This window comes from Parapedobacter deserti, assembly GCF_042646065.1.
Lineage (GTDB): Bacteria > Bacteroidota > Bacteroidia > Sphingobacteriales > Sphingobacteriaceae > Parapedobacter > Parapedobacter deserti.
On record NZ_JBHRTA010000038.1, the window covers coordinates 1,094,343 to 1,192,595 of the forward strand.

Consider the following 98,253-nt stretch of genomic DNA (forward strand, 5'->3'; position numbering starts at 1 on the left):
AAGCCCCTGCTTACGGTAGCGGCAGATATATTAAGAGCTGCCGCAATATCGTATATCGTTACTTCTTTTTCGTCATCAGTTGCATTCATCTCGCTTGCAAAATACGGTTTAATCAAATGGTTCGGCTAAGGTAGTAAAAAAAATTATGCAATCGGTTGCATTAATAAATTTTTGTTTTTACCTTTACCGTCGGAAGATAACCAATAGTCCATAGACGATATAAACCCTTGTCCATGATTTCATGTAAACAATCAGGAGGAGTGAAGTGCAACGGGTCTAATGCCAACGTTGGAATCGATGTTTTAGCATTGACCGGGATAACTGACAATTAACTAAATTAATAACCAATAAGTCCTATAGTATGATAAGCGTATACAAACAGGGATTACTGCGGCAGTTACATTGCCCCATGGGCGTCGGCCTGCTGCCGCTTTTGATTTTTTACTCGTTGTTTGCCATGGCGCAAGCAGATGTGCAGGTTTACGGTACGGTAAGAAGTGACGACGGTGAGGTATTGAGTGGTGTCTCCGTAAGAACGGCCGACGGCACGGCGAGTACATCTACCGATGATGAGGGGCGGTTTTCCATCCGTGTGCCCGCAAACAGCGTATTGCTTTTCGGCTACATTGGGTATGCGGAGCAACGGATTACGGTGGGCCAGGCAAATCAGCAACTTACCGTGACGTTGCTGGCCGCGACGAGTGCGTTGGATGAAGTCGTTGTGGTCGGGTATGGTACGCAACGGCGGGAAGCGGTAACAGGCTCGGTTGCTTCGGTAAGCGGCAATGTATTACGCGAAGTGCAATCAGCCAATTTCTCGCAGGCGCTGCAAGGACGCTTGCCGGGGGTGGAGCTGACGCAGACGTCGTCCCAACCCGGCGGCACGATGCAGATCCGCATCCGTGGTTCACGGTCACTGACGGCCAGCAATGATCCACTTATCGTGCTCGATGGCATTCCCTTCGTGGGGTCTATCAATGATATAAATCCCAATGATATCAAAAGCCTCGACATTCTTAAAGATGCCTCAGCGACGGCTATTTACGGCTCGCGTGGCGCCAATGGGGTCATCTTGGTAACGACGAACCGGGGGCAAATGGGGCAGCAGGCGCGGGTAAGCTACAATAGTTTCACTGGCATGAAAGAGGTGTTCGGCAAGTTCCCCATGATGAGCGGGCCTGATATGGTGAAGCTCCGACAGTTGAATGTACCATACAACTCATATGGGCTGGACGAAGCGGAGGATATAGACACCGATTGGCAGGACCTGCTGTACCGGACGGCTACCATGACGAGTCATGACGTCAGCATTTCCAGCGGTACAGAACAGGGTAGTTACAACTTCGGCGGCGGCTACATGCTTGACCAGGCCGTAATTCCTACCCAGCAGTTCAGCCGCTATGCCCTGCGGGGCAGTGTTGACCAGGGGGTTGGCAAGTACTTCCGTTTCGGCATCACCACCAACAATAACTATAACTTTACTGAAGGCACACAGGTGAATGTAGGGAACCTGCTCAGGATATCGCCCCTCGCGAACCCGTTCAACGAAGATGGTTCGTGGAGGCGGACGGTCAGGGCGTCTATTGATGAACCGTGGGTGTATTCACGGGAAATTGTAGAAAACTTACGGGATCAGTGGCTAAGTGAAACAAGGGCATTTGCGAGCTTTAATTCGGCTTACGGTGAGGTGAGCATACCATGGGTTGAGGGATTGAAATACCGTGTTAATCTTGGTTTGGATTACCGCCAGAGCAACGGCGGCGCATATACAGGGCAGGGCATAACGAGCACCAATCCCACGACGATATCTTCTGCTTCGGTGAGCAACCAGCACACTTACCATTGGCTTGTGGAAAATTTGCTGACTTACGACCGCACATTTGCCGGTAAGCACGATATCAATGTGGTAGCCCTGTATTCGGCCGAGCAGAATAAGATGAACAGGTCGCGCATGGCCGCCACGGATATCCCTTCCGACCACTTCCGGTTTTACAACCTGGGACATGCGAACGGCGAAATAACAGTTCCTCCCGGTGACCAGTGGTATGAAGTATGGGGCTTGATGTCCTATATGGGGCGCGTGATGTACTCCTATGACAACCGGTATATGCTGACCGCTACGCTGCGTTCCGACGGTTCATCGAGGCTCGCTACGGGACACAAGTGGCATACCTATCCCGCTTTATCCGCAGGATGGAACATTGCGCAGGAATCGTTCATGCAGGGCATTCCGCAAATCAATATGCTGAAGCTTCGTGTGGGCTGGGGGCAGACCTCTAACCAGGCCGTCGCTACCTACTCAACACTTGGGGCCTTAAGTACCCGGCCATACAATTTCGGGAGTGACTTTGCAGTCGGGTACTTTGTAAACCAGCTTCCCAGCCCCCACTTGGGATGGGAATTCTCTAACACGGCTAACTTTGGCCTGGACTTTTCCCTGCTAAACCACCGCCTGTCGGGCACGGTCGAATACTACATCACCAAAACCAAGGATCTGCTGCTGAACAAGGGATTGCCGCCGTCATCGGGCGTAAATTCCATAACAGAGAATGTTGGTCGGACCCAAAACAAGGGTATTGAACTTGCACTCAACGGCACAATTCTGGACAACCGCAATGGTTGGACATGGGAAGCCGGTGTCAACCTGTACGCCAACCGCAACCTGCTGGTGTCGCTGGCGTCCGGGTTGGACCGGAATGAAAGCAACTGGTGGTTTGTAGGACATCCCATCGACGTGATCTATGACTTCAAGCGTATTGGGCTTTGGCAGGAGGGCGACCCGCATCGAAATATTCTCGAACCAGATGAGAATACGCTGGGTATGATCAAAGTGGAGTATTTTGGGGACTATGACGAGAACGGGGTACCCACGCGCGCCATCAATGGTGACTATGATCGGGTGCCGATTGACATGCAACCGAATTTCCAGGGTGGGTTTAATACCCGGGTGGCATACAAAGGGTTTGATCTCAGCGCCGTGGGCCTCTTCAAAAGCGGCGGTATCCTCAACAGCTCCATTTATGGATCAAACGGATACCTGAACTTGCTGAACGGGCGTAATGGTAACATTAAGGTGGACTATTGGACGCCGGATAATACAGGTGCAAAGTATCCCAACCCTGAGGGACCCAGAAGCGGTGACAACCTGAAATACATGAGCACCATGGGGTATTTCAACGCCTCGTTCCTCAAGATACGCACCCTTACACTGGGGTACGATTTCAGTCAACTCCGGCGCTCGGGTGTCAATCTGCGGTTGTATGTTACCGCCCAAAACCCGTTTGTGCTATTCTCGCCCTATCACAAGGAATCAGGCATGGATCCAGAGCCAAACTCTTTTGGAAACGAAAACGCTGCCGTCAATTTATCTGATAACTTAAGACGCATTACAACGCTGGGCACAAACACGCCTGCTACGCGTAACTACTTGATCGGTGTTAACCTTACATTTTAAATGATAAAACGATGAAACGGATACATATGAATTCTGGTCTCGCAATAACGGTATTGACGTTGCTCTTGGTATCGTGCTCCAAGATCTTGGAAGAGCAGCCGCGCCATATCTTTGAACCCGGGTTTTTCCAGACAGAACGGGGGGTTCAGGGCGGATTGACGTCCATGTATGCTCACCTGCGCTGGATTTATGGTCAACCCTACTACTATAACACCCTGGAAACCGGTACGGATGAATATACTTACGGGCAGTCGGCCGACGGTAACTTCCACGTGATGGATCACACTGGCAGGGGAGTGATTGACGCCGGTAATAGCCGTTCGGACGTTATTTGGGGAGTTTGTTTCAATAACATCAACACCGCCAGCGGTGTTATACAAAACGCAGAAGCCGCCGGAATTTCCGCTGCGCTGATTGCCGAAGCCCGGTTCTTCCGTGCCTTTGACTACTTCTTGCTGGTGCAGACATTTGGCGGGGTGCCGTTGGATTTGGGCGCGGGAGAGCTGGCGTTTAATACCAGTGCGACCACCACGTCTGTGCGCAACACCGTACCAGAAGTATACACCAAAGCGATATTCCCCGACCTGCTGATTGCGATAGATGATCTGCCTGTAGTGGGGCGCGTAACCGGCGGGGCCACCAAAACGCTCGCCCGTCTGTACCTGGCAAAAGCTTATCTTACCTATGCTTGGTGGCTGGAAAATCCCAACAACATTCCTACTTATCCGGAAACGCCCCGCATTGATCCCGATGGGCGTGACGCCCAATGGTATTTTCAGCAGGCTTATGATATTGCTACACGGGCTATTGACGACCCCGGCCCGTTTGCGTTGGAAGAAACATTTTATGACCTGCATGTAGGCGGCAATGACCGTAACCGGGAGATGCTACTGTATGCCGACCACACGCAGGAAAGCGAATTTTATAATGGTACCTGTATCAACTGCTTCGCCGGTACCGATCCTGGCGGCAATGCCGCCGCCTGGATGGTGACGTGGAACTACACCGAGATCCGGAGCGCAGCTAATCCTGACGGTACCGGAGCGGTAACCGCTGTTGATCGTGAGGCGGCACAGTCTTTGGGACGCCCTTGGACACGTATGGCTCCTACGATCGGGGCAATTGAAAACACCTTTGCCGACAAAACCCTTGATTCACGTTACGATGGTACTTTTGCCACTGTTTACCGTGGCAACTGGGATAAAGCGGGAAACACTAGCCCCGTTTTATACAACGCCAATGACTTGCCAGTTTCTCCAGGTGACCCGATACTGACGTTCCTTGACGACGAATCGGAAGCGGCGAACATTGTATACCCTGAAGGCGGAAGTTTCCCGGGCAAAGCCTATCCCAATGTGGGGGCGGGCGTATTGCCGGGCCGGTCAGATTTCGTGATAACACCCCGTGGCATAGGTCGGAGGGTTTATCCGAATCTCTGGAAAATAGGTACGTATCGTACAGATAATGGCAACGGACTCGGACAACCGAACGCCAACTTAACTCGTCCCTTTAAAATAGCTAAGTTTTCCGAACTCTACTTTGTAGCGGCTGAGGCCGCGGTAAAAGGGGCCGCCACGCAGGGGGGCAAAAGTGCACGCGACCTCATTAATGTGATTCGGGCACGCGCCGGCAAGTGGCGTTGGCACAATAACGGCAATGTAGAGAAAATTGAAGATAACAGCGCGGCAATGGTCGCTGCCACGCCGGCAACGATAGATATCAATTATATATTGGCCGAACGTTCACGTGAGTATTTCGGCGAAGGGTATCGCTGGTTTGATTTGATACGGACGCAGAAGTGGAACGAGCTTGCTGGCACGTACGAGATATGTGGTCCTAACTTCGGAGACCACACCCCGCAGACTTTCACTCGTTCTATTCAGCCGCATCTCTACCTGCGCCCCATACCGCGCGACCAGATTGATGCGCTGGAAATGAGCTTCTCAGAAAAGCAAGCTTATCAGAACCCGGGGTATAATAACTAACAGAACCGGCCGTGAGAACCGCAGTCGCTACATGTGGAAGGATAGCCGTTTTTCTGGCGGCTATCCTTGCCTTCCACACCTCGAACGCACAGAGGTCTGCTGTCGATGGGATAGCCGTTGCTGGCTCTGAAGCGTTTCAGGTGCTATGTCAGTTTTATGACTATGACGCTTCCCGGCGCTTAGCGATAAATGTCATAGAGCGCATCGAAAAAGCGGATTATGTCAGGGAAAAATTTAGCTTTGAAGGTCACAGCGGTCAGGTGCCCGGATATTTGGCATTGCCCCGAAACAGAAGCCATCCATACCCCATTGTGCTTTTACTGCATGGGCTCACGGGCTCGAAGGAAAATTGGTGGGAACCCAATACCACATTGGGAAAGCTTACCGAGCAACTTCTTGCGTCAGGTTACGCTGTGCTCACCCTGGATGCTGAATTTCATGGAGAACGTTCGGGAAACAATCCTTTTGAATCCCCCGTGGCTATTCTCGAAAACGAGTGGTTCGTGTGTTTCAGAGATATGATGATACAGTCGGTGATCGACTATCGGCGAGCGTTGGATTATCTGGCAACCCGTGAGGACGTGGATGCTTCAAAGGTAGGAATGATTGGCAATAGTATGGGCGGCGTAATGACGTTTATTCTCAGTGCTGTAGATGCTCGTATTGATGCTGCTGTTTCGTGTGTTTCCCCGATTGTTGACGTGCCGTACTTGCCAACCGGAGTACTCAATTTTGCACCCTATATTAGTGAAACCCCGCTTCTCATGTTGATGGGAGAAAAAGATGAAAGAAATTACTCCGTCCCATTGGCGCGACAGCTTCACAACCTGATCGCGTGTCCTAACAAAAAGCTAGTGTTTTTTGATAGCGGACACACATTACCACCGGAATGGATTTATATTGCGACGAATTGGTTAGCTAAGAACTTAGGAAGTAGTTATATCGAAAATAAATGACAATGAAACTGTTCATGTGCTTGTGGCTATCCGTGGCTTCGGGATTGCTTTTGTTTATTGGTTGCGGCGATGGCATACATCAGCGGAAACCCGCCAACACGCTCAGTCAGGTATACCGTGATGACTTTCTTATTGGAACAGCATTAAATGTTCAACAAATCAACGAAGCGGATGCGTCTACCGATTCCCTGATCAGGCAGCAGTTCAATGCGATCACAGCAGAGAACATCATGAAAGTCGAAGTCATTCACCCCGAATGGGATCGGTTTGACTTTGACGCTGCCGACAGGTTTGTGGAATATGGCCGGAAAAGTAACATGCACATGGTGGGCCATACCTTGATCTGGCACAGCCAGCTTCCACCGTTTGTCAAGCAGATCACCAGTGCAGACTCTCTTCGCCAATTTATGCAACACCACATCAGTACGGTTGCCGGACGGTATGCGGATAAGCTGGATGGCTGGGATGTCGTGAACGAAGCGCTGAATGAGGATGGTAGCCTCCGTCAATCAATTTTTTACAATCTCCTTGGCACGCAATACTTGGTAGATGCGTTTAAACTGGCGGAACGGGCCGCACCGAACGTCGAGTTGTACTACAACGACTACAACAACGAGCAGCCCGCAAAACGTGAAGGGTGCATTGCGCTTATTAAACAGCTTCAGGAAGCCGGCGCGCGCATTGATGGTGTGGGCATACAAGGTCATTGGCATGCTGGCCGCGTGCCGTTTGATGAAATCGAGGAGAGCATTGAGGCTTATGCTGCCCTGGGTGTAAAGGTGATGATCACTGAACTTGACCTCGAGGTGCTGCCGCGCAATTTTCGGGGTGCCGATGTTAACCGACGTATGGCAGTTGTCGATTCCACGCTGAATCCTTATGCGTGGGGGCTGCCAGACAGCGTTGAACAGCAGCTGGCCAGGGATTATGAAGCTCTTTTTGAGCTCTTTTTGAAACACAATGACAAGATCAGCAGGGTGACGTTCTGGGGCGTAAACGACGGACAGTCTTGGCTGAATTACTGGCCTATAGCCGGAAGGACGAATTATCCCCTGCTCTTTGACCGAAACAACCGGCCCAAAGAAGCATTTCACAAAATTATTGCGCTTAAGAACAACTCAGCTCAATAGCCATGTTAGAAGTAGAAGTGCAGCAACAGCAGGCCCGGCGCGAAAAGTTATCGGTAGCTGAAAAAGTTGGTTACAGCTTAGGGGATTTAGCCGCCAACTTGGTATTTCAGACATTGATTACTTACCTTGCTTATTTCTATACCGATATATACGGACTTAGCACAGATCACGCTTCCGCCGTTATGCTGACCGTGGGGTTGGTGGCGGCTTTTGCATTTAATCCTATCGTGGGTGCATTGGCTGACCGCACCGAGTCGCGGTGGGGCAAATTCCGGCCGTGGATTCTGTGGACGGCTGTTCCCCTCGGCGTGGTTGCGCTGCTGGCGTTCAGCACACCTGAATTTTCATACAAGGGTAAGCTGATTTATGCGGTGGTCACCTACACATTGTTGTTGCTGCTGTATGCGGCCAATAACCTGCCGTATTCGGCATTGAGCGGTGTCGTCACGGGCGACATGAAGGAACGGAACAGCCTGTCGGCTTACCGTTTTGTTGCGGTGATGTTCGCTCAGTTTTTCGTGCAGGTGTTTATGTTGCCCATCATCGAAACTACCGGTGATGGCGATAGAGCGGTCGGGATTGAGAAAGTGATGACTTGGCTGGCATTAATCGGCACGGGTATGCTGTTGATTACGTTTTTTGCCACCAGGGAACGGGTTGTGCCGAAACCGCAGCAGAAATCAAGCGTGAGAGAGGACTTGGGCGACCTGTTCCGGAGCAAGCCCTGGATTATCCTGTTAGTGCTGACAACATTGGTTTTTGTCACACTCGCCATGAAAGGCGGTGCATACGTGTATTACTTCAAGAACTATGTGGATGTAGGAAGCTTGGCCACCCTTGTCGGCCCCATTACCGACGGCCTTTCAAAGCTCGGTTTGAACTTTTTCGGAGAGGACCCTGCTTCAGCCGGATTCGGCTTATTTAATGCAGGGGGTATTATCTTTATTATTGTTGGCATCACCCTGTCTAAGGGCTTGGCTGATCGGTATGGCAAGCGGGACGTGTTTGGCATCGCGTTATTTGTCTCAACGCTGTTTTTACTTCTTTTTTATCTTTTTCCTCCGCAAGCGGTGGGGCTGATGTTTGGTTCGCAGATGCTGCATGGTTTTTTCTATGGGATCACCATACCGCTCCTCTGGGCCATGATAGCTGACGTGGCAGATTTCAGCGAATGGAAAAACGACCGCCGCGCCACTGCCATTATCTTTTCGGCAATGATGGTCGGACTGAAAGTGGGGCTTAGCCTTGGCAGCTCATTGCTGGCCTGGATACTGGGCCGCTATCATTACATACCGAACAGTGACCTGGCGCAACCCGCCTCGGCCATTCATGGTACCAAGCTGCTGGTAAGTGTTTTTCCTGCCATCCCTTTTCTAATAGGAGCCGGGCTGCTTTTTTTCTATGAAATTAACAAGAAAACGGAAGCGCGTATAGAAGCTGACCTTTACCAACGGAGACGCGTATAGCTTAACCAAGTACTAACTTTTAATTTGCCATGCCCGAAAAGCCGATTGATCACATTGATTTTAACGAATTAAACGCGAAGGCGGTCTCAAAGCCGCTGGTCACCCACCTTTTTACGGCTGATCCGTCTGCTCATGTATTCGAAGGGAGAATTTACATCTATCCCTCGCACGACATCGATGCGGGTGTACCGTTCGATGATCTGGGGAGCCATTTCGCGATGGAAGATTACCACGTGTTTTCGATGGAACACCCCGAGGCGGAAGTGGTGGATCATGGCCCGGTCCTGCACATACGGGACGTGCCCTGGGCAGAAAAGCAGCTTTGGGCTCCTGATGCGACCGAAAAAGATGGAAGCTACTATTTGTTTTTCCCTGCGAAAGATTTTAAAGGCATTTTTCGCATCGGCGTGGCGACAAGCGGCTCGCCTGCCGGCCCGTTTATCCCCCAGCCCCAGGCGATAAAAAACAGCTTTTCCATTGACCCGGCGGTGTTCAAAGACAATGAGGTGGATTACTACATGTACTTCGGTGGAATATGGGGTGGACAATTGCAGCGCTGGCGCACCGGTACATTCAATCGGGAAGGCGACGGCCCGTTTGTCCACCTGCCCGCAGCCGACGAACCGGCGTTGTGTGCTAAGGTGGCCAAACTAAGCGATGACTTACTCGGATTTGCCGAAGAACCGAAAGATGTCATCCTGCTGGATGAAAACGGCATACCTCTACGACAAGGCGACACCGAACGGCGGTTTTTTGAAGCGCCCTGGGTACATCGGTACAACGGCAAGTATTATTTCTCGTACTCCACGGGCGATACGCACTATATCTGCTATGCCGTTGGTGACAATGCTTATGGGCCATTTACGTATCGGGGCAGGATACTCAACCCCGTTGTGGGTTGGACCTCACACCATTCGATTGTGGAGTTCGCCGGAAAATGGTACCTCTTCTACCATGATTCGAGCCTTTCCGAAGGTATAACGCACCTGCGCTCGATGAAAGTGACTGAATTGACCTATGATGAGATCGGTGATATCCGGACCATTGATCCGTACCATCGGATGGACAGGCGTTAATGCCAGGTGCGCTTAACGTTTTCTAAAAAGAACGCCACGTCTTTTATTGTTTTCATTAACTTTGGCAGCAGACCAATGAATAGGGCCGTCTATGCAGCAACGAATAGCGATGATGCGAATACTTGCCATGTCTTTCTTATGCGCGGCATGTTTGCCGGGTTTAGCGGATGTGAAATTGCCCCGCTTGATCAGCGATGGGATGGTCTTGCAGCGGGGAGCGGACCTAAAGATCTGGGGGTGGGCGTCTCCTGGTGAGGCCATCAAGCTGGAATTTGCGGGCAAGACGTATCGTATGACTGCCGATGCCGGCGGGAATTGGCGTACTACGCTGCCGCCGATGGAAGCCGGAGGCCCGTACACCATGACCATAATTGGAGAAAACGAGATTGTTCTCCGTAATATTCTGCTCGGCGATGTGTGGTTTTGCAGTGGGCAAAGTAACATGGTGCACATGTTGAACCTTCATGATGTCACCTATGCATCAGTTATCGCTGAGGCTAATCATGCGCAGATTAGGCAATTCCTGGTTCCAGCGGCGGCCAAACTATCGGGCCCGGTAAGTAATTTTACCTCCGGATTGTGGGAGAGCGCCGTGGGCGAAAAAATACGGTCGTTTTCCGTTGTGGCTTATTTTTTTGCGAAGGATATTTACGAGAAGCAGGGCATACCCATCGGGATCATTAATGCCAGTGTGGGCGGTACGCCTATTGAAGCGTGGACGAGCGAAGGGGTGGTGGATACCGGTTACGTCAATGCGATTAATCGCGCGGCAGCGACGCCGGATAAACGTGCATCGTTTGTTCCGAAGGCCGGCCGCTGGCGCAGCATCAATATACCGGGCTACTGGGAAGACCAGGGCGTCAGGAACCTGGACGGCGTCGTCTGGTACCGCAGGGAAGTAGATATTCCGGCTTCGATGGCGGGTAAACCCGCCCGCGTGTTCCTGGGCCGTATTGTGGATGCCGATGTACTGCATATCAACGGTGCCGTGATAGACAGCACCACGTACATGTATCCGCAGCGCAGGTACCGTGTCCCGGCTGGAGTGCTGAATGCGGGCAAGAATACTTTTCTGGTGAAGGTTACCAACCATGGGGGCAAAGGCGGCTTTGTCCCTGATAAACCCTATTTTATCATTGCCGGTCGGGATACCATTGACCTCAAGGGTACCTGGCAATATAAGGTAGGCGAAGTGTTTGAGCCCGTTAGCGCAGACAACCCGGTGCGTCGCATCAATATCCAGCACCAGCCATCGGCGCTGTTCAACGCCATGGTAGCGCCTGCAACTGATTATGCCATAAGGGGGATATTGTGGTATCAAGGCGAAAGCAATACGGCACAACCGAATGCCTATGCGCATCAGTTGCCTGCTTTGATAAACGATTGGCGCAAGCATTGGCGTAACGAATCGTTGCCTTTCCTGTACGTGCAGCTGCCAGGATTCATGGAGTACGACTACCTGCCATCAGAAAGCGCCTGGGCGGAATTAAGGGAATCGCAGCGGCAGGCGTTGTCTGTGCCCAATACCGCCATGGCGGTAGCCATTGATTTGGGGGAATGGAATGATATCCACCCCGGAAGGAAGAGGGAAGTAGGCGAACGCCTGGCCCTGCTGGCACGGAAGCTGGTTTATAACGAAGAAATCGTTGCATCGGGACCGATGTACCGGTCGCACCGGAAAGAAGGGAACAAGATCATGATTTCATTCAGCGAGACCGGCGGTGGGTTAGTCACCAACGACGGAAAAGCGCTGGGTGAATTCGCGGTTGCAGGGGCGGACAAGAAATTTGTGTGGGCTGAAGCAGTGATATGCGGTGATCAGGTAGCGGTATGGAATGCTGCGATACCGGACCCCGTTTATCTCCGCTACGCATGGGCCGATAATCCCGTTAACCCCAATTTAGCTAACCAAGAAGGATTGCCGGCATCGCCGTTTGAAATAGAAATTAAGAACTAACATAAAAGCTACTGACCCATGGCCATCATCACCATCTTGCTGAGTATTGCATCCATTGTCCTGCTGATCACCAAGCTGAAAGTGCACCCTTTTCTCGCGTTGTTGCTGGTGAGCCTGGTCCTGGGCGTGGCCAGTGGTATGGACGCTGCAAATGTGATCAGTGCGACACAGGAAGGCTTCGGCGGTACCATTGGCCGGATCGGGCTGATTATCGTCCTCGGCGTAATGATCGGCGCATTCCTTGAAAAAACAGGTGGGGCATTGGTATTGGCCAACAAAATGCTTTCGCTTATCGGGACGAAAAGAGTGATTACGGCTATGGGCATAATTGGCTATGTGGTTTCCATTCCTGTTTTTTCCGACAGTGCATTTGTACTGCTATCGGCCTTAAACAAGGGGTTGACCAAAAAGGCGGGCCTGTCATTGGCGGGCACTTCGGTCGCGTTGGGATTGGGGCTGTCCTGTACCCATGCCTTGGTACCACCGACACCGGGTCCCGTGGCAGCTGCCGGCATATTGGAAGCAGACTTGGGCATCGTCATGGGTTTTGGTATGATTGCCGCAGGCGCGGCATTGGCTGCAGCGTTGCTCTTTGCCCATAAGGTGGCGGCGAAAGTGGATATTGCGGTGGACGAACCCGATGAGGAAGCAACCCCGACCCCAACGTACGTGCCCAGCCTGTTCGCATCATCCCTCCCGATTGTGGTTCCGATTTTGTTGATCGTGGGTAAGTCCTTGTCAGCTAACCTCGGAGGCGACGGGTGGCAAGGGCGAGTCAATGGGTTTTTCATTTTTTTTGGTGAACCAGTTATCGCCTTGATGGTGGGGTTCATGCTTTGTTTATTGCTTCCAAAAAAGCTGGATAAGAACATGCTGTCCACGGAGGGGTGGGTAGGGAAAGCCCTAACCGATTCGGCGACGATCATACTCGTCACCGGTGCGGGCGGCATATTTGGCAAAATATTGCAAAATTCCGGTGTTGCCGCTACGCTGGGTGAGGCGCTCACTTCCTCCAGCTTCGGTATTTTTCTCCCTTTTCTGCTGGCAGCGGCTTTAAAAAGCGCTCAGGGATCGTCTACCGTGGCATTAGTCACCACAGCATCGGTAATCGCCCCGTTGATGGGATCGCTGGGCTTTACCGGAGAATTGGACAAAGCACTGGTGGTTGTTGCCATAGGTGCCGGGTCATTGGTTGTGTCGCATGTAAACGACAGTTTCTTCTGGGTGTTTACGCAACTGACCGGCATGAATATTCAAACGGGGTATAAGTTGCATACAACAGGGACATTGGTTATCGGCGCAACCGCAATGGCAGTGGTGTATACGATGTTTTGCATCGTTCATTGAGCACCGGCCACCAATGCTGACATCGAAGGCACGGATTACGTCAGGCCGTTTGCCTTGGCGCTGATTTCTGCAATATCCAGTACTTGCACTTCTTGTTCTTTCTCTTTGATCTTGACACCGTCGCGCAGCATGGTCATGCAAAACGGACAGGCGGTGGCGATGACATGGGGTTGATTTTCCAGAGCCTCTTCGGTGCGTTCGACATTGATGTCTTTCTTACCTTTTTCCGGTTCCTTAAACATTTGTGCGCCTCCGGCGCCGCAGCACAGCCCGTTGCTGCGGCAGCGCTTCATTTCCACGAGCTGGGCATCGAGGATTTCAAGGGCTTTACGCGGTGCTTCATACACCCCGTTGCCCCGGCCGAGATAACAGGGGTCGTGATAGGTTATGCGCCGGCCCTTGAAGGATTCGCCTCCCTCCGCTTTCAGCTTGCCCTCATCAATCAATTGCTGGATCAGCTGCGTGTGATGGATGACCTCATAGTGGCCGCCTAAGTCAGGATACTCGTTTTTCAATGTGTTGAAGCAATGCGGACAGGCGGTAACAATTTTCTTTACTTCATAACCATCGAGTAGTTGGATATTTGCCATGGCTTGCATCTGAAAGAGAAACTCATTGCCTGCCCGTTTGGCGGGATCGCCGGTGCAGCTTTCCTCGGTGCCAAGAATGGCGTATTTAATACCCACATGTTGCAGGATTTTACAGATATCGCGGGTGATACGCTGGGCACGCTCGTCGAAGCTGCCCGCGCAGCCCACCCAGAACAACATGTCAGCGGTTTCCCCTCTAGCCAAGAGGTCAGCCATTGTTGGTATGTTGAGTTCAGTCATAGCTCTAAGTCTGTAAGTCGTCGGTTCCCGTTATTCTTAGCCATTTTCGGCCCAGTTCGCGCGATCGGCCTGTGCGTATTTCCATGGTGCTCCGTTATTTTCAACGTTACTAACCATGTTGTTGAGGCTTGTGGGCGCTCGGGATTCTTCCATGACCATGTACCGCCGCAATTCCATAATGATTTCCAAGGGGTTGATGTTTACAGGGCATGCTTCTACGCAGGCATTGCAGGTGGTACATGCCCAAATTTCCTCGCGGGTGATGTAATCATCAAGCAGCGATTTGCCGTCGCTGTCCGTCGCGTCCTTGCGTTTTCGAAAGTTATGGCCCACTTCCTCCATACGGTCACGGGTGTCCATCATTATTTTTCGGGGCGAGAGCAGTTTACCCGTGATATTGGCTGGGCAGGCCGAAGTGCATCGGCCGCACTCCGTACAGGAATAGGCGTCCAGCAAATTCTTCCAGGTAAGGTCCTGCACATCCCTTGCGCCGAACCGGAGGGGCGCATCCGTGGCTTGCGGAGTGAAAGACGGGTCGAGCATGGCCTTCACCTCGTTTGTTACGCTCGCCATATTCGTAAACCGGCCCTGAGGATATAAATTCGAATAGTAGGTGTTGGGAAATGCCAGTAAAATATGCAGGTGCTTTGAATACGGTAGGTAATTGAGGAAAGCCAGTATACCGATAATGTGGAACCACCAACTGAACCGTTCGACGAACATAAGCTGCCCGACATCACTGGGAAGCAGTGACATCAGCCATGAACTCACAGGAAACGAGCCGGCCTGCGTGTAATTGGCAGCTTCGGCCAGCTGCAACTTATAATCGGCCGCGTTCATGGTCAGAAACGCTGTCATAAGCAGGATCTCAGCAATGAGGATCAGGTTGGCATCTGTGCGCGGCCAGGGTCTCATCTCCGTGCCGAAGAAGCGCCTGAGGCGGATGATGTTACGCCGGGCGAGGAAGATAACGCAGCCGACGAGTACACTTAACGCGAGCCATTCAAAGGCGGCGATAAGCAGCCCGTAGGCCACGCCCAATCCCGAAAATACACGATGTGTACCGAACAGCCCGTCGATGATGATTTCAACGATCTCAATATTGATGATGAAGAATCCCAAGTACAGAAATAAGTGCAGAATGGCGGCTAACGGGCGCTTAAACATTTTGTTTTGTCCGAAAGCAACCAGCAGCATCGTCCGCAAACGCTTGGCGGGCTGGTCTTTCCGCCATTCTTTCCGGCCCAAATGGATGTTTTGGACAATTTTCCGGGCGTTGCGAAAAGCTAACGCGGTAGCGGCTAATAACAACATCCCAAAAATGACCTGGCTTATCATCATAATAAGGTTTATGTACGAAATTACGGAATAAAAATTACTATGCAAGCATAATAAAATTTTTACATATATTTTTAGGTCGGAATGGCATAAAAAAAGCGGAATGTTTGAAACATTCCGCTCAGCACGCCAAAGCGTATCCTAACAAGTTATCTGGCGTGGCTGACGGTGTTTTAGTTCGCAATACCGAGCTTAGTTTTCACATCAGCCGTCAGGTCGTCGCCACCTGCGAAGTAGGGGATGCCGGAAGAAGCAACGTCAAACACATAAGCGTATCCTTTTTCTTTAGCTACGCTTTGCACAGCGGTATTTGCTTTCTGGAAAATAGGTGCAAACAATTCTTCTTGTTTTTTTCCCATTTCTTCTTCGGCCAGCTGCTGCACTTCCTGCAGCCGTCTTTCGATATCCTGCAGCTCGATGCTCAGCGTTTGAAGTTTAGCGTCGATGGAATCTTTATTGGCTTCACTACGGTTGCGGTACATTTCCTGAGCGTCTGTTTGTTTCTTTTGAAATTCCGAAAACATCTGTTGCAGTTCAGATTGCTTGGTCTTTTGGAGCGTTTCCAGCTCCGTATTAGCGGTTTTGAACTCAGGCATAGACTGAATGATCTCATTCGAATTGACGTGACCGATCTTTTGCTGTGCACTTACGAATCCGGTTGATAAAAACAGCAGCCCTGCCACCACTACACCTTTAAACAAATTTTTCATGCTATTCATCTTGATTTTTACTTGTTGCTGGGGACTTGGTTCAATAGCCCCGAGTTTTGTTGATTATGTATTTTATTGTTAATTGTTTCCCTTGTTTTTTCAAACGGTGCGCAATAATACGAAACGGATTACTTATCCGCAAGTGACGGATCGGGTTTATAGCCCAGCCGGGTGATGACATCGTTGCTTTTGTCCAGCTTCGGGTTGGCGTAAAGGAAAGTGACCTCACTGCCTTTATCTAACACGATATCCAGGCTTTGATCCGTAGCGATGGTCTGAATGGCCTGTGCCACCCGGTCCTGTATAGGCTTTACAAGCTTCAGGCGCTCTTGGAACAGGTCGCCCTCGAAGCCGAATTTCTGCCGTTGGAATTCTCGTGCTTCACGCTCTTTCAGTACGATCTCATCTTCACGTTTCCGGCGCATCTCTTCACTGAGCAACACGTGGTCTTCTTGGTACTTCTGATAAAGCTTTTCAATTTCGGCAAACCGATTGTCTACTTCCTCCTGCCATTGGACTGAAAGGGCATCCATTTGTTTTTGCGCCGCTAGGTACTCAGGGATATGGTTCAGTATATATTCAGTATCTACATAGGCAAACCGCTGTGCGAAAGCCGCAGATGAAGCCACGATGGACAATACGACAATTCCTATTATTTTTTTCATACGCTTATTTTATGACGTTGTTGTTGGAACATAGCTACAAAAGTAATTCCATTTTTTTTATATCGTGTATATTAGTTGAACCCACCCATCTGTTGCATGATGCTGAAGGTGAAATTCTGACGCCATTGGGTACCTCGCATATTTGGAGGTAGCGGTATCGGGTCGAATGCATGGCCGTAATCGATGCCGAGCAATCCGAAGATCGGGAGGAATATCCGTGCGCCGACACCCACAGATCGGCGTACTTTGAAGGGATTGAAGTCCCGGAAGTTGTTCCACGTATTGCCGCCCTCGGCGAAAGCGAGCACGAATACGGTGGCTTGTTCATTGAGCATCACCGGATGCCGCAGTTCCAATTGGTATTTGTTATAAATAGGACTTCCCGAATTGCGCGCAACATTTACATCTGCGCCATCCGGAATGACCATGCCGTTGGCATAGCCGCGCATAGCAATAATTTCCGAGCCCTGCAAGAAATCGAAGCCCATCATGCCATCACCGCCGAGCTTAAACCGCTCGAACGCCGACTGGCCCGTTACGCTGCTGTAGGAGCCCAAGAAACCGAATTGGGCTTGAGCTTTAAGCACCAATTTACCGCTGATACGCGTGAACCACTGGGAGTCGAACTTCCATTTGTGATATTCCGTCCACCGGTACCGTTCCTGATCGGGAGCGGTAGGGTAATTTATGCTATTGAACAGTGAATAGGGCGGCGTCACCTGTACGGAGAATCGCAAATGCGAGCCCGATGTCGGATATATTGGCGCATCCACCGAGTTGCGGCTGATTTCCTGCGTCAGGTTGATGTTGTACGACGTTCCGTTTTCAAACAGGAACCCAGGATAGTTCTGCAATTTGTACTGCTGGGCGCCGAGGGAATAATTTAGCTGAAAATAGTTGTCTGGCCACTGTAGGCGCTTACCGATGCTAACAGTTACGCCGTTCATCCATATCCGGTTCAGCTCGCGGTCTCCCACTACCTGCCGTCCGGTCCAGGGGTCGAACCCGCCGAAAGAGGAGGACGATGTAAATGCACTTATGCCGAAGTAGATCGGCTTCTTTCCGCCAAGCCAGGGCTCGGAGAACGAGAAGCTATACGATTGATAGCGCTTGCCGCTGGTTTGGCCCCGGACGCTCAAGCGTTGACCGTCACCCCTTGGAAGGGGTTTCCAGGCGCTTTTGTCAAAGAGATTGCGCGTGGAAAAATTGTTGAACGAGAGTCCCAGCGTACCGATAACCTGCCCTGCACCGAAGCCGCCGGAAAGCTCCACCTGGTCGGATGGTTTTTCCACAACGGAGTATTCGATGTCAACTGTTCCCTCCGAATGGTTTAGGTTCGTGGGGACAGGGTTGGTTTTCTGCTCGTCGAAATTGCCCAGTTGGGAGATTTCGCGGACGCTCCGCATCAGTAATTCTTTTGAAAACTTCTGGCCGGGCTTGGTGTAGATGGATCGGAGCAATACGCGGTCATTGGTCACGTCATTACCTTTCAGGATGATGTTGTTGACGGTGAACTGGGCGCCTTCATAAATGCGGAGGTCCAGATCTATCGTGTCGTTATAAATCTTGGTTTGCACGGGATCGACTGTAAACGTAAGATACCCGTCGTTAAGGTAGAGCGAAGAGATGTCGTCACCGCTTCGCGTTGGACCCATCAATTTGGTCATCAGTTTTTCCTCACTGAACACTTCGCCCTTTTCTATGCCGAGGATGACGTTCAGTATGGAGTCTGAATATTTTGCGTTTCCTTGCCAGGCGATGTTGCCAAAGTAGTACTGTGGACCTTCATAAAGGTCGATATCGATGATAACGTTGCGGTCGTTGTGTTTATAAAACGTATCCCTAATGATTTCCGCATCGCGGTAACCCCGTGCATGCATTTTTGAAATGAGGTTTTCCTTGGCCTCTTTATACTTCTCTTCCTTGAATTTGCCCGGGCCGGTAATCCGCCACCACGTACGCTGGCGCACGCCCTTGAAAAATTTGCGGAGTTGGCTCTGCGTAAAATTTTCGTTGCCGGTAAAATTGATGCGGTGTGCGCGCACCTTGCTATTTCGATCGACATTGACCACCAGGATCTGGTTGTTTGCCTGGGTGGAATCTTTTACCGGTGCCATGGTGATCTCGGGGTAAAGGTACCCTTTTTCGCTCAAGTGCCTGGTGATGGTATTCCTGGTAGTATTCATCAGGTTTTGGTTGACGATCTTGCCCGTATTCTCGTTGAGCTTCTTGCGTATCTCTTCGGTCTGGCTCTTGTTCAGGCCCTCAATGTCGATGCGGGTAAGGCGAGGACGCTCCACCACGTGGATGTTGAAAAAAATTGAATCGCCTTTTATGGCATCAGCATAAAGTTCTACTTCGTCAAACAAGCCTTGTGCCATCAGGTTCTTTACCACGTTGGAGGTTGCATCACTCGGTACTTCGATTCGCGAGCCAACCACCAATTTGGATATGGTGATGAGCACATCGTTGTCGAGGTATTCGGTGCCGCTCACTGAGACCCCGCCGATAATGTAGTTTTGGGGGTTAAGGTAGCTGAACTCGTCTGAATCGCTCAGTGGAATCCCCCGTTGCTGGGCAACAGTGACCTGCGCTGTCAATGTGGTAACAAGTATAAAAAAGAGTATTCGCTTCATTTATCTAATTTATCGCCGCTAAAGTACGTCAAACGTTTGTTAATTTTTGTTAAAAGGGAATTTTTTGAAATCGAACTCCAGCATGCGGCGTCCAATGGCTATCGTTCGCGGGTTATCTCATCAATTGTTCACTCGTTAGTCCGAAGCGGCGCTCGCGTTTCTGGTAGTCTACAAGTGCTGCGAATAAATCGCCCCTTCTGAATGCCGGCCACATCTTGTCGGTAAAGCAAAGCTCGGCATAGGCCAATTGCCATAGCAGGTAGTTGCTGATGCGCTGTTCACCGCTGGTACGGATCAACAGTTCGGGGTCCGGCATATTGCCAGTGGTAAGGTGCCGAGCAAAAAGCTCTTCATCGATCTGTTGAGGATCAAGCTGGCCTGACCGGGCCTTTTCGGCCAATTGCCGTACGGCTTCGGTTATTTCCCACCGGGCACTGTAACTCAACGCAAGGGTCAGCGTGCAGTTGGTGTTGTTGGCCGTCCGGTCCATGGCTTCATGCAGGCGCTTGTAACACTTATTGGGCAATTGACTCAGGTTTCCAATGGCGTTTAGTTTTACCCCATTGTCCATCAGCGTCTTGGTTTCTTTATTGATGGTGTTGACCAGCAGCTCCATCAGGGCGGATACTTCGAACTTGGGCCGGTTCCAGTTTTCCGTGGAAAATGCATAGAGCGTGAGGTACTTGATGCCTATTTCCACTGCGCCTTCTACCGTATCCCGTACGGCAACTACGCCATTTTGGTGGCCAAACACACGCAACTTGCCCTGTTCCTTTGCCCAGCGTCCGTTGCCGTCCATGATGATGGCAACGTGTTGGGGCAGTTGCGTTTTGTCTATTGTCTCCTTGATATCCATCCGCTAATTTGGCGCAAAGTTACTATTTTTTTTTAGTCGGCAGTAAGAAGTCGGCAGCCAGGCAGTTGAAATCTGAATTATTGCCACTCGGGACATCCCCCTTTAAATATCGTGTAAGAGAAGGTGAGTCCGACGGTCATGTAGGAGTCGTAGGGGCGTCCATCGCCGCGTTGTGAGCCTGGAACGGCAGTTTGCGAATTTCGGTACGTCAGGTATTCCCATTCATTTGCGCTGATTGGCAAGTCGGTAGGTTGACCCAGGGGGTAGTTGCCGCGGGCATCATCGAGATAATCTGTCAATGCCAGGCGGTATCCCAGCTCGACACCTACCGACCATGGTCCGCGCAAGTTGTACCTGAAGCCGGCACCGAAGGGGATGGCGATCGCGTAGCGGGAATAGGGAGTCGGGTTGTCCGTAGGGTGGTATTCGGTCTGCGCATCCCGGAGGTTTATCTTGCGGGGTGTTTCACCCGTTGCATAAGGCAAATACCATTGGGGATTAAATGAAATGCCGCCTACACCAGCAAAGAGATATGGCGTGTACACGATTCTCCCGCGCTGTGGCAGCCATTTAAAGAAGTTGAAATCCACAAGGAGTGAGCCTTCCTTGATCGATCCGAAAAAACCAAGGTTACGATCACGGCGTTGCGCAACCCGGGAATAGCCATCGTATGCAAATGTATTGGCATATGCGAAGTTTGCGCGGATACCCCATGTCGGGTTGAGGTTATATTTCGCCGAAATGCCTGCCGCCCAATCATTGAATGCCAGCGGATTCTCGGGGTTAAGATCGCCCATATATCCTGAAAAGCCGCCCTGCACACCAAACTCCCATTCCTGTGCCTGGCACAATGTACAAGCGCAAATCAGCCATGTCATTGACAGCCGGCGGAGCATTCTATGTAAAATTCGATTCAAACGTTGGTAAAGATAGGTTTTAATAATTCCGTGCGTCTAGCCCCCATAGCAGCTTATTGCGCAGGTTGGAAAAATAACTATACTTTTTAAGCCGGATAAGATTTACCTGATAATGGGCGCGGCTGATATTAAGCCGGATATCGGTAGATAAAGCAGTTGTTTTTGAGTCACATGAGAGAAGGAATTTTCCGCTCCGGCTTTCGATTTCCAGATCCAGTTCCATATCATCAGAAACGACGACAGGCCTGACGTTTAGATTGTGCGGAGATATGGGGGTGATGACAAAGTTCCCGCTTCCGGGTATGATGATAGGGCCACCGCAGCTCAGTGAGTAGGCTGTGGAGCCCGTCGGGGTAGCGACAATGATGCCGTCTGCCCAGTACGAATTCAACAGTTCGCCGTTTAGGTAAGCACTGACCGTGATCATTGCCGAGCTGTCGGACTTGAAAAGCGTGATGTCATTGAGTGCGAAATGGTTACCTTCAAATAGCGTTGTCTCTTCGGACTGTACGGATAGCAACGTACGTTTCTGAATGTTGTATTCCTCAAGGAGAATAGCGGTTAACGAAGTTTCGATGTCGTTTTTGCTGATGTCGGCTAGAAAGCCCAGTCTACCGAAATTGATTCCCGCAACCGGGATGCCCGAATCGCCCACAATGGAAACCGCAGCGAGCATCGTGCCGTCGCCCCCTAAACTCAGCATGAAACCGATGTCATCTGGCAGTTGCCGGCGGGTAGCAAAGGTGTGTAGGCGTTGCGGAAAATTGACCTGTTGTCCGAGGAACCGATAGAACTCCTCATATATCCACAATGTCGTGTTTCTGGTAGCCAGCAAATCGAAAAGTTGCTGTACATAAGGTATGACTGATGGTTGGAATTCCCGTCCGTAGACCGCTATCTTCATCATTTACATATTGATATAGTTCATGAGCTGTTCAAAGCGGTCGCGGGAGTTGTCGCGGTTGTTTCCTTCGTTGTAGGTTGCTTTTACCACGTAGTCATGCCGGAAGAACGCCGCAACGATGGATGAAACATCCGATTTGTTAACCTTGATGGTGACTTCGAGCCGGGCGGAATCCGGATACGCCGTTACGTAAGAGTTCAGGATCTGCGCATTGTCGGATTCGACGATATGCGCAATATGGGATAGCGCGTTGTCACGGTTTCCCATTTCAAGCACGATGATGCCCCCCGGTTGGTGCAGAGACATGGATTGGCTCAGCGCGGTGATCAGATCAAGCGGCGTTACCGCGCCTATGTACTGGTGCTGATCGTTCAGCACCGGCAGGAGGTCCAGCTGATGAATCTGAAAGAAAAGCGTAGCATCGTACAGGTGCTGGGTATCGAAAATATGGATCTGGAGGTACGGGGCATCGGCGTCTTGGATATGTTCCTGCACATTGGGGATGCTGGCCAATGCCTCATAGGACACGAGCCCGAAGAAAAGGTCGTCTTTAACCACGGGCAATTGGGCCAATTGCAAATCGGCCATTTTGTCCAACGTATCTCGTATGCTAGCCGAAGGGCTTACTGCATATTCGTGCTCGGCTATTACTTGACCTATGTTCATCTTGTTTACCCTCCTTATTCATTAAACGAACAAAACCAGTAATCGTTTAATCTAAGTGCGCTTGCCTGCCAAAATTACTCGGTTTTGCTGACATCAACGACTATTTTACGTTTTTTTTTCGGCAACTGATCGGTTTTGATGGGTAATTAAACAAAGGAATGACAATACCGGAACTTTTGTTACTTTTGGCTGCTGATCGCCCGACGGTTCAACTGAACTTTTTTAAAGGCTATGTAACGAGCACCTGAAAGCTATTTTGGAAAAGAAAAGTAAATATATCATTATCAAAGAAGTCATCCGGAAAAAGAACCCCCGGTTGCTACAATGGATGCCCCGTTTTATTCTTCGTTATATTGAACGGGTAGTGCATGAAGACGACATTAACCGTGTAATGGCAAATATCGGGCATTTACACGGATTAGACTTTGTGGATGGTTTGATCGGAGAATTGGGCGTGATGGTCGAGCTCCGCGGGGCAGAAAACATCCCGGCAGCAGGCGGGGTGGTCTTTGCTTCGAACCACCCGCTGGGTGGATTGGACGGCATCGCCTTTATGCACGCTCTTGGTAAATACAGGCAGGATATCAAGTTTCTGGTAAACGACATTCTGCTGAACATAAAAAACCTGGAGCCGCTTTTCATCGGGGTAAATAAGCATGGGGCGCAGGGCAGGAAGGGAATTGAGCAGATCGAAGAGGCCTACGCACGTGACCAAGCGTTGCTGGTTTTTCCGGCCGGCTTGGTGTCACGCAAGCGGAACGGGAAAATCGAAGACCTGGAGTGGAAAAAAAGTTTTGTCAGTAAGGCAAAGAAATACCAAAGAGACATCGTGCCGGTGTACATTGATGGAAGAAATTCCAGTTTTTTTTATAATTTCGCCCGTTTCAGGGAACTCCTTGGTGTTAAGGCCAACATCGAAATGTTTTACCTCGCAGAAGAAATGTTTGCGCAGAAAAACAAAAAGGTCACCATATGTATAGGAAAACCGATTTCTTATACATATTTTGACAGTTCCAAAAGCGAGAAAGACTGGGCTGAGGATATAAAACGTATCGTTTACGGATTAGCTCCTGAAAACTAACTATATGCAAGAAATAATAGCACCTGTTGACCGGGATTTCATAAAAAAGGAGCTCACCGAGGAGGCGTTTGTCCGCTATACCAATAACGGAAACAATGAGATTTACTTGGTAAATCACCGAAAAGCACCTCACACCGTTAGGGAGATCGGAAGATTGAGGGAACTTACTTTTCGGGCAGCAGGAGGCGGAACAGGGTTGGCACTGGATTTGGATGACAATGACACGGGCGAGGATGCGTATGACCAGTTGATCGCATGGAACCCTGAAGATGAGGAAATCATTGCCGGATACCGGCTAATCAAATGCAGAGACGTCGGAGTCAACAGTCGCGGCGAAATTAACTTATCGACGGCTCATTATTTTCATTTCTCCCCGAAATTCATTGCGGAATACCTGCCACATACCATTGAGCTGGGGCGTTCCTTCGTACAGCCCAAATACCAACCTGGTAAGGACAACCGCAAAGGGTTGTTTTCGCTGGATAACTTGTGGGATGGGCTGGGGGCGGTAGTGAAGCTTAATCCGCAGGTTAAATACCTGTTTGGTAAGGTGACCATGTACCCGCACTACAACCGGGAAGCCCGTGACATGTTGATTTACTTCATGCACCATTATTTTCCCGATAACGAGCGGCTGGTTTGGCCCATTAAGCCGTTAAATTATTTCGGCGACGCCGATCCGTTCCGCGACCTGTTTTCGGGGCTGGAATACAAGGAGGGGTATAAGATACTCAATGCACGGGTAAGGGCGTTGGGTGAGAATATACCCCCGTTGATCAACACCTATATGAACCTTTCTTCTACGATGAAGACGTTCGGAACCGCAGTCAACGATGAGTTCGGCACAGTAGAAGAAACCGGGATCATGATAACCATCGATGATATCTTCGAAAGCAAAAAAGAACGCCATATCTCCACGTATGACAGGGATAAGGAAATAGGGAGCCGAAGGGCGGTTTAAAGCGGGACGGGGTTTCTACCCGCCGGTCAACAACGTCTTAGCAATCTCCGATATCGTCTTGCCATCAGCTTTGCCGGCAAGCCGTTTGTTAGCCAGTCCCATCACCTTGCCCATATCTTTGGGGCCTGTAGCGCCTGTTTCAGCGATAAGCTGCCTGACATTTGCTTCGATTTCCTCGCGGGAAAGCTGCTTCGGCAGGAACCGCTCGATGACCGCGAGCTCTTCCATTTCGATTTGATAAAGATCTTCCCGGTTTTGCTGCTGGTAGATTTCTGCAGACTCCCGGCGCTGTTTCGCCAGTTTTTGAAGGACGCTGATCTCGGTCTGTTCCGAAAGTTCTTCAGCGGGCCCCTTTTCCGTCTTGGCAAGTAAAATTGCTGCCTTGATTGCTCGTAAGCCGCGAAGCGTCGCATTGTCCTTGGCCAGCATTGCCGCTTTGATGTCTTGATCTATCTTATCTTGTAACGCCATGATGAGTGATGTTGTGGAGCGCCAAAGATACCAATAATCACGAGAAATCGTAATTGTTGGCTTTATGTCAATGAAGCTGCGGATTTTTTTGTATTTTTGGCGGCAAACAGGTATTTACATGGCAACGACATTAGAGAAGACTCCACCAAGGAGGACCGATAACGAGGCAAACCAGACGAGGCACTACGTCACCTTGGCCATCGCAGTAGCTTTCGGGCTTGCAGGCACATTTTTCCGGTTTGTTCAGGATTCATTTTTGGTTTCAACCATTTCGAACATACTACTGGCCGTCGGTTGGTTCATCGCTTTTCGCGTGGTTTTTCGAATCATGAAATAGAAGCGCTAACCCACCGCAGGGATAAAACGTTGGCCTGGCTTTGATGAAGCCGGGCTTTCTGTTTTTTAGCTATTTATGTAGTTTTCCAGTTCGCTTATTGTCCGCTGCTGGTCTTCGATGATGAATTTGACCAGATCACCAATGGAAAGCATGCCAACCACACGGTCATTTTCCATCACAGGCAAATGCCTGAAGTGGTTGTCGGTCATCAGCTGCATGCAGTGGTCTATGGATTCTTGCGGCGTAATGGTATGCGGGTTCCTTGTCATGACTTCATGCATCGGCGTATCCTTAGAGGATCTTCCCTGCAGGATGATCTTGCGGGCATAATCACGTTCCGTAAAAATACCTCGTAGGCTTTCGTTTTCTATCACCAGCAAAGCGCTGATGTTTTTTTCCATCATAATTTTCAGGGCTTCCAATACGGAGACATCCGCCGTTATCGAATAGACAACGGCTGGTTTGTTGTTGAGGATGTGCTTAACGGTTTTCATAATCGCTGCTTAGTTTATAATCGTCAGAGCTCCAAAATTAACCCTTGGATGGGGATAAATGTGCAGAGGGCAACTAAAGGTACAATCGGGTATGCGCAAATACACGATAAAGATAATGATCTTCCGCGAAAAACCGAGCAGGTGTGGAAAACTGTTAGGCCGTCGGCCAAGCATGCCACGGGATGCGGGAGAGGATCAGCACCAGCCCGATCAGGTAACATACCAAAACGGTCGCATTCTGCTTTTTGGGCTCGGCCAGTCGTTTTGCCTTGGAATAGCCGACAGTAATCAGTACGACGGCAATCAGCATGATCAGCGGGTGCTCAAGGAAGTATAGCCGTGCCGTACTGATTTTCATGGCCTCGCCCGAAGCACCCTTGATGCCCAGTGGAGATATGAAATAAAGGACCAATCCGACGACAAATTGCACATGTGCGCATATAAGTCCTAAAAGTGCCATCTTGCGGTTATAACCCTTGTTTCGCAGGTAAGCAAAAAGCACGAAGAGAATTGAGATAAGCAGCCCCGCCAATAATACATAAGCCAGTGTGGAATGTAGGTGTCTAAATCCGGTGTACATGTTGTTGTTGTTTAATGTTATAAGTCGTAAATCAATAATTTCAAGTCTGCAGATCAAAGTCGCTGTTCCCCGATCTTTTTAAATTCCGAGCCTGCCTTCCAGCGGGGGAAGGTCCTTTCCCGGCTGAGCGTGTATCCGACGTCAAAAATGAGGTTGATATCAGCCATCATGCCGCTGACATCCCACGTTTCATCGTATTCGTCGGTGACCTGATGGTAGCGTTTGGTAAAGGCATCGCGCAGCTCGGCTACCGTGCTGCTGTCTTTCCCGATGACGTCCCGGCCGCTGCCCGTGTACAGCGCAGGCACGCCGACTTTGGCAAAATTGAAGTGGTCGGAGCGGAAAAAACTTCCGGCTGAAGGTGTGCCGCCCGGAACCACCCGTCGTCCCTGGCGGTCCGCTGCGCGGATAAGGTAATCGTCCATTTCAGAATGCCCCAGCCCGATGACCGAAATGTCGTTGGTCCTTCCGATAGGGCTCAATGCATCGATATTGATGTTTGCTACGGTTTTGTTAAGTGGATACACCGGATTGTTGGCGTAATAGGCTGAACCCAGCAGGCCCTGTTCTTCGGCTGTCACCGCAAGAAACAAAATGGAGCGGTCGGGAGGTGTTTCGGCCGACTTAAAAGCCTTGGCAAGCTCAAAAAGCGCGGCTATGCCGCTGGCATTGTCAATGGCGCCGTTGTAAATGGAGTCGCCGTCTACCGGCTCGCCGATGCCGAGGTGATCCCAGTGGGCGGTATAAATCAGGTATTCATCGGGGTACTTGTTGCCGGGTATTTTTGCAAGCACGTTATTGGATGACGATTTCCGGAAGTTATTTTCAAGGCCGACACTAACACTGACACCCAGGTCGACGGGCTTAAACCCCGTCTTTTTGGCGCTGGCAATCAGATCACCGGCACCGCCCGCCAGTTCAAACAGCCTGCCGGCCGCCTCTGCCGTAAGCCAGCCTTCAATGGCCGCCCGTGAGGCTCCGTTCTCCTGCGTTTCGAGATTTAACTGCGGACCGCTCCAGCCGCTACGAACCACATCCCATCCATAACTGGCCGCATCGGTATCATGGATGATCAGCACGCCGGTGGCTCCCTGCCGGGCAGCTTCTTCGAACTTATAGGTCCAGCGGCCGTAGTAGGTCATGGTGTCGCCCTTGAAAAGCGACTTGTCATAAAACCCGGGGTCATTCACCAGCACGATGACTGTCTTCCCCTTGGCATCCAGCCCTGCGTAGTCATCCCATTGGTATTCCGGCGCCACAATGCCGAATCCGGCAAACACCACCTCGGATTCGGAAACGCTGATCCGCTCGTCCAGCCGCCGGCTTCCGATGACAAAATCATCGAGATGATCCAGATGGAACTGGCTGCCGCTACGGCTGAACGTCAGGGGTGCAGTGGGGGTCGAGGTAATTTCCACCATGGGGACCTCTTGAAAATAACTGTCGCCGCTGCCCGGGGCCAGCCCGATTTTCTGAAACGCTTCCGCGATGTAGCTTACCGTAAGCGTGTCTCCCCGGGTAAACGGCTTGCGGCCGAGAAACTCGTCGGAAGACAGCTTCTTTACATGCTGAATAAAGCTTTGGGAGTCGATGGCAGCTGAAGGAGCATCGGAGACACCGCTATTCCGGTTGCCGCATGACCAAGTCAAAGCAGCAAAGGCGATAATGGAGATGAATTTGTTCATAAGGATGAAATGTTGCTAAAGTACGGAATAATTATCAAATCCAGACAAAAGTACCTCCGCTACCGGGCTGAACAGGTATACCCGCTGTGTTTTTACCTCAATGCAACGATATCGTTTTCTGATTTTCTCTTTTTTCTGGAAGACCCGTCCGTTTTTGAGCGAAAAGACCGCGTCCGCTGGCAGCTGCTCTACCGTATGAAGAAGGCCCGATTTGTCATATCGCTTTAGCGCCCTGAACAGCTGGAGATCCGAACAACTGGATGCGGCCGGGTTGTCCATATATGCGGTGATGGCCACGTTAAGCTCATCGGGGAAGATACCGGATTGCATGAAGGGCAGCATGAGCTGCTTGAAATTGGCTTTCCATTCTGATCCGTGCGGTTTTACCCTGTTTTTATGTTCGTTCCATGTTTTGAGGTGGGCAAATTCATGCACCGTGGTGATAAGGAATGCATACGGGTTAAGGTTGTTATTCACCGAGATGCGATGTCCTTGCCCATTGTACGGTGGACGGTAGTCGCCAAATTTCGAACTGCGGCTTTTGCTGATGCGGAAAAGGCAGTTGCTGTCATTGATCCATCGCGAAATGACGTGAGCTGCCTGTACCGGCATGTACTTGCTTAACTGTGCGCTATAGTCATACATGGTGTGCAAACTTAACACATTGGGCGTAGTATTCATAATCTCACCGGTGTTGTAAATATTTAAACGAGGGATTGCATTAAGCAATTTTCATTCATAATCTATATCTTTGGGCATGATTCGAAGATGGGGTGTCATTTTGTTTAGCGGTTTTCTGTTTTTCTCGCCGCTGTGGTTTTTGACGGTGCAGGCGCAGGACTTGAATGCGCGGGTACAGATCCTGTCGCCCCAGGTTCAAAATACCAATAAACGGCCACTTGAAGTGTTGCAGAAAGCGATTTCCGATTTCCTCAACAACCGTACATGGAGCACTAACCAGGTGCAGCCGCAGGAACGCATCGATTGCAGTTTCGTGATTACGATCAACGCTTGGGATGGCTCATCCAATTTCACGGCGCAGGCCCAGATCGTATCGACAAGACCTGTTTTTAGTACATCTTATAACAGCCCGGTATTGAGTATCTCGGACAATAATTTCAATTTCAGCTACACCGAAGGGCAGTTGATGGATTATTCAGACCAGCAGTACATGAATAACCTCACATCCCTTCTGGCCTATTATGCTTATATCATTGTAGGGCTGGACGCGGATACATTTGAGCCTAACGGCGGGACGCCGTTTTATACCGCTGCTCAGCATGTCGTAAACAATGCCCAGAACACGGGATTCCCGGGCTGGCGTTCGATGGAAGGGACAAACAACCGCTTTTGGCTGGTCAACAACCTGCTCGACCGCCGGTATCAGCCGATCCGCGATTTCCTGTACAGCTTTTACCTGAATGGACTGGACACCATGTCGGACAATGCGCAGCAGGCGCGGAAATCCATCCTCGATCTGCTGCCAACGTTGCAAAAAGTGGACCGACTGGCCCAGGGCGCAGTATTCAACCAAGTGTTTTTCTCCGCAAAGTCAGACGAGCTTGTTGGCATTTTCAGTGGGATGGGGCCGCAGGAAAGGGTGCAGGCCTATAACATCCTCGCGGAGGTAGACCCGGCTAATGCGAATAAATATGAAAGTTTACGTAATAGCAGGTAGAACTTAAAATAGACAATAATTTATGCTGACCCGTCTATCCATCAAGAACTATGCGTTGATTGATTCCCTTGATATCCATTTTGACAAGGGGTTGAATATCCTTACGGGCGAAACGGGTGCTGGCAAATCGATCATTATGGGTGGGCTGTCGTTGATTTTGGGGCAGCGGGTGGAAACCCGTTACTTCTTCAATCAGGACAGGAAGTGCATCATCGAAGGGTATTTCGATGTGTCTGGCTATCAGTTGGAAACGTTTTTCAGTGAGCAGGATCTTGACTATGATGGGGAAACCATCGTGCGCCGAGAGATCAGTGCGGATGGCAAATCGAGGGCGTTTGTCAACGATACGCCTGTTACCCTCAACGTATTGAAAACGCTTGCCGAGAAACTGATTGACATCCACTCCCAGCATGCCACACTCCAGCTTAACACGGAGACCTTCCAATTGTTTACCGTAGACAGTGTTGCACAAAACCGACCGCTTCGCGAACGGTATACCACCGTATACCGCTCCTATAAGCGCACCCTGGAGCGGCTGAGTGCGTTGAAGGACAACGTGAAGCAAGCAGGGGCGGAGGCAGATTACCACCAGTTTCTATACGATGAGCTGGAGAAAGCTAATTTAGAAGCGGACGAACAGGAAAGGCTGGAAGCGGAGCAACGGCAGCTGGAGCATGCCGAGGAAATCAAACGCCACCTTTTTGGCGCAGCATATGCTTTGCATGAGCGGGAAATAAACGCCATCGCCTTAATCAAGGAGGCCCTCAATCACCTCCAGCATGCCGAGCAGCATATGCCGTCCCTGGCTGCACAATCGGAACGGCTGCAAAGCAGCTTCATCGAATTGAAAGACCTCAGCACTGAGATCAGCCACATGGAGCAGGATATTGTGCTTGACGAAGAGCGGCTGGCAGCAGTCAACGAGCGGCTCAACCTTCTTTATGCCCTGCAACAGAAGCATCGGGCGGACAGTGTTTCTGCGCTGATTGCATTGCGCGACGAACTTCAGAAAAAACTTCAAGCCCTGTCATCTGACGACGAGGAGATTATCGGGCTGGAAGCTGAAGCGGAACGACTGAAAGCCGAAACCCTCGAACTCGCCGACCGGCTAAGTGCCAGCAGGGAAGCCGTCATTCCGTCAATAGCCGAAGAAGTAGGCAAGGTGCTGCGAGCTGTGGGCATGCCTCATAGCCAGTTGCATATTTCACTCGGCCGGCTTGATGAAGCGTCCCTACGATCCAGCGGTCAGGAAACTATCACCTTTCGGTTTACTGCCAACAAAGGGCAGGAACCGCAGCCCGTGGGAAAAATCGCTTCTGGTGGCGAGCTTTCTCGGCTAATGCTGGCTATTAAGTCGCTGATCGCCAAAACATCCGCTTTGCCGACGATTATCTTTGATGAGATCGATACGGGAATATCGGGCGAGGTAGCATTGAAAGTAGCTGAAATCATGGAGCGTTTGTCAGGCCATATGCAGGTCATCGCCATTACGCACCTGCCGCAGATTGCATCAAAAGGGGGTGCCCATTTTAAGGTGTATAAGAAAGAGTCGGAAGACAGAACAGTTACCGATATTGTCCGGCTGGAACAACAGGACCGGGTACTGGAGATTGCCCAGATGCTCAGCGGAGCAGATCCTGGTGAAGCAGCAATGCAGCATGCCTCCGGGTTGTTGGGGATTTAGAAAAAACCCTTATTTTTACCAGATTTTAATATTAACTAAAAAATAGACTATGTCCCACAACCTACTGAAAGGAAAGAAAGGAATTATATTCGGTGCATTGGATGACAAATCCATTGCTTGGAAGACCGCCCAACGCTGTGTTCAAGAAGGAGCTGAGATCGTGCTTACCAATGCCCCTGTAGCGCTTCGTATGGGTACCATCAAGCAACTGGCGGAAGAATGTAACAATGCGCCTGTTATTCCAGCCGATGTAACCAGCGGAGACGATATCGAAAATCTCTTTGAGCAGACGCTGGAGCACTTCGGCGGTGGTGTTGATTTTATCCTGCATTCCGTGGGAATGAGCGTCAACGTGCGCAAAGGCATCCATTATACCGAGAGCAACTATGATTTTATGCATAAAGCTTTCGATATCTCGGCTATAAGCCTGCACCGTGTACTGGCCACAGCGATGAAAAAGGACGCCATCAATGAGTGGGGGTCGGTGGTAGCACTCACCTACATCGCCGCGCAACGGGTATTCCCGGATTACAACGATATGGCGGATGCGAAAGCGCTCCTTGAGAGCATTGCCCGCAACTTCGGTTACCAGTACGGGGTACGGAAGAACGTGCGGGTAAATACGATCAGCCAGTCGCCCACGCAGACCACGGCAGGCTCCGGCGTGAAGGGCTTCGGTGATTTTATTTCCTATGCTGAAAAGATGTCGCCACTCGGTAATGCCACGGCTGACCAGTGTGCGGACTACACCGTCACGTTGTTTTCTGATCTGACAAAAATGGTGACCATGCAGAACCTGTTTCACGACGGCGGTTTTTCGTTTACCGGTGTCAGTGAGGCGGTAATAGGCGGGATGGGAGAAGGGCAATAGAAGGAGCCGAGTTTTCGGACATAAAAAAAGCGGCTTAACGCCGCTTTTTTTATGGAATGAAATCCGCGTCGGACAACGTGATTTTGACAGTGACTCTCCTGTCCGGAACGGGCACCTCAAAATCAGGGTCAAAGACAGGATCTTCTGCATAGATCGTGACGAATCCCGTGGTATAATTGACAGAATAAGCCGTACCCATGATGGTCGCCGGAAGGATATTGTAAGAGGCTTCATCGTCGACGCTCAGCGAAACACTCACGATTCCCTGATCAACGTAATAGTCGGTCAGTTCGGGGAGGTTGATGTCATAATAAATTTGGTTAATTACGCCTGTGTCCCATGCCCATTGATTGGGCTGAATCGTATACACGAACGTCTTGTTCGGAACAACGTCGTAATATTCCTTTGTACAGGAAGTGAAGCCAAGGATTGCCAGAAATCCGACGGCGAGGGTAAGGTAATTCTTCATATGGATTTGCGTTGCGTGAATAATGTAGTTGTTTTATCCTTTTTACGTATGACAATTGATGTAGTAAAAAAGTTTAACGCAATAATTGCTCCAAGAATACGCTTTGATGCATTTTTGCTGGCGCCTGCCTATTGAAGGGAAACCAAATGCACCATGCTGGCGCTGGTAGCCGGGTGTGGTGATAAAAAAATTACGTCACTCCTCCCCGACAGGCGGTACCTTACCCGTTGACAAGAACAAAGTTAGCCAGGGTGGCAAGAAGCGTTGTCGGAATCGGCGGCTTTGTCGGAATTGTCGGTATTGTCGGGCAGGAAAGTTCAATAAATAGGGATAAACAAAAACGCCACCTGTATGATCAGGTGGCGTTTCTTTACGGTGGTTGCCAAAGAATTATTCATCTTTCTTTTCTTCGGCCAGATCTGAGGGCCTTGACGGACCACCATCGCCGTCTTGCACATTGACGATGATTTCGCCTTTATCTTTATCGTAATCGACTTCCAGCGTATTACCTTCGCTTACTTCCCCTTTGAGGATTTCCTCCGCAATGGGATCTTCGAGGTATTTCTGGATGGCCCGTTTAAGCGGCCGTGCACCGAAGTTGCTGTCAAAGCCCTTTTCTGCAACAAATTCTTTTGCATCATTGGTGAGCTTAATGCTATAGCCCAGTGCTTCTATGCGGACAAAGAGGGATTTCAACTCAATATCGATGATCTTGAAAATATGTTCTTTGTCGAGTGAGTTGAACACGATCACATCATCGATCCGGTTGAGGAATTCCGGGGCGAAGGCCCGTTTCAGCGCATTTTCGATCACACTGCGGGAGTGCGATTCGGCCTGCTCTGCTTTTGCCGACGTGGTGAAGCCTACGCCTTGCCCGAAGTCCTTCAACTGCCGGGCACCGATGTTTGACGTCATGATCAGAATCGTGTTGCGGAAGTCTACACGGCGCCCAAGGCTATCGGTAAGCTGCCCTTCGTCCAGTACCTGCAGCAGCAGGTTGAAAACGTCGGGGTGTGCCTTCTCAATCTCGTCAAGCAACACTACCGAATAGGGCTTGCGGCGTACTTTTTCCGTCAACTGGCCGCCTTCTTCATAGCCCACGTAGCCTGGAGGCGCTCCCACCAGGCGGGAGATGGCAAACTTCTCCATGTATTCACTCATGTCGATCTGAATAAGCGAATCCTCGCTGTCGAACATGAAGCGCGCCAGCTCTTTTGCCAGTTCGGTTTTGCCGACACCGGTAGGGCCTAAGAAAATAAACGAGCCGATGGGCTTCTTCGGGTCCTTCAACCCTGCGCGGGTACGTTGGATCGCCTTCACCAGTTTTTTCACGGCTTCGTCCTGTCCGATGATCCGCCCTTTCATGGACTCGGCCATGCCCAGTAGCTTTTGGCTGTCAGACTGTCCTACGCGCTGTACAGGAATGCCCGTCATCATGGACACCACTTCGGCGACATTGTCTTCGGTCACCGAGTAGCGTTTGGTACGTGTTTCAGCCTCCCAAGCAGTTTTTTCGTGCTCAAGTTCCTCCAGCAGTTTCTTCTCCGTATCCCGCAGTTTTGCAGCCTCCTCATATTTCTGGCTGCGCACCACTTTGTTTTTTTCGATTTTGATTTCCTCGATTTTCTGCTCAATATCAAGAATGCTCTGCGGCACATGGATATTGGTGAGGTGCACCCGGGATCCTGCTTCATCCAGCGCATCGATGGCCTTATCTGGAAGGAAGCGGTCAGTGATATAGCGGGTGGTCAATGTAACGCAGGCTTGGATGGCCTCCGGCGTATAATTGACGTTGTGGTGTTCCTCGTATTTTTCCTTGATGCGGTTGAGTATTTCCACTGTTTCGTCATGCGTAGCCGGTTCGATCATCACTTTCTGGAACCTCCGGTCAAGTGCGCCGTCTTTCTCAATGTATTGCCGGTATTCGTCGAGCGTGGTCGCTCCGACACATTGGATCTCGCCACGGGCCAGCGCAGGTTTGAACATATTGGAAGCATCCAGTGAACCTGACGCGCCACCCGCACCGACGATGGTATGTATTTCGTCGATGAACAGGATCACATCCGGTGATTTTTCCAATTCGTTCATGACCGCTTTCATGCGTTCTTCAAATTGTCCGCGGTACTTTGTGCCGGCCACGAGCGAAGCCAGGTCGAGCGTTACCACCCGTTTGTTGAATAAGACACGCGATACCTTCCGCTGGATGATACGCAACGCCAGGCCTTCGGCGATGGCTGACTTACCCACGCCAGGCTCACCGATCAGTATCGGGTTGTTTTTCTTACGGCGTGAAAGAATCTGCGAAACACGTTCGATTTCCCGTTCCCGGCCCACAATCGGGTCTAAACGGCCTTCTTCGGCGGCTCTCGTCAGGTCGCGCCCAAAGTTGTCCAGCACCGGGGTCTTCGACTTGATGTCAGACACCTTTTTGGGCTGATTGAAGTGATCGTCTTCTTTAAAGTCGTCATCACCGGCTGTCGAGCCGGCGGCCTGATCGGTAATTCCGGCCCGATGTTGCTCCACATCGGCCTTGAATACGTCGTAATTGATGTCGTATTGCTGCAAGATTTGCGATGCAATGTTGTCTTCATCGCGCAGGATGGATAACAGCAGGTGCTCCGTGCCAATGACGTCGCTCTTGAAGATCTTAGCCTCAAGATAAGTGATTTTCAACACCTTCTCCGCTTGTTTGGTAAGCGGCATGTTGCCGATCGGAGCGCGGGATAGCGATGAGCCCTTAACGGCGTCCTCTATGGATTTCCGTAGTTCTGTCGTGTCTATCCCTGCATGTTTCAATATCTTGATCGCCATGCCGTCTCCTTCACGAATAAGGCCCAAGAGCAGATGCTCTGTGCCGATGTAATCGTGCTTCAGCCGGATCGCTTCTTCCCTGCTGTATGAAATCACATCCTTTACGCGAGGCGAAAATTTTGCTTCCATGAATGTCTACCTTTCTTTTTTTATATGCTAAGGATGCGATAAATGTATAAAAAATTATCACTTACGCCCTTATTATTTGTGTAACTTTTATCAACAATTAAGCCACTGAGACAAATATAACATTTTGTCAGTCATGATAAAAGGATTTATTGTATCAATCTGGTATATACTCCAGCTATATTAGCTGAAAGACGGGCCCGGCCATGCATATCCGGCCTTGCATATGAAGGGCAAGTTACCTAAGTTTGCAACTCCTAGTTTAGTGCGACGCTTAATAGAAATCATCATATGTCAGACGAGAAGATCATATTTTCCATGGCGGGGGTCAGTAAAGTATATCCCCCGCAAAAGCAGGTTTTAAAAAATATATACCTTTCCTTCTTTTATGGGGCCAAAATAGGGGTTATCGGGCTGAATGGCTCGGGGAAGTCATCTCTGCTTCGCATCATCGCCGGTTTGGACAATTCGTATCAAGGCGAAGTTGTGTTTTCACCGGGCTATACCGTAGGGTATCTGGCTCAGGAGCCTGAGTTAGAGCCCAATATGACCGTTCGAGAGGTGGTGGAAGAAGGGGTGGCGGAGATGTCCGCTATTCTTCGAGAGTATGAAGAGATCAACGAAAAATTCGGTTTGCCGGAAGTCTATGAAAATGCCGATGAAATGGACCGCTTGCTCGCCCGGCAGGGCGAACTGCAGGATAAAATCGATGCTTCGGGAGCTTGGGAAATAGACAGCAAGCTGGAAAGGGCAATGGATGCACTTCGGTGTCCGGAGCCGGACCGCGAAGTGGCCACATTGTCAGGAGGGGAGCGACGCAGGGTGGCATTATGTCGCTTATTGCTGCAGGAACCTGATGTGTTGCTGCTCGACGAACCGACAAACCACCTTGATGCCGAATCCATTGATTGGCTCGAACAACACCTGCAGCAGTATAAGGGCACGGTGATCGCCGTAACGCACGACCGGTATTTTCTCGATAACGTAGCCGGCTGGATATTAGAACTCGACCGCGGCGAAGGTATTCCATGGAAGGGGAACTATTCTTCGTGGCTTGACCAGAAAGCCAAGCGGCTTGCGCAGGAAGAGAAGATGGAAAGCAAACGGCAGAAAACGCTCGAGCGTGAACTGGAATGGGTGCGCATGGCCCCCAAGGCCCGTCATGCCAAGTCAAAAGCCCGCCTCCACAATTACGAAAAACTGGCCTCTGAAGAAGTCGGAGAGCGGGAAGACAGGTTGGAACTGTTTATCCCGCCCGGACCGCGGTTGGGCAATGTCGTCATCGAAGCCCAGGAGGTGAGTAAGGCATACGGCGATAAAATCTTATTTGAAAACCTGAGCTTCTCCTTGCCTCCTGCAGGCATCGTGGGCATCATTGGTCCGAACGGTGCCGGGAAGACCACGCTTTTCCGGTTGATCACCGGGCAGGAACAGCCGGATAGCGGTACATTCCGTGTCGGCGAGACGGTTGCCTTGGGCTATGTGGACCAGCTGCACGGCGATCTGGACCCCGACAAGACCGTCTGGGAAAACATCACGGGAGGCAACGAAAACATCCAGCTCGGCAACCGGATGATCAATTCCCGGGCCTATGTGTCGCGGTTCAACTTCAATGGTGCGGATCAGCAGAAAAAGGTGGGTGTCCTTTCCGGAGGAGAACGCAACCGGGTACACCTTGCCATCACACTGAAAAAAGGGGCCAATGTATTGCTGCTCGACGAACCGACCAATGACATCGATGTGAATACGCTCCGCGCGTTGGAAGAGGGGTTGGAAAGTTTCGGTGGCTGCGCCGTGGTTATTTCACACGACCGCTGGTTCCTCGACCGTATCTGTACCCACATCCTCGCCTTCGAAGGCGAATCGCAGGTGTATTTCTTTGAAGGCAATTATACCGAATACGAAGAAAACCGGAAGAAGCGCCTTGGCGACACCGGACCCAAGCGAATCAAGTATAAGCGGTTAGTGAAGAATTAAGGGAAACGCTGATACTTTATACTTTAATACAATCACGTCATGCTTGCTCAACTGTTTGGTGTTATTTTCGGTCTGACTGCCGTCGTATTAGGCGCTTTCGGTGCCCACGCCCTTAAGAAAAAATTTACTGAAGATCAGCACGCCAGTTTTGAAACGGGCATACGGTACCAGTTCTATCACGCCTTGGTACTGTTATTGGTTGGTTTCGCACAGTCGGGTGGCTTGATCGGGCCGGGTGCCTACACGTGGCTGTTCATCAGCGGAACGGTGCTGTTTTCGTTCAGCATCTACGGGTTATGTCTGAGCGGAGTTTTCGGTACCAAGTGGCGCTTTTTGGGGCCGGTTACACCGGTCGGCGGCTTGCTGCTCGTGGCGGGATGGGTGTCGTTATTGTACACGATCGCCCGCTGATGGTTGAGCAGCCGCGCGTTAGTCGGTGGTCAGTCAGTCACCTGGTAAACCAATTCCTTATACCCGATTTTTCCTTCCGGTGATATGGCTTCTACGACAACAATCGTTTCACCAGACGCATCGGAGTGGTAGTAGGATGCTGTTGCTTTTCCGGTAGCGTCGGTGGACAGTTCGGGGGCCCAATATATCAGCGTCCGTAAATCGGGCCGTTCCGGATCATTGTCTTCAGGCGATTCATACCGCGGCGCATAGAACTCGATGACGGGCGAATACACAGGTACGGTTGCCTGCAAAAGACCCGTTGGCTTGCGAGCGGCAAACAGGCCTTTTCCTGCGTGGGTATAAATGGCGATGACGCTGCCCATTGCAGGTATTTCCAGCGGATGCGCTTCTGGATATGCTTCGCGGTACAACGCGCTGAAGTTTTTGGCGAAACGGATGAGCTCTACGCTTTTAACCTCGCTGGGCGGGATGCTGGGTATTAGTTCATAGTTTTGGTTCATTACGGGGATGCCGTCGACGACGACCAATGTGGTCTCCCCACCCATTATGCGTGCCCGGAGGTAGCCGCCATTGTCCCCGACCCGTTCGATCCGCAGATCATCCGGAAAGTTGAACAACAATACGCTATACAGCCCGTATGACCATTTTTCTTCTTTATCTTGAATGGCTTTACCCGAGATGATCACGTCAGGTTCGCCGTAGCGGTCGAGCACCTTTTGCTGCTGGGGGCTGAGCACCCTGCGTTCCACCAGTACTTCATCCAGCATGATTTCACCGGTGGCCAGGCGATACGAATATTCGCGCCGCGCACGTTCCAGTTTTTTCTGTACCAGAAGCGACACCACGCTGTCTACCGATCCGATCGAACGGAGCTGGTCATAAACGAGCGGTGGCGGTTTCCGCTCATCCAACGCTATGGTGTAATTTCGGTTCTTTCCGGCTTTGTTGGCACTTTGAATCAGCACGTCCAGTGAATCGGAATAGTCGTCGGGCAATTCAAAATAGAACCGGCCTAAGCTGTCTGTGTTTTGCGCAGTAACCGATGGGCGCTGTCCTAACGTCATCAAGGTGAGCCCGATCGCTGCCCGCGCCTTGCTGGATAAAACACCATGTACTTTGCCGCTTATGTAAGGGAACGGCTCGTTCGGGAAATGAAAGGAATCCGACAAGAGGGTGTCATAGCGGTATTTCCGCCACCCTTGCGTAAGCATCAAGACGTCCAGGTGGTCAAACGGCGCCGCATTTGCGCTGTGAAAATAATATCCCGGGTCGGCGACGTCGCCGCGGAGCTCTGAGGACAGCAGCAATTGCGTGAGTAAATTTTGCCGTGCCGTCCAAGCATTCCCTACATGGTCTCGATGCATTACCAAAACGGAAACCCGGGCATCAACGGCATCTCCGTTGCTGTCAGCAACCCGTATGGAAAGATCCGCTTTGCTACGTTTCCGCGGGTTGGAGTCAGCGGGTGACACGTCGACCTGCAAACGGGTTTCCGGCCGTCGGTTGAAGAAGAGCCGCCCGGCAAGCGGCCGCATCTGCCGGTCCATCAAGGTGAATGAGATGATGCCTTCCGGAAGACCCTCGGCGGGCAGCGATGTGGCTATCCGCTGGTTTTTCATCGACGCTTTAATAAGGTAGTGCATGATGCCCCTGCAGCTTACCTGAATGAACAGGCTATCGGTCTCCGCGCAATTGGAAAGTATTTTCAGCTCGATTTCGTCGCCGGACTTGGCAACCGATAGGACGCGCCCGTTTCCGATTACATGGGGGAGGGGGTAGCGCTGCAGGCGGCTGCCGCCTTGCGGACTGTCTAACACGGCGTAATAGGACAACGTGCTGTCCGGAGTCAAGGCGAGGATTCCCATTCCCAGATGATTGCTTTTAAATGGCGCCACGGTACGGCCTTTGCTGTCCATCACTACGCCCGACACCGTTGTTCCATTGCCGCGGTTATCGAGCGCTTTAAAGCCCACCTTGGTGGTGATGCCGTGCACCAGTTGCCCGCTTTCGGCAAAAAACTGTAAGTCCAAAGAGCCATCTTGCAACGCAATGGTCTTGCTATGCCGAATTCCATTTTCGGTTTCCATATTCACTGTGGCAAGCGCTGAGCCATTCGGTATGGCGTATTCAAGCGGGTAATAACCATTGCGCGCGCCTTTTATGACAAGTGTGTCTCTTTTTCCGTCAACCGTCAGGTAGACGGTAAGGTGTTTCTGATGGTTCTTGTCGATCAGTTGCGGGTTCAACTGGGCATGCAGCTGATAACTGTTGGCCTCCTGTTCTCGGAGGTGCAGTGCGGTTATCGGGTTGCTCCTGATCTTCCCGGTGGCAGGGAACACATCGACGTACCGCTGGAAAATGAAGTCCCCGCCGAAATTTTTGTTCCACTCGGTATATGCCCGCAGCAAGTAGCTGCCTTGAACGTATTGTTCTCCAAGTACAAAACCGCCTGACCCGATGCCGTCGGTCAATTTGATTCGTTTACGTTCCGCAACCTGCTCATCAGGTCGGATCAGCTCCACATGGAGCACGCCGCTCAAGGCGCTGGGCCGGTGGGTTGCAGATTCCACAACAACCGCCTTGAACCAGATGGTTTGGTCGGTCGTATATACATCGGCATCCAGCTGAAGGTAAATTTTCTCGGCCCAAGCGGCATGCGCGACGACATGCTCGGATTGCGCCCGGACGGGAAGTGCAGCTAATACGAGTGCTGCACCTAACAGCATAGCAGGGCCAATGCTGTCCCTAACTCGATCAACCAGCCTGTCTATCAGTATCATCGGATGCTTGCAAGATAAGGAAATCTGTGCGTTGGTGCAACCGGTTAACCCACGCATGCTATTGATTCGTTCGTAGAAACGGTGACTGCCGCGCATTTTTTTTCATTTTTTTGTTGACAATAAAAATTTCTTATGTACATTTGGCTCGTCAAACAAAAAAGATGTTAACACAGCACAACGCATATTGGTTTTTTGGTTTCTTTTACTTTAGCAGTAAGAGCCGGGATTGATATGCATTGATAACGTAAAGATAGAAATGTAAAAAGTCCCGGCAGAAAAGCCGGGACTTTTTTATTATCCGTTTAATCGATATATGAAAAAGAAGGTAGCCATACAGGGCATCAGGGGCTCGTTTCACGAAGAAGCAGCTTACAAGTATTTCGGCGATCAAATCGAAACCATGGAGTGCGAGTCGTTCAAAAAAACATGCGAGCTGTTGAAACAGGGAAAGGTTGACTACATCATCATGGCCATTGAGAATTCCATCGCGGGGAGCCTGCTCCCCAACTACAACCTGCTCCGCGACTATCGCTTTCCGATCGTAGGGGAGGCATACCTTCACATCAAGCTCCACCTGATGGGACTGCCGGGCGCGACGCTGCAGGATATCAAATTTGTTGAGTCGCACCCCATTGCTCTGCAGCAATGCAACGACTACCTCGAGGAGAACCCGCAGTTGAAGGTGACTGAGGCGGAAGACACAGCGGCCAGCGCTAAGAAGGTAAGCGAACAGCAACGCAAAGATACGGCGGCGATCGCACCGCAACTGGCTGCAAAGCTTTACGGGTTGGAAATCCTCGAACGCCGTATCGAGACGAATAAGAAGAATTACACCCGTTTTCTTGTACTCTCCAATACGCCGGAGGAAACCGGCAAAGCGAATAAGGCGTCACTGTCTTTCCAGACCGGCAACGGCGTAGGTTCTTTATCCACCGTGCTGCAATGTTTTGCCGAACAGCATATCAATCTCAGTAAAATCCAGTCCATGCCGGTATTAGGTAAGCGCAATGAATACGACTTCTATGTGGATGTGGAATGGAAAAATCAGGCCGATTACGATACGGCTATCCGACGGGTGTTAAAACACACGAGCAACTTCAATATCATGGGAGAATATATAAAGAATGACAAAGTTGATTAAATCGCAATACACAATACTCACTACGCAATAAAACAAAATGAAACAGACACTAGACATCGTACCCTTAACATCTTGGTTCGACACGGACGAGGCGCCGTTGATCATTGCCGGGCCTTGCAGCGCTGAAACAGAGGAACAACTCGTCGCTACTGCCCATTTGCTTGCCAATACCGGCAAAGTAAATGTGCTACGCGCAGGCATCTGGAAACCCCGCACCAGGCCGGGTGAGTTTGAGGGTATTGGCAGTATCGGCCTGCAATGGCTTCGCCGTGCCAAGGAAGAGACCGGATTGCCCATCACCACGGAGGTCGCAACCGCCAAACACGTGGAAGAAGCGCTCGCCGCCGGGGTCGATATCCTTTGGGTTGGCGCCCGCTCTACGGCCAACCCTTTTACCGTGCAGGAGATCGCGGATGCACTGAGGGGCGTTGACGTACCGGTGATGGTCAAAAACCCGGTAAACCCCGACCTTTCGCTGTGGCTTGGTGCGTTGGAGCGCGTCAACCGTGCAGGCATCAAAAAACTGGCCGCTATACACCGGGGTTTTTCTTCCTATGAAAAAACATCTTTCCGAAATGAACCGATGTGGGATATCGCCATACAGCTCAAAACACTGGTTCCTGACCTGCCGGTGATCAACGACCCCAGCCACATCTGCGGAAACCGGGAATTGATCCCCTACATTGCTCAAAAGGCATTCGATATGGACATGCAGGGTCTAATTATTGAATCGCACATCGACCCGGCTGTGGCATGGACGGACGCCAAGCAACAAGTGACCCCTCAAGCACTGTACGATTTGCTGGCCAACCTAACATTCCGCCATGCTAAATCAGATGACCCTATCTTCGAGGACAAATTAGCTCAATTGCGCGTAGATATTGATAAATTGGACGACCAAATCATCAAAATCCTGAGCGATCGGATGAGAATCGTCGAAAAAATCGGTGAATACAAACGCGACAACAACGTGACCATCCTGCAGGTGAGCCGTTGGGACGAAATTATCCACAAGCGTACAAACGTTGCCCAGGCGCTCAAGCTTGACAAGGACTTTACGGTGAAACTGCTGGAGCTGATCCACAACGAATCCATCCGTAAGCAAAACGAAATCATGAATACAAAACCGGTAGCGGAGGCCTAATGGGAAGTCAAGTGTTGAGGCTTTCTCATCCTTCCAAGACGTTACTGGGCGCAGTACCGCTCACCGGGTCAAAAAGCGAAAGCAATCGGGCTTTGATCATCCAGGCCCTCAGCGGCGGGAACGTGGCCGTTGAAAATCTTTCGTCCGCGGCTGATACCGTGACCTTATGCCGGGCGCTTGCATTGTCGGCAGCGCCCGGGGAAACCAGCGGCGAAGCGCATGAAACCGTTGTCGACATCGGCCCGGCCGGTACCGCCATGCGGTTCCTGACAGCTTACCTTGCCATCACCAACGGGCGGTACTTTTTGACAGGCAGCGAACGGATGAAGCAGCGCCCCATAGGCATCCTCGTCGATGCGCTTACAACCCTGGGTGCTGACATCCAATACGCCGAAAGGGTAGGGTACCCGCCATTGGTTATCCGCGGTGGGTTTGAACAGCAGCGACCGGCTGTGAAGGTACAGGGGAATGTAAGCAGCCAATACTTGTCGGCATTGCTTCTTATCGCTGCGGCACTTCCAAAAGGGCTGGAACTGCAAATCGACGGCGAACTGACTTCGCGTCCTTACCTCACTATGACCTTGGATATGCTGGCGGAAGCGGGGATCGAACACCATTGGGTGGATGATGTGATTGTCATCAAGCCGCAGCCCACGAAAGCGACTACGCTGACCGTAGAGCCCGATTGGAGTGCCGCCTCCTATTGGTACGCCATGGCTGCATTAGCAAAAACGGCTGACCTGTTTCTCCCGAATCTGAAAAGCAACAGCTTGCAAGGAGATGCCGCGATAGCGAATATCATGACCGGTTTTGGGGTCGGTACCGTCTTCGAAAGCGGAGGTGTACGCATCCGACACACGGCATCCTCTCCGACGCAGGACTCCAGCTCTTTGGATTTCAGGGAATGCCCGGATCTGGCGCAAACGGTGATCGTCTGTGCAGCTGCGCTGGGCAAAGACCTTTCGTTTACCGGATTGCATACGCTCAGAATAAAGGAAACCGACCGCATCGCGGCCCTGCAAAATGAGTTGGGAAAGTTTGGCGTAGCACTCGAACAGGACGGCGAGGTATATCACTTGCGCACGGCAGGACGGTACCAACCATCGCGCTTAGTGATAGACACCTATGAAGACCATCGCATGGCCATGGCCTTCGCGCCGCTGGCCTTGGCGTTTGGCCAGGTCGAAATCAATGACCCGGATGTGGTGGAAAAATCTTATCCCGATTTCTGGAAACATTTGAAACAACAGGGATTTGTTATATCTTAGCCGCCATTGAATATCCGGAAAGCCGGGAGAATACAGACAATGTTCGAAATTATAATCCGTAAATCTAAAAGTTAACATTACGAATGGCGGGAAACTCTTTTGGAGACCTATTCCGTATTACCACCTTTGGCGAATCACACGGCGCAGCCATCGGCGTGATTATCGACGGCTGCCCTCCAAACATCTCCGTGGATGAGTCGTTTATTCAATCCGAGTTGGACAAAAGACGCCCGGGCCAGTCGAAAATAACCACCCAGCGCAAGGAAAGCGATACGGCAAGGATTCTTTCCGGTGTGTTTGAAGGCAAAACCACGGGCACTCCCGTAGCCATGGTTATTCCAAATGAAGACCAGCGTTCGAAGGATTATTCCCATATCAAAGACAAGTACCGGCCCTCACATGCGGACTACACGTACCAGATGAAATACGGCATCCGCGATTACCGTGGCGGTGGCCGTTCTTCGGCGCGGGAAACCGCCGCCCGTGTGGCAGCAGGTGCAGTGGCAAAAAGCTTCCTTGCACAGGCGGGTATCCGGATTTTCGCTCATGTATCGGGCGTTGGAAAAATTGAAGCGCCCAACCTGGCGTCGGATGATCTGGATGAACTGCTGCACATCAGGGAAAGCAACATCGTGCGATGCGCTGACCCGGCTACAGCCAATGAGATGATCGACTTTATCGATGGTATACGCAAGGCGGGAGACACCGTAGGCGGGCGCATCAGTGCGATCGTGCAAAATGTGCCGGTCGGGCTCGGTGAACCGGTCTTCGACAAGCTGCACGCTGACCTGGCAAAAGCGATGATGAGCATCAATGCAGTACATGGCTTTGAATACGGCTCGGGCTTCGCCGGCTCGGAGATGCAGGGATCCGAACATAACGATATTTTTGTCAACCCAGCGCACAACGCCGCCGGTCTGAAAACCCTAACCAACTTTTCCGGAGGGATACAGGGCGGCATTTCCAACGGCATGGAAATAACCTTCCGTGTTGCATTCAAACCGGTGGCCACGATCATGCGCTCCCAGCAAACGGTCAATGAAGCCGGAGAAACTACGGAAATCACCGGAAAGGGCCGCCACGATCCATGTGTTGTGCCCCGGGCGGTTATCATTGTAGAGGCCATGGCCGCTTTGGTCATTGCAGACCATTTACTCAGAAACCGAATTTATGACAAAACATAACAACCAAATCATCATTGCATCCGATATCGGTGGCACGCATATTACCGCGTCATTGGTGAGCACCGGTCAATGGCAAGTTATTACCGATTCCATCACCAGAAATCATGTCAATTCACACGCTGATGCTAAATCGATTTTAGAGGCTTGGGCAGCTCCGTTTGAAACGATCATTCGAAATAGGCCGGATGTGCCGGTGGCTATTGGTATCGCGATGCCGGGGCCGTTTGATTACCAAAATGGGATTTCGCTAATGCGGAATCAGGACAAGTATGACAACCTCTACGGCATGGATATCCGCGCCGCGCTGGCCGAGCGTACAGGAGCCAGTGGCACGGATATCCGGTTTATCAATGATGCTGCGGCATTTTTACAGGGAGAGGTCTTTGCTGGGAAACATAACGGCCACTCAAAAATGCTGGGAATCACGTTGGGTACAGGTTTGGGGACCGCAGTGTGGGAAAACGGAGCGAATGCCGTGGACGCCGACCTTTGGAAAACCCCCTACCTCGACAGCAATATGGAGGAGCATTTGGTGACCCGCTGGTTTGTCAGAAACGCATCGCAACACGGGATGAAGGTAACCGGATTGCGTGAGCTGCTCGAGCTTCGGGAGCAACACCGCATCGTGGAGGATATCCTCGCCGAATACAGTCATCATCTGTTGCAGTTCATTACATTCTTCAGTGAACAGGAAGGTACCGACAGATTTATTATCGGCGGCAACATTGCGCGGGCGTGGGGCATCTTCCGTAGCTTTAACACCGCGGCGTTCGACCGGTATGATATCCATATCAGCCAGTTGGGGGAACATGCGGCGCTTATTGGCGCAGCAGCCATCTTTGTCGCTTAAGCGAAGACGGCTGCCGTTTATTGAAACAATGCGGGATAGTCACCCGGATTATATTCATGCATGATGGCATATACTGCTTCGATCACGTCGTCAGCAGACGGCTTTGAAAAGTAATCGCCGTCTGAACCGTATGGTGGGCGGTGTGCTTTGGCAGTCAACGTACGGGGTTGGCCGTCGAGGTGGTAGTAGCCGCGTTGCGATTCCAGGATATGCTGCAGGATGAAAGCCGAAGCCCCTCCTGGGACGTCCTCGTCTACTACCAGTAGTTTGTTGGTTTTGCTGAGCGACCGGGCGCACAAGTGCTCTTCGTCAAACGGCTGCAGGGTCTGCGGGTCGACAATCTCGATGGAGATACCCATTTTTTCGAGTTCAGCGGCCGCTTCCTGTACCACACGCAGTGTGGAACCATAGGAAACAACCGTCACATCCCGACCTTCTTTGACCACTTCGGCTTTGCCCAGCAGCACGGTAAACTCTCCGACGTTACTGGGCATGCGTTCTTTCAGCCGGTAGCCGTTGAGGCATTCGATGATCAGCGCAGGCTCGTCCGACCGGAGCAGTGTATTGTACATTCCCGCTGCTTGCGTCATGTTCCGGGGTACACACACGTGTATGCCGCGCAAAGCACCCAGTATCATACTCATAGGGGATCCGGAATGCCAGATGCCTTCCAGCCGATGACCGCGGGTGCGGATAATCAGGGGCGCTTTTTGCCCGGCCTTTGTGCGGTAACTCAGGCTGGCTATGTCGTCGGTCAGCACGGTGAGGCAGTACGCCAGGTAGTCGAGGTATTGGATTTCCGCAATAGGGCGCAGCCCTCGCATAGCCAGACCCATTCCCTGGCCGATGATGGCCGCCTCGCGGATGCCGGTGTCAAAAATACGGAGTTCGCCGTATTTGGCCTGTAGCCCTGCAAACCCCTGATTGACATCCCCGATCTTACCCACATCTTCTCCAAAAGCAACCAAACGGGCATCCCGGGCAAAGTTGGCGTCGAAACAGGCATTTAGAACCTCGCGCCCATCTACGGCCTTACTGCCGGCGCCGTATTCAGGCGGTACGGCCGGTACGCGCCGGGGAGATTCAACGGTATCGGTGAATAAGTATGAATTGTATCGTTCGTGATTGACCAGCTGTTTCTGCTTGTACCATTCCAGTAGCGCTGCTTTGGCTTCGCTTTGTGTTCCCCGCAGCTGGCGGATAACACGGCGTATCGTGCTGTATACTTCATTGAGCGACGGTTCAGTGCGTGATTTCAGCTCATTGAGCAATATCTGCACGGTTTTATCAGGTATGGCGGCCAGCAACGAGACCGCTTCATCCAGGTCTTTTTTAAGGCTCCTGCTATAATCTGACCATGCCCGTTTCTGCTCCGCGCGTACGCGCTCTTTTACGGTGCGTTCAATTTCGGCCAGGTCATTTTCGTCTGCGATGCGCGACTCAAGCATCCATGCGCGCATTTTGGTGATGCAGTCATACTCGTGTTCCCACGCCAGCCTTTCCTTGGATTTATAGCGTTCATGCGAACCGGATGTAGAGTGGCCCTGTGGTTGGGTCATTTCCGTCACATGGATCAGCACAGGTATATGTTGTTCCCTCGCGATCTTTGCTGCTTTTTCATAGGTCTCGCACAATCCGGGGTAGTCCCAGCCTTTTACCTTGAATATCTCGAATCCTTCGCCGTTTTCATCCCGTTGGAATCCCTTGAGCACCTCGGTGATGTCCGCTTTCGTGGTTTGTACTTCATTGGGGACCGAAATGCCGTATCCATCGTCCCAGATCGAGATGACCGTTGGGATCTGCCGGACGCCAGCGGCATTCACTGCTTCAAAAAAAACTCCTTCGGAGGTCGATGCATTGCCAATGGTACAGAAAGCTACTTCGTTGCCATTATTGGAAAACGTGGTCAAATTGGCCAACGCCGGATTGTTGCGGTACAACTTCGACGCCAGTCCAAAGCCCAGCAAACGCGGCATCTGGCCGCCCGTAGTGGAAATGTCTGCCGCTGAATTTTTCATCAGTGTCTGGTCTACCCATTTTCCCTCCGGTGTAAGCATCCGCGTAGCGAAATGGCTGTTCATCTGCCTGCCAGCAGACGAAGGATCCGCTTCCACGTCCGGATGGGCATACAGTTGTGAAAAGAATTGATAAACAGAAACGATACCAGCCGCAAACATGAAGGTCTGGTCGCGGTAATAGCCCGAACGCCAGTCGCCAAGTTGGAACACCTTAGCCATCGCGATCTGCGCTAGCTCCTTGCCATCCCCGAAGACGCCAAACTTTGCTTTGCCCGTCAGGACTTCTTTGCGGCCCAGTAAACTCACGAACCTGCTTTCGACCGCAATACGGTAATCCTCGACAACGATCGCTTTGAAGTCATCGAAACTTAGTTTGGTTTGGGCCGGGTGTTCGCTTTGTTTAATATGGGTGTCAGACATAATTAAATTGCGTTTGCTCCAAAAGTAGGAAAAAAAAATTCGTTTAAAAGGGATATCCGCTTTTAAATTCGGGTGCGTTTATCGGTTTTAGCGAAATTGGCCGTTTACTATTTACCAATGGATGCTTGTTTTTTTGCGTTGCGTCAATGACAAGTTCCGAGCTATGTCTATAGAACGTATAATAACGTAAAAGATTGTGTTTATCCGGCATATAAAAAGAAACGCGGTGCACCGCTGCCATTGTAGCTGCCGGCCGAAATATTGGCATTTCTTTTGTGCGGGCAGAGTCATGGAAAGAAAGCGGATCGCCTTAATCATTGCACTTGTTTTTATCGGAATCACCGGTCAGCAAGCCTTCTCCCAGGAGAGCAGCACGTATTCACGCGCCATAGGCGGGCGCTTTGGTGTTGCCAATGGGATTACCTACAAGCATTTTATCAATGACAGCCACGCAATAGATGGCATTTTGAACTTTCAGGGCAACAGGAATTTCACCATTTTCAAATTATTGGGGTTGTATGAGATACACCAGCCGGTAGACTTCGTCGACGTGGAGGGCCTGCAGTGGTACTACGGATTCGGCGGCGGCCTGGGCGGATACCGCTATAAGGATACGGATGAAAGCGGTATGGCATGGAGCTTTGACGGTGTTATCGGTGTGGATTATAAAATCCCCACGGCGCCGGTCAACCTGTCGTTGGACTGGAAACCTACGATGGAGCTCACGCCAGAAGCAGGCGTCCGATTTGATGGCATCGGGCTGTCGATACGTTTCGTGTTTTAACGTAGCGAAAGCCAGATTTTTCCCAAGTTCTCCTGTTCGGGGGTCTGACGAGGCAAAGGCACGATCGTGAATATGCCCTTGGTGTCTTTTTTCAGTGTGACGGTCAGTTCACGAAGCTTTCCGTCGCGTGCTACCAGCACCCGGAGCTTGTCGCCGATGGATGCCGTTTGCAGGATCCGGTTCAACTCCCGTCCGTTAGCATCCAGGCGTTCGCCATCGATGGCAATAAGCTCGTCTCTCACGTTGATGCCTCCGTCCCAAGCTCCCGTATTGCGTGCTACGCCGGTGACCACCAGGCGACCATCACTTGCCGAGGTCGTAATGCCAAGGTCGGGCAGCTCACGCCCCTCGTTATAGTCGACCAATTCATAGCCCGCTGCATTGAGGTAGGCGTTGTAATCGATGGGTTCTACGGTATGCGCCGCGTGGAAAATGTCATCAACCGGCACACCTGCGATCTTTTCGGTCAGCGCCTGAAACTCGTGTTCTTCAAACCCCCGTTTTTTCCGGACGTAGAATTCCTCGTAGGCGGCTTTAAGTACGTCGTCCAGGCGTTTTTTGCCCCCGGTGGCGTCAAGTATCTTAAGATCAAGCATAGCGGCCAGCAGCGCACCTTTGTTGTAATAGGAAACGCTTGTGTTGGCTGAATTTTCATCCGGGCGGTAGTGTTTGATCCACGCATCAAAGCTGGCGGCTGCAACCGGTTGAATGCGGTTGCCCGGCCTGTTTTCAACGGTGTTGAAATCATTGGACAATGCTTGCAGGTAGGTGCTCTCATTAAGAAATCCGCAGCGTCTCAAGATCAGGTTGTCATAGTAGGCCGTAAAACCTTCCATGATCCACAGCGCGGTGGTATAGTTTTCTGCGTCATAGTCAAACGGGCCGAGCTCAATGGGACGGAGGCGTTTCACATGCCACAAATGGAAATATTCGTGGGCGACGAGTCCCAGAAAGCCCAGGTAAGTCCGTTCATTCTGGTATCCGTTTCTGCTTGCACCCAGTACGGTTGAGTTGAGATGTTCCAATCCACCGCCGCCGGACTGGTAATTATGCACAATGAAAACGTACCGTTTGTTGGGATTTTCGCCGAATATTTTGGTCGACTCTTCCACAATGGCGGCACAATCCCGCTTTAGCCGTTCCCTGTTGTAGTTTCCTCCGCCTACCATGGCGATTTCATGCAGCACGCCGGCTGCTTCAAAAGTAAACACATCCTGGTTGCCCACTTCGATGGGAGAATCGAATAAAATATCGAAGTCTGGCGCACGATACGTATTGGGCTGACCGTCCACCGGTTCGAGTCCGGTCGAAATTTTGGACCAGGCGGCGTGCGGGATGACCGTCACATCCGCCGGTTGGTTGATCATGCCATCTACATACATAAATGTAGCCGCAGGGGAGAGAAACGCATGGGTGTCGTCGATGAAGTTGGTACGCACTGATACTTCAAAGCCGTAAATGCGGTAATTTATCGTCACCTTACTGCTTTTGGCCGATACAATTCGCCAAGTGTTCTTGCTGATTTTCTCGACAACAAACGGATTGCCGTCTGCGTCGCATGCCTCAAAATTTTCCACATGCCTTGAATATTCGCGCACAAGGTACGACCCCGGTGTCCACACCGGCATTTTCACATCGATGTGGTCTTTACGAATGCCGGAAATCTCCATTTTGATTTCGGCGTAGTGGGCCTGTGGTTCCTTGAAGGAAACTTCAAAGTGAATCTGTGGATCGGCGAATGCGGAGGTGGTGACAATGGTCATAAGGGTTGCTAACTTGGTACGGATGCGTTTCATGATCATCAAATTAGGGAACTGCAAAGGTAAAAGTATCGGCCGAAGCGACAAAGGAATGTCGGCCTAAAATTGTCACCTATTCTTCCTTTACCACCGTTGTCGCGTTTGCCTGTACCGTTGGCATGATGATCATATCGTTGATATTGACATGCTTTGGGCGGGACGCGGCAAACCATACGGCATCAGCCACGTCTGCTGCTACCAATGGTTCGATGTTTTTATAGACGGCCGTTGCCCGTTCCCTATCGCCTTTAAAACGGATTTCGGAAAATTCGGTTTCTACCATTCCGGGATGCACGGCTGTTACTTTGATATGCTTATCCAGCAGATCGATGCGCATCCCCTTGGTTAGTGCATCCACCGCATGCTTGGTTGCGCAATACACGTTGCCATTCGGATACACCTCTTTACCGGCAATGGAGCCGATGTTGATAATATGGCCGGATCTGCGCGCCACCATTGAGGGCACCACCGCTCGGGTTATATACAATAGACCTTTTATATTGGTGTCGATCATGCGGTCCCAGTCGCCGGTGTCGCCTCCATCGATGGGGTCGAGGCCTTGGCTCAGGCCGGCATTGTTGACCAGTACGTCCACTTGTTTCCACTCATTGGGCAGGTTGCTGAACGCTGAAAACACTTCATCCGCGTTGCGGACATCGAGGGCGAGCAGATGGGTCTTGGTTCCATATTCCTGTGTGAGTCGCTCGGAGAGCGTTTCCAGGCGGTTGATGCGGCGGGCGGCAAGCAGGAGATCATATCCTTCGTGTGCAAATCTGCTGGCGCAGGCTTCGCCGATCCCTGCGCTGGCTCCGGTGATGAATGCTATTTTTTTAGACATAAGATATGAGACATCAGGCATGAGACTATTACTTTTTTCGTTACTGTCACTCAAAGAACAGACTGATCTGAAAATTCCGTAACATCATTCGTTCTATAGGGTGGTTGTACATGTTCGGTTCCCTTGCATCCAGCAGGTTGCCTATGCTCTGTACCCACTTAATTTCGGGTGCCATTTTGAAGAAATCGAAATATAGGTCGAACCCGATCCCTGCTTCGTATGAAAAATAACCGGGTTTGGTCTTTAGGAATTTTTCAACGGGGGCGAAACCAGTATCGTCGTAACGTTTGCTCGACACCACATTGATGGAATATTTGCCTCCGCCGATGAGGTAACCGCGGTAGTTGCCTTTCCGGTCCGATTTGAACTTGAACAGCAGGGGCAAATCGATGTAAGAAGCCCTCACCAGTGCCGTGAGCTGTCGATCGTGGTTGCTGTTATTTGTATAGGGCGTATAGCCGTAGTTTACGGTCTTATTGGAAAAAACGAGCGCTGGGGTGAACCGGATGTTGGCATTTTCGGAAATTTTGACGTCTGCCAATAATCCCAGTCCGACACCGTGATAAATTGGAGAAGACACACTATAAAGCGAATCTGCGATCTGATTTCCATTTGGTGCCTGGAACGGGGCTTGCCAGTCTCGTGTCAATGTGATTTTGTAATCCGCGTTGATGTAATGGAAGCTAAAGCCGAAATGGAGTTGCTCATCATCCACGCCACCGCCCCACCGTTGGAACCGCTGTTGGGCCGAAGTAGGTAAAACCATCAGCAGCGACAGGGAAAGTGCGCAGGCAATCGATATCCAGGACAGCGGTTTCATTTTGTGCCGATGTAGATGGTGCAGATGCCGAACGTTTGCGGACGGCACACCGTTTTGCTAAATCCGGCCCGGCACAGGATATCGGTAAAACGATGGCCATCAGGAAATCGGGCCACGGACGCGGGGAGATAGCTGTACGCACGATAATCTTTCGAAAATATTCTGCCGATCAATGGCGTGACGCGGTTGAAGTAGAACCGATAAAGCTGTTTCACGGGAAAGCGCTTGGGGTTTGAGAACTCGAGGATCACCGCTTGCCCTCCCGGTTTCAGTACACGGCAGATATCGGCAAGCCCTTTTCCGAGGTTTTCGAAATTGCGTACGCCAAAAGCCACCGTTACCGCATCGAAGGTACTGTCTGCAAATGGCAGGTTTTCCGAGTCGCCCAGCAATACTTCAAACTTGTCTTCAAGGTCTTTTTTGACTATTTTTTCTTTAGCGACGTCCAACATGCCCTGAGAAATGTCGACGCCGACGACTTTTGAGGGCTGAAGTATCTTAATTGCTTCGAGTGCAAAATCACCCGTGCCAGTGGCGACATCCAACAGGTACTTCGGTTTCGCCGCTTTCAGTGCGCGTATGGCTTTTTTCCGCCAAATGATATCAATGCCGAGCGACAGGAAGTGATTGAGAAAATCATAGGTGCCTGATATATTGTCGAACATGTCAGCCACCTGTTCCTTTTTCGCTGTGTCGCTTTCGTTGTAAGGTTTTACTGTTTCCGATGTCGTCATGATACGCAAAGATAGGCTTTTAGGATTTACGATTTAGGATTATTGATGCCAGGGCCGGACTTTTATTTAGCATCAACAGTGCTATTGTGGTTACGGTCAGGGGCTGGCTGCGCCCGCAAAATGTGGTGCGGAAGCGCTAGGGTTTGATAATCAATACCTATGAATGATTTGGCTAATCAACAGCTTACAAAGTTGTCAACAAATCTGCAAGCTACTGGCTACCAATACCGATTTGTCGTTTTCAACATTTTTTGCACAGACGATGTTAAAAACGTATATTGCTAATTATGCCTGTTTCAAGGCAAAACGCATTGAAAAAACGGAATTGTGAGGACGTTGTTCAGAACTTACAGGAATACCGGCCGCCGAAAATCCATACTTTTGTTCTGCTGGTTTTAGAAGCAGCAGCTGTTATATTCAATATTAGATATGAGTAACGAGAATGAGTATCCTTCCAGTCAGGCCGGTGCTGCACGCGGCGCATTTGCCGAGCGGCGGACGCGGCTGAACAACTTGGTGAGTGGGTTAGGTAAGTTGCCCCCGCAGGCCGTAGATCTGGAAGAGGCTGTGTTAGGTGCACTGATGCTTGAGAAAAATGCGCTCAGCGAGGTCATTGACATTCTCAAGCCCGAAACATTCTATAAGGAAACGCACCAGAAAATTTTTGAAGCCATCTATAACCTGTTCCAGAAGACTTCGCCGATAGACCTTCTCACGGTCACCGCGGAGTTACGGAAAATGGGTGCATTGGAACTCGTGGGCGGAGCATACTACATCACCCAGCTGACCGACCGCGTGGTATCAGCAGCCAATATTGAATACCATGCGCGCATTATTTCACAGAAATATATCCAGCGAGAGCTGATCAAGGTTTCCACGGAGATCATCAGCAATGCGTATGAAGACACCACCGATATCTTTGACTTGCTTGACCATGCCGAAAAGAGCTTGTTTGATATCGCTCAGAATAACCTTCGGCGGGATACGCGCAAGATGGACGATATTATGCGGGAGGCGGTGGAAGCGTTGGAGACGCTTCGCGATCGGACAGACGGCCTCACGGGCGTGCCGTCCGGTTTTACCGAATTGGACCGGATGACGTCGGGTTGGCAGCCCTCCGACCTGGTCATTGTGGCTGCCCGGCCGGCCATGGGTAAGACGGCGTTTGTACTGAGCTGTGCACGCAATGCGGCGGTCGATCACGGCAAGCCGGTGGCGGTATTTTCGCTGGAGATGTCTTCCGTTCAGCTGGTAAACCGCCTCATTGCGGGCGAAACCGAAATTGAGCAGGAAAAGCTCCGTAAAGGCAGTCTTGCGGACCACGAGTGGACGCAGCTCCACTCGCGCATCGGGCGGCTCACGGAGGCACCTTTACTCATCGACGACACCCCGGCGCTGAATATTTTTGAGTTCCGGGCCAAGTGCAGGCGGCTCAAAGCCCAATATGATATCCAGATGGTGATCGTGGATTACCTTCAGCTCATGCACGGCAAGAATGATGGCAAAGGAGGTAACCGCGAACAGGAAATCGGCAGCATCTCCCGGTCGCTGAAGTCGGTGGCAAAGGAGTTGAATATCCCGGTCATCGCACTTTCGCAGCTCAGCCGTGCCGTGGAAAGCCGTCCGGGTGGCAGCAAGAGGCCTATGCTTTCGGATCTGCGTGAATCCGGTTCCATCGAGCAGGATGCCGATATGGTATTGTTTCTGTACCGGCCGGAATATTATGGCCTTACCGAGGATGAGGCAGGTCGTCCCACCGCAGGAGTGGGGGAGGTGATTATCGCCAAGCACCGAAACGGGGAGACGGGCACCGTGCAGCTTCGGTTTGTGGGTAAGTACGTGAAATTTACCGATTTGGAAGACGACTTCTCTTTCGGTGGTGACGGTGGGCTTTCCGGTCCGACGTCGTTCTCATCTGGCATAGCACCATCAGCGTCCTTCGACCAACCGGGAAGCATCGTGCGGCAATCGCGGATGAATGACATGAATGATGATTCGCCGTTTTAATCGATTGGTTAGTTAATTTCGATCGGCTTGCAGCGCCTGCGTATTGCTTACACGTCAAACCCGGCAAGGGCAGTTGGTTTCGGTGATGCGGCTAAAGTCGTCTAATTTAGCCCTTCGTTTTAATGCAATTACCTAAAACCCTATCTTTGCGCTTCGGGAAACACAGACAAGAGGAAACGAAAGGAACAGCATTGGATTATTTAGCAGGTTTAAACCCTTCGCAGCGCGCCGCGGTAGAGCATACCGAAGGGCCGGTAATGATTGTGGCCGGGGCGGGGTCGGGTAAGACTCGGGTAATCACTTACCGGGTGGCCCATTTGGTACGCAGGGGAGTGGATCCGTTCAACATCCTAGTGCTTACTTTTACCAACAAAGCGGCCAAGGAGATGCGCGAGCGCATCATGAAAGTGGTAGGCGACGAGGCAAAAAATACCTGGATGGGCACATTCCACTCCGTGTTTGCAAAGATTTTGCGCGTCGAGGCCGAGCACATCGGCTATCCGCGAAATTTCACGATCTATGATACCGATGACAGCAAAAGCCTTATTCGCAGTATTCTCAAGGAAATGCAGCTGGACGACAAGCTTTATAACGCCAGTTTCGTATACAACCGGATTTCATCGGCCAAAAACAACCTGATCTCCGCCCAGGAATACAGCAGTAACGAACAGATACAAGCAGACGACTATTCCAACGGTCGGGGGCAGCTCGGGCAAATCTACCTCACGTATACCCAACGCTGCTATAAGGCAGGCGCTATGGATTTCGATGATCTCCTGTTCAAGACCAACGTGCTGTTCCGCGAAAATCCCGATGTGCTGCATAAATACCAGCATAAGTTTAAATACTTGATGGTGGATGAGTATCAGGACACGAATTTTTCGCAATACCTGATCGTCCGGAAATTGGCTGCCATCAACGAAAACATCTGCGTAGTGGGGGATGATGCCCAGAGCATCTATGCTTTCCGCGGTGCCAATATCCAAAATATCCTCAATTTTGAAAAGGACTACCCCGATCTGAAGGTCTTCAAGCTGGAACAGAATTACCGGTCGACGCAGAACATCGTAAATGCGGCAAACAGCATCATCGCCAATAATAAGAACCAGCTGAAGAAAAACGTTTTTTCGGAAAATGAAGCCGGCGATAAGATAAAGGTATGCCGAGCATTCAGCGATAACGAAGAAGGCAAGATCGTGGCGGAAGCCATCGCCCAGGAACGGGCGCTCAGCGGGAGTACGTATCGGGATTTTGCCATCCTTTACCGTACCAATGCGCAGTCGCGGGCGATGGAGGAGGCCTTGCGGAAAATCAATGTTCCATACAAGATATACGGTGGCACGTCGTTTTACCAGCGTAAGGAAATCAAGGACCTTATTGCTTATTTTAGGCTGACTTTCAACCCGAACGACGAGGAAGCGATCAAGCGCGTCATCAACTATCCCCGCAGGGGCATCGGAGACACAACAGTGGACCGTGTCCTCATCGCTGCAGATAAGCACCAAGTGACGCTGTGGGATGTGATCAGCAATGCAAGCACTTACCTGGATGGCCGCAGCGCAGGGGCGGTAGGTGTGTTCGGCACGATGATACAAGGATTTCAGGTGGTGGCTAAAAACCATTCGGCATTTGAAGCGGCGATGCACATCGCGCAGCATTCGGGTATCCTGAAAGACCTTTACGCGGATAAGTCTGTGGAAGGGCTGAGCCGTTATGAAAATATCCAGGAGCTCCTCAATGGTATCAAAGAGTTCAGCGAACGCGAAGACATCGAAGAGAAGGGGCTGGATGTGTTCATGCAGGACATCGCCCTGCTGACCAACGACGACAATGACAAAGACCCCAACGCGGACACGGTATCACTGATGACCATCCACTCATCCAAAGGGCTGGAGTTTCCGCATGTGTTTATCGTTGGGCTGGAAGAAAACCTGTTTCCTTCGCAGCTGTCGCTGAATTCGCGGAGCGAGCTTGAAGAGGAACGGAGGCTGTTCTATGTGGCGGTAACCCGTGCAGAGAAAAAGCTGACGCTTAGCTATGCTACCTCGCGCTACCGCTGGGGTACGTTGAATAATTGCGAGCCAAGCCGGTTTTTGGACGAACTGAACCCAGCGTACCTCGACCTTGACTTTAAACCCAAGTCAATGCCGCAGGACACCGCTTCCTTCGGCGACGAACGGCAGGCGTGGAGCCAGCGCGATGTCTTCACCAAGCCAAAACCGAAGGTGCCGCCGAAGACAACAGCGATGCTGCCGAAGGCGCACACACCGACACCGGGTTTCGCCCCATCGGATACCAGCAACCTGCAAGTAGGCATGGAGGTTGAGCATGAGCGCTTTGGGTTTGGCAAGGTGGTCAACCTGGAGGGAAGTAAAAACGACGTAAAAGCAACTATTTTCTTCAAAGAATTGGGGCAGAAGCAATTGTTGCTTAAATTTGCAAAGCTGAGAATCGTAGGATAGGGGATAACAATAAAACTATGGAAATGGAATTTGATTACAATAGTACACGGCCGAGGCTGATTTTGGCAGAATATGGAAGGAACGTACAGAATATGGTGGATCATATCTGTACGTTGCCTACAAAGGAAGAACGTAACCGCCATGCTCAGGTCGTCATCGAGATGATGGGCTTTCTCAATCCGCACCTGCGCGATGTGGCCGATTTCAAGCATAAACTGTGGGACCACCTGCATATCATTTCGGACTTCAAGATTGATGTAGATTCGCCGTACCCCGTTCCCGAACGCGACGCCATCCATCCGAAACCCGAACTGCTTGATTACCCGCAGCACCGGATCAAGTATAAGCATTATGGCTTTACCATCGAAAGGATGATCGAAAGAGCCAAACAGATAGCTGACGCCGAAAAGAAGAAAGCCATGACGCAGGCTATCGCCAATTTCATGAAAATGGCCTATGTCACCTGGAACAAGGACTCGGTAGAGGACGATGCGATCATCAGCGACCTGCGGGAATTGTCTAATGGCGAACTGCAACTTGGCCCCGATGTAAGCCTGACGAAGCTCGACTTCAAGACCCCGCCTCCGGGCAGCCGTACCAAAAGTACAAACAACCCACAGAACGGCGCTGGTAAAAATAAGAAAGTCCAAAAGAAGCAAAAAAGCAAACGGCACTAAAAACGCCAATCGATAGCCCATGAATGCATTCGAGATATACGGTGGAACGCCGTTGAAAGGAGATATTATACCCCAGGGTGCCAAAAATGAGGCCTTGCAGATCCTCTCTGCGGTGCTACTCACGGAAGAGGCAGTGACCGTCAGTAACATCCCCGATATAAAAGATGTGAACAAATTGATCGATCTGCTTCGTGATCTGGGGGTTGAAGTGAACCGGCAAAGCAAGGACACCTATACGTTTCGCGCGCAGCATATCGATCTCGATTATTTCAAATCAGAGGAATTTAAGGCCAAGGGCAGTGGGCTGCGCGGATCTATCATGATCGTAGGACCCCTGCTGGCCCGGTTTGGCAGAGCAGCCATCCCAAGACCTGGGGGGGATAAAATCGGACGCAGGCGCCTGGATACCCATTTCCTCGGATTTGTAAAGCTGGGGGCACGGTTTCACTACGATCCTGACAGCCATTTTTTCAACGTGGATGCGACGAACCTCAAAGGGACATATATCCTGATGGATGAGGCTTCGGTGACCGGTACGGCCAATATCGTGATGGCCGCCGTACTTGCTGAGGGAACAACCACGATCTACAATGCCGCCTGCGAACCGTACCTGCAACAGCTCTGCAAAATGCTGAACAGGATGGGTGCGAAGATTTCAGGGATAGGCTCCAACCTGCTCACGATAGCCGGCGTGGATCGTCTCGGCGGAACCAACCACCGAATGCTTCCTGACATGATCGAGATCGGCTCGTTCATCGGGCTAGCCGCAATGACGGAATCCGAAATCACCATCAAGGATGTGCATTTCAACGAGTTGGGTATTATACCGACTGTTTTTGCTAAGTTAGGCGTGCAGTTTGAACTGCGTGGTGACGATATCTTTATTCCTTCGCAGCAGAGCTACGAGGTAGATACGTTTATCGATGGGTCTATTCTCACGATCGCCGATGCTCCCTGGCCTGGCTTTACACCGGATTTGTTGAGTATCGTGCTGGTGGTTGCCACGCAGGCTAAAGGTAATGTACTGATCCATCAGAAGATGTTTGAGAGCCGACTGTTTTTTGTCGATAAGCTGATCGATATGGGGGCGCAGATCATTCTTTGCGATCCGCACCGCGCTACGGTGATCGGGCTCAACAAGGCATTCAAACTGCGCGGCATTGAAATGACTTCACCTGATATACGGGCGGGAGTTTCCCTGTTGATCGCTGCGCTTTCGGCGCAGGGAAAATCCGTGATCCACAACATTGAGCAGATCGAGCGGGGGTATCAGGATATCGAGCTGAGACTAAAAGCACTGGGCGCTGCGATCCGGCGCATCGACGCAATCCCGCAGACGCTTTAAAACAATTTCGCACGTCAATTGTTTTATCGTATAAACATATTATTTTTACAAAAATTAGTGTTTAACCATCTATTACTTAATCATCAAAAATCATGGAAAAAGTAATGCTATCTTTAGCAGCAGGCGCATTGATATTGGCATCCTGCGTAAGCAATCCCGAAGGTAAGAAAGCCGAGACCACCGACAGTGTGGAAACGGCTGAATCCGCCGCTGGCGAAGCGCTGACCGTGGACACCTCGGCTTCCTCTGTGGTATGGACCGGGCGGAAAGTGAGCGGCCAACACCATGGAACGGTTAAAATCAAATCGGGCACGCTGCTGGTAGATCAAGGGAAGCTCACAGGCGGCAATTTCGTGATCGACCTCAACACGATCGACAACCAGGATCTGGAAGGCGAGTATAAAGGGAAACTGGAAGGTCACCTGAAATCGGATGACTTTTTTGATGTCGCGAACCACCCTGACGCCACGTTTGAGATCACTGGTGTAAAAGACGGATCGGAGGACGGTGTGGTTGTTGTTTCCGGGAACTTGACCTTGCGCGGTGTGACCAAGAACATCACATTTGATGCGAATGTTGAAGAGGCGAGCGATACGGCAGTGAGAGCGACGGCTGATTTCAATATTGCGCGTGAGGATTGGGGAATCACCTATTCAGGACAGGCAGATGATTTGATTAGCAAAGAGATCAATCTAAAAGTGACTTTGGTTGCCGGTACTTAAAATTTTGCTATAACACGTTAACAGCAGGAAGCCGTCTCATTAACGAGACGGCTTTTTTATGGGTGTACTTTTAAAGTGTCCAAGGCTCGGTTTGCTATATCCGATTGTCGGTTGACTTGCCGGCTGCATTATATCAGCACACGCTTATGATCTGGTAGTTCATGCCGTTGAAATCTATCCCTTCACCTATTTTTGCGCCGATAAACCGCTGTCCCAGGGGTGATGCCGGAGAAATGGCCCGGTAGGTTGTTCCGTCAATTTGTAATTGGCCCACACTGACTGCAATGAAAAACATGCCGTGGTTTGTTTTTACCAAGCTGCCGAGTTTAGCGGGTTCGGTATGTATTCGAACATCCAGGTCGGCTAACACCTTTTCCATGCGCTTCGCATCCGTCAAGAGCTGTTGATGTCGGTTCAGCTCTTGCTGCATCATTTCCCGGGTTGTCTCAAATTTATCTCCGGCGCTGCTTTTGGTGTCATCTGCAGCTGCATCACTTGCCGACGCGATCGCTTGCAGGGCATTGGCTATTCGCTGATCAACATAGGTCTTGCATGCTTCCAGCAAAGACACCTTGATGGTTCGGGATGCATTGTTTGTGCTCATAGCATACAAAGATAGGCATTAGTTTAGCGGTTGACCTATCATTTGCTTACCTTGGCCTATGGATGTCTTTTGGCAGCATTAACCGTGTCAGCCACCTGACCGGTCAAATTTCCTCGTTTCGCGGATTATGTGGTCATAGGTTTTGGCTTCGGTGGTGATCACGTTGCCCGCCTCATCAGTGACTGGAAAAATATACTGTGGAATCATGATTATTTCATACACGTGTTCTCCCTGCGGAATAACGTCTACCACCAGGTGTCCGTAATGCTTGCCCCCCGAAATCAGCTGCCTTCCGTCCCAATGTTCCGCTGCATCAACGTGGGCTACCCATTGGCGGTATCCATTGGCGCGGCGAGGGTCTTTATCGTCCAGGGAGTAGCCCAATCCATCTCCGGCAATGCCTACATCCCAAAAGTGGATGCCATCAACTAAGGAGTGTTCCAACGATTCATTGTGCCCGCAGATCACCGCCACCACACCGTATTTTTTGAACAATGGCGTATAGGCCCGCATGGGCACTCCGGCTTGGCCCGAACTGTTTTCGGCTGTGAGCGGCAGGATGTGGCCGCCGCTGGAGTACGGTATATGGTGAAACTGAACAAAAACAACCTGGCCAGCATCGTGCGCATCTTTCAGCTGGGCTTCTGCCCACTTCCACTGGTCTGAGCCGGGATTGATGTCGGGCAGGTCGTCACCAGGATAGGTAGATGCGCTGATGTTTATGTTGGTGTCGTGGTCCGTGCTGTCCGGAAGGCCGTTTGAAGAGTCTAACGTAATGACCGTCACCGGACCGTAATCCACCCTGTAATAGGCATCCTGATAGGTTGGGTGCTGATTACTTGGCAGTGTGAAGTAGGCCTTATATTTTGCACGCGACTGATACACGGCTTGCGGCTCGTATCCACCATTACGGGCGCCGAAGTTTTCCCAGTTGCCCAGTGCTGGTAGGAGCACCGTGCCGCCGAAGACATCGTCAAATTTGCCTGCCGTATGGAAGAAAAACTCGTCCCACGCACGCTGGTATCCGCCACCCTGTACAATGTCTCCGGCAATCATCACAAAGTCAGGCTGTTCGGATTTGACGTGCCGTAGGTTGGCGATCAAACCTTCGGTTTCGGTGAGCAGGTAGTTGGTGACCCCCGCAGGTCGTCCTGAACTGCCGGGAGCCTGCGCCCCTACGGACCAAGGACGTTTGGTCTGCCGGCCTTCAGGGTCGGTCTCGCTATCGGCCAGTGCAATAAATCGGACATGCTGCTGGTCTCCAGGCCGGGGTGCTACGGTAAACTGGTTGATGTAACTGCTGTCGCCCTGCGTAACCCGGTAGTGATATGTAGACCGCGGGGTCAGGTCGTCAAGCACGACGGTGTGCTTCCAATTGGCGTTGGCAAACATGTCGGGAAAGCTGTCCCGTTCGGATTCCTCCAGCGCCGAATAGCGGAGTGATGGGAGATCGATCGAGTCGGGGGAATAGTACGTGGTATCACCCGTATTGGCTTCCCATACGGCCAGCTTGCCGCTGATGCCGGTCTCGGTAAACCAGGTGAGCCGTACACTGCCGGCCTCATCAGCAGGCAACAAGTATGGCAGGACCCTAAACTGGCCGAAGCAAGGACCGGAAAAAGCGATGCTAAAAAGCAAAAGGGCAATTGCCCGATGTAATGGAGTTGATTGGGTCATCGTGATTTTTTAAGTACCATTATGGCATTGCGGATGCTACGCTGTCCGAAGTGGTCGTATCGTTTATTGTCTGTTGGATAGTTGACAACCGCGTTTTGCGAATCGGCCGACTCCATCCAGAGCGTCGTGGAGCCGCCGCCGTCGAGGTTCAGCATATACCGGGGATTGAAGTAATGCGCGATAAACCTAGTCAATTCGCGGGCAGACATGCCTGCGGTTTCCGGCCGGCGGCCATCCACGGTGATGAGCAGCAGATGGGCATCGCCCGTGATGGCCACGGCCGTGCGCGGATGCCGCACGCCCTGGTGGCGATCGGGATCTTCATAATCCAGGCTGTCCAACGGCTCCGTTCTCCGTTTAGCAAACGTTTCACCCACCGGCTGATAGTCATACACCAGCATGGGGGCTCCCGATAGCACATTGGCATAAGGCATAACCTCATAGCTTGCTTTGTCGCCATACACGATACCCCACTGCCTGCCTGCCGGGTCGTAAAAAAATGCACCTTCGTGTTTCCAGAAATACCGGTGCCCTTCGGTAATGGTGACGGTGGAAGCCACATTGCCGTCTGCCTTGAAAAACGAAGACTGCGTTTGCTTACCAGATGAATCAGTGAAGAGCTCGTAATACGTGCCGTTGATAGCAGCAACAGCGCCGTCGTGCGCTGCTGCAATTGACGACAGTGAATCCGATGGTCGCGCGTCGGCAAACCGAAGCTGGTATTCATCCAGATCAACCGCTACGACGTTGACGTTTTGGCGAGCGGAAGAAATGGAGTCGTACCCCTCATAGTGGTGCCTGACGAGTCCTTCTGCCACGTGATCTATTGTCCAACCGGTGGTCTCATGCAGGAGGGCTGCCGGGGAGGCCTCGTCGGTGCTTCCGGTAGGCGCGTGCCTACAGGACAACGCCAGCCAGGCGACCACCAGGACAATAAGGGAAGATTTTACGTTCAGCAGCATGGACTATGGCCTAATACGAATCATTTTGTTCCAACACATTTTCAGACAAGTTTACCTGGGCCCCTGGCAGCGGAAGCAAATAGTGCGCTCGTGTCCGTACATTTGGGAGGTCAATGGCTTTGTCGGTGCGTACCAGATCATAGAAAAGGAAGCCCTCACTGTACAATTCGCGTCTCCGTTCTTGGAGTACTTCATCGAGGTAGGAGCCTGCCGTCTGAAAATCGGCCGCAGCGCGGGGCGCTAAACCTCGTGCCTGCCGCAGTTCATTCAAGTATTGCAGTCCGTTTGCCATACCAAAGCCTTCGGCACAGATCAGGTACAGCTCCGAAAGGCGGGATATGACCATAGGCTGGACGTCCCAGTATTTACTGACGATGGTAAGCACACCATCGGCGCTTGGAACATCCTGTATATTCACATTTCTCCGCACATCGTTCACTTGATAAAGTTCATTAATGGCATAGGTCGAAGGCTGAACGAAATAAGAACCAGCCCATTCAGTGCCATAAGGCCAGAACAAGCTTGACATGCGGATGTTGCTTTCCGTGACGAGGTTACTAAAGGCAAAGATGACCTCTGACGAGGCATCCGTATTGCGGAAAATGCGGCCGTAATTAGCATCGATGGCCCGGCTTTCCAACGCAGAGATAGTCGATGCCGCTAACGTGGCAGCCTCCTCTTTGCGATCGAGAGCCAGCAATACCCGGCTTTTAAAAGCCTGGGCAGCCTCTACGGATATTTTTTTGATTCCCGTGGTCTGAAAAGGGTCAGCGTTGGCGATGGCGAAATCGATATCTATGAGAATCTGATTCCAAACCTCCGCGGCCGGGTTGCGTGGAATGTTTTCTGTGGTGTTGGTCAGTATCAGGGGGACTCCACCGAAGTTGGTGACCAGCTGATAATAGAGGTAGGCCCTCAGGTAGCATGCCTCGGCTTTAACCTTCTGGAGGTTGCCGGCGCCTCCAAGGCGGTCAACCGCTTCGATGATGACATTCGCATTGTATATGTTGCGGTAAGCATGCGTCCATAGGCTGGCCGAAAAACTCAGCCGGTCGTCTACATTGTCACCGGTTATCAGTACACCATAGGCGCTGTTGCTGCCGGAAAGTGCCGTCCACGTGTAGTTTCCGCCCCGGACGTCCTGAAGAACGTAGTTGTCGCGCTCGGGCATCGACCGGCGGTATAGGCCGTTCAGGAAGAAATTGATGTTCCCTGCGTTGATCTGGTCGGGCGATACACCGCTTTCGGGCACCAGATCAAGTTCTTTGGCACAGCTTGATGTAATAATGACCAAGACTGCCATTAGTATTGTTTTGATAGTTGATTTCTTGTTCTGCATGTCGACTAAATTTAAAAATTAACGGTCAATCCCATGAGGTAGCTTCTTGGCTGCGGCGTAACGAGATTGTCCACGCCGAAGCTCCGGGCGTCAATATTCATTGATGCTTCCGGATCGTAGCCGCTGTAGTTTGTGAACGTGAGCAGGTTTACGCCCGTGGCGAAAAAGCGTACTGATTCCATACCAATACGGCGGGTCAGCAGCTGTGGCAAGCGGTAGCCAACCGTGAGTGACTTGACGCGGAAGTAGGAGCCGTCTTCCACATAATAGCTGCTGTTGCGGATGTTGAAGCCGCTTTTTGTAGCGCGTGGCACGGTATTGCTCGTATTGGGCCCGGTCCACCGCTTATAGTAACTCTCGGCCAGCGCCCCATAGTCTCGCCCTCCGAGGTGATCGAGCCCGGTCCTCCATGCGGCGGCGATGTCGTTGCCTACCGAGTAGGTGGTGAATAACGAGAAGTCGAAATTCTTGATGTTGATGGTGTTGGTCATACCGCCACTGAATTTAGGTTCAGCACTTCCAACGATCTGTTGGTCTGCTGAGTTGATGATGCCGTTGCCATCAACGTCGTCAAACCAGATGTCGCCGGGACGGACACCTTGGTTAATAAGGGGTTGCGGAATCTCATCGAGTGACTGATAGATGCCGCGCTGCTTGTAGCTGTAGATGGTACCCAGTGGTTGGCCTACGATGATGGCGTTCCAACCACCAATCAGTATAGGGGCGTCACCGATGAGGCTGGTCACTTTGTTGCGGATGAAAGCGATGTTGAAGTTGGTTGTCCACTGGAAACCGTTCCGGTTGATGTTGGTGCTGTTGATGGTGAGCTCATGCCCCCGGTTTTCCATTGAACCGATGTTGGATGTTCGTGAGGTGAAGCCGCTGGTGGCCAATACGGGCACGTTATAAAGCAGATCATCAGATGTTTTTATGAAGTAATCATATGTCAGGCCAAACCGTCCGTTTAGAAACGTCAAATCCACGCCGATATTGGTCTGTTCAGACGTTTCCCACTTCAGATCGTAGTTTCCGATGCTGGTGATGCTCAAGCCCGTCAGCTCGTTGTAATTGTAGCCACCGGTGGCCAGGGGAAAATAGTCGTAATAGCCGATTCCGTCTTGGTTGCCCGTTTTTCCCCAGCTGAGACGAAGCTTGCCAAAGCTGAGCCAACTGGCATCTTCGAGAAACTGCTCTTCGGAAAACACCCAGCCAAAACTAGCAGCCGGGAATGTCGCATAGCGGTTGTCTCTGGAGAACTTCGAGGAGCCGTCATAACGGGCGGAAGCCGATAGCAGGTATCGGTTCTTATAGCCCAGGATGAGCCGCCCGATGTAAGACTCCATCGCATACTGGGAGCCGTCTTCGGTGCCTGTGCGGATCGTGGCAGCCGAGATGTGCTGGAAATCGTCAGACGGTAGCTCCGTGCCCGTAGCTTGGTTAAAGTTGTACGTATCCCTGAAAAAGGAGTAAGTGGCCATTGCCTCCAGGTTGAACCCGTTATCCCACTCGTTGCGATAGGTAAGGGTGTTGTCAAACGTGCCTGAGTACCGATAGTTCCGAACGTCGTTTATCCAGCCCTTGCTGCCATTATAGGGGTGGCCGATTTGCTGTACGCGGTGGCCGTTGCCGAGCCGGATTTCGGTATTGTAGCTGGTCTGAAAGGAAAAGTTCTTCAGAAAGCTGATGTTAGCATAGGCATTGATCAAGCCCTGGAAGTTCTTGTCTTGTGTGTGATCCTTGTCCAGGATGATCATGGCGTTGTGGCGAAGGATGTCCAGCCCTCCCACGGCATACGAGCCATTTTCGAGGAAAGGCCGGTCATAGGGTCGTTGTTCCAGCGAGCGTTGGAAGAGTGCCGTTCCCTGGTCGCCGTTGGGAATAGACGTGCTGAGCGTGTAGTTGCCGTTAAGGTTGACGCCGACGTTCAGGAAATCGTAGGGTTTATAATCAATGTTGTTGCGGAAGGAATACCGTTTCAAGGAGCTTTTTTCGATCATGCCTTCCTGAAGCTGATACCCCCCGGACGTAAAATACGTCACATGCTCATTACCCCCGCTAAATGACAGGTCTGTCTGCGTAGACAACGCTTGGTTGCGGATGATGATGTCTTGCCAGTTAACATCATATGGATCGCTCGGCACCGAGCCGAGAACGGAGTTGATGTTGATGTAGCCCGTAGAACCAGGTGTATAGCCCATGTCGGCATTGAAGGTATTGACAGCCTCGGTCTGCATATCGATGTATTCCTGCGGGCTGAGCAAGTTCAGCTTTTTAGGCATCACGCCGATACCTGTGGTTTGGTTGAAGCTGATTTGAGGGGTTCCGCTTTTGCCCCTTTTCGTTGTGATCAAGACGACGCCGTTGGTGCCCCGGCTACCGTAGATGGCGGTAGCTGCCGCGTCTTTAAGAACATCTATCGATTCGATATCATTCGGATTGATCAGGGAGAGCGGGTCTTGGCGGTATTCACCCGAAAAATTATAGCTCGCCGTTTCTTTGGAAAGGGGGATGCCATCGATTACGTAAAGGGGCTCATTATCTCCATTGATGGAGCTGATGCCGCGTATGCTTACCCTCGAACGGCCGCCCGGTGTGCCATTGGTCATGGTCAGGTTCACACCTGCAATCTGTCCCTGCAGCAGCTGGTTTGCGCTGGAGACGTTGCGCTGCGGTACATCAGACGGATTCAAGCTTCCCACAGCGGTCGTTAAGTTTTTCCGGATATTCTGACCATAGCCGACCACAACTACCTCACTCAGCTCACCGAGGCTGGTTTCCAGCGCGAAGTCGAGCGTCAAGGGTCTACCGGCTTCGACAGAGACTGACCGGCGTTGCTGGGTGACATACGACACGTAGGTTACTTCAAAGGTGTATGTTCCCGGCGTGAGGTTGAGTGTATACCGCCCTTCGTTGTCTGCACTGACACTGCGGTTCAATTCGACGACACGGACGCTTGCGCCGCCAAGCGGTCCACCATCGGTATCTGTAATTTGGCCGCTGACCCGTACTGGCTGTTGGGGTGCAGCGTAGGTAACCACAATGTTCTTGCCCACCGATTCATATTGGGTATTCGTGATGGTGGATACCTTATTCAGCACTGCGACTAAGTTTGACCGCATATGAAGGGTAATCTGCTGGTCTTCCGGGATGGAACCGTTGCGGTATACAAAGCGGTAAGCAGTCTGCCGTTCGATTTCCTGCAACACATGCTTGAGTGATTTGGCGTTGACTTCCAGGTGCACGCTTGCTTTTTCAAGGCCTTGTGCATCAGATGTGCGTGCATGGGTCATGGTCAAGCCAAACACGATCCATGCAATAAACACTGAACTGCTTCTCATGACTGTTAATAAAAGAATGGGTATTTTCGATCTCATTATCATTACGTGATTAATGTCTTTGTTGATTAACTATATTCTACTACGCGTTCTGGCACTCTGCCTGAACTGTTGTCTCGCTGGTCGCCATCAGTGTACGTCCATATTTATTCCTTTCTCTTGTTTCAACATCTTAATAACAATTGCCTCCGTCAATGTAAATGGTCTTTTCTGTTATCCTGTAGGTAAATCCGGAGCTTTTAGCCAATAAATCCAATACTTTATTGATGGGCAGGTTGTCGAACTCGCCGGTGAATCGGCATGTTTTCAGTATGGCTTCGTTAAAAATGATATCAACACCATACCACCGTTGCAACAGGTCGGCTACGTCGGCAAAGGGGAGGTCCTGCATAGCGAGCACGCCATTTTTCCAGGCCGTGAGCACCTTGATGTCTTGGATCTGCGAAACCGTGGCGCGCCGAGTCGTTTTGTCATAGGCGAGCTGTTGGCCGGGCGCCAGCCTCGTATTGACCCCATCATGGGTGCTTGGCGAACCAGCGTCGTCCCTTACTTCGACCAGTCCGGAAGATACCGATACGGTTATGGACGCTTCAGCGACGGCATTCACGTTGAAAGCGGTGCCCAGCACCGTTATGCAAAGTTGCCCGTGGCGCACCGTGAATGGTCGAGCGGTGTCTGGAACCACCTCGAAGAACGCTTCCCCATCGATCTTCACGTCACGTGAGCCAACGCTGTAATCATCGGTATACTGCAGTCTGCTGCCCGCATTGAGGTGTATTACCGAACGGTCTGGCAAGTGAACAGTCTTCCGTTGGCCGAGCGCCGTGGTGATTTCGTGGGTATTCACTTGGGCTTCGGCGGGTGTGGTGTCGGCGGTTTTCCACAATAGCGGTAGTATGGCCAGACATACCGCGCACGCTGCCGCCGCACCAAACCACAGCCGGCGCAGCCGGAAAGAAGGTCGGACAGGCTTTACGCGATTCATCACCTGTTGGATGCGGCGTTGGCCTTCCGCGTCAGTTGAGGCGGTCTGCCCATCTGCTGCCGTTTCCCACCACTGTTCAAAAAGTCGGTGCAGCTCACGTTCATTGGCAGGGTCATCCAGCATCCGATAGAAGTCAGTCAGCTCAGCCTCGGACAGGCGGTCGGTGATATAGCGATTGTAAAGTTCGTCCAAGCGTTGTTTGTTCATCATGTAGATGACAACGCCGAGGTGGGGTACGTCTTATCGGTCCGGATTAAAGTTATGTTACCAAATTATTAGCAAAACTGCACCAATGGTAATCAGGTATGCCGTTTTGCGTATCATGCGGCGAAGCGTACTGTAGGACTGACTCAATTGGTTTTTTACCGTATGCGGTGAGATGTTCAGGTGTTTGCTGATTTCTTCGGTAGAGAGTCCTTGTTCAGCTTTTAAGCGAAAGATCTCTTTGCGTTTCGGAGGGAGAGCGTCTACGAATCCAGCGATAACGTTGTGCAGGTCGTGATAAATAGCTTCTTGTTCCCCATCTACATCAGCTGGCGCGGTTTCCGCGTAGTGAGTTTCACGAAGATTCCGGGCGGCTTTTTCTTTCAGCGCGTTCAGCGCTCTATTGCGGCAAATCCTAAAGATCCATGCTGGAAGAGATTCGATGGTAGTCAGTTCATGCCTTGATTCCCATAGTTTGATGAATAGATCCTGGGTAATCTCTTCAGCCAATTCTGTCGACTTCAGCAGCCGCTGCACAAACCGATAAACGCGCGCTTCGTGGCGCTGCATCAACGCCTCTAAGGCTTGCGGTTCCCCTTTCGCAAGCAGGGCCAGAAGCGTTTGGTCGTCGGGCAAGTCAGTCGTGTCTATGGTCATGCTTAAAAAAGTTTGTTTGCGCCCCGCAAAAATAGCATGCAGATGTTACGATAATATTAAGCCTTATTGAAAGGGCGGGAATCAGAAATGAGGGGATTTTTCCAGTTCCAAGATCCAATCATTGCCCCGCCCGCGCGTGGGCGGGGAAAATTTGGTTATGCCCTTGCCAACGAATCGTCCTGCCTGTTGCCGGTCGCCCGTTCTCGGATCATACCAATAGGCGTCTAGTTCGTTAGCGCCGCATAGGGAAAGGTCGAGCTCGGCAGCCCAGCCGGTCGGTATATATACCAGCACATAGTCCTTGCCCTGCGCCGCCACGATCCAATCCGTTTCCGGCACATAAGTGTTCTTTATAAACTCCGGAAAAGGTTGCAGTTCGCTGGCCGGCCGCGACGACAGCAAATTACGGGCATGGATGATGTCCCATGCACCCGGCAAATCCAGATCCTCATACCAGGTGCTCCTTGCCAGTCCTACAGGGTCCTTTGTTTCGTCCCGCATCTGCCAGATCGAATGGCACCCATAAGTATAGCCAAAACCGCCCGACAATATCGACCAGTACAGCGTCTGCCTCACGTCGGCATCATCAAACCAACCAAAGACATCGGGCGCCCAATTAACCGGATGATTCTCGTACCGGGGTTCACCGTCCATGATAGGCTTTGTGGGCGTGCGGTGATAATCCGGTAAAAACAATCGTTTATAGATGGCAAAAGAGCGTTGGGCATGCCCCGTTTGTACCATATTGAAATCCAGCCAATCGGTCCCGTGAAACCATTCAGCCGAACTTCTTTCACCAAGGGGATGGAAGGTCATCAAATGTACGTTGTCTACAGACTTGATGCCCCGTGCCATGGCGTCCCAGATTTCGTAGTTTTTCCCGCCGCCGGATCGGTCGCCACCGATTATCCAAATGACGTTTGGAGATGTTCTGTAGCGCTCACCGAGGTATTCCCCGTAAGCAAAGGCATTTTTCTTGTCGAAGATTTCAGGATCCACACCCCACTGTTTATCCACTTTATCGCCCCAGGTCGGCAACATGCCGATAAACAACCCTTTTTCCTGTGCCTTTTGCACCACCCAGTCCACATGTTCAAAGTAAGGCTCATTGGGCAGCGTGGGATTATTGTCTTTCAGGGGCGTAAGCCCTGCTGGGGTGGGCGTGTTCAATCCGTCCAGTTCAGCCAGCACAACGGCTTGAATCACAGTAAACCCCTTCTCTCTTCGGTTTTCCAGGTAGGTCTCCGTATGCGCTTTGTCCAGCCGGTGAAACAGTTCCCATGCCGTATCACCGAAGTAAAGAAACGGCGTCCCATCTTCGAACATAAGATGCCGGTTTGACCCATCAACCATAAGCTTTCCATGGCTGAAATCAACGGACGGCCCATTCCATTTTACTTCTTGGGTATGGCCATATGGCACAAGTGCAATTAGCAGCAACTGGGCAAAAAAGGTTTTTTTGGTCATCATGATCCACGTCTTTAATTTCTCTTGCGTATCGCCGTTATTGGTTAGTTGGTGTATTATCACCCTATGTCTGCGCAAGTTACTTATTTTTTTTTAACCTGTCGCCTTCGCTCGCCAGTGCGGCGTTTGAGGCTGCCGGTTGCTGTTTTCTGCATCGCCGATTATGATTAGGATTGTGTAGCTTTGCTCCTTAGTAAGATCAAAAAGCGCGTAGCTCAATATTGATAACATGGCAGAGATCGGAAGATACAACATACTTAGGGTAGCGGGAAAAAACAGCGACGGTTTAAGTCTGTCCGATGGTGTAGATGAAATCTTGCTCCCATCGGCTGAGGTACCTCCGCAGACCGAAGTAAACGACACGATCAGTGCTTTTGTGTTTCTGAACAAAGCAGGGCAGTTGCTGGCGACTACTAAGCAAGCGTTTGCGGAGGTTGGTGATTTTGCGTTTTTGACGGTTGTTGACGCCGGTGAAGACGGCGCTTTTTTGGATCTTGGCATCAGTAAAGACGTCTATGTACCTGTCAAAGAACAGCGTAAACCAATGCGCCCTGGCGAAAAGCATGTCGTTTATCTCTATCTGGACAGGGAGCATAAGCGAATGTTGGCATCGTCGCGGTTACATAAGTTCATCGAAGAAGACAACTTCGATTTTGAAGCAGGGGATGAAGTAGAGCTGCTCATCAGCGAAAAGACAGACCTTGGTTTTAATGCGATTATCAACAATCGCCATATCGGGCTATTGTATCGCAATGAATTATTCACCGATATCGCCATTGGCGACATTCGAAAAGGCTGGGTCAAAGGTATACGGGTGGAGGGCAAGATAGATCTCAGTCTTCGTCCCCAGGGTTTTGGGCATGTGCTTGATACTAAAGACGTGATTATGCGCGCCTTGAAAGAGGCAGGTGGAACGATAAGCTTGGGAGACAAAAGTACGCCCGAAGAAATTCAAGCGCGTTTTCAGATCAGCAAAAGCGCATTCAAAAAAGCCATTGGCGGACTGTATAAAGAGCGGCTCATCACGCTTGGCGATCACGAAATCAAGCTATTGACGGATCAGCGTGCCGACTAGTTAGCTATCCCAAGCCAGCGGAAATCCCAATTGCCGCTATAAATTTTCTGCTCGGCGGTACGGATAAAACGCCGAACAGGTTCCGGTAATTACCACGAAGATCGTGAAGTACTTCTCGTTAACTTCCACTATTGGCTCTTAAGTCAATTTTTACTTATTGATTTTCCAGTAGACTTTTGTCTACGTTTCTTGTCGTCATTTATCATCGTTTTTTCTCTCCAATTGAAATAGCTTTGTCCTATAAATTTGTCAAAGAGCAATGGAAAAGACATCTAAAAACCCACAGGCTTTCAAGGTCTACTTCGTCTTCGGGCCAGTGGTGAAGCAAGCGGCGTTATAATGCTTGGATTACAGCTGTTAGTATCCCGATACCGATCGTCCAACGCTTGAAAAATAAACTAATTTAGAAACAAGCAATTATGGAAGTATTACTAAAAGAAGACGGCGCCAAAGGCTTTGCAATGGCCAGAGCGAATGATAAGCGCGCAGGAATGATGACCTATTCCATCGCAGGGCCAGAATTGATCATCATAGACCATACAGAGGTTGAGCAAGCGTATAACGGTAGAGGTTTAGGCAAGCAGATGCTCTACAAAATCGTGGAAATGGCCAGAGCGAAAAGCATTAAGATTATTCCTTTGTGTCCGTTTGCGGCATCTATGTTTAAAAAATCAGCGGATATTAAGGACGTATTAAAATAAGCCTAATGAGAGACATTAGCGTCCCCTCAATAGTTAAATAACTACACACAATGACTGATCCACGATTTCCGGTTTTGACCCAAAAACAAATAAGTACCCTTAAAGAATTCGGTACCGTAATAACCTATGAACATGAAACCGCAGTTTTCGAAGTTGGGGATAACTCGTATGACTTTTACGTTGTCTTAGACGGAAAAATATGCGTGAAAGACTCAATTCATGATCATATTTTGGCAACCCATGGTATTAACGAATTTACCGGTGATAACAGTATGTTATCCAACAGAAGTATACCGTTTAGCGCATATGCTTCAGGGGGAACTACGGTCCTTCGCATAAAGCCTGATGTCCTCAAGGATATTATATCAAAGCACAGCGGTATAAGTGATGTCCTTTTGAGTGCATTTCTTCAGCGACAGGAGATCATGTTAAGGGAATTTAGTGGTGGAATAAAAGTCATTGGTTCTGAAAAATCTAAGGCGACTTATGATTTGCGCGATTTTATGGAGAAAAACCACATCTGGCACTCGTTTCTCAATATTGATGTGTCAAAAGAAGCACAAGAATTACTGGAAAGTTTCAACCTTTCAAATGAAGATTTACCCATCCTTTTAAATATGTCGGGTGAGGTCCACAAAAAACCAACGATTGCCGAACTTGCCAAACTAACAGGTGTGTTAATCGAGTTTAAGGATGAAATTTATGACCTACTGGTTGTCGGCGCTGGTCCATCTGGACTAGCGGCAAGCGTTTATGCGGCTTCCGAAGGACTAAGCGTAGTTACCATAGATGGTAATGCTCCGGGAGGTCAAGCCGGGAAGAGTTCAAAAATTGAGAATTACCTGGGTTTCCCAACAGGTATTTCTGGAAATGACCTTGCCAACAAAGCGTATATCCAAGCACAGAAGTTCGGGTGTAATATTTCCATTCCCCAAAAGGCAGAAACAGTAGAATATAACGGAGACTACTTTACGTTGTGTGCATCGAACGGTAAAAACATAAAAGCGAAATCCATAATAGCAGCGACTGGTGCTAACTACAGACGTCTGCTTGTAGAAAACATTGAAAAATTTGAAGGTAGTGGGGTTTTTTACTCAGCCACCGGCATGAATGCCGCTGCTTGTAAAAACGAGTTGGTCGGTGTAGTTGGCGGCGGAAATTCAGCTGGTCAGGCTGCTTTATTTCTAGCAGATCACGCCCACGAAGTTCACGTGATTGTTCGTGGTGATGATTTAGGTTCTAAAATGAGCGATTACCTGGTTCAAAGAATATATACAACGCCCAATATTATTGTGCACAAGAACAGTAATGTTGTTCAACTTAATGGAGCACATCACTTGCAATCTTTAGTCCTGGATACGAATGGGAAAACCCAAACCATAAAAATATCCAATTTATTCACCTTTATAGGTGCAAAGCCCTGTACAGAGTGGTTAAATGAACTTATATCAATGGATGATAAGGGATTCATTTATACAGGCGCCGATGTTATAGAAGCAGCAATGACCAAATGTTCCATCTACGAAGAAAGAAAACCACAATCTTTAGAGGCGAGCATACCCGGATTTTTCGCTGTAGGCGATGTAAGGAAAGGTTCTGTAAAAAGAGTTGCTTCCGCAGTTGGTGAAGGTTCAATGGCAATTAGCCAAATCCATCAGTATTTAGCTGAAAAGGCGCTATCCACCTAACGAATTATTATGCAAAGCGATGATGTACTCCCCGCTAAAACAGGAATAGGGCATGTGCACTTAAAAGTAGCCGACCTAAAGCGTCCCATCGATTTTTATTGTGGTTCTGCCGGCTCAGGGCTAAACAGCAACAAAAATACTAGTACACAAAATGAGAACAATTATTGCTACCATCGGAAAACAAACGTATAAGACAGAATTACAAGCAAGAAACCATATCGTTATAGCGGACGAACCCATTGAAGTGGGAGGACAAGATTTAGGATTTACGCCTACAGAATTGCTTGAGTCATCATTGGCAGCTTGTTCCACAATGACCATTAGGATGTATGCTGACAGAAAGGGATGGAGCTTGGATAAAGTGGAAATCAAAGTTGGATTCAAGAGAAACATAGCCACCCATCAAATCACTTTCGAAAAGGAAATTCAGTTGTTTGGCGATCTTGATAATGAACAGCGGGAAAAATTACTGGAAATGGGATCAAAGTGCCCAATAGAAAAAATGATTACGGGAAATGTTGTAGTTGAATCTAGACTACTGTAAGATTCGAGATTGACAAAACCTTATGTTGCCGAGCGATGTAACTTATTTACTGTAGGACGCCTATAAAAATTTTAATGAGGAAATAACAACATTAGAAACACCATGGTAATGGCGGCAATGACCGAAAGCGGAGCCAATGTGAAAGAGGTCAACAAATAAGAAAAACATAAATTGGTTATTGTGGATATACATAGTATCAATAGACATATTACAGGTTCGAAGAAGGATGCGTCAAAAAAATTTGAGGAAGATGTGCTGAATGGGTTGCTCTCTTCCCCTAAGAAATTATACCCTAAATATTTCTATGATGAAGAGGGAACCGCGTTGTTCAGGAAAATAATGGATACGCCAGAATATTACCTGACAGGCTGCGAATTGGATATTTTCAAAAACAAAACTGCCGAACTGGCCAAGTGTATTACGCCGGATGTGGCTCCTTTTGACCTAATTGAACTGGGGGCTGGCGATGGCTTTAAATCGAAACATCTTCTTCATTACCTGTCTCGTGCTAATGCAGAATTCACTTATATGCCCATTGATATTTCAAATTCTATCCTTGGGTTTTTACGCAATTCATTGCAGACGGAACTACCTCGTTTGCAAGTGCAAGGTTTTGAGGGCGAGTACATGGAAATGTTGACCGAGGCATGTGCCTCCTCCAATCGACGAAAGGTTATACTCTTTCTAGGGGCGAATATCGGAAATATGGAAGTGGATGAAAGTATAAACTTCTGCAGGCAATTACGGACGCTACTTTCCCCTGGAGATTTGGTGTTAATTGGGTTTGATTTAAAGAAAAACCCGAAAACAGTCCTTAGTGCCTATAATGACAAATCTGGAGTTACTTCCATGTTCAATTTGAATCTATTAAAACGTATCAATCGCGAACTTTTGGCCAACTTTGTTTTGGACCAGTATGAACACTATCCAATGTATGATCCCGTAAGTGGTTCCTGCAGGAGCTTTTTAGTAAGCTTAAGGAGTCAGCACGTCAATATCGGCAAACAGACCATACAGTTTGAGAAGGATGAGGTCATTGCTATGGAAATTTCACAAAAGTATAATTTAAACGAAATCCGCAGCCTGGCAAAAAATACAGGATTCGAGACCGTTGGGATGGTCATGGATTCACAAGAATGGTTTGTGGATGCCATTTGGAAAATAAAGTGATAGGAGCAACTAATTGAAGGCACCCTATGAAGTCAACGCTAATTGATAAAAATCGCACATATGGTTTATTGGAAAAATATAAACTTGTCCGAAAGTGGACTGAGTCCATTTGTTCCCCATTGCAAATTGAAGATTATGTGGTGCAACCCATTGAAGATGTAAGTCCTCCTAAGTGGCATTTGGGGCATACAACCTGGTTTTTCGAAACATTCGTGCTAGCGCCCTTCTTCCCCGGGTATAAACCGTATGATGCAAAATTCGATTATGTATTCAATAGTTATTATGAAACTGTTGGGTCTCGTATTATCAGAACTGATAGAGGGAATCTTAGCCGCCCCTCGGTATCTGAGGTCTATCAGTATCGACAGTATATCGATAGTCACATTAAGCAACTGTTTGGGGATACAAGTGCAGACAATGCCCTGTTGGATATTTTAGAATTAGGAATCAATCATGAACAACAACACCAGGAACTCTTGTATATGGACATCAAATATATACTCGGGCATAACCCATTGTTTCCCGCGTATAGCCATAAACCGGTTTTTGACGAAATTGAGGTGTCAGAAGGAAAGAAATTGCGCTTTTCAGCAGGAATACATTGGATTGGGTTTGAATCAGACAACTTTTGTTTTGACAACGAGTTGGGAAGGCATCAGGTTTATCTGGATGCCTTCGAAATCGCCCCATACCCTGTGAGCAATGCTGACTTTATGGAATTTATTAAAGACGGGGGATATCACGATTTTAGGCTTTGGCATGCGGCCGGATGGGATTGGGTAAATAGAAACAGTGCCAAGGCACCATTGTATTGGCAATTCGTGGATGGACAGTGGATGCAGTATGGGCTAAATGGCTTGCAGGAAATTATCCTCAAGGAGCCTGTCTGCCATGTCAACTATTATGAGGCGGCTGCATTTGCGGCATGGAAGGGCGAGCGACTTCCCACGGAGGCCGAATGGGAGGTCGCTTCGGAACAAATCAAGTGGGGGCACCGCTGGGAGTGGACGGAAAGCGCATATCTTCCATATCCAGGATTTAAAAAAGCTCCCGGGGCTATCGGCGAATACAATGGGAAGTTTATGGTCAACCAGATGGTTTTGCGCGGTGCCTCAGTAGCTACTCCTAAGGGACATAGCCGCAAGACGTATCGAAACTTTTTCCAAACAGATCAACGGTGGCAATTCGCTGGTATTAGACTGGCTAAAGAAATTTAAAAAAGGGTTACAGCCGTGTCCCTTCTTGATTTCGCTTCTCCTGAGATGGAGTCCTAGGTTCTGATAGCCATCGGCGGACTGTATAAAGAGCGGCTCATCACGCTTGGCGATTACGAAATCAAGCTATTGACGGATCAGGGTGCCGACTAGTTAGCTATCCCAAGTCAGCGGAAATCCAAATTGCCGCTATAAATTTTCGGGTCGGCGGTACGGGTAGCTGGGCAGGATGTGAGTCATTTGTGGGTAATAACCAGATCCAATGAGCGGTTTCGTAATCGCGGAAACCAGAACTTTCAAATGGTAGTTACTTCCCAATACCGGATCAGCAAGTCCTTTTGCCGGAACTTGGTTGCAAGCCTTGCTTTCAACTGTTCCCAATAGTCCGTATCCACGACATCGGCCAAGACTTCGAAAATCGCTAACATATCTTTATCCGTCCTTTTATTTGTTTCTTTCCACAGTCCCTCTATGGACATCTGTCTGTACACGGTAATACCCCCGAATTTTTCGGTGAGCGCTGACTGGAGATCTTTAAATTTTTCTTCCGGGAAACGATTACCATCGTTGTCTACCAACGGAACAAATACTTGAACGAGTTTCATCCGATCAAATGCTTGCTTAACAGCTGCAAAATTGAATTGTTTTAACCGGCCATGAAGGCAATTTGTCCTTTCTTAGTGTGGAAGCCTTTCACATGCTCCATCAATATTACGATAATTGCGTATCTTGGTCGCGTCATTAACCAATAATGAAAAGAACAATCACTTTTGCGTGTATCGTCTTCGTCCTTAGTACCGGTTGCGGGAAAGATGATAACGCCCCGATGCAGATCAACTATCGCGTTGTTAAGAAGTGGGAACACTACAGCCGTGAAGCCCCGGAACCATATGGGCTAACCGAATACACGTATGATGCACTTGGTAGCGACATGCCGCCCGCATTCAGCAGAAAACGTTACGAACCGAGCATTATCATGCAGACGGGACGTTGGCGTCGACTACGGCAAATGAATACGATGGGGATAATGTAACCAGTATTATCATTACCGAACACCAATTAGGGGTTGTTTCTGAACAGCGTTTCGTATACGATAACCAAAATAGAATAATCCGTCAAGAACTTAAATATCCAGGGCAGTCGCTTATGAATTACATCACTTACAGGTACGACAGTCGAGGCCGGCATATTGAACTAGCCACTTTTGATTCAAATGACCAGCTGATTGAACGTGTGGAGTACAAGTACCTTGCACAACAAATGTCTCCTGTAGAAGAGCTCAGGTACTCGCATGGGTTGGTCATCCGTCGCAAATGGATTTACGATGCGTTGGGCAATCAAGTTGCCTGCATCCTGTCAACGGGCTCTGGTCAATCCGAATGCAAGGTATTGCAGCGCAAATATGACGAGCATCAAATTTTGGAGGAAATTCATGCCGCGCCCCACTTGGATTGTATGGAAACTAATTTTACACGATACGAATACGAGGAGTTTTGATGTTTGATTGCTAGCAACGGGCAATGAACGCTACATGCACCATAGCGTGCCCTCATCAATACGGGAAACCGTATAAAAAATCTTCATGGCTGCATTACCTTTGACTCTGGGATAGAAAAGATTGAAATAACTTTAGACGGATGTTCAAGAAAGTATTGATTGCCGAGGACCACGAGACAACTAATATTTCGGTGCAGAAGACACTGGAAGAGCTTGGAATTGCAGAGCATAAATACGTCTATTATTGTGATCATGCACTAGCTTGGGTCCAGAATGCCTTTCGGAGTGGCGAACCCTATGAGCTACTGATTACCGATTTGTACTTTGAAGATGATTACAACGAACAAAAACTTTCCAGCGGAATTGAGCTCATCCGGGCCGTCAGGGAAGTGCAACCCGGTCTCAACGTGATCGTTTTCTCTGCCGAGGGCAGGTCAGCTGTTATTGACGACCTCTTCAAAACGCTTTCCATTGATGGCTACGTACGCAAAGCACGGCGCGATGCCCAAAACTTGAAGCAGGCTATTCATACCGTTTTCCGGCATCAGACCTATGTCTCGCCTGATCTGCAGCAAGCCATCAGAGCCAAGAACTCATATGAGTTTACCCCATTTGATATTGCGGTCATATCGCTGCTCTCACAGGGCGTGCTACAAAAGGACATCCCGTACCACTTGCAGCAGAAAAACATTAAGCCCTCCGGGCTGAGTAGCGTGGAGAAGCGCCTCAACCTCATCAGAGAAGTGTTGGCTTTTTCCAAAAACGAGCAGCTCATCGCTTATTGCAAGGATATCGGTATTATCTAACCCATTTTCCATTTTACGGTTTCCCGTAAGGGAACCGCTACACCAGCAGTTACCTTTGGATCATCATATCCATCATGAGCTACGCAAAACGAAAGTATTATGTAAATTCCGCGGTCGATGCAGACCGTGATGTTCATCACGAAGATTGTACATCTCTTCCGGAGCCTGACAACCGGAAGTACCTCGGCGAGTTCTATTCCTGTATTGTAGCGGTCGTAACGGCCGTAAGAATGTACCCGACAGCAAATGGGTGTAAAATATGTTCGCCCGAATGCCATATCGAATAATGCCTTCTTACGTTGTAACCCGAAAATGGAAACACTACACTTTCCCGGTGACCTCTTGCATAACGGAGCTGAAATTCAACACACCATACCTATGCGAGTTAAACCTGAATTTGTTATATTCGTCATGTATTTTAGCTGTTTCATGCAATTTTAACGTTGATTTCTGCATTAGAAAACATATTGGATATAGCGAATTTGCCTCAAGAAGCTATCGGCCACCTCAACAAGCTCGTGGTCATCACCTCCGCTGCAAAAGGTTCGATGCTGATAAGGAAGGGGCAGCGCTGCGATCATTTTTATATCATTCAAAAAGGATTTGCTCGGATTTATGCTGTCATCGATGACAGGCAAATCACGACCCTGTTTGCCCGCGAAAATGATATCATAACATCCACTTACGCGTTGTTTACAAAAGGAAACAGTGATGAAAACGTAGAGATATTGGAAGATTCAATGCTTCTGAAAATTGACTATGAAGCATTCATAGACAGCTGCAACGCAAATCCCCACCTACTTAAACTGTATCGCGTCATGATGGAAAAGCACTATCTCGCCTTAGAAGAGCGGACCCTGTCACTCCAGTTCGATAGTGCACTGGAACGCTATCAGAAGCTGCTTTCGCGCCACCCGTTCATCCTGCAACGGGCATCCCTCGGCTCGATCGCTTCATACTTGGGCATGTCGCACGTCACACTTAGCCGTATGCGTGCTCAAGTATGAGCATTCGCTTATTTAGCATTTGCTAAAAAACCGCCTTATTTTCACCACTACATTTGCCTTTCCGAAACGATATAAAAATGGATAGGATTTATTCTCTTTTGGTCATGTCAACGCTAATTTTTTATTCATACACGCTGTCGGCTCAGTATGGTGAAGACCGTCGATCTGAGCAAAGCGAAAACTATTACCATATGAGAACCCCAAGTTTCAAAAGCAAAATCTATCGATTGGTCATTCGGTTGGCCGGTATAAAAACAAAGATTCAGAAGCAATTTAAATTGGGTGATTTCAGCAGGGCGCACCAGGCCGCTCCCATACCGGCTCATGTGAAGAAGCAATGTGAGGTCACGTACCGTGTGTCGGCCACCGGCCGGACCGTCTGGGAGCTCAAAAAAAAGGGTAGCACCCCTAAACGTTATCTGTTTTTTATCCATGGCGGCGGGTTCGTTTTTAACATCACCAAATACGATTGGACCTTACTCAACAAGATTGCACAGCATACTGATGTGGGTATCGTAGTGCCAGACTACCCGTTGGCTCCCACAAACAACTTTCTGGATGTATTCCATACGGTTGTTCCCGAATATGCAGCTTTAGTCAATTCCGTAGGCGGAGAAAACGTGATTCTCGCCGGGTTCTCAGCGGGGGGAGGGATTGCGTTATCGCTCGCCCAATATGCGCAGAAACAGCAGCTTCAGCAACCGTCGCAGATTATCCTATTATCCCCGCTGTTAGACGCCACGTTACAGCATCCGGAAATCCAGCAAATTGACACGTATGACCCCTACATTGACGTTAAAGGAATGGAGTTGGCAATTTCAGCTTATGCAGCAGGAACCAGCGCAGACGATTATAGGATAAGCCCCATATATGGCCCACTCGAGGGTTTGGCGCCTATTCATCTCTTTATGGGGACGCATGAAGTCTTGTTGCCCGATGCACGAAAATTAACAACAATAGCCCGGGAAAAGCGTATTCCGCTTACCTACTATGAATACAACCAGATGTACCATGGTTGGGTTTTTCTGAACATAGCCGAAGCAAAGGACGTGTTCAGTAAATTGATAAATATTTTGGGATAATAGAGAAAGTTGACGCTTGAAGAAGCGCGACAACTGAACCACAATATCCGTTTTTACTACCAGATTCATGATCCGATTTCTTTTCCTTCTGGCTTTCCAGTGGCAGGCTATTATAAGAGCTTCTGGTCGGCTCACTGTTTCAACTGTCGGTATTGACTGACCAAAACGGTAGTAACTATTTCCCCTATTGCACAAATTGGAACATAGGTGTACATTTGTAATAAGTAGGAAAGAAGTAATACCGAACTTGAAGGTGGACTTGATCTGATCGGTGAAATATTAAATAAGTTGTAATTTCAAATTATAACAACAAGAAATAGACATATGGACACAAAAGTGATCATTGGCGTTGTCTTTCTTTTGCTTTTGTCTGTTGCATTTATGGCAAGCAGATTGAGGAATGGCACGCAAAACGACGCGCAATCCAAGAAAGAAATTAAGTTAAACAAACAAATAGACAATAAGAATATGGCGAACAGCAAAAAAGCATATATCGCAGGCGGATGTTTCTGGGGGATGGAAGATTTATTCAGAAAACAAAAGGGAGTCTTAGATACCGAAGTAGGCTACATCGGTGGAGAAAATGAAAATCCTACGTATGATCACCATCCCGGCCACGCCGAAGGAATCGAGATCACGTATGATACTACCGAAACCAATTTCAAGGAAATTCTGGATTATTTTTTCCGTATCCACAACCCTACTACCGTTGATCAGCAGGGCAACGACATCGGATCGAGCTATCGATCGGCGATTTTCTACCAAAATGAAGAAGAAAAGCAGACAGCCGAAGAAGTAATAGACATCGTAAACCAATCGAACCGATGGGACGGAAAAGTAGTTACTACATTGGAGCCATACACCAAGTTTTGGCCCGCAGAGGAATACCATCAGGACTACCTGGTTAAAAATCCCAACGGTTATACCTGTCACTTTGAGCGGTTCGGAACATTTTTAGATAAAGAATAGAAAGGCCCCTAAAACCTCAAAAACATCTGTCGTAGTTTCACTGATGCGCCGTGATGCCGATTAGTCATCAATTCCTTTCCCGTCTAAAATATGCTGATAATATTTTTCAATTCTCGCTTCCCGGGTTTTCGATTGCTTGGCTTGATTAAAATAGAACAAATATCCTTTTTGCCGTCCCGGTGTCAACGAATGGAACGCTTTGTCCAACGCTTCATCTTCGGTTAAAGCCCGCTGAAATTGTTCGGGAATGGGGTAGTCCGTTACCTTTCTCATTACCACTTTCTTACCCGATTTTTCAATTTCAACCGCTTCGTTGATATACGCTATGATAGTAGGTTTCAGTATAATAATCTGTTCAATATTTGTAAATCTGACTTGCCTTGCTGACTGCACGTTTTCCGTTTGCTGGATTAAAATGCCTGCAGGATCCTTCATCAAAGCACCTTTATGAAACAGCAACGCACAATATTCCTTAAACCCGTGAATGAGCACAACGTTCTTTCCCTCGAAGGTATAGCAGGGGTGCATCCATTTATAATCCTCTTCGAGCGATTTGTTTTCACGGATGATTTCCCGTAGCATCAGAAATTCTTCGCTCCATTTTTCTGCTTTTTCGAAAAAGCGTTCAGCCTGTTCGTTCATAGGCTGTAAATTTAAGATTTTGAACAGTTCATAGCAAAATTTGCTGCTGGAAGTTTCTCATACCCCGCGCCGTACTTCCACTTTTGTTAGTCATGGCCCTACCGGCCTTTTCGATTGGCCGAATCGATCTGCAAACGCCCATCTAAAATGTGGTCTAAACTGCAACGCACCGTTGCAGATTTGCCAAAAAGTTATTTTCCCGATATAATTTTTACTAATTTCGGGTAAAATTGAATTCAATTGAAGGCCTTAAACTTATCTATTCCATTCATCCTGCTGTCCTGCTCAACAGAAATTGAGCAAGAGCCCACAGCTACTGACCATACTTATCGCGATCAAGCCTACTCGTTTCTTGAAAAAAATAACGCAGACAGTGCGTTTTTTTATTTCAACCTTGCAGGAGAGCAGTATCAGGAATCGAAAGACAGCCTAAACGCCGCCAATTGCCTGATACAGATGGCTATTATTTTATCCGATAAGGGCGATTATTTCGGTAGCCAGGAGACCTCGTTTCAAGCCAACGCGTATTTAGATGAAGCCAATCCGGATCATCATTATTACCTGAGTAGCAATTTCAACAGCCTTGGCATCTCAACGCAACGATTGAAGGATTATGAGCATGCTTTGGAATTTTATGAAACCGCTATTCGGTTTTCAACAGATTCGGCGAGCACCCAGCTATACCTAAATAATAAAGCCAAGACCCTCCAACAAAAGAAAGACTATGCTGCGGCATTGGAAATCTACAAAAAAATTATCGACGAAAACACCGAAAACCCACGAGCATATGCCCGTGCGCTCACCAATTTCGCGGTTACCCAATGGGCTGCAAACCCTAGTTACGATGCGCTGCCAGACCTTTGGCGTTCCTTACATATCCGGCAGCGAGAAAACGATCTGTGGGGGCAAAACTCCAGCTACACCCATCTTGCCGATTATTATACCAATAAGCAGCCCGATTCCGCACTGTACTATGCACATCGAAGGTACGCCGTGGCAAGGACACTGCGGAGTGGCGACGACCTTGCTCACGCCCTTCAAAAACTCATCCAATTGGAAACATCCGACTCCGTTAAACACTATTTCAATACCTACCAACAACTTATCGATAGCATACAACTTGCCCGCAGTGCTGCCAAAAATCAGTTTGCACTGATCCGCTACGGAGTCGAAAAGAACAAGGCAGACAATTTAAAGCTACAGCAAGAAAACGCCGAGAAAGTTTATCAGATCAACAGGCAACGCATCATTACCATCGTCATTCTCCTGATCGCTATCATTTTTTCTGTGGGAGGTATCTATTCGTATAAAAAGCGAAGGCAACGAATAGAGCTGGAATCACAAAACAGGATAAAGGCATACCAACTTCGCACGTCCAAAAAAATACATGATGTGGTGGCCAATGGCATTTACAGGGTTATGGCCAAGCTCGAAAACCAAGACATTATCGATCGGGAAGCCATGCTAGACCAACTGGAAGATATGTATGAAAAATCCCGCGATATTTCCTACGAAACGGCAGACTTGCCAAACGTGCAATACAACTTTCACGAAAGGCTAGCCCAATTGCTTACCTCTTTCGCTACCAATTCTACGAAAGTGATCATTGCGGGCAACGATCCCGACTTGTGGGATGGTGTATTACCGGAAGCAAGGCAAGAGTTGTTACACATCCTTCAGGAACTCATGGTCAACATGCGCAAACACAGCCAAGCTAGTCACGTTGCTGTGCGTTTAGCGCGGCAAGATGGCCAATTGCTGGTTTACTATACCGATAATGGTGTTGGCCTGCCAGAAGACATCGAGTATGGCAAAGGACTCACCAATGCGGGAAACCGTATAAAAAGCCTCCAAGGTGTTATTACCTTCAACAACACCGCAAAAACAGGGTTGAAAATTCAAATCACCTTGCCAATCATTTAAACAATAACGCAGAAGACCATCAGAGCTGGGCAGCTACTGCAAATAAATAATCGGGTTTACGGTTTCCCGTAAAAAATCAAAGCTTGCTCCAAGTAGTTTTGGTACCATATTCTGTCACATAATATTGCATTGCAACCGCATGAACGCTATTCTGTTACAAACATCATCTTTAGAAGGAGACGTTGTATTTTTTATCGTTGTTCTGGCACTTACGGCGCTGATATTCTTTGCGATTAGAGGAGTACTACTATGGTATTGGAAAGTAGATACCATCCTAAAAAACCAGGAAGAGAGCAACCGTCTTTTAAAGGCTATCGCGCGCAATTTAGAATCGCAGAAGGATTCCACCAAGTCCGAGTAACGAAATGCGCTATGTTGTTTTTATTGAAAACTGGTCAAACCACTTCAATTTCCGGATTTAGCTTTAGCAAATCGGCAATAAACCCCTGTTTGTCCTTCGGAGAAATAACGATACTATCGAATTTGTTGTAAAAGATCTCCAGCCGGTCCAGCGAAGGGGCAGGGGCGCTGATTAAGGTTCTGGTTTCCTCAATTTGCGGACAGAAGCAATAGGTATTTCCTTTCGTTTGTATAACAAGCCGGCGTGAATAGTCAGCACACCGTGATAGATGACATAATAGGTCGCCAGGAAAAGCTGGATGCACAAAGCTGTACTCACGAGCATCAACAGCGCAAATCCGAATCCCGTCAACTTCGCCGTGGGATCAGACTCCTTCATGGGCAAAAGAACAGTCAGCAGCGTGGCGCTCAGCATGATTCCCAAAACCGGAATAAAGAGAGCCAGACCTACCTTCGCTTTTTATTTTTTCATGGGCAGCAAGATACGAACTATTGCAGTTGAGCAGAATGAAAAGGTACTCGTGTTTAAGCTCAGAACGGAGCCTTATGTCGTTGATTCACAGCATCGGCAATGGAGTGATCTCACACCAGAGCACATGGTGGTCGCTGGCAGCATGCAGCTGCCTTTCCAGTTCAGGGTAAACGCTCCAGCGTTTTGGCCGGCTGCCCGGCCATGCGCCTTTCCTGAAGATCCCGCAGGCGGTTACCCGCCGGAAAAGTGGGGGCGACAGCAGCAGGTAGTCTATCTTATCGCTGTCATTTCCTAGGCCGAAAGTTCCCTTGCCGGGGAACTCGCCGGTATCGAAAGCCGGATGGGCGGACACATCCCGGAGGTCTGTGCCCGACAGGAGGGGATGCAGGGCCGCGCTGCCAGGCGTGTCGTTTAGGTCTCCGAGAATTACGACATTCGTGTGGCCTTCGCCGGAAAGCCTGTGGTATATTTCCGCTGTCCGTTCCGCCTGTGCCTTTCTTTTCCGTTGAGAGGCGGCATCGTTGCCCCCGAATTTGCTTTTGAAATGGTTGGGCAGTACCCAGATGATTTCACCGCCCGGCGTCTCTACAGCATATTCCGAACAGTCCCGGCTGAAGACCGGATTGCCCGCTGCATCCAGGTCATGGATGTGGCTTCGCATCAGGCCGATATTGAATCCGGTCTTGGTCATCAAGCCCACATCGATGCCCCGGTCGTCGTTCCCATCGATCAGCATCACATTCGGATAGGGTGCTCCATCCACTTTGCTGAGCACGTAATCGCTGAACTGCTTAAGTGCCACCCGGTGCTCGGCTTCCACAACGGCCAGGATATCCGCGTCCACGTCCCTGATCACCCGCCCGGTATTCATGATGGCTGTTTCATTCACATGTGCCATTTTCAGCTCGGCCCAGCCAACCCAGTCGCCGCGGCCGTCTGCCACGATGGCAACCGGACCGCTCTTCGGCCGCCGGAGCAGCTGCCCCCGGACCCTGCGGAGCAGCACGTAGGGGCCGTTATCCGACCTCAGTATGCCGAGGGTCTCCATCAGCTCGAGCATGCGCTGTTTAACGGAAGGCGTGTAGACGGCTTGCTGAAAAAGGGCGTTCAATTCCGCCTCCTGTTCGACGATCCGCCGGGACCGTTCAGTGTCCTCATTGAAAGCTTTCGCCCGGTCGAATAGGTTTTCCACGTTGTAAGTTGCGATTTTCATGAACTGCAATGGTCGTTGGAGTCTTGCCAAATTAGGTAAGCAAATGGATATTCATATTAACTTATTGTTAACTAATCCGCGCTGTTGATGCTCCGCATGGCATGGATAAGCGAAACCCGGCTGTTCTCTCCGGCCTTGCGGTAAATTTTTTCACTGATCTCCTGGCTCTGCAACCCTTGGCATAACCGTCCGGTGGCCTCGATCAGCTCGATTTCTCCGCGTTGTTCGAGGCTGTCTCGGTCATCCACAGTCGGAGCAATATGTCGCCAACAGAATACGCTGCTTCATATGTTTCATCACTGTGCAAAACACCATCCCTGCCGCAAGGCTAAAGCGAAACTTAAACAGCTGAAAGTTGTTATTTAGTATAGTGTAACTGGCAAATTGACAATCTGACACCAACTATGCATGGGTGGTTACTTAGTGTACACGAAGAAATCGCTGTGATGAAAACTATTGAGTTTCTTACCCTACTCCCCTTATTTTTCCTGGAGGAGGAGTCAGTTTCAGATATGCTGACTATTAGCACAAAAGTGCTTTTTTAATTGAATCATTCCACAGCGCTTATCATGATAAACAGACAATTGAAATTTATCAAAGAGCAGCCGACGAAGATTATTGAAATCGAGGCGCTGCTAATTGCATATGAGGAGTACGGTCTAAGCAATGGATGGCCCGTTATATTGTCGCATGGATTTCCTTACGATGTACATGCTTTCGGCAAAGTCGCTTCTATTCTGACCCAAGCTGGGGCAAGAGTCATCGCTCCGTATACCCGCGGATTCGGCCCGACCCGCTTTGTCAGCGCGGATGTAATGCGGAACGGACAGCAGGCCGCCCGTGGCTCAGACATTATCAAGCTTTCTGACGCCTTGGGACTGGAGCGGCCAATACTCGGGGGTTTTGATTGGGGAGGCAATGCCTCCTGCGTAGCGTCGGTACTATGGCCGGAAAAAGTTAGCGGGCTTGTATCCTATGCCGGTTACGATGTAATAGATGTGGAGCAGCAAAGACATGCTGTGACCCCGTCGCTGGAGCGAACCTGCTGGTATCAGCATCTCTTCCAGTCCGAACGCGGACGCGAATGCTTAACAGAAAACCGCTATGAAATTGGCCGGATGCTATGGAGCGAATGGTCACCTAACTGGCAATTCGACAAAGAAACTTATACCCGCACGGCTGCAGCTTTTGAAAACCCCGACTTTGTGGATGTCGTAATACATTGGTACCGCTTCATGCATGGCCTTGAGGAAGGAGAGCCAGCCCTGCAGCCCCTTGAAGACCATTTGGCGAAAAAGCCCAAAGTAAAGGTGCCGGCGGTGACGGTCGATGGTACCAGCGACCCACTGAAGCCGGGTGGGACTTCCGACCACGCCAGCATGTTTGTTGGACCGCATCAGCACATTGTTGTTGATGCCGGACACAACGTGCCGCAGGAAAATCCCAGGGTGTTCGCTGATGCGGTCATAAAAGTTCACGGTTGGTCAAGCAACAGCTGAACATGTAGTTCGCTGCTTTGAAGGCACGGATATGGCAGAAAACGGAAAACCGGAAGAGGCACACCACCGATCTTTCCCATTGGAACAAAATACGGTTTGAGGTAAAAGATAAGAACGTACGGCTAATCTTATACGATGTGCTGATTTATTCACTTTCTTATCAAAAACCCAATTGGCAGTATCATGGGGATCAACTTTCAATTTCATGGTGCTGGCGCAGTAGATTATGTGCGTCTGCATAATGAGGGAGGGGATCTTGTGTATGAAGACGAGTTTGGATTTAAGCCGTACCTCTAACTTAGGAATTAAATGCTTTAAGCCTTATCTACGCCTATTCGACTTTAAGCCGAAAGTTGATTACAAAATCGAAATCCTCGCCGGCCCAACCGTTGCCTTGGCACTTGTTCCTGAAGCCAAACATAGTGGAAGACCCTACTTACAAAATAGCGACTGATCCGGTGAAATAACACAATGAGCCATTCTGACATCGCGATTGCAAACATCGTCTTTAGCGCATGAGGCGTTAGCCTTTGAAAAATACAGGCGATCCTGTTAATCGAATCGTATTGGTTACCTTGGTCTGCTTATTTTCCCAATTGATTTGCGTAAGTGTTTTAATATTTAACGATGCCGGGAAGCTGTACTGAACCGATACGCTTTCTGATGCGCCGCTGGTTTTTGCCCACAATACACAGACATGGTCGTTACTAGCCGCAGAGTAAAAAACTCCACCGTCAACATTGGAGGGCAATTTCAATTGAGCCGTTGCGGCCGCGTCATATTGCCGATTTTTTAACAAATTGCTAACGGTGCGCCACGCTATACCACCAGGTGTTATCGTATTGTTGTAAGGACTGGATGGCAAGTTTTGGTAGAAGCCCATCGCTTGGTAGGGATCGGTAGCCTGGGACAATGGCTTGCTTTCAGCGGGGCAATAGACGTATAGCCCACTGATACCTGCCTTTTGCGCTACGACTGCCGCCTTAATTAAAAAATTCCGCTGCACCTCGTTGCCTCCAACGTAGTTGCCGATAGCTTTGCGGGGGATATTGGTTTCTGTGACGATAAAAGCTTTTTTGGGATTGGTTTTGCCGTTATAGGAATACTTATCCAGCACGGCCTGAAAGTCATTCTTATAGCGGACTATCATTGCAGCTGCTGCGTCTGAATTGCGGTTGCTTCCTAAATAATACATCGGATATACGTGGTAGCTCAAACAATCGAACCACTGCCCACCTTTTTTTGGATAATTGGCGCTTACACTTCCTTTATTAGGGTTATCGGTGTTGCGCAATATCGCATCCAGAAAACCAGGATAACCTAAACCGCCCACGCAGACCAGACCATCCTTATCCAGATGCTTAACAATCTCATAGGTGATTCTGAGCATGCGCACATAAGACTGGATGGGTGCGGCAAAGTTGCTCAGGTCGCAGGGGTTGGGGTCTGATTTTGCCCAGGTTTGGGTGGCTGCCCAGTTTTTGGTATAGTCCGGTTCGTTCCAAACCTCCCAATATTTTACATAGGGACCATAGGTCTTTACTACATTGTAAACGTAACTGGCGTAGTAATTTTTAGCGTTCACTTTTCCCGGCGAAGACCATATAGGTTCATACAGGTTGGCGAAGGTTTTCGACTGCACACCATTACAGTATTTTGTCTTATCCCTGTGCGCATCGGCAGGTCCACTGAGAAACATGGTATGCTCCTTGCCGCCCAGTCGCCGGTAGGTTTCAAAAGCACCCACCCGGATATCGTAGCCCCATCGCTGCACAAAATGGTCATACATTGCTGGACGAAGGCTGTTCACCCCGGCGCCAGCGATATTCTTGGTCGGATTGCCAATCAGGAGTTCGGCCAGCTGCTGATCGGACCAACCTGAGTAATACCCCATATTAGAGCCATACAGGAATGACCCCGCCGAACCTGAAGATAGAACAGCGGAAGAGTTCAATGTTGCCTCAGGCTCCTCGCCGTCTACCCCCGCGACGAGCGCTTCCTTTGAGCATGAACTTAAAAACCATAAAAGAAGAGGGAAAGAAAGCGCATAAATTCCGCGAAATGCGGCCAATCGTTTAATCATGTCGAACTAATGTTTTTCTCAAGCAAATTAAGCGGTGAGATGTCTTAAAAAATAAATATGCTCGGCGAATGCCAAAAGTTATACCACTATTTTACGCTAATTTGCTGATGTGCCATTCCCCTGATAAAATGGAATAAAGTATTTTTAATCATAGTCAAAAAGGGGTAAAAGGTGTACAAGTTTAGGACGTGGTATAAGTTTTCTTGAGAGGTACTGCTACAAGCTGGGGAATTTAGTCACATTGATATGCTCTTTATATTCGTCTCAAGGGGAGTGCAAAACATAAAATATTCATTCGGCCATGTTCAATTCAATTTCCTTAAAATCCGCTAATTTCAGGCCATCTATAAATTCGTTGGAATAAACCAGCTTCAATAGGTTTGCGTATCGAGGGGTAAATTCTATTTCACGCCCATTGTCGTTAAACAACTCATTAGTACGGGACGGCTCTTGTGGCATCTGGATTAAACTGAAATAGATTGCATCTATTATGCTCCGCTGCCTTAATTCCTGAGCGCTTTCACTGGTGTTAAAAGAAAGCAGTACTTTATTTTTAATAAGCTTCGGAAACATACAGGTTTTGCCCGCGATTTTTTCGTTGCTGCCTTTTATCGGCTCCTTTTGGTTATCCGATTGACGGAAGTTAAAGACAATTCCGTGACTGGGTTCCATATCGGGTGGCGCAGCTAGTTTAAGATTTATATTAGGAGATAGCTTATTGAGAGCCAAAATAGCACGAGCTATGGTGAGTGAGTCCTCCGTCTGTATCGGACCATAAAAGTATAAGTTTGTTTCTTTTGGGTGCTTTAGGAAGACGCCATCGAAAAAACATTTTTCTATATCTTCATACGACGTTTGCGGGTATTGTTCCAGTAAGTTTTTAATCTTCTGGTGTGAATTAACTGCGTAGAGCTCATCAGCAAAGTCCTTTTCAAATGACTCCCTAGTATAATTTGCAGGAATTACCGGTTCGTAGAGTAACGATAGCACGTCAACGTCTAATGGTGTTAACGATTTAGCAGGATTGTAATTTTCAAAGAAAAGACTGCTCGGATAGTTATAACTGTCACCTATGATACCAAGCGATTGTATAATTTCCTCTAGCACGATCTTGTACCTGGTTGAGTAGGTCAGGTCCTTTTCCGTGTAATAAATGCCGACGTTAGCGTGCTCTATAATGCCATCATAAGCAGTTGATCTCACCATTCCAACATGCCAATCGGCATCATTATCGCTTATAAAAACGCTGTCTGGCTTAAAAAAGGCGTGAACCTCTTTTAAATCCCCAAAGAATAGCTTAGTTGATGCGGAGACACCTGGAGCAGCCAAGGATAACCTGATAGGAAGTTTCAACTTATTTACATCCGAAATTGCTCTTTCTACATATTCAATCTCCTCTTCAGTTGGATGCCCTAAAATTGCAATCGTGGGGTTGGAACTCCGTTTTGTTATGATATTACTTATTCCGTTGCCATCCTCGTGGAAAACCGTTTCATAGAAATAGTTTAGTGTCTCGGTATTGTATTTGTCTTTTAAATACTTCAAATTTTTATTACTGATTGTCGGTTCATCCCTTTGAAGGCAGCTCGGGGCTATAGCTAAGAAATGAATCCCTAGCATCCAATAAACGAATTGACTTTTTCTTAACGATAGCTTCATAATGTTACCTTAGGCATAGTAATAAGCAATGAGAAAAGTGGGTTCATCTAAGATTCGAAGAACTTACTTTTGAAGTTTGTAAAGTAACATTTCTTCTTTTGGAATTCAAACAGCGAATCATGCCAAAAAAATTAAAAATGAGCACTTGAACTATCTCGGTAGTTTAATTCGTATTATATTTTACTTCTATCGTAGGTATGTTGTTTATTATTTTCCAATTCCTATTATCATGAACACATACGATCAGCGAATGAAAGATTAAGTTTTGGCTTTCCAATTTTACCTGTACAGTAGCAATATTGCCAGTTTGTTCGATGGAATTGTAAGCAATACTTCTGGGGCTTCCTCCAAACTTCTTCGTTCTGATTAGTTCGATATAGTCTGACTTTGAGAATACAAAAATTCCATTCTCATCAAAATATCCATCCTGGATGTTCTGAAAACGAGCATGTAAAATGTTCTCCAAAATTGCTGTGTCACGGTTATCGCCGGCTTTTACAAATGCCTCAATAGCTGTTTTTATTTGTTCCATATCATTAATTTAAAATGTCACTAATGGGTGTGTTTTGATTGTTAAGTTGTCGCCTAATCGCCGGATTGGCTTAACTTCTCTGACGAATTTTAAACAGTATGAATTCCTCAAATAATGATTGGTTGAGATCGGAATGAAGCTCGTACATACTTCCAAGTATCTCCTGCTTTTTGGGAATAAGCGTTTTAGACGCGAGCTGCTGTCAATTCCCAATTGTGTCTTCATCTATTTTATTCTCTTTATGGAAGACACTTTCGGTGCTAAAAACGTGACAGCTTGATAAGATTTTTTAGTTTTTCCGGGTCAACAACGGAATCGACTTCTGGATTAAATTGTCGTTATGCAATTGAAGATATGAGGTTAGTTTGAACAATATTTATAAAATTACGCAGTCTTAATTTGGGGAAGCTTTCAGGAGCTCGATGAGGTGGCTTCAAGACAATTGTTGTGACAATGTTGCACCAACTTCTTTCGGAAGACAGACGCAGTATTGACATACGAAGCAACGCGTGTGCGCGTGGCTTTATCGAGGCCTTCACTCCGCTGCCGCAGACCGATGTGCAGCCGGTTAGCATGATTTTGTTCCTAGCAATCAGACATGTAGTTTCATAGGGCGGATACGAAGTTAATGTAAGGTGAACAACACGTATAATTCTCAATTTGGAATTAAGGATAGTAGCGTGATAATTGGTACAGCCAAACCTTCGCTTCCCAAATTACTTTTTTCATTACCATACCATTAATTTTAATAGGTCAAAGTTCGCTAACATTTTAATAGCTGTAGGCGAAGCTCTGAAAGTTGTATGCAATTAAATGATTAGCTAAATATGGATTAAGTGAAACGCTAAGATTGAATATGATGTTGTCATAAAGATTCAGGTACAATGGTGATTTTCTTACAGAAGGACAATGTTATTTGCATTGGGTTTTTTTGTATTTTTACAAGCGACCGAGACTATTAGTTGGTAGACACAATCGATAAAGCAATCAAATATGACATTATTGTTATTATACCTCTTCACTGCACTAATCATTTCATTCATATGCTCAATAATGGAAGCTGTGCTGCTTTCCAATCCAATTTCGAGCTTAAAGTCAAGGTTAGAGAACGGGGATAGAAGCGCCGAAACAATGCTCAAGCTAAAAAAAAAAATAGATAAGCCACTGTCTGCTATTTTGTCTTTAAACACCGTCGCCCACACCGTGGGGGCGGCAGGGGTAGGTGCACAGGCTACTGTCGTTTTTGGAGAAGCTTATTTCGGAATTGTATCGGCTGTTTTAACCATTTTGATTCTGATTCTAACCGAAATTATACCAAAGACTTTAGGAGCAAATTATAGCAGAGAATTGGTAGGTGTTTCAGCAAAAGTTATTCAGGTAATGATCTTTATAATCTATCCGTTGGTGTGGATGTCATCTATTCTAACGAAAATGCTGTCTAGAGAAAAATCTGAACTCACTACCAGTCGAGAAGAGCTTTCGGCATTGGCAAGTATCGGTACGCAAGAAGGAATATTTGTCGATCGGGAGAATAAAATTATACAAAATCTGATTAAGCTTAAAAGCCTCAAAATAAAGGAAGTGATGACCCCCCGAATAGTGGTGGTGACCGCCAATGAAGAAATGACCTTGGAGGATTTTTTGAAAAATAAAGAATTTTTACATTTTTCCAGAATTCCGATCTATAGCGAAAACAGGGATAATATAACGGGCTATGTGTTTAGGGAGCTGGTATTTGAAAAACTTGCCGAAGACCAATTTAACCTGAAACTGAAAGATATAAAAAGAGAGATCATTCACTTCCCCGAAAATATGACCTTGTTTGAAGCCTGGGAAAAAATGCTTCAGAAAAAAGAACATATTTCATTAATCATAGATGAATATGGGGGTATGGACGGCATCACCACGCTTGAGGATATAATAGAATCTTTACTTGGATTTGAGATTGTGGATGAGAAAGACAAAGTGGAGGATATGCAGCAATATGCTATAAAAAGATGGCAGGAAAAACAGAAAAAATACGAGCTTTTAAATAAATAAATCGCGGTTCTCGCTTGTATCAATAATTGCAACGGCTTAAAGCGACTATACAGCAGAAAATTCCGGTGCGTATTTTATTGTTCCACTAACATGCTCAAGCGCACCGGGCCGTAATTCCAGCCCCATCAAAGAGCCCGCTGGCACGTCAAATGGCGCTTTGATACCCCATCTTTCCGTGGCCGTGAAGCCGAATTTCGGATAATAGTGTTTGTGGCCAAGAACAATTATAGAATTATAATTTAGCTCAGTGGCAAGTGAGAGGCTTGTATGGATAAGCGTACTCCCAACCCCTAGTTTTTGAAAATCGGGCCGGACGGAAAGCGGAGCTAACGCAATGCTTTTAAAACACCCTTCACCTTGATGAATCTCTATTTTTGTATAGACGATATGGCCAATTATTTCCTTATTTATTTCTGCAACAAGCGAAAGCTCAGGGATGAATCGATTACTTTTACGCAGGGAGTTAACTAGTTTTGCCTCGTCAGTCCTATCGAAAGCAAGTTCATGTACTAAAAAAACTTGCGGGTAGTCGTTTGGTTTTTCCTGACGGATCAGGATATTATTTGATGTCATGATGTCTAACTATAAAACGCAAAAAAATACTGAAGCGAGCAAAGCGACGTGCAGCGCGACGCAGTGGAAGGAATTCCCACATCATTTAATCTGCTGCTATAACTTAGACAATATCCATGAAACGCAAAGGTAAAAAGAAAAAGCCAACCATTACAAGACATAAGTTATGCGTATCACGTATCTTGTCGAACTCGATCGTTTAGGCTCCACGAACAAAACCTTTACCATTAGTGGAAAAGGAGGCGAATTCGCGATTGATTATCACGACGACTATAACACGTTTGACTTCGATAATGGCCAACCACTTAGGCATGAAAGCACAGTATGGCCTTTTCAGAGACTTTTATCCGTGCAGATATTCGCCATACGTTGGGCCTTTGCAATGTGGCCGTTTAAACTGATTGCAATGAAAAGTGATGTTTTCGCATTTGTTTTAAATTGCAAACCGATTTTCCAAACGTGGAGATACGATATGTATCGATGGAGACATTACGATAGCCTTTTCGCTTTACCAACAGCCATTAATATTTGATCGCATGGTAAAGCTCCGTGCGCGAACGTTCAGAGACGGGCTCCCGGTAGAAAAGTGCGATACTCCCCAGTTGTTAGACAACTTTCGTCCAAAGTTAAATTTATTTAAGACACGAGACTGTAAAATCAACTGTGTCAAGAGTTATAAAATGTTAACTTAGTCACAGTTTAAAATGAAAGAAAAGCAAGAAGAATTCGATTACGAGGAGATGAAAGCG

84 protein-coding genes (1 of these 84 cut by a window edge) are annotated in these 98,253 nt (G+C 49.3%); 43 read left to right on the forward strand and 41 right to left on the reverse strand.

The window, feature by feature from the left end:
* Nucleotides 1-89 carry the start of a LacI family DNA-binding transcriptional regulator gene (locus tag ACFOET_RS17285; protein ID WP_379024955.1) on the reverse strand. 967 nt of this gene lie to the left of the window's left edge, so 89 of the gene's 1,056 nt are visible here — the first part of the coding sequence; the start codon lies at nt 87-89; its stop codon lies beyond the left edge, outside the window.
* 272 nt (nt 90-361) lie between these two features.
* Here ACFOET_RS17285 and ACFOET_RS17290 point away from each other — a divergent pair, with 272 nt between their 5' ends.
* From ACFOET_RS17290 to ACFOET_RS17325, 8 genes are all read left to right on the forward strand, one after another.
* On the forward strand, nt 362-3,454 hold the full coding sequence (locus ACFOET_RS17290; RefSeq protein ID WP_379024957.1) for a SusC/RagA family TonB-linked outer membrane protein: 3,093 nt from the start codon (nt 362-364) through the stop codon (nt 3,452-3,454).
* Between the two features lie 11 nt (nt 3,455-3,465).
* Nucleotides 3,466-5,439, forward strand: a complete 1,974-nt coding sequence (locus ACFOET_RS17295) for a RagB/SusD family nutrient uptake outer membrane protein (RefSeq protein WP_379024959.1) — start codon at nt 3,466-3,468, stop codon at nt 5,437-5,439.
* 11 nt (nt 5,440-5,450) lie between these two features.
* A complete protein-coding gene (locus tag ACFOET_RS17300; RefSeq protein WP_379024961.1) occupies nt 5,451-6,395 on the forward strand; it encodes an alpha/beta hydrolase family protein in 945 nt (314 codons plus the stop codon).
* On the forward strand, nt 6,392-7,525 hold the full coding sequence (locus tag ACFOET_RS17305; protein ID WP_379024963.1) for an endo-1,4-beta-xylanase: 1,134 nt from the start codon (nt 6,392-6,394) through the stop codon (nt 7,523-7,525). The genes ACFOET_RS17300 and ACFOET_RS17305 overlap by 4 nt, the downstream gene beginning before the upstream one ends.
* 2 nt (nt 7,526-7,527) lie before the next feature.
* Nucleotides 7,528-8,991 carry an MFS transporter gene (locus ACFOET_RS17310; RefSeq protein WP_379024965.1) on the forward strand — a complete coding sequence of 488 codons (1,464 nt, stop codon included), beginning with the start codon at nt 7,528-7,530 and terminating at the stop codon, nt 8,989-8,991.
* A gap of 29 nt (nt 8,992-9,020) precedes the next feature.
* Nucleotides 9,021-10,067 carry a glycoside hydrolase family 43 protein gene (locus ACFOET_RS17315; RefSeq protein WP_379024967.1) on the forward strand — a complete coding sequence of 349 codons (1,047 nt, stop codon included), beginning with the start codon at nt 9,021-9,023 and terminating at the stop codon, nt 10,065-10,067.
* Nucleotides 10,068-10,176: 109 nt separating this feature from the next.
* Nucleotides 10,177-12,024, forward strand: a complete 1,848-nt coding sequence (locus ACFOET_RS17320; protein ID WP_379024969.1) for a sialate O-acetylesterase — start codon at nt 10,177-10,179, stop codon at nt 12,022-12,024.
* A gap of 18 nt (nt 12,025-12,042) precedes the next feature.
* Nucleotides 12,043-13,371, forward strand: a complete 1,329-nt coding sequence (locus tag ACFOET_RS17325) for a GntP family permease (RefSeq protein ID WP_379024971.1) — start codon at nt 12,043-12,045, stop codon at nt 13,369-13,371.
* 35 nt (nt 13,372-13,406) lie between these two features.
* On the opposite strand, the gene ACFOET_RS17330 is transcribed toward ACFOET_RS17325, so the two are convergent.
* From ACFOET_RS17330 to ACFOET_RS17370, 9 genes are all read right to left on the reverse strand, one after another.
* Nucleotides 13,407-14,201, reverse strand: a complete 795-nt coding sequence (locus tag ACFOET_RS17330) for a (Fe-S)-binding protein (RefSeq protein WP_379024973.1) — start codon at nt 14,199-14,201, stop codon at nt 13,407-13,409.
* A 36-nt stretch (nt 14,202-14,237) separates the two neighbouring features.
* The gene (locus tag ACFOET_RS17335) at nt 14,238-15,539 is read right to left on the reverse strand and encodes a 4Fe-4S dicluster domain-containing protein (RefSeq protein ID WP_379025138.1); all 1,302 of its coding nucleotides are present in this window, start codon (nt 15,537-15,539) and stop codon (nt 14,238-14,240) included.
* Nucleotides 15,540-15,712: 173 nt separating this feature from the next.
* Nucleotides 15,713-16,249 (reverse strand): OmpH family outer membrane protein, encoded by a 537-nt coding sequence (locus ACFOET_RS17340; RefSeq protein ID WP_379024975.1) that lies wholly within the window; start codon nt 16,247-16,249, stop codon nt 15,713-15,715.
* Between the two features lie 128 nt (nt 16,250-16,377).
* A complete protein-coding gene (locus tag ACFOET_RS17345; RefSeq protein ID WP_379024977.1) occupies nt 16,378-16,914 on the reverse strand; it encodes an OmpH family outer membrane protein in 537 nt (178 codons plus the stop codon).
* Nucleotides 16,915-16,985: 71 nt separating this feature from the next.
* Nucleotides 16,986-19,550, reverse strand: coding sequence for an outer membrane protein assembly factor BamA (bamA, locus tag ACFOET_RS17350; RefSeq protein WP_379024979.1), 2,565 nt, complete (start codon nt 19,548-19,550; stop codon nt 16,986-16,988).
* Nucleotides 19,551-19,662: 112 nt separating this feature from the next.
* The gene (locus ACFOET_RS17355; protein WP_379024981.1) at nt 19,663-20,406 is read right to left on the reverse strand and encodes an isoprenyl transferase; all 744 of its coding nucleotides are present in this window, start codon (nt 20,404-20,406) and stop codon (nt 19,663-19,665) included.
* Between the two features lie 77 nt (nt 20,407-20,483).
* Entirely contained in the window at nt 20,484-21,284 is an 801-nt protein-coding gene (gene porG / locus ACFOET_RS17360) for a type IX secretion system protein PorG (protein ID WP_379024983.1), read from the reverse strand.
* Between the two features lie 58 nt (nt 21,285-21,342).
* Nucleotides 21,343-22,230, reverse strand: coding sequence for an NAD kinase (locus ACFOET_RS17365; protein WP_379024985.1), 888 nt, complete (start codon nt 22,228-22,230; stop codon nt 21,343-21,345).
* Nucleotides 22,231-22,893: a CBS domain-containing protein gene (locus ACFOET_RS17370; RefSeq protein ID WP_379024987.1), complete on the reverse strand. Its 663-nt coding sequence runs from the start codon at nt 22,891-22,893 to the stop codon at nt 22,231-22,233. It abuts the gene before it with no gap.
* Between the two features lie 256 nt (nt 22,894-23,149).
* On the opposite strand from ACFOET_RS17370, the gene ACFOET_RS17375 reads away from it, so the two are divergent.
* On the forward strand, nt 23,150-23,974 hold the full coding sequence (locus ACFOET_RS17375) for a 1-acyl-sn-glycerol-3-phosphate acyltransferase (protein WP_379024989.1): 825 nt from the start codon (nt 23,150-23,152) through the stop codon (nt 23,972-23,974).
* Between the two features lie 4 nt (nt 23,975-23,978).
* The gene (locus ACFOET_RS17380; RefSeq protein ID WP_379024991.1) at nt 23,979-24,935 is read left to right on the forward strand and encodes a GNAT family N-acetyltransferase; all 957 of its coding nucleotides are present in this window, start codon (nt 23,979-23,981) and stop codon (nt 24,933-24,935) included.
* A gap of 15 nt (nt 24,936-24,950) precedes the next feature.
* Here ACFOET_RS17380 and ACFOET_RS17385 read toward each other — a convergent pair whose 3' ends face one another.
* Nucleotides 24,951-25,406 (reverse strand): GatB/YqeY domain-containing protein, encoded by a 456-nt coding sequence (locus ACFOET_RS17385; protein WP_379024993.1) that lies wholly within the window; start codon nt 25,404-25,406, stop codon nt 24,951-24,953.
* 118 nt (nt 25,407-25,524) lie between these two features.
* Here ACFOET_RS17385 and ACFOET_RS17390 point away from each other — a divergent pair, with 118 nt between their 5' ends.
* On the forward strand, nt 25,525-25,743 hold the full coding sequence (locus ACFOET_RS17390) for a hypothetical protein (RefSeq protein WP_379024995.1): 219 nt from the start codon (nt 25,525-25,527) through the stop codon (nt 25,741-25,743).
* A gap of 65 nt (nt 25,744-25,808) precedes the next feature.
* Here the strand turns inward: ACFOET_RS17390 and ACFOET_RS17395 are convergent, their stop codons facing one another.
* The 4 genes from ACFOET_RS17395 to ACFOET_RS17410 form a co-directional block, all read right to left on the reverse strand.
* Nucleotides 25,809-26,237, reverse strand: coding sequence for a CBS domain-containing protein (locus ACFOET_RS17395; RefSeq protein ID WP_379024997.1), 429 nt, complete (start codon nt 26,235-26,237; stop codon nt 25,809-25,811).
* Between the two features lie 154 nt (nt 26,238-26,391).
* Nucleotides 26,392-26,817, reverse strand: a complete 426-nt coding sequence (locus ACFOET_RS17400; RefSeq protein WP_379024999.1) for a hypothetical protein — start codon at nt 26,815-26,817, stop codon at nt 26,392-26,394.
* Between the two features lie 53 nt (nt 26,818-26,870).
* Nucleotides 26,871-28,502 (reverse strand): M28 family metallopeptidase, encoded by a 1,632-nt coding sequence (locus ACFOET_RS17405; protein ID WP_379025001.1) that lies wholly within the window; start codon nt 28,500-28,502, stop codon nt 26,871-26,873.
* A 15-nt stretch (nt 28,503-28,517) separates the two neighbouring features.
* Nucleotides 28,518-29,183, reverse strand: coding sequence for a sprT domain-containing protein (locus ACFOET_RS17410; protein WP_379025003.1), 666 nt, complete (start codon nt 29,181-29,183; stop codon nt 28,518-28,520).
* 76 nt (nt 29,184-29,259) lie between these two features.
* Between ACFOET_RS17410 and porD the strand changes: the two genes are divergently transcribed.
* The 3 genes from porD to ACFOET_RS17425 are packed head-to-tail and all read left to right on the forward strand — an operon-like array spanning nt 29,260 to nt 32,735.
* Complete coding sequence (gene porD, locus ACFOET_RS17415; RefSeq protein ID WP_379025005.1) at nt 29,260-30,180, forward strand: type IX secretion system protein PorD; 921 nt, start codon at nt 29,260-29,262, stop codon at nt 30,178-30,180.
* 22 nt (nt 30,181-30,202) lie between these two features.
* Nucleotides 30,203-31,864, forward strand: a complete 1,662-nt coding sequence (gene recN, locus ACFOET_RS17420; RefSeq protein ID WP_379025007.1) for a DNA repair protein RecN — start codon at nt 30,203-30,205, stop codon at nt 31,862-31,864.
* A gap of 49 nt (nt 31,865-31,913) precedes the next feature.
* On the forward strand, nt 31,914-32,735 hold the full coding sequence (locus tag ACFOET_RS17425) for an enoyl-ACP reductase FabI (RefSeq protein ID WP_379025009.1): 822 nt from the start codon (nt 31,914-31,916) through the stop codon (nt 32,733-32,735).
* Nucleotides 32,736-32,784: 49 nt separating this feature from the next.
* Here the strand turns inward: ACFOET_RS17425 and ACFOET_RS17430 are convergent, their stop codons facing one another.
* Nucleotides 32,785-33,204 (reverse strand): hypothetical protein, encoded by a 420-nt coding sequence (locus ACFOET_RS17430; RefSeq protein ID WP_379025011.1) that lies wholly within the window; start codon nt 33,202-33,204, stop codon nt 32,785-32,787.
* A gap of 390 nt (nt 33,205-33,594) precedes the next feature.
* Nucleotides 33,595-36,144 carry an ATP-dependent Clp protease ATP-binding subunit gene (locus ACFOET_RS17435; RefSeq protein WP_379025013.1) on the reverse strand — a complete coding sequence of 850 codons (2,550 nt, stop codon included), beginning with the start codon at nt 36,142-36,144 and terminating at the stop codon, nt 33,595-33,597.
* Nucleotides 36,145-36,432: 288 nt separating this feature from the next.
* Between ACFOET_RS17435 and ettA the strand changes: the two genes are divergently transcribed.
* Together ettA and ACFOET_RS17445 are read left to right on the forward strand one after the other, a co-directional pair.
* The gene (gene ettA, locus ACFOET_RS17440) at nt 36,433-38,118 is read left to right on the forward strand and encodes an energy-dependent translational throttle protein EttA (protein ID WP_379025015.1); all 1,686 of its coding nucleotides are present in this window, start codon (nt 36,433-36,435) and stop codon (nt 38,116-38,118) included.
* Nucleotides 38,119-38,157: 39 nt separating this feature from the next.
* Nucleotides 38,158-38,529, forward strand: coding sequence for a DUF423 domain-containing protein (locus tag ACFOET_RS17445; RefSeq protein WP_379025017.1), 372 nt, complete (start codon nt 38,158-38,160; stop codon nt 38,527-38,529).
* Between the two features lie 29 nt (nt 38,530-38,558).
* Here the strand turns inward: ACFOET_RS17445 and ACFOET_RS17450 are convergent, their stop codons facing one another.
* A complete protein-coding gene (locus tag ACFOET_RS17450; protein ID WP_379025019.1) occupies nt 38,559-41,408 on the reverse strand; it encodes a hypothetical protein in 2,850 nt (949 codons plus the stop codon).
* 217 nt (nt 41,409-41,625) lie between these two features.
* Here ACFOET_RS17450 and ACFOET_RS17455 point away from each other — a divergent pair, with 217 nt between their 5' ends.
* The 5 genes from ACFOET_RS17455 to ACFOET_RS17475 all read left to right on the forward strand — a co-directional run bounded on the left by ACFOET_RS17455 (nt 41,626) and on the right by ACFOET_RS17475 (nt 46,899).
* Entirely contained in the window at nt 41,626-42,453 is an 828-nt protein-coding gene (locus tag ACFOET_RS17455; protein ID WP_379025021.1) for a prephenate dehydratase, read from the forward strand.
* 37 nt (nt 42,454-42,490) lie between these two features.
* Nucleotides 42,491-43,597: a chorismate mutase gene (locus ACFOET_RS17460; protein ID WP_379025023.1), complete on the forward strand. Its 1,107-nt coding sequence runs from the start codon at nt 42,491-42,493 to the stop codon at nt 43,595-43,597.
* Nucleotides 43,597-44,865, forward strand: a complete 1,269-nt coding sequence (gene aroA / locus ACFOET_RS17465; protein ID WP_379025025.1) for a 3-phosphoshikimate 1-carboxyvinyltransferase — start codon at nt 43,597-43,599, stop codon at nt 44,863-44,865. Before ACFOET_RS17460 ends, aroA begins: the two co-directional genes overlap by 1 nt.
* Nucleotides 44,866-44,948: 83 nt before the next feature.
* The gene (gene aroC / locus ACFOET_RS17470; RefSeq protein ID WP_379025027.1) at nt 44,949-46,049 is read left to right on the forward strand and encodes a chorismate synthase; all 1,101 of its coding nucleotides are present in this window, start codon (nt 44,949-44,951) and stop codon (nt 46,047-46,049) included.
* Nucleotides 46,036-46,899, forward strand: a complete 864-nt coding sequence (locus ACFOET_RS17475) for an ROK family protein (protein ID WP_379025029.1) — start codon at nt 46,036-46,038, stop codon at nt 46,897-46,899. The genes aroC and ACFOET_RS17475 overlap by 14 nt, the downstream gene beginning before the upstream one ends.
* Before the next feature lie 17 nt (nt 46,900-46,916).
* On the opposite strand, the gene ACFOET_RS17480 is transcribed toward ACFOET_RS17475, so the two are convergent.
* A complete protein-coding gene (locus tag ACFOET_RS17480; RefSeq protein WP_379025031.1) occupies nt 46,917-49,337 on the reverse strand; it encodes an alpha-ketoacid dehydrogenase subunit alpha/beta in 2,421 nt (806 codons plus the stop codon).
* A 289-nt stretch (nt 49,338-49,626) separates the two neighbouring features.
* On the opposite strand from ACFOET_RS17480, the gene ACFOET_RS17485 reads away from it, so the two are divergent.
* Entirely contained in the window at nt 49,627-50,121 is a 495-nt protein-coding gene (locus ACFOET_RS17485) for a hypothetical protein (RefSeq protein ID WP_379025033.1), read from the forward strand.
* Here ACFOET_RS17485 and ACFOET_RS17490 read toward each other — a convergent pair.
* From ACFOET_RS17490 to ubiE, 4 genes are all read right to left on the reverse strand, one after another.
* Nucleotides 50,118-51,917: a M61 family metallopeptidase gene (locus ACFOET_RS17490; RefSeq protein ID WP_379025035.1), complete on the reverse strand. Its 1,800-nt coding sequence runs from the start codon at nt 51,915-51,917 to the stop codon at nt 50,118-50,120. The two genes, ACFOET_RS17485 and ACFOET_RS17490, sit on opposite strands and share 4 nt — an antisense overlap.
* A gap of 76 nt (nt 51,918-51,993) precedes the next feature.
* On the reverse strand, nt 51,994-52,758 hold the full coding sequence (locus ACFOET_RS17495; RefSeq protein ID WP_379025037.1) for an SDR family NAD(P)-dependent oxidoreductase: 765 nt from the start codon (nt 52,756-52,758) through the stop codon (nt 51,994-51,996).
* A 46-nt stretch (nt 52,759-52,804) separates the two neighbouring features.
* Nucleotides 52,805-53,578: a type IX secretion/gliding motility protein PorT/SprT gene (porT, locus tag ACFOET_RS17500; RefSeq protein ID WP_379025039.1), complete on the reverse strand. Its 774-nt coding sequence runs from the start codon at nt 53,576-53,578 to the stop codon at nt 52,805-52,807.
* On the reverse strand, nt 53,575-54,312 hold the full coding sequence (gene ubiE / locus ACFOET_RS17505; protein WP_379025041.1) for a bifunctional demethylmenaquinone methyltransferase/2-methoxy-6-polyprenyl-1,4-benzoquinol methylase UbiE: 738 nt from the start codon (nt 54,310-54,312) through the stop codon (nt 53,575-53,577). Before ubiE ends, porT begins: the two co-directional genes overlap by 4 nt.
* 429 nt (nt 54,313-54,741) lie before the next feature.
* On the opposite strand from ubiE, the gene dnaB reads away from it, so the two are divergent.
* The 5 genes from dnaB to ACFOET_RS17530 all read left to right on the forward strand — a co-directional run bounded on the left by dnaB (nt 54,742) and on the right by ACFOET_RS17530 (nt 61,525).
* Nucleotides 54,742-56,319 (forward strand): replicative DNA helicase, encoded by a 1,578-nt coding sequence (gene dnaB, locus ACFOET_RS17510; RefSeq protein ID WP_379025043.1) that lies wholly within the window; start codon nt 54,742-54,744, stop codon nt 56,317-56,319.
* 191 nt (nt 56,320-56,510) lie between these two features.
* Entirely contained in the window at nt 56,511-58,781 is a 2,271-nt protein-coding gene (locus ACFOET_RS17515) for an ATP-dependent helicase (RefSeq protein ID WP_379025140.1), read from the forward strand.
* Between the two features lie 23 nt (nt 58,782-58,804).
* The gene (locus ACFOET_RS17520) at nt 58,805-59,458 is read left to right on the forward strand and encodes a DUF4290 domain-containing protein (RefSeq protein ID WP_379025142.1); all 654 of its coding nucleotides are present in this window, start codon (nt 58,805-58,807) and stop codon (nt 59,456-59,458) included.
* A 19-nt stretch (nt 59,459-59,477) separates the two neighbouring features.
* Nucleotides 59,478-60,803: a UDP-N-acetylglucosamine 1-carboxyvinyltransferase gene (murA, locus tag ACFOET_RS17525; RefSeq protein ID WP_379025045.1), complete on the forward strand. Its 1,326-nt coding sequence runs from the start codon at nt 59,478-59,480 to the stop codon at nt 60,801-60,803.
* Between the two features lie 92 nt (nt 60,804-60,895).
* Complete coding sequence (locus ACFOET_RS17530) at nt 60,896-61,525, forward strand: YceI family protein (protein WP_379025047.1); 630 nt, start codon at nt 60,896-60,898, stop codon at nt 61,523-61,525.
* 133 nt (nt 61,526-61,658) lie between these two features.
* Here the strand turns inward: ACFOET_RS17530 and ACFOET_RS17535 are convergent, their stop codons facing one another.
* The 8 genes from ACFOET_RS17535 to ACFOET_RS17570 form a co-directional block, all read right to left on the reverse strand.
* Nucleotides 61,659-62,129 carry a 3-oxoacyl-ACP synthase gene (locus tag ACFOET_RS17535; RefSeq protein ID WP_379025049.1) on the reverse strand — a complete coding sequence of 157 codons (471 nt, stop codon included), beginning with the start codon at nt 62,127-62,129 and terminating at the stop codon, nt 61,659-61,661.
* A gap of 87 nt (nt 62,130-62,216) precedes the next feature.
* Nucleotides 62,217-63,806 carry a metallophosphoesterase gene (locus ACFOET_RS17540; protein ID WP_379025051.1) on the reverse strand — a complete coding sequence of 530 codons (1,590 nt, stop codon included), beginning with the start codon at nt 63,804-63,806 and terminating at the stop codon, nt 62,217-62,219.
* On the reverse strand, nt 63,803-64,768 hold the full coding sequence (locus tag ACFOET_RS17545) for a phosphodiester glycosidase family protein (protein WP_379025053.1): 966 nt from the start codon (nt 64,766-64,768) through the stop codon (nt 63,803-63,805). The genes ACFOET_RS17540 and ACFOET_RS17545 overlap by 4 nt, the downstream gene beginning before the upstream one ends.
* Nucleotides 64,769-64,778: 10 nt before the next feature.
* Complete coding sequence (locus ACFOET_RS17550; RefSeq protein ID WP_379025055.1) at nt 64,779-66,071, reverse strand: RagB/SusD family nutrient uptake outer membrane protein; 1,293 nt, start codon at nt 66,069-66,071, stop codon at nt 64,779-64,781.
* 47 nt (nt 66,072-66,118) lie between these two features.
* Nucleotides 66,119-69,445, reverse strand: coding sequence for a SusC/RagA family TonB-linked outer membrane protein (locus ACFOET_RS17555; RefSeq protein WP_379025057.1), 3,327 nt, complete (start codon nt 69,443-69,445; stop codon nt 66,119-66,121).
* A 169-nt stretch (nt 69,446-69,614) separates the two neighbouring features.
* Complete coding sequence (locus ACFOET_RS17560; RefSeq protein WP_379025059.1) at nt 69,615-70,637, reverse strand: FecR family protein; 1,023 nt, start codon at nt 70,635-70,637, stop codon at nt 69,615-69,617.
* A 54-nt stretch (nt 70,638-70,691) separates the two neighbouring features.
* Nucleotides 70,692-71,288, reverse strand: coding sequence for an RNA polymerase sigma factor (locus ACFOET_RS17565; protein ID WP_379025061.1), 597 nt, complete (start codon nt 71,286-71,288; stop codon nt 70,692-70,694).
* 81 nt (nt 71,289-71,369) lie between these two features.
* Entirely contained in the window at nt 71,370-72,758 is a 1,389-nt protein-coding gene (locus ACFOET_RS17570) for a glycoside hydrolase family 140 protein (protein ID WP_379025063.1), read from the reverse strand.
* 226 nt (nt 72,759-72,984) lie between these two features.
* Between ACFOET_RS17570 and ACFOET_RS17575 the strand changes: the two genes are divergently transcribed.
* The 6 genes from ACFOET_RS17575 (at nt 72,985) to egtB (ending at nt 79,150) form a co-directional block, all read left to right on the forward strand.
* Nucleotides 72,985-73,830: a CvfB family protein gene (locus ACFOET_RS17575; protein WP_379025065.1), complete on the forward strand. Its 846-nt coding sequence runs from the start codon at nt 72,985-72,987 to the stop codon at nt 73,828-73,830.
* Between the two features lie 419 nt (nt 73,831-74,249).
* Entirely contained in the window at nt 74,250-74,531 is a 282-nt protein-coding gene (locus tag ACFOET_RS17580) for a GNAT family N-acetyltransferase (RefSeq protein ID WP_379025067.1), read from the forward strand.
* Nucleotides 74,532-74,581: 50 nt separating this feature from the next.
* Entirely contained in the window at nt 74,582-76,219 is a 1,638-nt protein-coding gene (locus tag ACFOET_RS17585) for an FAD-dependent oxidoreductase (protein ID WP_379025069.1), read from the forward strand.
* A gap of 151 nt (nt 76,220-76,370) precedes the next feature.
* A complete protein-coding gene (locus tag ACFOET_RS17590; protein WP_379025071.1) occupies nt 76,371-76,763 on the forward strand; it encodes an OsmC family protein in 393 nt (130 codons plus the stop codon).
* A 180-nt stretch (nt 76,764-76,943) separates the two neighbouring features.
* A complete protein-coding gene (locus ACFOET_RS17595) occupies nt 76,944-77,933 on the forward strand; it encodes an L-histidine N(alpha)-methyltransferase (RefSeq protein WP_379025073.1) in 990 nt (329 codons plus the stop codon).
* A gap of 26 nt (nt 77,934-77,959) precedes the next feature.
* Nucleotides 77,960-79,150: an ergothioneine biosynthesis protein EgtB gene (gene egtB / locus ACFOET_RS17600; protein WP_379025075.1), complete on the forward strand. Its 1,191-nt coding sequence runs from the start codon at nt 77,960-77,962 to the stop codon at nt 79,148-79,150.
* 293 nt (nt 79,151-79,443) lie between these two features.
* Here the strand turns inward: egtB and ACFOET_RS17605 are convergent, their stop codons facing one another.
* Nucleotides 79,444-79,752: a hypothetical protein gene (locus ACFOET_RS17605; protein ID WP_379025077.1), complete on the reverse strand. Its 309-nt coding sequence runs from the start codon at nt 79,750-79,752 to the stop codon at nt 79,444-79,446.
* Between the two features lie 146 nt (nt 79,753-79,898).
* Between ACFOET_RS17605 and ACFOET_RS17610 the strand changes: the two genes are divergently transcribed.
* The 7 genes from ACFOET_RS17610 (at nt 79,899) to msrA (ending at nt 84,508) form a co-directional block, all read left to right on the forward strand.
* Nucleotides 79,899-80,180: a hypothetical protein gene (locus tag ACFOET_RS17610; RefSeq protein WP_379025079.1), complete on the forward strand. Its 282-nt coding sequence runs from the start codon at nt 79,899-79,901 to the stop codon at nt 80,178-80,180.
* A 113-nt stretch (nt 80,181-80,293) separates the two neighbouring features.
* Nucleotides 80,294-80,644, forward strand: coding sequence for a hypothetical protein (locus ACFOET_RS17615; RefSeq protein WP_379025081.1), 351 nt, complete (start codon nt 80,294-80,296; stop codon nt 80,642-80,644).
* 140 nt (nt 80,645-80,784) lie between these two features.
* Complete coding sequence (locus ACFOET_RS17620; protein ID WP_379025083.1) at nt 80,785-81,450, forward strand: response regulator; 666 nt, start codon at nt 80,785-80,787, stop codon at nt 81,448-81,450.
* A gap of 74 nt (nt 81,451-81,524) precedes the next feature.
* Nucleotides 81,525-81,737, forward strand: coding sequence for a hypothetical protein (locus ACFOET_RS17625; protein ID WP_379025085.1), 213 nt, complete (start codon nt 81,525-81,527; stop codon nt 81,735-81,737).
* 180 nt (nt 81,738-81,917) lie between these two features.
* Nucleotides 81,918-82,457, forward strand: a complete 540-nt coding sequence (locus tag ACFOET_RS17630) for a Crp/Fnr family transcriptional regulator (RefSeq protein WP_379025086.1) — start codon at nt 81,918-81,920, stop codon at nt 82,455-82,457.
* Between the two features lie 191 nt (nt 82,458-82,648).
* Nucleotides 82,649-83,539 (forward strand): alpha/beta fold hydrolase, encoded by an 891-nt coding sequence (locus ACFOET_RS17635; RefSeq protein WP_379025088.1) that lies wholly within the window; start codon nt 82,649-82,651, stop codon nt 83,537-83,539.
* 324 nt (nt 83,540-83,863) lie between these two features.
* Nucleotides 83,864-84,508 carry a peptide-methionine (S)-S-oxide reductase MsrA gene (gene msrA, locus ACFOET_RS17640; RefSeq protein WP_379025090.1) on the forward strand — a complete coding sequence of 215 codons (645 nt, stop codon included), beginning with the start codon at nt 83,864-83,866 and terminating at the stop codon, nt 84,506-84,508.
* Between the two features lie 60 nt (nt 84,509-84,568).
* On the opposite strand, the gene ACFOET_RS17645 is transcribed toward msrA, so the two are convergent.
* A complete protein-coding gene (locus tag ACFOET_RS17645; RefSeq protein WP_379025092.1) occupies nt 84,569-85,150 on the reverse strand; it encodes a YdeI/OmpD-associated family protein in 582 nt (193 codons plus the stop codon).
* A gap of 240 nt (nt 85,151-85,390) precedes the next feature.
* On the opposite strand from ACFOET_RS17645, the gene ACFOET_RS17650 reads away from it, so the two are divergent.
* Nucleotides 85,391-87,073: a tetratricopeptide repeat-containing sensor histidine kinase gene (locus ACFOET_RS17650; protein ID WP_379025094.1), complete on the forward strand. Its 1,683-nt coding sequence runs from the start codon at nt 85,391-85,393 to the stop codon at nt 87,071-87,073.
* Nucleotides 87,074-87,468: 395 nt separating this feature from the next.
* Here ACFOET_RS17650 and ACFOET_RS17655 read toward each other — a convergent pair whose 3' ends face one another.
* The 4 genes from ACFOET_RS17655 to ACFOET_RS17670 form a co-directional block, all read right to left on the reverse strand.
* The gene (locus ACFOET_RS17655; RefSeq protein ID WP_379025144.1) at nt 87,469-87,666 is read right to left on the reverse strand and encodes a PH domain-containing protein; all 198 of its coding nucleotides are present in this window, start codon (nt 87,664-87,666) and stop codon (nt 87,469-87,471) included.
* Nucleotides 87,606-87,848, reverse strand: coding sequence for a PH domain-containing protein (locus tag ACFOET_RS17660; protein WP_379025146.1), 243 nt, complete (start codon nt 87,846-87,848; stop codon nt 87,606-87,608). The genes ACFOET_RS17655 and ACFOET_RS17660 overlap by 61 nt, the downstream gene beginning before the upstream one ends.
* Before the next feature lie 142 nt (nt 87,849-87,990).
* On the reverse strand, nt 87,991-89,118 hold the full coding sequence (locus ACFOET_RS17665) for an endonuclease/exonuclease/phosphatase family protein (RefSeq protein ID WP_379025096.1): 1,128 nt from the start codon (nt 89,116-89,118) through the stop codon (nt 87,991-87,993).
* Nucleotides 89,119-89,189: 71 nt separating this feature from the next.
* A complete protein-coding gene (locus tag ACFOET_RS17670) occupies nt 89,190-89,366 on the reverse strand; it encodes a hypothetical protein (protein WP_379025098.1) in 177 nt (58 codons plus the stop codon).
* Between the two features lie 321 nt (nt 89,367-89,687).
* On the opposite strand from ACFOET_RS17670, the gene ACFOET_RS17675 reads away from it, so the two are divergent.
* Nucleotides 89,688-90,617: an alpha/beta fold hydrolase gene (locus ACFOET_RS17675; protein WP_379025100.1), complete on the forward strand. Its 930-nt coding sequence runs from the start codon at nt 89,688-89,690 to the stop codon at nt 90,615-90,617.
* A gap of 523 nt (nt 90,618-91,140) precedes the next feature.
* Here ACFOET_RS17675 and ACFOET_RS17680 read toward each other — a convergent pair.
* From ACFOET_RS17680 to ACFOET_RS17690, 3 genes are all read right to left on the reverse strand, one after another.
* Nucleotides 91,141-92,700 (reverse strand): glycoside hydrolase 5 family protein, encoded by a 1,560-nt coding sequence (locus tag ACFOET_RS17680; RefSeq protein ID WP_379025102.1) that lies wholly within the window; start codon nt 92,698-92,700, stop codon nt 91,141-91,143.
* A 291-nt stretch (nt 92,701-92,991) separates the two neighbouring features.
* Nucleotides 92,992-94,359: a DUF2927 domain-containing protein gene (locus ACFOET_RS17685; RefSeq protein WP_379025104.1), complete on the reverse strand. Its 1,368-nt coding sequence runs from the start codon at nt 94,357-94,359 to the stop codon at nt 92,992-92,994.
* Between the two features lie 163 nt (nt 94,360-94,522).
* Nucleotides 94,523-94,891, reverse strand: coding sequence for a nuclear transport factor 2 family protein (locus tag ACFOET_RS17690; RefSeq protein WP_379025106.1), 369 nt, complete (start codon nt 94,889-94,891; stop codon nt 94,523-94,525).
* 993 nt (nt 94,892-95,884) lie between these two features.
* Here ACFOET_RS17690 and ACFOET_RS17695 point away from each other — a divergent pair.
* Complete coding sequence (locus ACFOET_RS17695) at nt 95,885-96,931, forward strand: CNNM domain-containing protein (RefSeq protein WP_379025108.1); 1,047 nt, start codon at nt 95,885-95,887, stop codon at nt 96,929-96,931.
* A 45-nt stretch (nt 96,932-96,976) separates the two neighbouring features.
* On the opposite strand, the gene ACFOET_RS17700 is transcribed toward ACFOET_RS17695, so the two are convergent.
* The gene (locus ACFOET_RS17700; RefSeq protein ID WP_379025110.1) at nt 96,977-97,504 is read right to left on the reverse strand and encodes a GNAT family N-acetyltransferase; all 528 of its coding nucleotides are present in this window, start codon (nt 97,502-97,504) and stop codon (nt 96,977-96,979) included.
* Nucleotides 97,505-98,253: the final 749 nt, after the last annotated feature.

Bases quoted from the DNA above. Each gene is read 5' to 3' on its own strand.
- ACFOET_RS17290 (WP_379024957.1), top strand. From the start codon at position 362: ATGATAAGCGTATACAAACAGGGATTACTGCGGCAGTTACATTGCCCC.
- ACFOET_RS17295 (WP_379024959.1), top strand. From the start codon at position 3,466: ATGAAACGGATACATATGAATTCTGGTCTCGCAATAACGGTATTGACG.
- ACFOET_RS17305 (WP_379024963.1), top strand. From the start codon at position 6,392: ATGACAATGAAACTGTTCATGTGCTTGTGGCTATCCGTGGCTTCGGGA.
- ACFOET_RS17310 (WP_379024965.1), top strand. From the start codon at position 7,528: ATGTTAGAAGTAGAAGTGCAGCAACAGCAGGCCCGGCGCGAAAAGTTA.
- ACFOET_RS17315 (WP_379024967.1), top strand. From the start codon at position 9,021: ATGCCCGAAAAGCCGATTGATCACATTGATTTTAACGAATTAAACGCG.
- ACFOET_RS17320 (WP_379024969.1), top strand. From the start codon at position 10,177: ATGATGCGAATACTTGCCATGTCTTTCTTATGCGCGGCATGTTTGCCG.
- ACFOET_RS17325 (WP_379024971.1), top strand. From the start codon at position 12,043: ATGGCCATCATCACCATCTTGCTGAGTATTGCATCCATTGTCCTGCTG.
- ACFOET_RS17330 (WP_379024973.1), bottom strand. From the start codon at position 14,201: ATGACTGAACTCAACATACCAACAATGGCTGACCTCTTGGCTAGAGGG.
- ACFOET_RS17335 (WP_379025138.1), bottom strand. From the start codon at position 15,539: ATGATAAGCCAGGTCATTTTTGGGATGTTGTTATTAGCCGCTACCGCG.
- ACFOET_RS17340 (WP_379024975.1), bottom strand. From the start codon at position 16,249: ATGAAAAATTTGTTTAAAGGTGTAGTGGTGGCAGGGCTGCTGTTTTTA.
- ACFOET_RS17345 (WP_379024977.1), bottom strand. From the start codon at position 16,914: ATGAAAAAAATAATAGGAATTGTCGTATTGTCCATCGTGGCTTCATCT.
- bamA (WP_379024979.1), bottom strand. From the start codon at position 19,550: ATGAAGCGAATACTCTTTTTTATACTTGTTACCACATTGACAGCGCAG.
- ACFOET_RS17355 (WP_379024981.1), bottom strand. From the start codon at position 20,406: ATGGATATCAAGGAGACAATAGACAAAACGCAACTGCCCCAACACGTT.
- porG (WP_379024983.1), bottom strand. From the start codon at position 21,284: ATGACATGGCTGATTTGCGCTTGTACATTGTGCCAGGCACAGGAATGG.
- ACFOET_RS17365 (WP_379024985.1), bottom strand. From the start codon at position 22,230: ATGATGAAGATAGCGGTCTACGGACGGGAATTCCAACCATCAGTCATA.
- ACFOET_RS17370 (WP_379024987.1), bottom strand. From the start codon at position 22,893: ATGAACATAGGTCAAGTAATAGCCGAGCACGAATATGCAGTAAGCCCT.
- ACFOET_RS17380 (WP_379024991.1), top strand. From the start codon at position 23,979: ATGCAAGAAATAATAGCACCTGTTGACCGGGATTTCATAAAAAAGGAG.
- ACFOET_RS17385 (WP_379024993.1), bottom strand. From the start codon at position 25,406: ATGGCGTTACAAGATAAGATAGATCAAGACATCAAAGCGGCAATGCTG.
- ACFOET_RS17390 (WP_379024995.1), top strand. From the start codon at position 25,525: ATGGCAACGACATTAGAGAAGACTCCACCAAGGAGGACCGATAACGAG.
- ACFOET_RS17395 (WP_379024997.1), bottom strand. From the start codon at position 26,237: ATGAAAACCGTTAAGCACATCCTCAACAACAAACCAGCCGTTGTCTAT.
- ACFOET_RS17400 (WP_379024999.1), bottom strand. From the start codon at position 26,817: ATGTACACCGGATTTAGACACCTACATTCCACACTGGCTTATGTATTA.
- ACFOET_RS17405 (WP_379025001.1), bottom strand. From the start codon at position 28,502: ATGAACAAATTCATCTCCATTATCGCCTTTGCTGCTTTGACTTGGTCA.
- ACFOET_RS17410 (WP_379025003.1), bottom strand. From the start codon at position 29,183: ATGAATACTACGCCCAATGTGTTAAGTTTGCACACCATGTATGACTAT.
- porD (WP_379025005.1), top strand. From the start codon at position 29,260: ATGATTCGAAGATGGGGTGTCATTTTGTTTAGCGGTTTTCTGTTTTTC.
- recN (WP_379025007.1), top strand. From the start codon at position 30,203: ATGCTGACCCGTCTATCCATCAAGAACTATGCGTTGATTGATTCCCTT.
- ACFOET_RS17425 (WP_379025009.1), top strand. From the start codon at position 31,914: ATGTCCCACAACCTACTGAAAGGAAAGAAAGGAATTATATTCGGTGCA.
- ACFOET_RS17430 (WP_379025011.1), bottom strand. From the start codon at position 33,204: ATGAAGAATTACCTTACCCTCGCCGTCGGATTTCTGGCAATCCTTGGC.
- ACFOET_RS17435 (WP_379025013.1), bottom strand. From the start codon at position 36,144: ATGGAAGCAAAATTTTCGCCTCGCGTAAAGGATGTGATTTCATACAGC.
- ettA (WP_379025015.1), top strand. From the start codon at position 36,433: ATGTCAGACGAGAAGATCATATTTTCCATGGCGGGGGTCAGTAAAGTA.
- ACFOET_RS17445 (WP_379025017.1), top strand. From the start codon at position 38,158: ATGCTTGCTCAACTGTTTGGTGTTATTTTCGGTCTGACTGCCGTCGTA.
- ACFOET_RS17450 (WP_379025019.1), bottom strand. From the start codon at position 41,408: ATGCGCGGCAGTCACCGTTTCTACGAACGAATCAATAGCATGCGTGGG.
- ACFOET_RS17455 (WP_379025021.1), top strand. From the start codon at position 41,626: ATGAAAAAGAAGGTAGCCATACAGGGCATCAGGGGCTCGTTTCACGAA.
- ACFOET_RS17460 (WP_379025023.1), top strand. From the start codon at position 42,491: ATGAAACAGACACTAGACATCGTACCCTTAACATCTTGGTTCGACACG.
- aroA (WP_379025025.1), top strand. From the start codon at position 43,597: ATGGGAAGTCAAGTGTTGAGGCTTTCTCATCCTTCCAAGACGTTACTG.
- aroC (WP_379025027.1), top strand. From the start codon at position 44,949: ATGGCGGGAAACTCTTTTGGAGACCTATTCCGTATTACCACCTTTGGC.
- ACFOET_RS17475 (WP_379025029.1), top strand. From the start codon at position 46,036: ATGACAAAACATAACAACCAAATCATCATTGCATCCGATATCGGTGGC.
- ACFOET_RS17480 (WP_379025031.1), bottom strand. From the start codon at position 49,337: ATGTCTGACACCCATATTAAACAAAGCGAACACCCGGCCCAAACCAAA.
- ACFOET_RS17485 (WP_379025033.1), top strand. From the start codon at position 49,627: ATGGAAAGAAAGCGGATCGCCTTAATCATTGCACTTGTTTTTATCGGA.
- ACFOET_RS17490 (WP_379025035.1), bottom strand. From the start codon at position 51,917: ATGAAACGCATCCGTACCAAGTTAGCAACCCTTATGACCATTGTCACC.
- ACFOET_RS17495 (WP_379025037.1), bottom strand. From the start codon at position 52,758: ATGTCTAAAAAAATAGCATTCATCACCGGAGCCAGCGCAGGGATCGGC.
- porT (WP_379025039.1), bottom strand. From the start codon at position 53,578: ATGAAACCGCTGTCCTGGATATCGATTGCCTGCGCACTTTCCCTGTCG.
- ubiE (WP_379025041.1), bottom strand. From the start codon at position 54,312: ATGACGACATCGGAAACAGTAAAACCTTACAACGAAAGCGACACAGCG.
- dnaB (WP_379025043.1), top strand. From the start codon at position 54,742: ATGAGTAACGAGAATGAGTATCCTTCCAGTCAGGCCGGTGCTGCACGC.
- ACFOET_RS17520 (WP_379025142.1), top strand. From the start codon at position 58,805: ATGGAATTTGATTACAATAGTACACGGCCGAGGCTGATTTTGGCAGAA.
- murA (WP_379025045.1), top strand. From the start codon at position 59,478: ATGAATGCATTCGAGATATACGGTGGAACGCCGTTGAAAGGAGATATT.
- ACFOET_RS17530 (WP_379025047.1), top strand. From the start codon at position 60,896: ATGGAAAAAGTAATGCTATCTTTAGCAGCAGGCGCATTGATATTGGCA.
- ACFOET_RS17535 (WP_379025049.1), bottom strand. From the start codon at position 62,129: ATGAGCACAAACAATGCATCCCGAACCATCAAGGTGTCTTTGCTGGAA.
- ACFOET_RS17540 (WP_379025051.1), bottom strand. From the start codon at position 63,806: ATGACCCAATCAACTCCATTACATCGGGCAATTGCCCTTTTGCTTTTT.
- ACFOET_RS17545 (WP_379025053.1), bottom strand. From the start codon at position 64,768: ATGCTGCTGAACGTAAAATCTTCCCTTATTGTCCTGGTGGTCGCCTGG.
- ACFOET_RS17550 (WP_379025055.1), bottom strand. From the start codon at position 66,071: ATGGCAGTCTTGGTCATTATTACATCAAGCTGTGCCAAAGAACTTGAT.
- ACFOET_RS17555 (WP_379025057.1), bottom strand. From the start codon at position 69,445: ATGAGAAGCAGTTCAGTGTTTATTGCATGGATCGTGTTTGGCTTGACC.
- ACFOET_RS17560 (WP_379025059.1), bottom strand. From the start codon at position 70,637: ATGATGAACAAACAACGCTTGGACGAACTTTACAATCGCTATATCACC.
- ACFOET_RS17565 (WP_379025061.1), bottom strand. From the start codon at position 71,288: ATGACCATAGACACGACTGACTTGCCCGACGACCAAACGCTTCTGGCC.
- ACFOET_RS17570 (WP_379025063.1), bottom strand. From the start codon at position 72,758: ATGATGACCAAAAAAACCTTTTTTGCCCAGTTGCTGCTAATTGCACTT.
- ACFOET_RS17575 (WP_379025065.1), top strand. From the start codon at position 72,985: ATGGCAGAGATCGGAAGATACAACATACTTAGGGTAGCGGGAAAAAAC.
- ACFOET_RS17580 (WP_379025067.1), top strand. From the start codon at position 74,250: ATGGAAGTATTACTAAAAGAAGACGGCGCCAAAGGCTTTGCAATGGCC.
- ACFOET_RS17585 (WP_379025069.1), top strand. From the start codon at position 74,582: ATGACTGATCCACGATTTCCGGTTTTGACCCAAAAACAAATAAGTACC.
- ACFOET_RS17590 (WP_379025071.1), top strand. From the start codon at position 76,371: ATGAGAACAATTATTGCTACCATCGGAAAACAAACGTATAAGACAGAA.
- egtB (WP_379025075.1), top strand. From the start codon at position 77,960: ATGAAGTCAACGCTAATTGATAAAAATCGCACATATGGTTTATTGGAA.
- ACFOET_RS17605 (WP_379025077.1), bottom strand. From the start codon at position 79,752: ATGAAACTCGTTCAAGTATTTGTTCCGTTGGTAGACAACGATGGTAAT.
- ACFOET_RS17610 (WP_379025079.1), top strand. From the start codon at position 79,899: ATGAAAAGAACAATCACTTTTGCGTGTATCGTCTTCGTCCTTAGTACC.
- ACFOET_RS17615 (WP_379025081.1), top strand. From the start codon at position 80,294: ATGAATTACATCACTTACAGGTACGACAGTCGAGGCCGGCATATTGAA.
- ACFOET_RS17620 (WP_379025083.1), top strand. From the start codon at position 80,785: ATGTTCAAGAAAGTATTGATTGCCGAGGACCACGAGACAACTAATATT.
- ACFOET_RS17625 (WP_379025085.1), top strand. From the start codon at position 81,525: ATGAGCTACGCAAAACGAAAGTATTATGTAAATTCCGCGGTCGATGCA.
- ACFOET_RS17635 (WP_379025088.1), top strand. From the start codon at position 82,649: ATGAGAACCCCAAGTTTCAAAAGCAAAATCTATCGATTGGTCATTCGG.
- msrA (WP_379025090.1), top strand. From the start codon at position 83,864: ATGGACACAAAAGTGATCATTGGCGTTGTCTTTCTTTTGCTTTTGTCT.
- ACFOET_RS17645 (WP_379025092.1), bottom strand. From the start codon at position 85,150: ATGAACGAACAGGCTGAACGCTTTTTCGAAAAAGCAGAAAAATGGAGC.
- ACFOET_RS17660 (WP_379025146.1), bottom strand. From the start codon at position 87,848: ATGCTGAGCGCCACGCTGCTGACTGTTCTTTTGCCCATGAAGGAGTCT.
- ACFOET_RS17665 (WP_379025096.1), bottom strand. From the start codon at position 89,118: ATGAAAATCGCAACTTACAACGTGGAAAACCTATTCGACCGGGCGAAA.
- ACFOET_RS17675 (WP_379025100.1), top strand. From the start codon at position 89,688: ATGATAAACAGACAATTGAAATTTATCAAAGAGCAGCCGACGAAGATT.
- ACFOET_RS17680 (WP_379025102.1), bottom strand. From the start codon at position 92,700: ATGATTAAACGATTGGCCGCATTTCGCGGAATTTATGCGCTTTCTTTC.
- ACFOET_RS17685 (WP_379025104.1), bottom strand. From the start codon at position 94,359: ATGAAGCTATCGTTAAGAAAAAGTCAATTCGTTTATTGGATGCTAGGG.
- ACFOET_RS17690 (WP_379025106.1), bottom strand. From the start codon at position 94,891: ATGGAACAAATAAAAACAGCTATTGAGGCATTTGTAAAAGCCGGCGAT.
- ACFOET_RS17695 (WP_379025108.1), top strand. From the start codon at position 95,885: ATGACATTATTGTTATTATACCTCTTCACTGCACTAATCATTTCATTC.
- ACFOET_RS17700 (WP_379025110.1), bottom strand. From the start codon at position 97,504: ATGACATCAAATAATATCCTGATCCGTCAGGAAAAACCAAACGACTAC.